Origin of the sequence: Aquimarina celericrescens, assembly GCF_042682765.1 — a bacterium.
Classification (GTDB): domain Bacteria; phylum Bacteroidota; class Bacteroidia; order Flavobacteriales; family Flavobacteriaceae; genus Aquimarina; species Aquimarina celericrescens.
Map to the genome: position 1 here is coordinate 57,672 of NZ_JBHUHY010000034.1, position 115,343 is coordinate 173,014.

A 115,343-nucleotide genomic window follows, 5' to 3' on the forward strand; every position below is an offset into this window, starting at 1 on the left:
AAATCTTAATTTCTAACAAAAATTTATATCTTTGAGACCAGCGATAATTAATTATATATTTAAAAACTAATAGTGAAGCCCCACAATATAAACTGTTTTTTATAGTTTACATTTAATTCACGAACTCTGTTTGTCCCCAATTAAAAGACAGTGCCTAAATGAACTTAAGAACGACTTATGTAATATTTTTAATGTTACTTTCTCAATTTGCCTCTTCGCAAGAAGGTATTCCAGTATATGCAGATTATCTTTCTGATAATCTTTACCTGGTACATCCTGCCATGGCTGGGGCGGCAAATGCTAATAAAATTAGATTAACTGCAAGAAAACAATGGTTTGATGTAGATAATGCTCCCAATTTACAATCAGCGAATATGAATTTTAGAATGGGTGATAAGACGGGCCTGGGAGGAATCGTGTTTAAAGATGAAAATGGCCGATTTTCTCAAACTGGAGTTTATGTGACTTTTGCATATCATTTGTTATTTTCTAGAGATAGAACAGATTTAAATATGCTTTCATTTGGGATTAGTGGTGGATTTATTCAATCTAATGTTGACTTAAGAGGTCTTGATGATCCTGTTGATCCGGATCCTGTGATTTTAGATAGAGTTCAGAAAGATGCATATTATAATATGGATGTGGGATTATCGTACAACTACCTGGAGTGGTATGCTCATTTTACTGTAAAAAATATATTACCAACAACTAGAGATATTTTTGATAATAATACGCCTGTTCAAGAATCAAATAATCAGCGCCGATATGTAGCCTCTTTGGGCCGTGTATTTGAGTTTAACGATAAATGGAGTCTTGAACCTTCTATATTATATCAGGCTACAGACCAAACGCAAGAGAGTAGCTTTGATGCTAATGCAAAAGTTTATAGAGAGCTTAATGAAAAGACCACCTTATGGGGAGGACTTTCATACAGACGTAGTCTTGATGGAGCAGAATTCTCTGAAGATGGTACCTCTATAGAGAATCAGCAGTTACAATATTTTACACCTTTTTTAGGAGTTAATTATAAAAAATGGATGGTGGGTTATACCTTTAGTTATCAATCCAATTCTGTAGTACTAAGTGATGGTGGATTTCATCAGCTTACTCTAGGATATGACTTCGGTAAAATTAAAGAACGCTGGAATTGTAAATGTCCTGCGGTGAATTCTCACTAGATATTTTTATTGATAATTTGTGTTTCTTCTTGTGTATTAATTTTTATTTGGCAGCTGCCCCTTCAAACTGTAATCGTTCATCTTGTACCCCTACCAAAGAAGACAATTCAAAAATATTCTTATACCCATAACCATAGAGATTTATAAAAGTAGGAATATTTAATGCTAAAGGAGCCATTTTGGTAGCAAAATGGTCCAGATCGCCATCAATATTATTGTTGCAGTAAATTAATATTCGGGTATCTTTTGAAGGAATGTACTTTGCCAGTTTATTTTTGGTAAAATCTGAAAAATTGATGTGTATCGCTCCCTTAAGATGTTTGTTTTTATAGGCAGTTTCAGAACGAGTATCTAACAAGATGGTATTTTCATCTTTCATATATTCCAGAAATTCATGTAACGGGATCAGTCTTTCCTCTCTGTATTGTAATATTTCTTCAGAGATATCTAGAAATGAATTATAATCTACTTTTGATTTAGGTAATTCTTTTTTTTCTTGTGCTTGTATAGCGAATGGTATCATTATCATTATTTTAATTAGAGTTTTCATAGATCCTGTTTATTTTATTTCTCCCAGGTGAATGCCTTTTTTTGACCTTGTTTTTTTATTGCATTCAATAAGGCTGCTTCCAGATTTGTGTCTTCTTTTTTGCTGTGGTTTTTGATGTATCCAACACGCTTTTCGTTTAAATCCCGAATCTTTTGTTGTATATTTTTACGTTTTTTACTTTTCTCAGCGATATATTGTTTTAGTTCGGCTTTAGATTTTTCTCTAAGTGCTGCTGGAAGCTCTTCTTTAGCGACTTCTTCAACTTCGAAAGATTCATCTTCTGAAGCATCAATAAGATCCCAACTTTTGTTGTTATAAAAGGTAGAGCTTTTGCTTATGGTTCGACTAACTGCATTGGCTGCACTATATCCTCTCGCATTACTATCCTGTTCTCTCTGTAGTTCTCTTTTTTGTGCTCCTCGATTTCCATAATAAATGTATGTGTCATTAAGTTGATTATTTAACTGTAAAATAATGTCATCATAAGGAGTAACAATATGTACGGTTTGTTGATTATGATCTATTGCACTGTACTCGCCATGAGTAATGTCGGCACCGTGTTTCCACATGGTATCGATTCCTTGTCTATAGTTACCACAAAAAATAGTATTGATTGTGATATCTTTTTCCAAAGCATCAGTAGCAGCATCTGTATAATTTACCGGTCCTTGAGTAAAAGGCTCGTTTCCTGCAATAAAAATTAGTTTTAGATGATCGTTATTTTTTTTCCAATCTAATTGGTTTATCGAGGTGTTAATTACCTTACCGCAGTATTCGTTTCCACCGTTGGTTGTTAAGGCAAAAAGTTCTTTCGATATTTCATCAAGATCCTCAGAAAAAGGTAAAACTTGTCTTACAAACCCTTCTCTCGATGGGAGGCCGTCGTTTCCATATTCATAAAGTGCAATCTGTAGTTTAATTCTATTATGTTCGCATTTGGCATACGATAGTTCGTTAACTATTTCCCATAATTGTGCCTTTGCTTGGTCTATTAGTCCATCCATACTGTTACTAGTATCTAGTAATAGAGCTACTTGTATATGACGAGTATTAGGATCGGTTTTTGTAGTGTGAATCTCGTGTGTTTTTTCTTTATGAGTTATAAGTTCACTATGTTTTTTATTCTTTGCTGTACAAGACGTGTAGGTAAGCAAACTTAAAATACTACAGATCATAAATCTTTTCATCTTTTTCTTTTTTTATAATTTGGAATAAAAGTAGGTTCAACTTTTTTAGATAAAAACCTGAAATGAGTAAAATGGCAAACCGAATGAGTGAACATGGTGAATAGTTTAGTAAAGTTTCTTTTTTTACTATAAAAAGCTCCATAAAGGAGATGGCCCGAAATGAAGCATTTCATAATTCCATTTAAATAAAGTAAGTTTATCATATTGTAAGAGTAAGGGATGAAGAAGATTAGTTTGATAATAGTGGTGTTTTGGCTTTTGCCTTTTGTGGCTTTTGCTCAGAAAACCCCTGCTTCACGAGAATTGGCACGAATGAGTATCAAAGGTTCGGTAAAAGACGAACGAACCAGAGAGCCAGTGCAAGGGGCAGAAGTTACCATACTGGGAGGAAGAACTGTTACCACAGATGTTTTTGGGGACTTCAGGATAGAAGCCAGGGTTGGTGACGAACTTGTTATTAGTCATGGTAGCTTTACAACAGTACGCTATACTATTAAGGATAACCAGAGAATTGATGTTTTGGTTGAAGATTATCCTGAAGAGTCTGTAAGGATGAGTAAAAAAGCAGAGTCGAGTCAATCTATATTTGAAGATAATCTAAAAGCGGCAAAGCAATTTTTAAAGGAAGATGCAACAACAAGTATAGAATACATCACTAAAGCCTTAGAAAATCTACGTGATAATGATCCAAATGCAGATGACAAAAAAGCTAAGTTGTATGAAACGCTTGCCGATATTTATGATTACTGGAAGCAACATGATTTGGCTGAAAGTAATTATCAGATAAGCCTGAATAATAGGTATGATACTGAAGTAAAAATCAAGTTAGGAAACGCACGATTAAAAAACAAGAACTATCAGGAGGCGTTAAAGACATTCAATGAACTGCAGAGATCCAGGCTAAATTCTAATCAAAGAGTCATGATTTATGAAGGTTTGGGAGATAGTTATGTTGGATTAGAAAAGACTACTGAAGCAATTACCAATTATAATAAAGCGCTGTCATTAAGCCAACGTAAAGGACTAGATGATAAAGTGATTTTATTAAATTCAAAATTGGCTGAACTCCTGCAACAGCAAGGGAATATGTCGGACGCCGAAGAGTATTTGGACAGTTCTGTAGAACTGGCAAATCAGAAAGATAAAAAAACAGCGGCAAGACAGCGTAGCGTAGCAGCCGATTTTTACAGTAAAAGTAAAAGTTTTGACAAAGAGATACGGCTTAGAAAAGAAGCGCTTGAAGATATCGAAGAAATAGAAGAAGAGGGACAAAATGATTCTAACGCTCTATCTACAGCAGAACAAGATAAATCATTGACTCCACAAGTACAGAATTATAAAATAGCCAATGCGTTTGCTGCTCAGGAAAAATATGATGAAGCAATTACGTATTTAGATGAAAGTATTAAAGAAGCCGAGTCAAAGAATGATTTGATAGTTCAAAAAGACGCTACCCGAAAGCTAGGAGAAGTATATAGAGAAAAAGGAGAATTAAAAAAGGCATCTGAAGCTTTTGAAGAATATGAAGTAATCATTGATAAGCTATATATTCAAAAAGATCAGGAGATATCTCAAGCTGCCCGATTTAGAAGAGAGTTGGCAACCAGTGCAAATCGCATTGCAACCTTAGAAAAAGATAGAGAGCTTAGTGAAACCCGGTATGAGTTGGCTTTGGCATCTCAACAATTAGCAAACCAACAAACTATACGACAACAAATTATAATTTACTTTTTAATAGGCCTTACGATTTTACTGCTTTTTGCAGCTTATCTGATGTACCGAAACATGAAGCAACAGCGATATGCTAATAATCTTCTGGCTTTAAAGTCATTAAGATCTCAAATGAATCCTCATTTTATTTTTAATGCTTTAAATTCTGTTAACACATTTATAGCTGCTAGTGATGAACGAACAGCCAATCGATATTTGACTGATTTTTCGGTATTGATGAGAGCTGTTCTGGAAAATAGTGAACAAGATTTTATCCCGCTAGAAAAAGAAATTGAATTATTACAGGTATATGTGCAGTTAGAGCATTTTAGATTTCAGGATAAGTTTGACTACACTATAGATGTTGATCCCGAAATTAATGTATCCGAATATATGATTCCGCCCATGTTACTGCAACCTTATGTAGAAAATGCCGTGTGGCATGGCTTACGGTACAAATCAGAAAAAGGGTTATTATCTATAAAGTTTAAAAAAATTGATAGTGATAAAATAGAAATTTTGATCGCTGATAATGGTATCGGGCGCAAGAAATCACAAGATCTCAAAACTAGTAATCAGAAAATGCAAAAGTCGAGGGGGATGGGTAATATCAAAAAACGAATAGCTATACTCAATAAAATGTATAAAGATAAGGTTGATGTCTTCATTTCTGACTTAGAAGATAGTACCGAAGGAACCGAAGTAAAATTAACTCTTAAAAAAGATACCTAAGAAGAGTATTAAATTTTTGCGTATGAATTTAACTGCAATTATTGTAGACGACGAGGCAAATGGTAGAACGATCCTCAGAAATTATTTAAAAAAGTATTGTCCTTCTGTTAGTGTTTTAGGGGAAGCCGCAAGCGTGCAAGAAACCTTAGTTTTATTAAAATCATATACACCAGATATCCTATTCTTAGATGTAGAAATGCCTTATGGAAATGCCTTTGATCTCTTGGAACAGATACCTGATCGTACGTTCGAGATTGTTTTTGTTACTGCTTATGATCACTACGCCGTAGATGCTCTAAATGCTCAGGCTACATATTATTTACTAAAACCTATTGCAATAGACAATCTAATCAAAGCAGTTGATCATGTGGCTCATATAAAACAGCGAGAGGCAGACCTTCAAGATGCTGTTTTAGTGCCTAAGATAACTGTAGTCGAGGACAAAATTACCATACCTCAACAAGACGGTTTTGAGGTACTCAATATTTCTGAGATTTTGTATTGCCAGGCAGATGATAATTATACCAAGATATTTCTGGAACAAGGACAAAGATTGGTTAGTAAAACACTTAAGTATTTTGAAGACTCACTAAATACTCAAGGTTTCGCAAGAATACATAAGAGCTATTTGGTGAATGTGAATAAAATAACCAGGTATAGAAAAGGCAAGGGTGGGAGTATAGTAATTTCTTCAGGAAAAGAATTGTCAGTTTCTTCTTCCAAAAAAGGAGCGCTTTTGGACTATTTCAAATAATCTTGCGTTAAAAATCAAGCGTATTAATAGTATATGTAATGTTAGTGTTTGATGTTAAAAGACTTTGCAGCGTATAGACATTTTCATTGGTAAAAAGTTGATGAGTGCCTTTTTGCGAAGTTGTATTTAAAATATTATTAGATGCTAATATTGCTTTGGTTTGACGTGCTACGGCTTCACCAGAATCGATAATGGTAACTTTATCAGAAAGAATTTTTTCTAAGGTAGGAATGAGGTAAGGGTAATGGCTGCATCCTAGAACAAGATAATCAATGTTTTGATCTAGCATAGGGTCGAGATAAGACTTTAATAATGAAAACATTTCAGGACTGTTTATTAGTCCTGCTTCTATAAGTTCTACTAATCCGGTACCAATTACTTCGATTACTTCTATATTTCTGGCATATAGATCTGAGGTTTTGGCAAACAATTCACTGGATAATGTGCCTTTAGTAGCAAGAACCCCCACTTTTTTGGTTTTAGTATGAATTGCAGCAGGTTTAATAGCGGGTTCTATACCTATAAACGGAACATCGTAGGTGGCTCTTAATTCTTTAATGGCATTTGTAGTGGCCGTATTACAGGCCACTATAATAATTTTGCAGTTTAACTCTAAAAGTTTTTCTGTGTTTTTAATACTTAAGGCAAGAATTTCTTCTTTACTTCTTTTTCCGTATGGGGCATACTTACTATCTGCCAGATAGATGGTGTCTTCATGGGGTAATACATGAGTAATCTCTTTCCAAATAGAGGTTCCTCCAACTCCAGAATCAAATATGCCGATAGGTCGTTGTTGTGTCATTATTGCTCCAAAAGTAAAAAACAGTAAGAATAGCTTCTTACTGTTTTTTAAATTATTTTATTCAAACTATTTATTATAGTTACAGTGAATTAAAAAACTATAACATTAAAATTATCTCCTATACAATTTAAATGAGGATACTTCATCGTTCCAATTATATTCTCTTGTAAAAGGCCAAAAACCATCATTCCAAGTGTTATTTTTGAGATTTCTCCATTCTGAGGCTCTTCCAAAACTATTTAGAAATAAGGATCTTCCAGAATAATTAATATCAATAAAAAGCTCTAAATTGGCAAAACCAGAAAGTTTTATTGAAGTAATATTATCCCCCCAAATTCTTCCGTCATTTGGCATCGTGTAAAGATGTAAATTCGATACAGAATTAGAAAAAGTTTGTGAAGGACCTGTGAAATCTAAATCTCTCCAGAAAGTAACTCCATTAGGAACATAATCTTTAGTAAGAGAATTCTCAGTTTTTTTCAACGCTTTTATTGATTCTCTATATAAATTAGTTTTTTTATACTCCTTTACATTTCTAAATAAATAAAAATTATTTGAATCACCATTATTTAAAACAAAGACAACATTAGGTAATTCAAAAATTTCTTTTAATCTTTTGTTGTCTGACTCTTCAAGAACTTTTGGTTGTTCTTTGTTTGAAAAATCAATTTTCAACTTATAAATATTTCCTTCATAATGATAAGTAAATTCTTCTATTTTTTGATCAGAGGAAACAAGTGATTCGCTGACTTCATCCTTAGAACAAGAAATAATTGTAATTGATAGAATAATTAAAACAAATTTTTTCATGAGATTTAATTTTAAGGTTTTAAGATTTATTTAAGTTCTAATTTAAAATATAAATCTCGACAAAAAAATAATAATAAGTTAAATTCCTAAATCTTTCTTTACATCTGCCATAAGGTCTTTACCATCTGCCATGATTACTCCAGTTCCCGTAGTAGAATCTAATACATACTGAAATCCTTGGGCTCTGGCAACTTTCTGAATAGAAGTACGAGCTTGCTCATAAATGGGCTTCATCAATTCGATTTCTTTTTTCTGAAGATCCTTAAGTGCATTTTGTCTGTAATCATTAATGCTTTTCTCTGTAGCTTGAATTTCCTGCTGTCTTTTTAGATTTTCCTCATCAGTTTTAGTTTCGGCTTCTTGAGAATATTTCTTAATTGTATTTTGCAATTCCAAAACCATATTTCTTATTTCGGCATCATACGTTTTATTAAGTTTTTCAATTTCACTTTTAGCAGCTTTAAATGCAGGCATGGATTCTACTAGCTCCTGTGATGCGATATGCGCTACCTTTGATTGAGCGTTCACAAAACTTGATGTTCCTATTGTAAGTGCAAAAGCTATTAGTAATGTTCTAAATTGTTTCATTTGTAATTAATATTAAAGGGTGTTATAAATTTATTATTCGCTTTTCAATTATTTGGCTTTTCGTTTTCATTAATTTTATTAGAATCAGACGAAGTTCCATCTTCTTTTAATTTTTCTTTTTGTTCTTTTAGAGTATTAATAGAATCTTTTTTTCTTTTTTGTAATTCTAGTAACCTCGCTCTTCTTTCTTCAAATTCTTTCTTCTTGGCGGCTCTTATAGAGTCTCTTTCTGCTTTCCGTTCCTCGAGCAATCTTTCTCTTTCTGTTAGGTTTTGTTGAACAGCTCTCTCTCTATCACTTACTTCCTTTTCTTGCTCTACATTTCTTTTCTCAGCTCTTTCAAGAGATTTTTTCTCTTTTTTTGTAGTTAACTGCTTTCTTTTAGAAGCTCTATTTAATCTTAATAAAACCTGATCACTTATATCATATCGATCTGCAGAATATAACATTACAATATCAGCAGATTTATCAAAAATAAAATCATACTTTTTATTTTTTGCGATCTCTTGTACCGCTATAAAAACTTGATCTTGTACAGGTTGAACTAATCTTCTTTTCTGAATAAACAAATCTCCATTAGGGCCAAATCTTTTTTGTTGATATTCTAATATTTCTTTTTCTTTAAAAAAGATATCTTCTTCTCTTTCCTCAATCAATTCTTTGGTAAGCAAAACCCTTTCATTATTAAGGTCTTTACGCATTTCTTCTATGTTTTTAAGTTCAGCTTCGATCTCTACCTTCCATTTTTGTACTTTCTTTTCAAGATCTGCAGAAGCTTCATTATATTCTGCTACATTTTCTAGAATATAATCCATATCAATATAACCAATTCTAATACCTTTCTGTGCTTGAACTGAGTTCGCGAAAAATAAAAAACTGATTATTACAACTAGTAAAAGACCCTTTGTTTTCATAATTCTTTGTGTATATTGAAATAATCGTGCCAAACCTAAAACTGTTGTCCTATAATAAAGTGAGTTTCCCAACCATTTGCACCCACTGTACCAGGAATAGGATCAAATCCATACCCAAAATCTATACCCAATAGTCCAAAAGCCGGCATAAAGATACGTATTCCAGCCCCAACAGAACGATTTAACTGAAATGGATTAAACTCTCTAAAACTATCGTATGATGCTCCACCTTCTAAAAACCCTAGCATATAAATCGATGCAGCAGGTTTTAATGTAATAGGATAACGAAGCTCTAACGAATATTTATTATAAATTGTTGCACCGTCTCCATCAAAATCTTGGTTATTTGGTCTGCTTAGCGGTATTAAAGATTGGTTAGGATATCCTCTTAACGCTATAACTTCTCTACCATCAAGGGCAGTAGCTCCCAATCCATCTCCACCAAGAAAAAAACGTTCAAAAGGGATGTTTCCTCTATCATTATTGTATGCTCCAAGAAAACCATATTCTGCCCTTGTTCTAAGTACTATGGGTTGTTTACCTAGATTAAAAAGTCTGGTATACCAGGTTCCATCAAATTTAATTTTATAATACTCTAGCCATTTAAATCGCTCTTGATCTATTTCTCCAATTCTTTCATAAGCTTCGGGATTATTGGCTCCTCGGTTATTAATTATTCCGGGGTTTTCATCTTCGATTGTTCTGCGTTCTTCTTCAAGGGCACTATAATCATTACCATCCCATAGAGAGTAGGGCAATGAAAGTTTGGCAACTAAGTTAAACTCTGACCCACCAATAGGAAAAATAGGATTTACAGTGGTATTATTACGATTTAAACCTACTGTGTAGGATAAATCATTTGAAGATCCATTTCCAAAAGTAAACAATCGCGTATTATAATTTTTTAGATTATAGTTTCTAATGCTTATAGCTTGCGATAGTGTAAAATAATTATCGGGCCAATTCAATCTTTTTGCAATACCGATCGAGCCACCAGTAATGAGAAATTTTTGATCTCTTTCAACATCACGGTTTCTATTATTAAATAAAAACTGAATGGTATGTGAGAATGAGGTAGACAATTGATAAGGTCTTTTACCTCCTAACCAGGGTTCTATAAACGAAAGGCTATAGGTTTGGAAAAACCTACTGGCTTGCGCTCTTAATCTTAAGGTTTGACCATCTCCCATGGGTAAAGGGCTATACGCTTCTCCTTTAAATATGTTCTTTATCGAGAAATTATTGAAGGCCAGACCTAAGGTTCCAACGAAACCACCTCCACCAAAACCTCCCTGAAGTTCAATTTGACTAGATCCTTTTTCTACTACTGGGTAATTAATATCTATGGTTCCTGCTTGTGGATTTGCATTTTTAAATTGAGGTTCTAATGCTTCAGGGTCAAAAAAGCCTAATTGCCCAATCTCACGAACCGTTCTTACTACTAAGTCTTTGCTGTATCTCTGACCCGGTTTAGTTCGAAGAATTCTATAAACAACATGATCATTTGTTTTATCATTTCCTGTTACAGTAATATGATCAAAATAAGTGAGTTTTCCTTCGCGAATTCTTATTTCAAAATCGATAGTATCGTTATATACTTTGGTTTCGACGGCATCAATACTAGAAAAAAGATATCCATTGTTCTGATATAAATTAGTGAGATCATCCGCATCGGGTTTGGTATTGTCTGAAATCTGTTTTTCAAGAAGAATACCATTATATACGTCCCCCTTTTTAATCACTAATTGTCGTGCTAATTGCCTATCGGTGTATACACTGTTTCCCAGAAAATTTATAGTTCCAAAATAATATCTGTTACCTTCTTCTATATTCAGATTTAGTGAAACACTATTGTTGTCCTCTACAATTAGAGTATCAGAAACTATTCGAGCATCTCGATATCCTTTTTCTTTGTATTTTTTAACAATATTATCTTTATCTTCTTGATAATCTGCTTTAATATATTTTGATCTTTTCCAGAATCTGAAGCGCTTCTTTTGCTTCGTATTTTTCATTGCTCCACGAACCCTAGAATCTGAAAATTCTTCATTTCCCGTGATATTTATTTTATCAACTTTTACTCTATCACCTTTATCTATCCTTACAAGCATATTTACTTTATTGCTTGCTACGGTATCTTTTACCGGAGTAGTATTAATAACTACCTTAGTATTAAGAAAACCTTCTTTTTTATATTTATTAGAAATAAAATTACGGGTAGTAGTAATCAGATTTTCTGTAACTTTCGTTCCTTTATTTAAGCTATTATCTTTAATTAATTCTTCTGCTTTACGTTTTTTTACTCCTTCAATTCGAGTTTCATTAAGCTCAGGAACTTCCTGAATATTGATTTCGATATCGGCAACTTCACCTTCAATATTTGTGACATAAAAATTGATATCACTAAATAGCTCTAGATCCCAAAGTTTTTTGATCACTTGACTGATTTTGTCTCCTGGAAGAAAAATGCGTTCTCCTTTTCTAAGGCCGGTAAAAGTAATCACAGTACTCTCATTGTAGCTTGTAGTTCCGGTTACTTTGATCTCTCCTATAATATATTGTTTCCCGTTAGCACCAGGTATATTTTGTGCTGTAAGTGATAATGAGTTGATTAATAATGCTAATAACGTAAAATACGTGAATGGTAATTTTTTTGTCATTTCTTTAACTGAGCTGCTCACTAGTTTTTCCAAATCTTCTTTCTCTTTTTTGATAATTTAATACGGCTTCGAATAAATCTGTTTTTTTAAAATCGGGCCATAAAATTTCTGTAAAATATAATTCTGCATACGCAATCTGCCACAATAAAAAATTACTGATACGTTGTTCTCCACTGGTACGTATCAATAAGTCCACATCTGGCAGGTTTTTGGTATACAAATGCTCATTAATGACTGATTCATTTATAAGATGTGGCGAAATTACACCATTTTTAACTTTAATACTTATTTCTTGTATAGTTTTTATAAGCTCTTCTCTACTTCCGTAACTTAGGGCTAATGTAAGTGTCATATGGTCATTGGACTGTGTCTTTTCTATAACCTCAAGAAGTTCAGTTCTGGCTTTCTTGGGCAGAGATTGCAGGTTACCAATTGCGTTAAGTTTAATGTTGTTATCCTGAAGCGTTTTAATTTCTTTTTTGAGAGAACTCACCAAAAGCTTCATAAGAGTGTCCACTTCCAGCTTTGGTCTATTCCAATTCTCTGTAGAAAACGCATATAATGTAAGATATTTCACTCCAATCTCTGCACTGCTTTCTACAGCTTCTCGTACAGCTGTGGTGCCTTTTTCATGACCAACGGCTCTAAAGAACCCTTTCTTTTTGGCCCATCTGCCATTACCATCCATAATTATGGCAACATGTTTTGGAATATTAGAATTTAATTGTTTTTTATCAACCATTTTTAGAATGCACAATAACACGGTATCCTACCCCAGGTGTAAGATAATGTTATGCCGGTAAATACGTACCAGTCATTGTTATTTAAATTACCAAATCCTTCACCAAACCGAGGGTCAGGATCACTACCATCAAGATTATCTGTAAATGTATATCTAGCACCTATTTCTGCACCAATTATAAATTTTCTACCTAACGTTTTCTTAATTCCAAGAACCATAGGAATTGCAAAATTCCATTTATCGGCATAAGCTTCAATTTGATTATTAGAATCGACAGCCTGTGCACCATAATTAAATCCTGTTATACCAGTATAAAGATAAGGGGTCCACTGTGGTTTGCCGTCATAAAGAAACCAATCCCAAAAATTATATTCCATCCCTACCGATAGTTCTTTTATAGAATTATCAAAACTTAATCCTCTTTGCTCTCTTCTGTCATCTCCTTTACTATCATCTGCATTGATTTGAGCATATAGGAAAGAAGCTCTAAATGCGTGTCGCTTACTTCTGTTCCATTTTCCAATAACACCAACTGCAAAATCATTAGGAGCAATATAGTATGTTGATCCTACATCGCCAATGTAGTTGGCTCCTCCTGCTATCAATCCCACTTCATAGGTTTGTGACATTATAGATTGTACAAAAAACAGAACAATTATAAATGATGTTAAGTATCTCATAGATTTTCAAAAGTTTGCAAATATAACAATTAACTTTAGTACACAAGAATTTGAGTAAAATAGTATGAATTAAAAAACACTTTTTAGCAGATTTTATTGTTTAATTACGTTTATCTTCTCCCCAAAGCATCTTTTTGCGTAAAGTTTTTAAGAAACTATCATTTTGCAAAACTACCATATTGATTTTAAAAGGAGCCTTTTTTATAAGTACTGTTGTTTCATTTGGTAAAGTATGAATTCTGGAATCCAATGAAACCAAATACGTATCTTCTCTTCCTGAAATTTGTAACTTTATTTCCTGGTTTTCCGGCATAACAAGAGGTCGCGCATTAAGATTATGGGGTGCTATAGGGGTTAATACCATACTTTCTGCATCAGGCATTATTACAGGACCGCCACAACTCAGAGAATATCCGGTAGAACCTGTAGGTGTAGAAATAATTAAACCATCTGCCCAATAAGAAGTGAGAAACTCATCATTAAGACTGGTATGTACTGTAATCATAGAGGTTGTATTTCTTCTACTTACAGCAATCTCGTTCATGGCAAAATTAAGTACACCAAATTCTTCTGTTGCTGGTATGGTGTCGATAGTGACCAGACTTCTGGGTGAAATATGAAATTTTTTGCTTAAAATTAAATCAATACTGTCTTTAATTTCTTCTTTCTGTATTGTTGCAAGAAAACCAAGTCTTCCTGTATTAATCCCAGCAATAGGAATTCCTAAATCTCTAACATAAGTGATCGTTTTTAAAATAGTTCCATCCCCACCTATACTGAAAAACAGATCGTATGTTGTATCTAATTCTTCAAAGGTGCTAAAATGAGAATAGGATTTATCAATTTCATCATGAAGATTTATGAGCTCTAAAAAATTCTTTTCGATAACTACTTCTACATCATTTTTGTCCAGAGTTTCCAACAACTGCTGAATGTATATCCCAGAGTTTTTATGATAAAACTGACCGTATATACCGATCTTCATAATTTATTGATTTGCGTTAACGAACTAAAAAAACATACTAAATATTAAGATATTTTTCCAGATATTGAGATCTTTCTTTAAGATTAGTTAAAAATGTATCTTCATGATGCTTAGACACAATATTGTAACTATATCTTCTAAATGTTTGTACTATGTTGTTGATGTCACTATCACTAATTTTTAAGGTAATTTGAGCGACATCATTTTCCATATTAGAAATAAACAATCCTAAAACTTTTGCATTATTAGATTCTATAATCTGTGCGATTTCGCTAAAAGAATAATCCAAGATGCCTTTTTCTACGATCAAAATATTTCCTGGTTCACTAAGAAAAGGAGTTTCATTAAAAAGGTTCATTATGTCCCCAAGTTCAAAAAACCCTAAATAGTCATTATTATCATCAAGAACAGGCATAATGTTAGAGTTATTTTGGGCAAATGCTTCCAAAATATCCAACCAGTTATGATCTTTTCTGACAAAAAATCCTTCTAGAGCATATTGATAGGCTTCCAGTGTTTTATCTGTTTCAAAACACCTAATGTCTGCTTCAGACACACATCCCAGATATATTTTTTCTTTAATTACCGGGAAATGAGTATAGGTAAGTTCATTAAACAGTAATTGTGCATCTGTAACTTTTGTACCTATATCAATAGGCGCTATTTCATTAACTATGTACAAACTTGTCTTCATAATCTATTAGGAGCTATATTGTGCAAAATAATCAAAAAATATACAATCAAGGCGTTCTCAAGTTTGTATTTTTGCTTTTTTAGATAAAGACATCAAAAACTATGACAAAGTTAAGTGTTAACATAAATAAAATTGCAACTTTACGAAATTCTAGAGGAGGAAATACTCCGGATTTACTCAAAGTGGCAAAAGATATTCAAGGTTTTGGGGCAGAAGGCATTACCATACACCCCAGACCCGATGAAAGACATATCAGATACCAAGATGCTTATGATTTAAAAGCAATTGTGTATACTGAATTTAACATAGAAGGAAATCCAATACCTAAATTTATTGACTTGGTTTTATCAGTCAAACCAACTCAAGTGACTTTGGTGCCAGATGCAGAGGATGCCATTACAAGTAATGCCGGTTGGGATACAAAAAAGTATAAGGATTTCTTGGTGGATGTCATAGCAGAATTTAAGCGTAATGATATTAGAACCTCGATTTTCGTGGATCCGGTAACAAAAATAATTGAGGGTGCTGCAAAAACAGGTGCAGACAGAATAGAGTTATATACTGAAGAATTTGCGTCAGAATATGCTAAAGGCAATAAGGACGTTGTGATTCCTTATGCCAAATGTGCTCAATTGGCAATAGATCTTAAACTTGGAGTAAATGCAGGTCATGACCTCTCTTTGGATAATATTAAATTCTTCAAAGAAAATGTTCCTGGTTTATTAGAAGTTTCTATTGGTCACGCTCTTATAAGTGAGTCAATATATCTTGGATTGGAAAATGTAATTAATATGTATTTACATCGCCTTAAATAATCATTCCGTTGAAATGATTCATCATCATTTAGTTAGAATAAATGGATACGGTTATGAGCGAATTATGTCTGACAAATAATAAAATAAATAGATGACTTTACACGCTAATGTTTTTGGAGAGGGACAGCCTTTTATAATCCTCCACGGTTTTTTGGGAATGGGTGATAATTGGAAAACTTTGGGGAAAAAGATCGCAGAACAAGATTTTCAGGTTCATTTGTTGGATCAGCGTAATCATGGAAGAAGTTTTCATAGCGATATTTTTAATTATGAAATGATGGTTCAGGACTTGATGACGTATTGTAATGAATTCAATCTAAATGAGATCAATCTTCTAGGGCATTCCATGGGTGGTAAAACGGCAATGCTTTTTGCAGCCAGATACCCAGAAATGGTCAAAAAATTAATGATTGCAGATATAGCTCCCAAATATTACCCCCCGCACCATCAGGATATTTTGGATGGATTGAGTACTCTGGATTTTGAAACTTTAAAATCTCGAGGAGAAGTTGACGCAGCATTAAGTCTATATGTACCTGATATGGGCGTTAGAATGTTTTTGTTGAAAAATCTCTACTGGAGGGAAAAAGGAGTACTCGGGTTACGAATCAATCTTAGGGCACTGGTTAAAAATGTTTCAGAAATTGGTATAGAATTACCTCAAGATTTGAGTTTTAGTGGAGATACATTGTTTCTGAAAGGAGAAAAATCAAACTATATCCTTGAGGATGATAAGGTTAGAATAATTAGTCAATTTCCAAAAGCCACAATCAAAGAAATTTCCAAAGCCGGACACTGGTTGCATGCCGAAAATCCAAATGATTTTTTGACCAATGTATTAGAATTTGTCAAAAAATAGATAAAAAATATTATGCATACATAATATTTTATTCATTTCGTTGGATAATTGGTATTTTCTATTAAATTTGGAACTTCAATTTTCAAAATCCTAAAAAACAAACAATTCTAATTAATTATGAGAAAACTTTTATTATTAGTTCTATTCGTCGCGGTGACTATGGTTACGTATGCAGGTGGATATAGAGTTAGTGTGCAGGGACAGAGGGCGATGGCCATGGGGCACACTGGGGTAGCCGTTGTGAATAGTGCCGAGCTTGTCTTCTTTAATCCGGCAGGTCTTGTTTATTTAGAAAGTAAACTAAATGTAAGTGTTGGAGCGAGCGGTATTTTTACGGATGTTATATTTCAAAACGAAGAATTAGGAATTTCTGCAGAAACTGATAACTCTGTGGGTACCCCTATAAGCTTATATGCTTCATATCAAGTAACCGAATGGATGTCTGTTGGTCTTGGTGTATATACGCCTTATGGTAGTGAAGTAACCTGGCCAACAGACTGGGCTGGATCACAATTAGTGAACAATATTGATTTGGCAGCGATCTATGTACAGCCGGTTGTGTCGTTCAAGCTTTCAGATCATTTTAGTATAGGTGGAGGACCTATATTTGTTACTGGTTCAGTAAACTTTAACCGTAATGCGACCAGAACAACAACCGATATCGACGGAAATAGATCGAATATTACAGTAGATGATTCTGGTGTAACGAATTGGGGATGGAGCATTGGCGCCATGGTAAATCTTACCGAGGATCTTCATGTTGGTTTTAGCTACCGTAGCGAAATTATTTTGGAGTCTGAAGATGGCGAAGCTACTTTTGCTAATTTTCCGAATTCTCCTGCTGCTCCTTCAAACGGGACTACCTCGTTTAGAGCAGAGTTACCACTGCCGGCAGAGTTAACGGTTGGATTGTCTTATGAATACGAAAAATGGTTGTTTGCCTTTGATTATAACAGACAATATTGGGATGTATATGAATCCTTAGATATAACATTTGGTAATGGTCAAACTTCTATAAATCCGCGTAATTACAAAAACTCTTCGGTGTACCGTTTTGGTTTACAATACCAGGCCACAGAAAAAATTGCGCTTAGAGCTGGATACTACCATGATGAAACTCCTGTTCAGCCTGGTTTCTTTGCTCCGGAAACACCCCGTAACGATTCAGATGGATTTTCTGGTGGTTTAAGCTTTGCCGTAACACCTAAGCTGGCGATTGATGCCTCTTTCTTCTATTTAAGATTTGAAGAAATCGATGCGTCTTACGACTTTGGTTCTGGCTCTACGGGAGCTCAAGAAACTTTTAGGGGGACTTATAAATCAAGCGCATTTGCGCCAGGACTTGGTTTAACTTATAAAATGTAATTAATGATGATAAAGAAAAATATAAAATATTTAGCAGTTCTGGCACTTGGATTAATAGCTTGCGAACCAGAATTTGATAATCCAATTGAAGATGCGGGAACCTATTCTAGTGGAGAAGCAGATTTTAGCAATTATGTTGCGTTGGGTAATTCACTAACTGCGGGATTTGCCGACGGAGCATTATACATAACAGGACAAGAAAATTCTTTTCCCAATATACTATCGACAAGATTTGCTTTTGCTGGAGGGGGTGAGTTTACACAACCATTAATGGCTGATAATGTTGGTGGATTTGCTGGTAATACAGATAACTTCCCACCAAGACTTGTTTTGTCATTTGATACAGAGGGTAATCCTGGACCTGCCAGATATACTGGTGATGCACCATCTACAGATATTACAGCAAACCTAGGAGGTTCTTTCAACAATATGGGGATTCCTGGAGCTAGAGTGTATCATTTGGTTTCTGCAGCGGCTGGGTATGGTAATCCTGCTGGGTTAGCAACCGACCCCCCTACCTCAAATCCATATTTTGCTCGGTTTGCATCCTCACCTAATGCAGCAGTTATTGATGATGCGGTAGCTCAAAACCCTACGTTTTTTAGTTTATGGATAGGAAACAATGATATTCTGGGATATGCCACTTCTGGTGGAGTAGGCGTGGATCATAATGAAACAGGTAATCTTGTACCTTCTACTTATTCTGGGAACGATATTACGAATAACCTGGTTTTTGCTGGAGCCTATACTGAGCTAGTTACTAAGCTCTCTGCCAATGGTACGGAGGGTGTTTTGTTAAATTTACCTGATGTGACTTCGCTGCCATTTTTTACTACAGTACCTTTTGCACCTTTAAGCCCATTAGACCCTAATTTTGGTCCTCAAATACCGGATTTAAATGAATTATACGCCGGGTTAAATCTTGCATTTGCCGCTTTGGGAGTTCCAGAAAGATCTGTTGAGTTTTCAATTACTGCGGCTAGTCCTGTTGTGGTTAAAGATGAATCACTTACCGATATCACTGGTAATCTAGCCACTGTCTTGGCAGGAACATTTGGCCCTCTTGCGCCTGTAATTGCGGCACAGTATGGACAAGCTAGGCCTGCTACTGCAGCTGATTTATTGGTGCTTACAAGCTCAGGTATAATAGGACAGGTTAATACAGATAGGTTAGCCGAGTTGGTAAGTTTAGGAGTGCCACAAGATCAAGCAGGCCAATTATCGGTAAATGGTGTTACATTTCCTTTAGAAGATCAATATATTTTAACACCAGCAGAGCAAGCTTCAGTAGAAAGTGCGCGATTATCGTATAATGCAACCATCGAAGCTCTTGCTACAGCAAATAATTTAGCTTTTTACGATGTTGCTGCTGATCTATCACAGGCTGCCAATGGAGGTATAGCATTTGACGGAGGGGTAATTACTTCTCAATTTGTTACTGGTGGTGGTTTTTCTCTAGATGGGGTGCATCCTACACCAAGGGGTCACGCCTTAGTAACCAATGGCATTTTAGATGCAATAGAGGCTACGTATGGAACGAGTTTACCAAGGGTTAATGTGGCTGATTATGGTACGATCACTCTAAGTAACGAAGTAAACTAAAAAGAAATTATTTATTCTATAATAAATTAGGAAACCTGCTATCATTGATTAGCAGGTTTTTTTTATCTTATGTGAAAATACAAACAAATATGAAATTTATTTTAAAGTTGATATTAAATGCTGTGGCAGTTCTTGTTTTAGCCGAGATACTGCCAGGTGCAGCTGTTAGTAATTATCTAAGTGCTTTAATTGTAGCTATAGTTTTAGCAATTTTAAATGCTATCGTAAAGCCAATTTTGGTAATATTGACCTTACCAGTAACGATAGTTACTCTAGGATTGTTTCTTTTAGTCATTAACGCTGCGATTATTTTATTAGCCGATTATTTTATAACAGGATTTAGCGTTCGAGGATGGTTTTGGGCATTGATATTTAGTGTGTTGCTATCGGTATTTCAATCCATACTACATTCTATTTTGGCTAAAGATAAAAGTTAACTGTTTTTCAAGGAGTTAAAAATTTGTTGGAACATAAAAAAGTATTACTTTTGCAACCCAATTTTTAGTAGTAAACGTAGTAGATCATGAATATTTCAAAAGAGCAATTAGACGATTTAAATGCTGTAGTAACTGTAGATATCGCGAAAGAAGATTATAGCGATAAAGTTGATAAAATTCTTAAAGATTATCGCAAAAATGCAAACATTCCTGGTTTCAGAAAAGGTCATGTTCCCATGGGGCTTGTTAAGAAACAATATGGAAAAGCAGTTCTTGTAGATGAAGTTAACAAACTCTTGCAGGATGCATTAAACAAATATCTTACAGAAGAAAAACTTGATGTTTTAGGAAATCCATTACCTAAAGAACAAGAAAACTTTAACTGGGATGCAGATAATTATTCTTTTGAATTCGAACTTGGGTTGGCGCCAAAATTTGAGGTGAAGCTTAATGGAAAAAAAGCGATAACACATTATAAGATTATTGCAAACGATGAGATGATTGATAATCAGATCAAAACCATTCAGAAACAATATGGTAAATTAGTACCAAAAGATACGGCTGAAAAAGAAGACCTGATAGCAGGTACCTTTGTTAATGAAGAAAAAGAAATCAATAATACTACTACTGTTGCTCTTGAAAAGATTAAAGGGAAGAAAAACCATGATAAGTTTATCGGTGCCAAAGTAGGGGATGTTATTACTTTAAAAACTAAGGGATTATTTAATGATGATCACGATCTAATTGGTGCTTTGAAAATAGACCATGATGCTGCTCATGATTTAGATACTGAAGTTACTTTCACTATTTCTGAAATTAATAAACAAGAACTTGCAGATTTGGATCAGGAATTGTTTGACAAACTTTATGGACCAGGTAATGTAAAGACGGTTACTGAGTTAAGAGATAGAATTAAGCAGGATGCAGAAAGTCAGTTTGTACAACAGTCTGATCAGCAACTGCTAAACGCTATTACTGAGACAATACTAGAGAACACCAAATTTGATTTACCTGTAGAGTTCTTACAAAAATGGATTCAAGCCACAGGTGAGCAACCTTTATCAGAGGATGAGGCCAAAGATGAATATGAAAAAAGTGAAAAAGGATTACGATATCAGCTCATAGAAGGAAAAATTATAAATGACAATAACCTTCAGGTAACTTTTGAAGAGCTTAAAGGTTTTGCAAAAGATTTAATTAAAGGGCAAATGGCTCAATTTGGACAAAATTCTCCTGAAGATAAAGAACTAGAGGAGATTGCTGCCAGAATACTTTCAAATCAGGACGAAGTTAAAAGAATGTCTGAACAATTGATGAGTCAAAAATTGTTAAATTATTATAAAGAGAACGCTAAACTGAAAACAAAAGAGGTTAGCTTTGACGAATTCATAAAAGAAGTTTACAAATAGTAAATGTTGTAATTTACTAAGGAATTTATACTTATATTTAAGGCGTTAAACCACGATTAGTTTAACGCCTTTTTTATAAATAAAATTTTCAGAAAAAGAAATATGGATTACGGTAAAGAATTCGAAAAATATGCGACAAAACATCATGGGATCAATAGTAATTATTATGATCAAATCATAAGCAGTATGCATCCTATGGGTATGACTCCTAATATTATCGAAGAACGTCAAATGAATATCGCCATTTTTGATGTATTCTCTAGATTAATGATGGATCGTATTATATTTTTGGGAACAGGCATCAATGATCAAGTGGCAAACATTGTTCAGGCACAATTATTATTCCTAGAGAGTGTGGATTCTTCTAAAGATATTCAAATTTATATTAATTCTCCTGGAGGTAGTGTGTATGCAGGACTTGGGATTTATGATACAATGCAATTTATAAAGCCGGATGTTGCGACAATCTGTACGGGTATGGCGGCATCTATGGGTGCAGTATTATTGTGTGCAGGACAAAAAGGAAAACGTTCGGGATTACCTCATAGTCGAGTTATGATCCACCAACCCTTAGGAGGCGCTCAAGGACAAGCAAGTGATATCGAAATTACTGCCCGAGAGATTTTAATTTTGAAAGAAGAATTATACAAGATTATTGCAAAACATTCCGGACAAACTTATGAGAAGGTTTATGAAGATAGTGATAGAGATTATTGGATGAAAGCTGATAAAGCTCTTGAATACGGAATGATAGATGAAATTTTAAAAAGAGAATAATATATTTTCTTGTTTTGTAAGGAGGAGTTTTTCTTTCTGACTTGTTATATACAAGAAATATTATTGATGTAAGCATAATTAAAAACCAAACATAATCGTTATATTAATTATGCGAATTCTAACTGAGTATTGAAAATAATTACGTTAGAATTATAATTGAAACTAAATAACCATGGCCAAAGAAGATTTAGAATGCTCTTTTTGTGGGAGAAAAAAGCCAGAGACTAATTTACTAATTGCGGGATTAGACGCGCATATTTGTGATCGATGTATCGTTCAAGCACACGGGATAGTAGTAGAAGAAGCCAAAGATGAGGAAACAGGAGAGCTTAGTAGCGAGTTGATGTTACGAAAACCAAAAGCGATTAAAAAGTTTTTGGATCAATACGTGATAGGGCAGGAATTTACTAAGAAAGTAATGTCAGTTGCTGTATATAATCACTACAAAAGACTACTACAACCACAAACAGATGATGATATAGAGATCCAGAAGAGTAATATTATTATGGTTGGGCAAACAGGAACTGGTAAAACCCTAATTGCCAAAACTATTGCGAAAATGCTTAATGTTCCTTTGGCAATTGTAGATGCCACAGTACTTACCGAAGCGGGATACGTAGGAGAAGATGTAGAAAGTATTCTTACTCGTTTGCTTCAGGCCGCAGATTATAATCTGGAAAAAGCGCAACGGGGAATCGTATTTATTGATGAAATCGATAAAATTGCTCGTAAGAGTGATAATCCTAGTATTACCAGAGATGTTTCTGGCGAAGGAGTACAACAGGCTTTATTAAAATTGCTTGAAGGTACAGTAGTAAATGTACCGCCAAAAGGAGGTCGTAAGCATCCGGATCAAAAATTTATCGAGGTAGATACAGAAAATATTCTTTTTATCGCCGGAGGTGCGTTTGATGGGATCGAGAAAATGATCCAAAAACGATTAAATATGCAGGCTGTAGGGTATAGTGCTTCTAAAACTGAAGATGCTATAGAGAAAGATAATTTGCTCCAGTATATTATTCCAAAAGATCTAAAAGATTTTGGTTTGATTCCTGAAATAATAGGGCGATTACCTGTACTTTCTTATATGAATCCGTTAGATGCTGAAACACTTAGATCTATTCTAACAGCACCTAAGAACGCAATTATTAAGCAGTATAAGAAGTTGTTTGAGATGGATAATATAGCGTTCTCTGTAACCGAAGGTGCGTTGGAGTATATTGTAGAAAAAGCAATGGAGTATAAATTAGGTGCTCGTGGACTTAGGTCACTTTGCGAAGCAATACTTACAGATGCAATGTACGAATTGCCTGAAGGTGAAGAAACAGAGTTTAGAGTTACCAAAGATTATGCAGAAAAGAAACTGAATAAGTCTACGATCAAAAAGCTAAAAGCTGTTTCTTAACCTAAGGTATAGAGTAATTATACAACAAAAAACACCTTAGTACACGTGTACTAAGGTGTTTTTTGTTGGCTAGAATAGTTGGAATCTGTCTTACTCAGAATATGAAACCCGGTCTTTGTTATTTTTAATGATATCTTCAGTATTTTTTAAAGCGATATTATCGCTTTCCTTTAAATTAATATCAAAGTTGTTTTGGCGAATTAAAGCTTCGTAAAACGTTACTTTTGAAATCTCGCTGTAGCAAACGGTGTCTTCTTCTAATAGAATCGAATTTAATGCATGTATAGCAGAGTCACTGTAAGACTTCACGACTTCATTTGTATTATTAATGTTTTCAGCGATGGTTTTGGTTTCTTGAGCATTAATTCCTGTCATAAGGAATAAAAAGGTAAAGAAAGAAATAGCGATTTTCATACTTTGGGACTTTGATAAATTTATAACTATCTGGTATCAAATTTAATATGAAAAAAATGAGCTGAAAAAGGATTTATTAATTTTTAGATTAAACGCTTTTTTTGAACGATGAAATACCTTATTTTTTGTTAAAAAATATAATTCTTACATACTTTTTTTACGGTAAAACCGTATTTCAAATAGTTTTTGTTCTAATTTTTTAGTCAAAAAAGTCAAATATTAAGAAGAAAGAGAGTTCACTTCATTTAAGGCGAGTAATTCCTCGATATAGATTCTAGTGTTCGACAATCTAGGAATCTTATGTTGCCCTCCTAATTTATCTTTCATTTTAAGCCAATCATAGAATAGGTCTTTTCTAGCTTCTCGCAACTCAAGCATGTTTAAGGTTGTACTATTATAGCGTTTGGCTTCATAGTCGCTGTTTACATTTTGTAAGTTTTGATCCAGTATGAGTTTAAACGCTTCGATATCTTGCGGCAGTTTTTTAAATTCGATCATCCATTCATGTGCACCTTTTTCCTTTCCTTTCATAAAGATTGGAGCAACAGTATAGTCCACTATTTCACTGTTGGTTGCTTTGGCTGTCTTTCGAAGTGCTTCTTCTGTATTTTCAATAATAAGTTCCTCCCCAAAAACATTGATGTGATGTTTGGTTCTGCCAGATACTTTGATTCTATAAGGATTAACAGATGTAAAACGAACAGTATCGCCTATCTTGTATCTCCATAACCCTGCATTAGTGGTAATGATCACAGCATAATTTTTTCCAACTTCTACTTCACTTAACGAAATTACTTTTTCATCATCGTTACCATACGTACTCATAGGAATAAATTCATAGAATATTCCATAATCAAGCATCAATAAGAGTTCAGAAGAATCGTTATGATCCTGTATTGCAAAGAAACCTTCAGAAGCATTATAAATTTCATAATACTTGAAAGAATCTTTGGGTAAAATTTTAGTATACTGGTCTATATATGGATCAAAATTTACTCCGCCATGAAAGTAAACTTCCAGATTACTCCAAATTTCAAAAAGATGATTTTTACCTGTAGTTTCCAGAACCTCATTAAGTAACACCAGCATCCACGAAGGAACACCTGCCAAACTAGTCACATTTTCCTGAATAGTTTCATTTACTATGGCTTTCATTTTAAACTCCCAATCACTCATTAGTGATATTTCACTGCTTGGTGTAGAGCTAAAATCGGCCCAAAAAGGCATGTTATCAATAATAATCGCAGATAAATCACCAAAAGAGGTGCCATTTTCTTTATAAAGTTCCTTGCTACCTCCTAGTCGTAGACTTTTACCTGTAAAAAGCTGGGAGTCTTCATTATTATTAAGGTACATGCATAAAAGATCTTTGCCTGCTGCAAAGTGGCAATCTTCTAACGATTCTTGACTAACCGGGATGAATTTACTTTTTGCACTTGTGGTTCCACTGGATTTTGCAAACCATTTAATCGAAGTAGGCCAAAATATATTATTTTCTCCCAGGCGACTTCTCTCGATCATCGGTTCATAATCTTCGTAAGATCGAATTGGAACACGCTCTTTAAATGTTTCATAATTGCGTATAGAGCCAAAATCGTAGTTTCTTCCAAATTCTGTATTTTTTGCTGTTTCTAATAGTACATGCAGTAGTTCATGCTGAACTTCATTAGGGTACTTCAAGAAAAGTTCCATTTGATGGAATCGCTTTTTTAAGAACCAGCTGGCAATAGAATTAACTAATGGGATTGGCATTTTTTGATGTATCTTTATGCTCAAATAGTGCTTAATGTACTACTTTTGGTTGTTGTCAACTAAAATAATAAAAAAAATTACATTCTTCTTATAAGGTTTATATATAACAAAATTTTATGCAGTATCAAGGAGTACTTACAAAAATGCAAACAGAAATTGGAGAGCCTATTCAGTATTACCTGATTTTTGAGTCCGATTTTATTCATATGAATCAACTATTGGATAAAAAGTTGCGTATAGAATTTGTTGGGTATCAATGTTTGGCTTGTAGAGAGAATAAGAAGATATATAGACAAGGATATTGTTATGATGATTTTTTTAATCGACCAGAAGTGGGAGATTGGGTAATGCGACCAGAATTGAGTACAGCACATTTGGATGTAGAGGATCGAAATTTAGAGTTTGAAAAGAAAGTTCAGCTTCAACCACATATCGTTTATCTCGCCAATTCCAGTAATGTAAAAGTAGGTGTTACCCGAAAATCTCAAGTGCCTACTCGATGGATTGATCAGGGCGCGCATGAAGCAATCGAGATTGTTGAAGTTCCTAATCGTTATTTGGCAGGTATTACAGAAGTCGCTCTTAAAGAACACATATCTGATAAAACCAATTGGCGCACTATGCTTAAAAACGAAATTAAGGATGAGGATTTAGTTGCATGTAAGAATAAACTTAAAGATTTCATTCCCGACGAGGTAAAACAATATTTTGTCGACAATGGGAAAGAAACTGAGTTACGTTTCCCGGTCTTGAAATATCCTGATAAATTAAAGAGTCTTAACCTCGAAAAAACACCTGAGTTTTCTGGTATTCTAAAAGGAGTTAAAGGACAATATTTAATCTTTGATGACAATACTGTTTTTAACGTGCGTAATAATGAAGGGTATGTAGTAAGATTAACAATAAATTAATTCTCCTAATTACTTAGCTCTAAAAGTTGTTCTTCGCCATACGCCTCACATTTCTCTAAGGTATTTTTGATGTCAACAAGAGTAGTTCTAGGATTGATAAGACACATCCTTAACACCACTTGGCCTTGTAAAATGGTGGTGACCAATAGCGCATCTCTAGAGGCAATCAATTTTTTTGAAATATTTTGATTGATTTGATCTAACATTTCTTCAGATAAGTTTTGATGAATAGGATTATATCTAAAATTGATAATGGCTAGAGTAGCAGGAGATGTGATTTCCCAGAATTTACTTTTTCTTAATATAGCTTCGGTTTGTTCAGCTAGCTCCATATTGTAGGTTATAGCTTTTTTAAAAGATTCAAGACCAAATGTTTTTAAAGACATGTAAAATTTCAAAGCACGAAAACGTCTTGTGAGTTGGATTCCATGGTCATAAAAATTGATTTCTGATTCGTTACCTTCTATATCTCTTAAGTATTCTGGTTTTTCGGTAAAAGTACTGCTCAACCAACTATGATCTTTCACCAGTAAACAACCCATCTCATACGGTTGAAAAAACCATTTGTGTGGATCTACGGTTAAAGAATCGGCTCTTTGTATTCCTTTTAAAAGTTTTTTCCCTTCATTAGAAAGTATAGCAGCTCCTCCGTAAGCACCGTCAATATGGAACCATAGATTTTCGGTTTCACAAATGGTCGCTATTTCTTCTAATGGATCGACCGTACCCGTATTGGTAGTTCCGGCTGAGGCAATGATACAAAACGGTTGTAATCCTTCTAAGCGGTCCCTTGCTATGATGTTTTTAAGCTTATTCAGAGATATTTTAAATTCTATATCTGTTGGAACAATTCGAATTTGTTCCTTTTTAAAACCAATGACCTTTATTGCTTTAATGTTAGATGAATGCGCCTGGTCTGAAAGGTAAATGGTGGCTTTCGAAAAATCACTTCCACATTTTATCCTCCTTGCTGTTACGAGAGCAGTAAGGTTGGCCATTGATCCACCACTGGTAAATATACCACCTCCTTTTTTGGTTGGAAAGCCAAAAATTTCTAGTAACCAATTCATGGTTACAATTTCTAATTCTGCTGCTGCAGGAGATGAGGCCCAGCCTCCAGAAAATATATTAAACCCTGTAGCTAGAGTATCTGCCATTACGCTAATGTAGTTACTCGGCCCCGGTACAAAAGAGAACGATTTTGGATGCGATACGATATTGCTATTGGGTATAATATGATTCATTACAAAATCCAAAACTTCATTTGGAGGCAAAGGGTGATTAGGAACCTCTTCAGCCAATAAAGAATCCATTTCCTTTCTCGAAGCTAAAGCCACTGGCCTCTTAGTGTGTTGAGTCTCGAAGTGGTCTACAATATGATCAATAATTTTGTAACCATATTGTTGCATTTCTTCTTTAGACAGTCTTAGTTTAGTGCTGAGGTCATCTTCTATCATAATTGTATTCCTTTACCATTTTGCTCACAAATGTAAAAGTATATCAATATTATTTACTTGTATAATTGGGTGAAAAAATAGTATCAAGTATTCGAATAACTACTTACTGTATGACAAATTTGATACTTTGAAAAACTGACAAAACGATGAGTGCTATTCCCATAATTTTGTGAAGCTTTGTTTTTGAATCCCCTTGTTTATTTGCCATTTTAAATCCCCATTTTCCATAAAAATATAATGTTCCGATTTTCCCTAGATAAACACCAAGAAAGAAAAGAAAAAGAGATAATATCGAATTTTGAATAGTAAGATTAAAAATATGCTCATTGATAAGTGAGATAGTCAGAATCCAATAAATCATTACAGGAGGATTAAGTAGTGCAAGAGAAAAACCGGTAAGAAATTTAGAGTTGAGTTGGTTAGTTTGATTTTAAAACTTTTCTTGGTCTTAACCTTTTTATTCGCTATTAAAATAAAATATAATCCTACTAAAAAGAAAATAGCAATAAAATTGATTTGAATCCATTTATTCTCTTTCAAAAAGTTTGATAATTGCAAGCTACAGTGTATCGCAAAAAAGGCGAGTATTACTTCACCTATTCCAGCAGCAAGTGCTATATAAGAGGCTGTTCTAATATTCTCTTTAATAGAAGTGTTGATTACCGCAAGATTAACAGCTCCAAGGGGTATTGCGCCTATGATGGCTATAAGAGTTCCAAATAAAAGATATAATATTGTCATGTTTCTTTAGTAGTTCTTCACTACATATGCTTACAAAGAGCTTGTATAAAAATATGAAAGCGGCAATCGCCGCTTTCTACCCTAGTAAATCTGATAATTTAACAACATTACAAATTACGATCTTTCTAAAAGCTTCCGTTGACGCCGATTCTCATTTTCTTGATGATCTCTTCAAAATAGAGAATCGTCCAAATAATTTTTTCAGTATCAGCATAGGGAACGAGCTCCTCTATGGCTTCATTTGTAGATTCTAAAGTTTTTTCTATCGTTTCTTTGTTATTTTTTAAGATTTTTAGATGACGCGAATCTTCTTTAATTCCTATATCACTTAATCTCACACCAGCTTCGTTAGTGAGTGATAAGAGCGGTATTACGGTCATAATTTCTTGAACTCGATCTTTATAAAGACTAATAAGTTCTCCTTTTTTTAAGGATTCCAGATCCTCTATTGTATGAAATCTATTTACTTGTTTCTCTTGTGTAAAAAACACTGCTTCATTAGCCTTTTGGGAAAAAGTGATATTTACTACTAAAAAGAAAATAAAACTGGTTGTTACTCTAAGCATGATAGTATAATCTAATTAAATCTTTACTGACTAGTTATTGTAAATTTAAATAAAGAAACCAATTATTTATTATTTCTAGAATGGTTTATTGCATGACCATATAGGTATTAAGTGACTTTTTTAACTGAAATTTTGGGTTTACACTACTTTGTGGATCACTAAAAAGATCGTTTACGTCTACAAAGCTTTTGGTGAATCTATTATATTTTAAAATGTTCAAAGATTCCTTTTCAACAGATTGATTGGCCACCTGAACCCCTTGTCCGTGAATATTAAAGAAGCTATTATCCATCATAAACGCCTTTTGTATTAATGGCAAAGACGTGTAAGATTTATCAAATTTAACTACGTCAGAAAAACCCGATATTTTTGAATTATGAATATAAGTTATTGCAGAATTAGCAGCAGATATGGCCGCAGTTGTATGCTGATAGTTACTTTTATCTGATAGGTTCACCAGATTAGCATTGCTAAAAGTGACATCGGTAACTGCATTGGGCCTTATGTACCCCAAATCTTTGTTATAGCCATCGACTTCGATGGCATAGGATCCTTTGGGACTTGTTACATAAGGATGACGTATAGCAATAACATTGTTTAGGTTACCCTTAAAACCTTCTGAAAGATTGTAGTCGTCTTCTTGTGCCTTCAAAGAGATAAGATTTTGCATATTATTTTTTCCACCGTGGAAGTTAAATGAATCCTGACCTGAGTAGCTTACCATAATATTGTCCAGTATAGAAGAAGAGCCGATACCATATAAGGAAAGTCCGTTAGATCCTTCTTTTCTTTTTATAGTATTACCGGCAAACTCGATTCTTACGTGACTTAATATGGTAGTTTCTTCATCATATTGATTTCCTCCATAAATAGAAAATTGAGGTTTAAAATTTCCTTCAATAAGTCCATTTCCCGAAACTGTATTGACCTTGCCTGATCCAGCAATAATAATACCACCCCAGTCTCCATTATTTCTTGATTTGGGAGCTTTGTTTGAGGTGAATACTATAGGATAAGCTTTAGAGCCTAAAGCTATCAACTTTGATCCTTTGGTCACAATAAGGTTTGCAGGATTTTGATGATCACATCGTATGATCGTACCTTCTTGTATAGTTAAAGTAGTACTGTTAATTACATAAACATCACCAGACAAAAGATATACAACATCGTTTCTTAAATAGGTATGATTTGCTATGATATTAGGTAGTTTTTCTTCAGCTTTTGGATAGTCCGTTTGGTTAGGGGAGAAATTGGTCCAGCCTTTGGCCCATCTATCGTCTTTTTCGCTAAAATTTTGTGCTATACTTGTAAAAGAAGAAAATAAGAAGATACAAGCTGTGGCAAGAAAATATCTTTTTTTCATGGTATTTTGTTTTGGGGTTAAAGTTCTTGGAGGAAATTTCTCTCTTCCAAATTTTTGGGACTACTAAGATATAGGAGTTTTGTTAAAACTAATTACGTGTTTACCGTAAACTTTGTACGTTTATCGATATTTTAACTAAAATTAGTAAAAAATTATGAGTAAAATTCTTACATATATAAATCTTACTTGATTGATAATCAAAAAATTAACTAACGTTCATGTGTTGAAAATAAAAGCTAAACAAATTCCATACATTAGGTGAAGTTTTGACGAAAAAGAGGGGTTTTCGATAAATTTTGACGTGTTTTTTGATGAATTTAGGAAGTGTTAAAGGATTTTTAAAGGTTGATAAAAGACAGTTTTTTTAACATAATTAATAAAAATTCATTAAAAAGTAGTTCTTTTTTAACGTTAAAATAGGAAAAATAGCAATGAAATTTATTTCATTATTAATGACTTTTTTCTTTTGTTTTAAAACTTATTGCATAACAGTATACGAATCTGAATCCTTAAGGGTAAATTTTGGATTTTTTGAATTTAGAGGATCCGTAAACAAATCCTCGGCATTTTGAAATCTATTGGTATACATATTGTATTTTAATAGGCGATCTGCACTTACCTCAGATTCATATTGTTTTAAAACGGTGGTACTATGAACATTAAAGATGCTATTTTCTAGTAAAAAATGATTTTTTAAATCTGAAAAAGATTTATAAGCTACATCAAACTTTACTACATTGGCAAAACCAGAAATTCTTGATTCGGTTATGTTTAGTTTAGCTAAATTTTTTGAAGAAATGGCTGCAGTGGTATGCTGGTAGTTATTCTGTGTCGATAGATTGATTAACGACGCATTTTTAATACTCACGTTTGACAAAGATTCTGCAGAAACGTAACCATCCTTTTTTTCATAACCGTCTATTTCTATAGCATAAGATCCACTTATATCACTTATATAAGGATGTCTGATCGCCATAATATTATGTAGTTCTCCTTCATATCCTAGTGTAAAATCGTAATCATCATCTTTGGCCTTGAAAGAGATAAGGTTTTGCATGTTAAATGAGCCCCCGAAGCACTCAAAAGAATCATCTGCAGAATGACTTATCATAATATTATTAACTATTGAATTTTTACCCAAAGCATATAAGGATAGGGCATTCAACCCCTTGGATTGATTAATTTTTTTACCTGCAAATTCAATTCTTATATAGGATATTTCTGTGGTCACTTCATCTTCTTCAATACCTCCATAAAGAGAATATTCAGGTAAAAAATTTCCTTCTATAACCTTAGAAACAGCAGGAGAATTGATTTTTCCCGATCCAGCAATAACGATACCTCCCCAGTCTCCAGAATTTCGCGATTTTATAGATTTACTGGATGTAAAAACTATTGGGAAATCTCTGTTACCTTTTGCAATTAGCCTGGCTCCTTTGGTAATCACCAGGCTAGTTGTATTTTTAGTGTCACATCTTATGATCGTACCTTCTTGTATAGTTAATTTAGCATTATTGACTACGTAAACATTTCCAGACATAAAATAAGTTATGTCGTTACTTAGATAGGTGTCGGTATCAATAATGTTAGGAAGCTTTTCTTCAGGTTCTGGGTATTCTTTTAGATTAGGGTTGAAATTTGTCCATCCCTTGGTCCATTTCATTCGATCGTCATTAGCATTTTGAGAGAATGAAAAAAAGGAAAACGAAAAGCAAAAAAGAAAGAATACAATATTCGATTTCATAACTTGGGGATCTATTATTTTGGGTTATAACATATTAACCAGAAGTTATGTTTCTGATAATTAATATTTTATTAAATAATAAACCTAATTTTAATCAATTTATTGTATCCTTTTTTAATGTTTTGTTCACAAGATCTAAAGGGTTTTAATTACACTTGGTTAAAAGAGATCAAGTATAAAAAATATAGCGAAAGCGTCATTTTAGTTTTTAGTTTTGGTAGAATCCTTTTTCTTTTTCTTTCCCAGAAAACCTCCTATAATATTTTTTGCAGTGCTTTTTAAAGTTTCTTCTGTATCACTTTTAGATGTTTTTATAGAATCACCTTTTTTATCATTAGACCCTAATAAACCAGAGAGAATTTCTTTGCCCTTATCCTTCACCTTATCTTTTGCTTTGTCTTTTTGTTTCGACACTATTTGTTGTGTAAGATCTTTTACGGCAGATCCCAGTTCTAGGTCTACTTTAGGATTGGTGAAATTACCTGTAATTCCTATGGGTAGAGCAACTTTCATGGTATTAGCTTCTTGTTCGCTAAGCTGAGAAATCAATCCTGAAGTTTCACTGCCCAGATACTTCGCAGGAATATCAAGTGATACATTATAATTCATACTCTGATCAAAACTATGACTTCCTCCGGCGGTAATTTTTATTCCTTTTACTTCAAAATCAAAAGGCTTTACATTAATTTTTCCGTCATCAAAACTTAGATTGGTCTTAATGTCTTTAAGATCCAATTTATCCAATTCTATAAAATTGAGTTGACTATCAAGTTTAGATAATAATGGTGTCTTAGTAGTTGATACCTGCGCATTGAGAATTTCGGCAAGAGCTTTTCCTTTTAATGAAGTAAGAACTGGTGTTAAATCTTCATTTAAGTTGCCATTTAGATTAATTTGGGTAGTGAGATTACCGGTTAAGGCTCTAGCTATGGGAGCTAATCCTTTTATTAATTCGAGATTGTTAAAAGATTGTACGATATCAATTTGACTAAGATCTAATGCCATATCAAAAGTAGGTACTTTAGATTTTGTAGATACACTGCCATTAAATGCCAAGCCACCATCAAAAATATTTGAGCTTACATTTTCTAAATATGCTGTTTCATCCTTTATTTTGACAGTACCCTTTGTATTTTGTAATTGTAGATTATCATAAACAACCTTTTTGGTGTCAAAGTTTAAAGTAGCATCCAGAAAAGATGGAATTCTCATAGTTTCATCCTTTGTGCTGGTTGTATTGCTCGTTTTTTCTTCTTTTTTTGATGCTTCTGATTCAGTTTCTGCAATCATAAAATCATTTACCGAAAAAATAGTAGAAGTTACATCAAAGTTTCCTTTTAGATCTTGTTTTGCAAATAGGAACCCCATTAAATTTGTAATTGTTCCGGTCGCTGCGATATCAGATTTTCCTGTGGTCGCCTGCATTTGATCTAATGAAATTGTTCCGGGTTTAAAGCTAACGTTAGCAGAAGAAACATTTATTTCATTCGGTAATTCTGTAGAAGCATAAGTGAAATCATTAATCCTGGCAGATCCAGTACTTTTAACATTTTGATATTGCTCCTTTTCTAAAGACTGCATATCAAAATTGGTTCGAAGATCAAGGGTAACAATTCCATTGAGTTTTTGCTCTAGTTCAAGCGGATATGCTTTGTCAAGATTGTCAAGATTTAATTTGCCTTTAAGCATCATATCTACCAATAAGTTTTTTGTAAGATTTTTCAAGGTACCTCTGGCAGCAAAATTATCTTCTCCAATTCTGAAATTGAGATTATCTATGTTAATATAAGTATCATCGGCAATTCCTGTTTTATTCTTAATCAGCACATCAATTAAAATATTTGACACCCCTTTAGGCAAATCTGGATATTTAAAAGAAGCATTATTTGATTTGATGGCAATATCTAGAGTAGGAATATGCGTTTCATCTGTTTTTCCTTTAATTACCCCAAGAATAGAGAAATCTCCACTGGTCTGCACACCATCAAGATTTTTGGCATAGGTTTCGGGAATAATCGCCAAAAAGTTTTTAAAATCGGAGGTAGGCGTTTTAAAACTAAGGTCGATATCTGTATATTCATCAAATAGTTGAACGAATCCTGTAAACTCTAGTGGTAATCTATTTATTAAAGCTTTGTTTTCTTTAAATACATATTTCTGATTTTTAAGATCCAGTTCTATTTCTGCATCAAGTCGAAGTTTGTTTTTATTCAGGTATTTGGTGTCGTCAAATCCAAAAGAAGCTTCGGCATCAGTATGGGTATCCAAAATCACTTTATCGCCCGATACCGATCCGTCTCCACTATGATTCAGGTGCGTCATCTCCAGAACCGTTTTGCTTATATCGTCCTGGTACAAGATTTTACTATCATTAATCTCATAATGTTCTAAAGAAAAAGTGAAATCTCCACTTTCTTCTTCTACCGGAGCTTCCTGCACAGTATCTTCTTGTTTATTGGCAATATCAAAGTTTGAATTACCAAGTGAATCTGTTTTGATCACTACATTAGCCTCGTTAATTATAATTTTTTGAACACTAATAGCCTCACTCGCATCTTTAAAAAGTTCGTTGACAGACATGTTTAATATTATCTTTTTAGAAGAGGCTAATGTGTCTCCTTCAAAGGGCTCGTAATTTATAATCGAAAGGTCTTCTATAATTACAGATGCTTGTGGAAAGCTTCTTAATAGACTAACATCAATATTGGCAAAATCAACTTTTGCATTTACATGCTCATTTACCAAATACCGTATTTTATCTTGTATGGTTCCTTTAAATAAAAAAGGTATAGAAATAATGGCTATAATAAGAATCAGTAAAACAATACCGAGGATTTTTAGGGCTTTTTTCATGTGTTTATTTTTATTGTTTTTCAATGGTCATACTTCGACTTCACTCAGCACGCAAATAGAACTTTTGATAATCCAAATAATTATTTAATCATTTTACTTATTACTATATACTTTCTTGCAAAATAACGATTAAATTACATAGAATCTTAATGCTTTCGAGTTAACTATTTGTTACAATCATATTTCCATGGCAAGTTCACCTCCTTGTTTTAGATTAAAACGCTTTCTAAAAAAGTATACAGCAATATATAGTAAAGGTGTATCAAGAGCTGCAACTAGAACTTTGAACAGAAAGCCATTAAGTAACAGCACGCCAAAACGATTCCATTCTATAATGCCGGCAGAACATAAAAGTAACAGTACTGTTAATGTATCAATCAATTGTGATGAAAAAGTAGAGAAGTTATTTCTTAGCCAAAGGTGTTTTCCTTTGGTAACCCTTTTCCAAAAGTGGAATATTTGAATATCGATATACTGTGCAAAAAGATACGCCATCATTGATGCAAAAACGGCAATGATTGTAGCACCAAAAACGGTATTGAACAAGTCGTCACCAATAGGTGACCATGATGTTGCCGGAACCCAAGACGAGGCTGTTACAATTAGTAGTGAAAAGAACGAGGCAAAAATTCCTGCTGTAACAATTTGATTAGCTTTTCTTTTCCCGAAGATTTCACTTATGATATCGGTAATCAAAAATGTTATCGGGTAAGGTAATATTCCAACAGAGATTTCAAAAGTATAGATACCTAAAAAATCCCAATAAAAGAATTTTTGAAAAATAAGGTTAGACACCACCAATGACGAGATAAAAAGAGCTCCTAATATTAAATATATTCGATAAGCCGCTCTTTGATCTTTAGGGTTCAATAAGTGTTTGCTCAAAATGTTGTACGTTGATAATACTTCATCAAAAAATAAGGTGAAGTGATTTTGTTTTGTTTAATTTGCCTCTAAAATAAGGAGTTCTGATCAGAATATAAATATCCAATCTTGAAAACACCTCGTCTACTACATATTTCGTTAGGAAGTAATATGGGAAATCGCCTTGATTTTATCCAAAAGGCTATTAATGAAATTTACAAAACAACAGGAGATGTACTATCGATATCAGGTATATATCAAACTCCTGCTTGGGGATTCGATAGCGAAGACTTTTTTAATGCTTGTATTACCGTAGAAACTTTTTATAGTACTTTAGAAGTATTAGACCATCTGATGCATATTGAACGATTGTTGGGAAGAAATAGAATAGATCTAGAAGGATATCAGGCTAGAACTATTGATTTGGATATTATTTTTTCTTCGGAAGGGAAGATTGAGACTGACAATCTAATAGTCCCTCATCCGGCCATGCAGGATCGCAGATTTGTTTTAGCACCATTGGCTGAAATTGCTGCAGCAGAAGAACATCCGATATTTAAGCAAACAGTATCCCAATTATTAGAGAACACATCAGATACTTCTGAAATTAAAATAACCGACCAGAAAATTGTGAATCCCAAAGCGCAGTATGCGTTAGCAAAATTTCAATACTTAACCATAGAAGGGAATATTGGGGCAGGTAAAACGAGTCTGGCAACATTAATTTCAAGAGAATTTAATGGAAAGCTTATTCTGGAGCGCTTTGCAGATAATCCTTTTTTACCAAAATTCTATGAGGATATGGAGCGGTATGCTTTTCCGCTTGAAATGTCTTTTCTGGCAGACCGCTACCAGAGACTTCAAGAAGATATTGCCCAATATGATCTTTTCAAAGATTTGGTGGTAAGTGACTATGATGTATTTAAATCTTTAATTTTTGCAAAAGTGACGCTGCAGGAAGAAGAGTTTGCCTTATACAAACGTGTTTTTGATGTAATGTACAAAAATCTGGCAAAGCCAGGGTTATATATTTATTTATATCAAAGTACAGCGCGTCTTCTCGAGAATATCAAAAAAAGAGGAAGGGATTATGAACAAAAAATACCGGCAGAATACCTTAATAAAATAAATAAGGGTTATCTACAATTTATCAAATCTCAATCAGAATTTAACATACGAATTATTGATGTTTCTGAAAGAGATTTTATCTCCAACCGTACCGATTATATTTCTATTTTGGAAGAGATTTGTGAATAGTAAGTTCATTAATTATGTTCTCTAGTTGGATTTTTTTGACGATCATTTGTTAACTATTTTATTTTAATTATGCAAATGGCTCCTGCCAGTGACAAGAGTTGGTTGTATGATATACAAATAGTTCCTATGAGCTTTAAGAGCTCTTCACGAATAGAAAATGATTTATTGCGAGTAGATATCCTATTATTATTCGATTTATGCAGTAGTTATAACTAGTTATGCGCAAAATTTATGATGTTTTTTGAATCTCTTCCGCAACTTCTTGTACTTTATCAAGAACCCGAAGTAAATTGCCACTCCATAATTTTTCTATTGCTGATTCAGAATAACCTCTTTTAACCAATTCTAAGGTCACATTAAAAGTTTCTGAAGCATCGCTCCAACCTTCAATTCCGCCACCACCATCAAAATCTGAGCTTATCCCAACGTGATCAATTCCTATTTTTTCAACCATATAATCAATGTGATTCACAAAATCAACCACATCAACAGCAGGAGGGAGATTATCCATTTTCTTTACTTTAGTTCTTCGAATTGCGGCCATTGTGCCTAGAAAATCATAGTATTTTTCTTTTTCTTCGGTACTAAGTTTCATGACCTCTTCTCGTTCTAACCAGGTTACTCCCATAGAATCGGCTATTTGCTTTGCGATTTCTACCTCTTTTTTGTTTCTTTTTTCAAATTTCTCGGTATTCAGATATGAAGAGAAAGCAACAGTTTGTACAACTCCGCCATTTTCTTTTAACCATTGTAATTGTTCATCATCAAGGTTTCGGCTATGATTACATAAAGCCCTTGCAGAAGAATGTGAAGCAATAATAGGAGCTTTGGTAAGCTCGATCATTTGCCGCATTGATTCTTTGGAAGGATGAGAAACATCGATCATCATACCGTACTTATTCATTGCTGCAATAACTTCTTTGCCTAGATCACTAACTCCATTATGCAACCAAACTCCGTCTGCTTCACCAGTATTAGAGTCACAAAGCTGGCTATGACCGTTGTGAGAAAGGGACATATATCTGGCACCCAAATCATAGAATTTCTTTACATTGTTAATATCAGTACCCATAGGATATCCATTTTCTATACCAATCATGGCAACTTTCTTTCCTTTTTTATGAATGCTACGCACATCATCAGAAGTTAATGCCAGCTCAATCTGATCTGGTGCTATGTCTTTTGTTAGTTTATGAATTGCTTCAAATTTTGACATGGCTATTTCATATGCTTTCTCAAATCCTGCTGGAGTTAAAGAATCCTGACCGGTATATACAATAAACCAGGCAACATCGAGGCCTCCTTTTCTCATTTTTGGTAACGTGATTTGAGAACTTAAATCATGAGTATAATTAATAGAATCGGTAAAATTTTTTACATTAATATCACAATGTGTATCTAGTGTAATTACTTTGTTATGAATTTCCTTGGCTTTTGCAATCAGCTGATTTTCAGATACCATTTCTTTTTGAGAGTTTTCTTGTTTACAAGAAGTAACAAAGAGCATGATTAATGTAAATACTAATAAGTTTTTCATTGTAATTATAATTATATGAAAAGTATTTTGCATTAAACTTACAAAACAAATTTCGGTTGATGTGTTAATACACCAAAAAGAGGTCTAAAAAGAACACCCTTCTTAGACCTCAAAACAAAAATTCAAAAACAAACTTTATTGTTTAATTAGTTTCCTAGTTTGTTTACTTTCTTCACCTTCGAAGATAATGAAATAGACACCTTTACTTAAACTGCTGGTATCATAGGTGGTTGTTCCCGTATTTAAAGCCAGAACATCTATTCTTTTCCCTAAAAAATCTGTTATGATGATATTTACAGGTGCATTGCTTTTTGCAATTTTAGGATGTTCAATGTTTAGCAACCCAGATGCTATTGGATTCGGAAAAATACTTATACTGTCTGATGTTATACCTTCGATATCATCATCAGCATTATCGCTACTGCCTGATGTTATATTAATATTATCGATAGCCATATCGCTCCTGAAGCTTGATCCCGTTGTTCCTTTAATTTGTAATTGTATAGCGGTACCACTATAAGTAGATAGACTTACAGTCTGCGAATTCCAGTTATTTCCCTGATCTCCAGTTTGACTCCAGATGGTCGCCCATGAACTCCCACCATCTGTCGAAGCCCTCATTTCTAGTGTTCCCATATTAGAACCATACATATGATAATCAAAAGTAAGTTGTGTATTAGTCTCATTTGTTAAATCAATACATGGGCTTGTAAGCAAGGCAGTTTTATTAGGAAAACCGGTTCCGTTACCTGATGCCTCGGTAAATGCATAATTGGTGCCGTGGGTGGGGGCTGATGGTCCTGTATTTGAAGACGGAGTAGTGTTGCTATCCAAAGACCAATCAATATCATCGTTGGTTTCCTGGGTCCATGAACCAAAATCGGGTTCAAAACTTTTTTGATAAGGAAAACTAGTGATACCAGTACATGTACTAGGCGGGTTAGTAGAACCTGAACTTATGTTTATATCATCAATAGCAATATCACTGCTCCAGCCTGATCCGGTTGTTCCTTTAAGTTGTAATCTAATTACACCAGAATATGCCGAAAGGTCTACAATAGCTTCATTCCATGAATCACCCTGATTACCGCTTTTATTCCATATTGAAGTATAGGAAATTCCATCATTGGTACTTACTAATAATTCTAAAGTTCCCATGGCGGTACCTAGCATATGATATCCAAATGTTAAAAACATATTTGAGGAAGAACCTAGATCTATACAAGGGCTATTCAGGATAGCGACTTTATTAGGGCTTCCAGGAGGAGTTACATTTGTTGAGGCTTCAGTATAAAGATATGATGAACCCTCTGTTGCATTTGAAGGGCCTGTGCCGGTCGAGGGTGTACCAGCAGAATCACGAGTCCATTGGATATCATCTCCACTGGCATTAGACCACTCTCCAAAACCAGATTCAAAGCTTTCGTTATATGGAAAATTACTAATAACGGTACACGCAGGTGGATTTGTAGCGTCAAGCAAATAGGCTCTGTCTGACTGTAAGGATACCACAATGGCATCTTGTTGTTGATTGGTGAAGCCTCCCGTACGACAACTTTTACGTGTATACGACATCACGTTTCTCGTATCTGGCTGATATTGATCTCCATTAGCATCTGTTGCAGAACCTGTGTAGTTACAACTGGTGTTGACTAAGCTACTGAGTCTTGGATCTGCAGGTGTATCGCAAAAGAAATCTCCTGCATTATTGCAATTGGTGCGTTGTACAAGTTCTCGACCATTCGATGTCGAGTGGGTGTGTAGTATGGAGAAATAATGACCCAGCTCGTGAGCAGAGGTAGATCCATTTTGAGAACACGATGCATCAAGGATCGCCCGATTACCGGTGCCCGGAAATTTTGCAAATCCGCATATGGTAGAGCTCCCAGAAAGTACTTCGGTAAAATAAAAAATATTGATGGCTTCAGCTACTTCATATTGCGCGAGTTGGCTGTCATTGTTTTTATTAAAAGAGGGGTTCCAGCTACTATTATCAATAAACCGGGTTGGGCCATAATTATAAAATGAAATATTCATAGGCGCATAGGTTGCATTAAGCTCATCCATCACATTTTGAATCTCTGCACTGGAAACTGCAGGATTGTTTCCACTTGAGTTTCGAGAAACATGATGTTGAATTGGCAATGATACCGGAGAAGATAATGCTTTGGCGTTAGCGATTGATACCAGTCTTTTAAGCATAAAAGTACCATAATCTTTTGGAGGTTCTGCACCACATTCTTCTTCCTGGGCAAAGCTTATTGTGATGATCATTACTAATGTAAGAAGGATAAATAATTTCTTGTTCGGTTTCATGAGTTTGTTCTTTTAGTTAGATGTTAAAAAATTTGTGGTCGTTATTAATGAAGACGTAAAAAAAAGAAAGCACCCTAGTGTAGGTGCTTCAGTTTTTGAAAATCAGATAATTCTTGCTTTGGTTTTGAAATTTCGAAATATGATCTTTTTTTAGTTAGATCCAGTTCAGCTAGTTTTGTAGTTTATTGAACAAATCCCAAATCACTATACCAACACTTACCGAAATATTAATGGAGTGTTTACTACCATATTGCGGGATTTCAATAACCGTATCACTTTCAGAAACAACTTCTTGCTGTACGCCTTTAACTTCGTTACCAAAAATGATAGCATATTTTTGATGAGCTTCAGGAGTAAAATTATTGAGCATTACGGCATTTTCAGCTTGCTCTATGGAAAGAATTTTAATATGTTGTTCTTTCAGATTTTTTACCAATCCTAAAGTATCTTTATGATATTCCCATGCTACTGTATCAGTGGCACCCAAAGCTGTTTTCTGAATATCTTTATGGGGTGGAACCGCGGTGATACCGCAGAGACATATTTTTTCAATTAAAAAAGCATCTGCAGTTCTAAATACCGATCCTATGTTATTGAGGCTTCTAATATTATCCAGTATTACAATTAAAGGAGTTTTTTTTGCTGCCTTAAATTCCTCAATGGTTTTACGATCAAGTTCACTGTTTTTAAGTTTTCTATTTCTTTCCATCGATGCAAAAATATCATTTATTGTCATTCCAGCATGGGCTGGAATCCAAAATTCATGGTATAAAGATAAAGACTCAGCACTTTTTCTTTTTTTTGATATTTTGACGTATAAACTAGGTGAAATAGACATTAGGAATACAATCCTAGTGGATCCCAGCCCATGCTGGGATGACAAAATTGGTTTTTATAAATTCTGACAACTACTGGTCACCAATAAAGTGTTATCAATTTCAAAATAGAATTGTGAATAAAATTGAATAACTCATCGATTTGATATTTCAAAAAAAATAAGAGATTGGCTACTTTAGCAAGGTTGATTAAATTATATGCTGAATGGCAGGAAAGAACGGTAAGAAGGTAACCCCATTGATGAAGCAATACAACGCTATTAAGGCAAAGTATCCTGATGCATTATTGTTGTTTAGAGTAGGGGATTTTTATGAGACCTTTGGTGAAGATGCAATTAAGGCATCGAGGATTCTTAATATCGTTTTGACCAAAAGAGGAAATGGAAGCGAAATGGAAACTGCTCTGGCTGGATTTCCGCACCATTCTTTAAACACTTATTTACCAAAATTGGTAAAAGCAGGAGAGCGCGTAGCAATCTGCGATCAGCTTGAAGATCCAAAGCAAACCAAAACTATTGTAAAGAGAGGAGTAACGGAGTTAGTGACTCCCGGAGTTGCACTAAATGATGAGGTGCTACAAAGTAAAACCAATAACTTTTTATGTGCAGTACACTATGGTAAAAAAGAAATAGGAATTGCTTTTTTAGATGTTTCTACTGGCGAATATCTAACTGCGCAAGGTGATGTCGCTCATATGGATAAGCTCATTCAGAATTTTAACCCAAGTGAAGTCCTGATTTCCAAACCTAAAAAAGAATCTTTTTATCAGGATTTTGGCAAGGATTATCACGTTTTCTTTCTTGAAGATTGGGTTTTTAAAACTGATTATGCACATGAAACCTTGAATAATCATTTCGGGACTACTTCTTTAAAGGGATTTGGTGTAGATCATTTGCAAGAAGGGATCATTGCTGCCGGAGTAATTTTACATTATCTCAACGAAACCCAACATCATAAGCTTAAGCATATTACAGCGATACAGCGTATTGCCGAAGATCAATATATCTGGATGGATCGTTTTACCATTCGTAATCTAGAATTGTATCATGCCAACGCAGCTAATGCCATCACGTTGCTGGACGTGATCGATAAAACGATTTCCCCTATGGGGGGGCGTACTCTGAAACGATGGCTGGCGCTTCCGTTAAAGAATATTTCTGCTATACAGAAACGTCACGAGGTGGTTCAATTTTTTCTTGATAATGTTGAGTTACATCAAAAAATTCAACATCAAATCAAGCAAATTGGTGACGTAGAACGATTGATTTCCAAAGTAGCTACCGGAAAAGTAAATCCCCGAGAGGTTATTCAGCTTAAAAACTCACTGGAAGCTATTGTACCGATCAAATCTCTAGCATCCAGTAGTGATAACGAAGCATTAAAAATAATTGGAGATACATTGAATGATTGCGAATTACTTCGTACTAAAATCAAAGAAACACTTAATGAAGAGGCTCCGGTAAATGTTTTAAAAGGAAATACAATTGCTAGTGGATATTTAGAAGAACTAGACGAATTGCGATCTATTGCATTTTCAGGAAAAGATTACCTGGATAAAATGCTCGAGCGTGAGACTGTGGCTACAGGAATCACTTCTTTAAAAATAGCATCAAATAATGTCTTTGGATATTATATCGAAGTGCGAAATACGCACAAAGATAAGGTGCCAGATACATGGATTAGAAAACAAACGTTGGTAAGTGCAGAACGATATATTACTGAAGAGCTAAAGGAATATGAAGCCAAAATTTTAGGAGCCGAAGAAAAAATCCTGGCACTGGAGCAGCAGTTATTTAATGATCTGGTCATTTGGATGAATGAATATATTAAGCCCGTACAGCTTAATGCCACTTTAATAGGTCAATTAGATTGTCTGTGCTCTTTTGCACAATTGGCGCAAGAATATCAATATGTTCGACCTTTAATCGACGAATCTTTCGATCTTGAGATCAAAAATGGGCGTCACCCGGTCATCGAAAAACAATTACCACCAGGAGAACATTATATAGCTAATGACGTATCGCTGGATAGAGATCACCAACAGATGATTATGATTACCGGTCCAAATATGAGTGGTAAATCTGCCATATTACGGCAGACAGCATTGATCGTTTTATTGGCACAAATGGGTTGTTTTGTTCCTGCAAAAGAAGCTAAAATAGGAGTAGTAGATAAAATATTTACCAGGGTAGGAGCCAGTGACAATATTTCTATGGGTGAATCTACTTTTATGGTAGAGATGAATGAAACTGCCAGTATCCTAAATAATATTTCGGATCGTAGTTTAGTCTTACTCGATGAAATAGGCCGTGGTACCAGTACTTATGATGGTATTTCAATTGCTTGGGCGATTAGTGAGTTTTTACATGAACATCCTGCAAAGCCAAAAACACTTTTTGCAACGCACTATCATGAGCTCAATGAGATGTGCGAGACTTTTGATCGTATCAAAAATTATAATGTATCGGTAAAAGAGCTAAAAGATAATGTACTTTTTCTTCGGAAACTTGTTCCCGGAGGTAGTGAGCATAGTTTTGGGATTCATGTAGCCAAAATGGCCGGGATGCCACAGCAGGTATTGCATAGAGCCAATAAAATGCTTAAAAAGCTTGAAAAATCACATAGTAGTGAGGAGCTTACTGACAAAATCAAAGGAATACAGGAAGAAGATGAATTACAGCTAAGCTTCTTTAATCTGGACGATCCTTTGCTCGAAGAGATTAAAGAAGAAATTCTGGATATCGATATCGACACGCTTACTCCGGTAGAAGCACTAATGAAGCTTAATGAGATTAAACGTATGCTAACCAGGAAGAAAGCTTCACAGGTATAAAATTTTCAATTCTTTTTTATAAAAACACTTTGGTATTACTAGAATTGTTTTAAATTTGCATCCGCAATCAGAGAATTGCGAAGTTCTTTACAAACTGCGAAAGTAGCTCAGGGGTAGAGCATCACCTTGCCAAGGTGAGGGTCGCGGGTTCAAATCCCGTCTTTCGCTCTGAGATAAAACATACCAGGCTGAAGTGGTGGAATTGGTAGACACGTTGGACTTAAAATCCAATGGCCTGTAAGGCCGTGCGGGTTCAAGTCCCGCCTTCAGTACAAAACCTTCATGATTTGATCATGAAGGTTTTTTGCTTTTTGGTACTGACTAAATTTGTTTCGTTGGTGTACATGGAAAAGAAAAAAAACTATGCATATGCCTTGGGAACATATTCCTTATTATTCATAGCCGAGCAATCGAAATTAAAAATCTGCATTCTAACACAATATTTTTAAGAGCATTATTTATAGTACCTTATATATTTGACCCTTCCTTAGAATTGATCTTTTAATTTCTAGCTGCTTGTAGATAAAAAAACTAGAGTTTCATTAAATTCTTACTGTACATTTTTCAAAAAAAAAGTTTTCCTACGGATTTCCGTAAAAAGAGCACCAATAAATTTCTGATTTTAGCACTTTGATTAAAAGTTAGCAATGAAGAAAGATGATGCACTACTTGATGAATATGAAAAACTTATATTGGATAAGTTAAAAAACGGCTTAACACAAGTAGAGGTTTCGAAATATTTAAAAGAAAAAAACATTGAGCCTTACAGCCTTAGATCTATAGAACATAGAATTAATGGACTTAAAAAACGTTTTAAGGCAAAAACTCTTATTTCTCTGGTTTATGTACTCACAAAAAAGGGGTATATCTAATATCATGAAATAAGATTTTTCCTTTTCAACTTGTAAAAGGGTAAGTGGCTTTCTTACTCGGGTAATAATTTTTTCTGTTCTCATAATTGTTTTGTAGTTAGAAACATCATTGTGCAAGGTTTGATTAAGCATCTCCATCATTATTTTTATTTGGATCTTGAAACAAATTTAGGATGGTATTGTGCTATAGTTTTTTACGAACACTCAATAATTTTTATATCTTCAGCGTTTTATATCCAAATCTTATAGTATAGTGAACGAGCAAGATTATATCGAACGATTAAAAAGGGAAAATAAACTACTTCAGGATAAATTAGATAAGATAAACGCTGATAAACAAAAGAAAAAGCGTTTTAGATGGTGGCTAGTAAAGAAGTCTAGCGTTCCAATTTTTGGTAAAAGACTCAAGAATAGCATCAGTAATGCCATTAATGAATATAAAGAATATAAGACAGTTTCTGTAGATACTGTTTCTGATGTCTCATCCAGTGTTATCTGGAGGGTTACCAGAATTGGACTTTTTGCTTTTATGATAGCTGTAATTCCGGCAGCGGTTTTACTTTTTCAAACTAAATTATTGATGAATCAAAATAGGTTTATCGAAAATCAAAATAGATTAGTAGAGGCAGACCGCCGATCTTCTCTTGTTTTTGTAATGAGTGATGTGTTATCAGATTTTAATGAAGAGCTAAAATACAAAGGATCGGGAGGACGCAATATTAGTAAAACACTAGAAGCAAGAATTATAAGTTTATGCATGTCCATGAAACCCTACAAGTTTTTGGAAAATAATAAGCTTATCGAACGGCCTATTAGTCCAGAACGTGGACAGCTCTTATTTAGCCTCTTACAAAGTGATTTGGGTCTGGAGTCTTCGAGAGATATCCTCAACTCTGCAGATTTCACCTATACTGATCTAAGAAAAGTGAACTTAGGGCGAGGGGTAAACCTGAAATATGCCAGATTAGACTTTTCTGATCTTACACAGGCGCAAATGCCAGCGGCTAATCTCGAAAGAGCAGAGCTTAAAGAGGCACAAATGAGCAAGATCAACCTGTCTGATGCAGTTCTAAAGAGAGCCAGACTTAATAATGCCAATTTGAAAAGGGCAGAACTACTAAGTGCCGATCTTACTAATGCTAATCTTTTTGGTGCAGATTTAAGCGGAGCCGATCTTTCTGAAGCTACACTTTGGGGGACCAAATTGGATAATGCTAACTTTACTGATACTATTTTGGACAATGCTATTGTAGACAGACAAGATTGGATTGATTATGTTGAATCTTTAGGTTTGGAAGGAGCCAATGAAATTGAGAATCGATATACTGTTAAAAAACAAGGAAAACAACAATTCATTTTGGTGCCCAGAAAGTGATATAGTTATTTCTTATAAAAAATTCTGCTATGAACTTTTGAAACAAGCCAGTTTCCAGCAGGAAAATACAAGGCAAAAAACAAAGCCATTCCTAAACTAAAGTTTTGTGGGTTGAAGATTTTATCCAAAATATTATTGGGATAGATATACGAAGTTTGAAGCCAATATCCTAAAAATTCAAGGATTCCCATAGCTACGAGTCCATAGGCGTACTGCTCAAAAAAGGAATATTTTTTAAGCAGTATAGATATAGGAACCATATAAAGAATGTAGCAGGTTATTACCTGCCACCAATGGCTAAATCTTGCAATTTCCATTTCGGTACCAAAACGATTCATTCCCATCCCCCATAAAAAATAGATGACCACATAGCAAAGTAGTAAAGTTTTAGGAGTTTTCTTTAGTGTGATTACATGTTTGTTTACTAATGTCTTCATAAGTTAAATATCTATTTTTGTGGCACTTCTGAAAAAAGGTTTTTTACTTACTGTGAATTCTTTACTCTTACTGTTTTCAATTACTTTTATGACAATGGGACGTTATCACTTTTTTTAACTGATAATGATTACCAAAAAAGTATTGATCAGTTTAAGGCTTTGCAAAAATACTCGTTAAAGATATGCCTTATAAAGCTAAGTCGTTAAGCCGTTCTGGGGTATGCGCCCGAACTTGCAGAGCTACCATAGTATTAAATAAATTATAACAATAGTTTTAGTCCTAAGAATAGTAATAACTTTACAAAAAAAAGAACATGATTCATACAAATATACATGACATCATTAAAAATAGAAGATCTGTTTTTCCAGCTCAATATAATGATGTACCTGTTTCAAAAGAGTTTATCAAATTGCTATTAGATCATGCAAATTGGGCTCCCACGCATAGGTTAACGCAGCCATGGCGTTTTAAAGTTGTGCAAGGAGAAGCAAAGGATAAACTGGGAGAGTTTTTGTCTAATACGTACACCGATATCACGCCTGATGCGGATTTCTCACCATTTAAACATAAAAAAATATTTAATAATTGTAAATCAGCTAGTGCTATGATCGCTATTTGTATGCAGCGGGATCCAAAAGAACGAATCCCGGAGTGGGAAGAGATAGCATCTACAGCAATGGCTGTACAGAACATGTGGTTACTTTGTTCTGCTCATGGGGTAGGTTGCTATTGGAGCAGTCCAAAGTTAATTAACTATATGCATGATTTTTTTGATTTTGAGGAAGGAGAGCGTTGTTTAGGTTTCTTTTATCTTGGTAATTATGATCTTGAGGAAAATTTGATATCAAAACGCAGTCCAATTGAAGATAAAACTGAATGGCTGGACTAATTCTGATAGAGGTTTTTTAAATAATAAAGCCACCCTGATATCTTCAGAGCGGCTTTGAAAAAATCTCTTAAAAACAAGACTATTAATTTTTCTTAATAGCGTCTTTAGTGTCCTTTCCGGCTTTTTCTATGGCTTCTCCAGCTTTTTCCAAAGCCTTATCGGCTTCCTCTACAGCTTTTTCTGCTGCTTCTTCAGCCTCTTCACCCGCATTTTCTAGTGCTTCTCCAGCTTCGTTAAGCGCCTCTCCAGCTTTTTCTATAGCGTTTTCTGTAGCTTCTGCTGTTTCTTCGGCTGCATTTTCAATTGCGTTTTCAGCGTTCTCTGCAGCTTCTTCTGTTTTATTAGCAGTTTCTCTACATGATGTAACTGAAAGAGCAAACGTTAGAGCTAAAGCTCCTAAAAATACTTTTTTCATAATAAATAGATATAGTTAATTGGTTACTTAACGTCAAACATAGTACTTTATTTCGTTTATTTAAAAATAATAATGGGGAAAAAATCCACACTTCTAGTATGTTATACTATATTATAGAGGTTAGTTTTTAGGGGAATACTAAAGCAATAAGAGGTTAGATAGTGTTTTTTTCGGTTAGATATTTCCAGTATCGCTTGGGAAGGTGTTGCAAGTGTAGTTTTTTATTTTTTCGGGATGTAATAGTAACGTTTTTGTAATAGGAATTCCACAATTTTTGAAAATTCACTTCTTGATCACTATAACCATCCTTTATAGTTTTGGAATTGATACCTTTTAAATCTTCAAATGTTATAATTTCTACAGTATTAAGGTCATAAAAGATTCCATATTTTCTTGTGGTATCAAATATCAACCATTTTTGATCTGCATAGCGATCTTTAAAGTGATCAATAATTAAGGGAAGCACATTAAAATCTGGAGATACCGTAGCTACATAGATGTTGTCTTTGGTTAATTGAAATCGCACAAAAGCTTCCATTCTGTGTTTTTCTCTACCTACCATTCGTGCAACTTGGCTTATTTTAAGAATGTCTTTATTGCTAAAATCTATATTCTTATTCGATTCTTTCATAAAAACTGTTCTCATGTAGTTTAGTAATGTGTTTTCAACACCTTTAATTTCGCTTAAAAAAGCTTTGAAAAAATCTCTTTGCTCACTAGAGGTAGTTTTTAACTTAAACCCATTCCAAACTCGTCGAGCTTGATTTTTTTGAGTGATGATATCTTCTGTTATTGTGAAAAGTTGATTATTAGTTTGATAATGTTTTCTTATTATCGGATCTGATAATTTTTGATCATATACCATAAAAACGCAAGACAAAAAACCATCAAAAGTACCGTCATAAAGCAATATTGTTTGTGGATTCATAAGCCTTGGATTTTTAAGAGAACAAGCTTAACTGCTGGTTAAAATGCTTTTTGTATTTGCTGTTAGAGTTTTTCAGCAATATATTTTTTAATGTCGCAGCAGAAAGATCTTTTGCATAAAAATCCTTAGAGTTACAGGTAATAAAATATTGAGCTCTATTAAGAGCGATACCTATAGCCTTGAGATGAGACCAATCCAGATTTCTGAATTTTCTAGCCTGTTCGATTTTATATACTGATTGCATGCCAATTCCAGGAACACGAGCTATCATTCTTTTGTCTGCTCGATTAATATCGATAGGGAAAAGGTGTAAATTACGAAGTGCCCAACTCAATTTAGGATCAATATCTAACTCTAGATTTTTGTGGGATTCATTTAGTATTTCGTTAACCGAGAAGCCATAAAACCGAAGCAGCCAGTCTGTTTGATACAATCTATTCTCTCTAAGCATTGGGACTTCGGTCCCCAGTGAAGGTAAACGATCATCTGCTAGTACCGGTACATAACCAGAATAGTATACCCGTCTCATATTAAATTTTTTGTAGTAGTAAGTGGCAGAATACATAATATCCCGATCGCTTTCTCCGGTTGCACCAATAATCATTTGTGTGCTTTGACCCGCAGGAGCGTACCGGGGCGTACTTTTAATGATTTTTCGCTCTGCTTTATACTGAATGATTTCATTTTTAACCTTTTTCATAGGTTTTATGAAATCCTCGTGTTTTTTATCGGGTGCCAGAAGTTTTAATCCTGATACAGTTGGGATTTCAATGTTTACGCTTAACCGATCGGCATATAATCCTGCTTCTCGCATCAATTCATCACTAGCACCGGGAATTGATTTAAGATGAATATATCCGTTAAAATTTTCTTCCAGTCGAAGCTTTTTGGCTACAGAAACCAAACGCTCCATAGTATAATCGGCATTTTTGAAGATTCCAGAGCTTAAGAACAACCCTTCTATATAGTTTCTTCGATAAAAATTGATGGTAAGATCTACTACTTCTTGTATTTTAAAAGCAGCTCGTTTAATATCATTGCTTTTACGAGTAACGCAATATGCACAGTCGTAAATACAATGATTGGTAAGTAGAATTTTTAATAGTGAAACGCAGCGACCATCTTCAGTGTAGCTATGACAAATACCCATACCTGTATTATTACCAAGCCCCTTGTTTTTATTGGCTCTTTTGCCACCGCTACTGGCACAAGAAACATCATATTTTGCCGCGTCTGCCAGAATCGAAAGTTTTTCTCTTGTTCGATCAAACGACATAAGAACTTGTTGTTGCTCGTTGTACTTGATTTTTGATGGCCCTGAAAATCTCATCAATATCTACCAATACCTGATAGTCTGTAAATCTTAGTACGGTAATTCCTAAGGAAGAAATATACAATTTTTTAGGGGCATCAAGATTATGTATATCCTTAAACTCGTGTGCATAACCATCAATTTCTATCGCAATTTTTAGGTTTGGGCAATAAAAATTGAAAAGATATCTATTAATATGTTGATTTCTTAAGAAATGATATCCTTTTTCTTTTAATTTAGTGGTGAGCACATCAATGCTTGTAATAGTATTATTAAGTGAATGTTTAATAACTTTTTCTGGGACTTTTTTATACAGCGGGATGATTTGCGATGACATAGAAGGTTGATTTAGTTGTAATTTTTCCAAATTTATGGAATTTTTCCATAAAAATTAAAATATAATTATGTTAAAATTGGAAATATTCCAAAATCTTTTATCTTTGTTACTAATTATCCCAAATCCTAAAAAGGTGTGTTTGTGAAATAAGCCATAATAATTAGGACGGTACAAATCGAAATGTTTAATGGCGAATTCCATCTGACAAATAAAAAAATTACAGATGAAATAATAATTAAAAATCCTGAGTGTATGGATAATTTAACTGACCAAACTATTAAGCGATTTAAACAAATTCGCGAAGAGAATCATTACACCCAATCTGATTTTGCTGAGGTTTTACAAATAAAAAATTCTACAGCAGATATTGAAAGAGGGAAGACTAAAATTTCGGGGAAAGTGGTAGCCAGACTATTACAAGAGTTTAATGTTAATCCATTATGGTTATTTGGAGAAAGTAACCAGAAAAAAATCCAACTGTATCAAGGAGATGTATCTCCTAAAGTAATTACCGTAGATTCTCAGAATAATGAGAATATAGTTTTGGTCAATGTCAAAGCTGCTGCGGGATACCCTCATAATGTTCAAGATGTGGATTGGTACCAACAATTGCCTGCATTTGATATCCCTTTACCAGAATATCGTAATGCTACCTACCGTGGATTTCAGGTAGAAGGGGACAGTATGATGCCCGTTTTAGAACCAAAAGAGTGGGTGATAGGTAAGGCCGTAAATAATCTTTCTGAAATTGGAAACCATGCAATTTGTGTTGTTGTTCTCGAAGACAGCGTAGTAGTAAAGAAAATCCGAAAAAGTGAAGATGCTTCTGTACTTACATTAATTTCGTTGAATTCAGAATATTTACCTTATAATATTCAGACTCATCAGATAGTAGAGTTGTGGGAGGTGAATAGTAAACTTAGTTTTAATATTGATGCTAATTCAGATACAGCCAGTATGAAACAATTACAAGAAGCAATGGTTGCTTTAACCTCTGAAGTTAGAAGTCTGAAGAGCTAGGTAATGAGTCCGGTCTTTTTAGCATGTTCGATGACTTGATCATAGCTATGAACGAGTAGAATGGGAGCGGCATCAAAAGATTGTATGATTTTTTTGATTCTTTTTTCTTTTCGGCGATGATTTACGTTTCTTAAATAAATTGCCAAAATTCGGCCTGGAAATTCTTCGGCTGTTTTGGTATAAATATCTGCGTCCTTTTCTCCACTATCCCCAATTAAAACAAATTTCATGTCAGGATACATTTTCAGAAGATTTAAAATTTCTGATTGTTTATGCGGCATTTTTGGTTTTGGCGTTTTATCAAATGGTGTTCTAAAATCTCTTAATAGAATGGGACCTTTAGGAAAAAGATGTTTTTCAAAAAAAGCAGTTAGATAGTCATAAAGATTCCAAGGACTGTTACTAACGTAAAAGAAAGGATTCACAGCAAGGTTATTCTTTCCAAGCCGTAATTTTTGATAAAAATGAACGGTACCTTGTATAGGTAATCTTTTATCAAAATTTTTAAATACTGTATTTGCGATTACTCTCCATTTAAATAAAGAAGCGACACCAGTATGCAATATAGTATCATCAATATCACTTATTATTCCAAATTCGGCTTGTTTAGAAGGAATTAGCATACTACCAGGAAAAATATTATTTTTGCTGATCTTACGCGAACTGTGATTTTCTTGATAGGATACAGCATACGGTAACCACCCTTCCTTATCTGTTAATTTTTCAAGTTTTTCAGTGGTAATATCAAAGTGATAGTATCCTTCTTTATCACTAATAGTTTCATAAATATTTCCGTTAGAAAGTTTTAATTCTATTTGAGCATTTCTTATCTCATCACTTTCTAATTGCTTGTATACATTTTTTAGAGTTTTAAATGTTTTTTGATTCAGATCGAAACTCACATTTTCATCCTCTAGTGCTCTGCCTTTGGCATGAAAGTTATTTTCAGTACCATATCCTAAGTAGGTATTTATTCGTAAAGCCTTTTTTCTGAACATATAGAAAAATAGATTTTGACATAAAAATAAACAACCTCGCTTAAAGGAGCGAGGTTGTTGTACTGTAATTTTTAACTTTTTTATTTAAGGGAAGCTTCAATTTGTTTGATTTCAGCTTTAATTTCAGCTTCAGAACCTTCTAACTCTTTAACTTCACGTTTTACCTTTCCATTTTCTGAAGTTTCGACAGTAACTGTGGCTGTTGCTAGCTCTCCATCCATTTTCATAGTGACTTCAATCTTCTTTTCAGCAGTTTCATTTGTCGAGTTTTGAATAATTTCAATCTCTTGATTAACCACGGCAGACTCTTCGGTATGTCCTCCTAAAATGGGAGCAATAACCAAACCTACCAAACAAGTTAGTTTGATCAGAATGTTCATTGACGGGCCAGAAGTATCTTTAAAAGGATCTCCGACCGTATCTCCGGTTACTGCAGCTTTATGTGCATCAGAACCTTTATAGGTCATTTCTCCATCAATTTCGACTCCTGCCTCGAATGATTTTTTGGCGTTATCCCATGCACCTCCGGCATTATTCTGAAAAATTGCCCACATTACACCTGAAACACAAACTCCTGCCATATATCCTCCAAGAGGTTCGGCACCAAACAATAGGCCTATGATAATAGGGGTAATAATGGTGATTAACCCAGGTAAGATCATTTCCTTTAAAGCGGCCTTTGTCGAGATGTCTACACACTTTGCATATTCTGGCGTTCCAGTGCCTTCCATAATTCCAGGAATTTCTCTAAACTGGCGGCGAACCTCCTGCACCATCTCCATAGCTGCTTTGCCTACAGATTTCATGGCTAGGGCAGAGAATACTACAGGAATCATTCCCCCAACAAATAGCATAGCTAATACATCGGCTTTAAAAATATTGATACCATCGATTCCAGTAAAGGTAACATACGCTGCAAATAGTGCTAACGCAGTTAGGGCTGCAGATGCTATTGCAAAGCCTTTACCCACTGCCGCAGTCGTATTTCCAACAGAGTCAAGAATGTCTGTACGTTCACGCACATGATCTTCTAGTTCACTCATCTCAGCAACGCCTCCTGCATTATCAGCGATAGGTCCAAAGGCATCGATAGCTAATTGCATTGCAGTAGTCGCCATCATTGCCGAAGCGGCTAATGCTACTCCGTAGAAACCTGCTAACTCATATGATCCATAAATAGCGGCTGCAAATAGAATTACAGAAAGAAAAGTAGATTTCATTCCGACAGCAAGACCAGCAATAATGTTGGTAGCTGCGCCTGTTGAACTGTTTTGAACGATGTCCATAACAGGTTTTTTTCCTAAACTTGTATAGTAAGCTGTTACTACAGAAATAAGTGCGCCTACTGCAAGACCAATAAGTGTAGAATAGAATACATTCATAGAAGAAACTTCTTTAGCACCTTCACCAAAGAAATTCATGGTTAGTGTTTCAGGTAACATATATTGAATCAAGAAGTAACTGGCTATCATAGTTAAAATGATCGCTACCCAATTCCCTAAATCTAGGGCTTTCTGTACTTGTGCTTCTTTAGCATCATTATTTTTTACACCTACTAAAAATGTTCCTATAATCGAAGCCAAAATACCTACTCCGGCAATCACAATAGGCAGTAATATAGGTCCCATATTTCCGAAAGCATCTGTAAATTGAGTAGTTTGGGACATGTCTCTTATCAAATAGTTACCCAATACCATAGCTGCTAGTACCGTTGCCACATAAGAACCAAATAAATCTGCACCCATTCCTGCAACATCACCTACATTATCACCTACGTTATCTGCAATAGTTGCTGGGTTACGAGGATCATCTTCTGGGATACCAGCTTCCACTTTACCTACAAGATCGGCACCTACATCGGCAGCTTTTGTATAGATACCTCCACCAACACGAGCAAAAAGTGCAATAGATTCTGCACCAAGCGAAAATCCGGCAAGTGCTTCTAATACAATGGTCATATTATCATAGAAAGAACCGTCGGCTCCCATAAATTGACTTGTAAAGAACATGAAAAACAAACTAAGACCAAGTACTGCAAGTCCTGCTACCCCAAGGCCCATTACTGTTCCTCCTCCAAAGGATACTTTTAATGCCTGCGGAAGGCTTGTTTTTGCAGCTTCAGCTGTTCTCGCATTAGCCTCAGTTGCCACACGCATACCGATATTACCAGCAAGAGCAGAAAATATAGCTCCAAAAACAAAAGCAGGAACAATCATCCAGCTAGTAGTAGGCACTAATAACGAAATACCAAAAAGGGCTGTAGAAGCGATAACAACAAAAATTACTAATAACCTGTATTCTGCAGCAAGGAATGCAAGGGCTCCTTCTTTAATGCTTTTAGAAATTTCCTGCATTTTTTCACTACCCGGAGCTTGTTTTTTTACCCAAGCCATTTTGATAAACATGAAAAGTAACCCCAAAATTGCCAATGCAATTGGCACAAAGATCATATTTGATTCCATTAAATATATTTTAAGTTAATTAGTCGCTAAAAGTAGTAAAAATACCCTAAACAGAAAAAGCACAATAGCTTATAATAAACATTGTGCTTTTTTATGTTTTTTTGGTGATAAAGATTTAGTAGATACTAAACAATCCTTTTGGTTTATCTTCAAGCTCTTCGAAACGCTTTACACAGTCTTTGATAATTTGTTTGGCTTCATCAATATTGCCCCAACCACCAACATCAACTTTTTTCTTCTCCAGATCTTTATAGACCTGGAAAAAATGTTCTATTTCTTTAATTAAATGAGGATTCATTTCTTTTAGATCGGCAAGTTTACTGGCTATAGGATCAGAAATAGGAACACAAATAATTTTTTCATCAGGACCTTTTTCATCAGCCATATGAAAAACACCTATCGGTTTTACTTCCATTACACAGCCAGGAAAAGTAGGTTCTGTAACTAGGACTAAAACATCCAAAGGATCTCCATCTAATGCCATAGTTTCTGGGATAAAACCATAGTCTGCAGGGTACATCATAGAAGAAAAAATCATACGATCATATCGTATTTTTTTTATTTCAAAGTCGTACTCATATTTATTACGACTTCCTTTTGGAATTTCAATCAATACGTCAAAGCTGTCCTTGGTAGCTGCGCTCATAATTTTTGTTTTCAGTTTAATGGGCGGCAAATATAGGTATTACAAGGGTTTAGATAAAATTTATGAGAAGAAAATATTGGTTTTTTTAATAATTATTGATGAAAAGATAAACTATAACGTTTTCAGGAGTATAGAAAAGTATTGATGAATTAAAAAATGAACTATTCTTTAATTTAAGGTTTAGAAGTAAAAGCCAAATGATCCGGTAACTCCAAATTTACGTGCATCTGGATTATCAAAATAATTACCTCTGAAGTGGAAATCAATTCTAAAGATTTTAAAGATATTTCCGACTCCCAAGCTATATTCCCAATATACCTCATCTTCTGGAGCGATCAGAATTTCGTTTGAAGGAGCACTTAATAAAAGATTTTCTTCAGATAATCGTCCCCAGGCACCTCTTAGTCCAACCAATTCTCGCAGATTTAGTTTTCGTAGTAATGGAATTCTAGAAAATATTCTTCCGTTAAAGTTATGTTCAAGGTGTAGTGTGACATAAGTGTCTGTTACAAACTCATAAAAATTAAGTAGCGGGAACGTATTGTAGATGGATAATAAAGTTTGGTTACCAGGAATAACACTTAATAAACCAAGAGGTACCTCTCCAAAAGTTTTACCTAATTCTAAAGTGCTGTTTAATCTTCCAAATCCACCAATATTCCAAGGTTGTTGGTATAAGAACTGGATTTTTTGGTATTCGAAGTCGCTTTCAATAATATCCTGAAGACCAACGCTATAATTGAGAAATAAAGTAGCAAAATCTCCATCGTTTACTGTGATTCTATCGACCCCGTATCCTGTAGTTTTTCGTCCAGGAAAATAGGCAAGTGTAGTGGCTATTTCGGTCTGTTTAATTTGCGATTTCAGCTCATTAGTTTCTGGATCTAAAAAATCCAGGCTGAACAAGGATCGATCTGCAGGTTTTAGAGTTCTAAAGGATCCAGTAACCCCAATAGTGAAATTTTTTCTTGGCTCCAACTGCATCGAAAATGCTGATAAATTAATCGAAGTTAATCGATCATTGTCTCCTGTTGCAATTATGGATGATGAGGCAAGACTTCTTCCTTCGACATCGTTGGTATTTGTTAAACTAGCTCCTAGTTGTTCAACATCTCTTCGATTTCCGGCAGACACAATAAGTCTGGACTTTCGATCTACCAAGTATTTTCCAGACAAGCCGTATTTGAATTTATTATCTTTAAAACCATATGCTCCATAACCTTCTACGCGCCATCTGTCATTTGCAGTAAAATAGGTTCTACCACCTGCGCGTAATCTCCATCCTTCGATTTCATTAAAGCCGACGGTAGAGAATAAAGGTCCAAAATCGAAACCATCAAATTCTATATATCCTGAGGCTAGTATAGTTCCTATATTATAAAGTCTTTTAAATGCTTTTACAGTTTTAAGAGTGTCCAGTAATTTGTAAACCTTTTGCTCATCTTTATTGAGTTCTTCCATTCTGGCATTTTTCCAAAAGGAATCTTCCCTATTGTAAATATCCTGATCATATGGATCTACCTGACTTTGATAAAACTTTTTACCTTTTTTTATATCAAATTTATAATTGTCGAATAAGGTGGTTCTTTTTCCATATACACCACGAGATTTTTCTTTTTTGCTAAAGGCAAAATCAGATTGGAAATAATCTTTGGTAATTAAGAATATAGAGTCATTAAGTACGTCAAACTCCTGTTCGATGTATAGGTCCTTAACCCAATTAATATTAGCGCTTTTAGTAACTTTTAAGTTAATTTCTTTGATCGCCCAGGTAGTGTCGTTTACCCAGAAATCTCCTTTAAAGGTAAGCTCGTTTTTTCTCCGGGGATAGTAAATAATATTATAGCACCATTTATTACCTATATAAGCACTATCGGTCAGGACATAGTTGTAAACATTGATTCCTGTCCGGGATAATGGACTGGTAAAACTTTTGTCAAAAAACTTCAGATAATTTTCATATACGTCATAGTCAGAATATAGGTCTTTAACAAAAGCAATTAGTGTTTGATTATCACTAAAACCTGCATTTTTATTTCCTTTAAGGACTTCCTTAAATTCATCAGTGGTATTGTCTCCATAAACTTTTGAGATGGCTTCATTAAGAAAAATTGGGAGGTACGTTTTCCCTGTGACCCGGGAGGTATCAACATCGTCAAAAATGAATTCCATACCATTGAATATTCGACTATTAATTAGGGCGCTATCAATAGTGTTCAAGTCAAATTCAAGCTTTTCATATTTATCATATTGATATTGTTTGAACTTTTTTACCCCATTTTCACGTCTATTGTCCCATATTTTCCGAAGAATATCTATGGCAGGATTATTTTTTTTTGATGTTTTTCCTTTAAAGATAAATACGGCATCTAAGGCTGCAGCTTCCTCTTCCAGAATTATCTCCATATTATAATTAACGCGCTTTTTAAGAGCAATGTTTTTTGTTTCAAAACCGATAAAAGAAATTTTAATGCTTGAGTGATTATCATCAGACTCCATATAAAATCTACCATTTTCATCGGTTATGGTACCTACAGTAGAGTTTACATAAACCACATTGGCAAAAGGAATGGGTTGATTGTTGTTATCAAATACCTGACCACCAACTTTAGTTTGCGAAAGAAGAAATGTACAACTAAATACAGTTAAAATTCCCCCTAAGATCAAATCTCTCATTCAAAGACATTAAAATTAATACTTGTAATAGTTAGTGGATCACATCAATTTTTAGGCCATTTTCAATATAACACAATACTTAAAATTGAGGAACGTAAAATGAAAAGGTTCATTTTATTTGTACATTACTTTTTTGACAGCTTTAATAACATCCTTGCTGTTTGGCAGCCATTCTTCGAACAATACCGGTGAATAGGGGGTAGGCGTATCGGCAGTGTTAATTTTTACTATAGGTGCATCTAAATAGTCGAAAATGTTGGATTGAACCTGATAAGTGATTTCTGAAGCTATATTGGCAAGAGGCCAGGCTTCTTCAAGAATAACTAATCGATTAGTCTTTTTTACTGAAGTAAAAATGGCTTCAAGATCCAGGGGACGTACAGTTCTTAGATCTATTACTTCGCATGAAATATTTTCTTTAGCTAGCTCATCGGCAGCTTTATATGCTTCTTTGATAATTTTTCCGAAAGAAACTATAGTAACATCACTACCTTCTCTTTTTATTTCGGCTACTCCTAGGGGAATGGTAAATTCTCCTTCTGGTACTTCACCTTTATCACCATACATTTGTTCACTCTCCATAAAAATTACAGGATCGTCGTCTCTGATAGCAGATTTTAATAAACCTTTGGCGTCTTTCGGATTTGAAGGGACAACCACCTTCAAGCCTGGAGTATTGGCAAACCAATTTTCAAAAGCCTGAGAGTGCGTAGCACCCAATTGACCAGCAGAAGCGGTAGGGCCCCTAAAAACAATAGGAATATTAAATTGTCCACCACTCATTTGGCGCATTTTGGCAGCATTATTAATAATCTGATCAATTCCAACTAATGAGAAATTAAAAGTCATAAATTCAATGATAGGTCGATTACCATTCATAGCGCTTCCAACACCGACCCCGGCAAAACCTAATTCAGAGATTGGAGTGTCGATAACCCTGTCTGGGCCAAACTCATCAAGCATGCCTTTACTTGCTTTATAGGCGCCATTGTATTCTGCAACTTCTTCACCCATTAAATAAATAGATTCATCACGGCGCATTTCTTCACTCATTGCTTCGCAAATTGCTTCTCTGAATTGTATCGTTTTCATTGATATAATAATTATTTTTGTGCTACACGAAAGGCAAAAGTAGCAATTTAAACCCTTTGAGCATGATCGAACATTAAAAAATTTATTATGCACGCATAGTAAATTCGACTTTTTATTTGTACATTCGCGTTTATTATTAAATTCTCAAAAAATACCTATATAAAATGAAGATATTAGTTTGTATTAGCCATGTGCCAGACACAACTTCTAAGATTAATTTTACGGATGGTGATACCAAATTTGACACCAACGGAGTGCAGTTTGTAATTAATCCGAATGATGAGTTTGGTTTAACACGGGCTATGTGGTTCAAGGAGAAGCAAGGTGCTTCTGTGGATGTGGTAAATGTTGGTGGTCCAGAGACAGAACCTACATTGCGTAAGGCTCTCGCTATTGGAGCAGATAATGCGATTAGAGTGAATGCTGAGGCTACAGATGGTTTTTTTGTAGCAAAACAGTTGGCAAAAATTGTTCAGGATGGAGGATATGACCTTGTGATTGGTGGTAGAGAATCTATCGATTACAATGGAGGTATGGTTCCTGGGATGGTTGCAGCACTTACAGGTGCTAATTTTGTGAATACTTGTATTGGTTTAGAAATAGATGGTGATACAGCAACCGCGGTTAGAGAGATTGATGGAGGTAAAGAAACATCTACGGCTAAATTGCCATTGGTTGTTGGTGGTCAAAAAGGACTGGTTGAAGAAAGTGATCTTCGTATTCCTAATATGAGAGGAATTATGATGGCTCGTAAAAAACCTCTTACCGTAGTAGAACCGATTGATGCCGATCATGAAACAAAGGCGGTGCAATTTGAAAAACCAGCTCCAAAAGGAGAAGTAAAATTGGTTTCTCCTGATAATGTTCAAGAACTTATAGATTTATTACATAACGAAGCAAAAGCTATTTAAAAGAAATAATAATATGTCAGTTTTAGTATATACAGAAAGTGAAGGAGGAAAGTTTAAAAAAGTAGCTTTCGAAGTGGCTTCTTACGCAAAAGAAGTGGCTAACATGTTGGGTACTACAGTAACTGCTGTGAGTATAAATGGAGGTGATGCCAATGAATTAGGAATATATGGTGTAGATAAGGTATTAGAAGTAAAAAACGACAAGTTGTCTACTTTTAATGCAAAAGCATATGCAGATACTCTCAAACAAGCTGCAGAAAAAGAAGGAGCCAAGGTAGTGGTTGTGAGTTCTTCTGCTGATAGTAAGTTTTTAGCACCTCTTTTAGCCGTAAATCTTAATGCAGGATATGCATCCAATGTAGTGGCATTGCCAGAGAGCGCCTCGCCTTTCAAAGTGAAACGTACAGCATTCACTAATAAAGCCTTTAATATTACCGAAATGTCAACCGATGTAAAAGTAATAGGGTTATCTAATAATGCATTCGGACTCAAGGAAAATTCTGGTGCAGCTACCGCAGAAGCTTTTGAGCCTTCATTATCTGATGAAGATTTCGCAGTAAGTATCACTTCTGTAGATAAGGCAACAGATAAAGTATCTATTGCAGATGCAGAAATTGTAGTGTCTGGTGGGCGCGGGTTAAAAGGTCCTGAGAATTGGGGAATGATTGAAGATCTCGCAGAAGTATTAGGAGCTGCAACTGCATGCTCTAAACCTGTAAGCGATATGGGCTGGAGGCCTCATGGAGAGCACGTTGGGCAAACAGGAAAACCAGTTGCTTCTAATCTATATATTGCCGTTGGAGTCTCTGGAGCTATTCAACACCTTGCAGGAATTAATGCTAGTAAAGTTAAGGTGGTAATTAATAACGATCCCGAAGCACCTTTCTTTAAAGCTGCAGACTATGGAATCGTAGGAGATGCTTTTGAGGTAGTGCCTAAACTTATCGAAAAATTAAAGGAATTTAAGTCGAATAACGCATAATTTTCATAAATTGTGCCCAATTAAGGGCTGTTTGAACTTAGGTAAAAGTCCGCATGTTCAAACAGCCTTTTTTTATTGAGAGCAATATGAGTTTAGTTCGACTGAACATAAAAGGAATATCATACAGTCAGACCCAGAATGGGGCATACGCACTAATTTTAAGTGAAGTTGATGGAGAAAGAAAACTGCCAATAGTTATAGGCGCTTTTGAAGCACAGTCTATAGCAATTGCTTTAGAAAAAGAGATTAAACCTCCCAGGCCATTAACACATGATCTTTTCAAGAATTTTGCAGATCGATTTGATATTATCGTAAAACAAGTGATAATTCATAAACTTGTCGATGGAGTATTTTACTCCAGTATTATCTGTGAACGAGATAAGATCGAAGAAATAATAGATGCAAGAACAAGTGATGCTATTGCTTTAGCATTACGTTTTCAGGCGCCTATATTTACCTATAAGAATATTTTAGACCAGGCCGGAATCTACCTTAAAGTTAATCCTAAAAAAGATGATGATGACGACCCAGAAAGTTTGTTAGTTGATGAGTTAGTATCAGAAGATGTAGAAATGGCAGGTAAGGAAACTAGTTATAAAGATCTATCTCTCGAAGAACTTAACAGAATGCTGGATCAGGCAGTTGCAAATGAAGATTATGAACTTGCAGCAAGAATTAGAGATGAAATTTCCAAAAGAGACTAGATACATCACATTTACACACACAATTTAGGGGATCTAATTATATTTTTTTAACGATTTCAATTTTTATGAAGAAAGGACTACTTACTTTTCTACTTTTATTATCTGTTTTTACAATTCTGTCGGCACAATCAATAGAAAATACACCTAAAGATAGTATTACTACACCTAAAGATAATGTCAAGACTACTAATGAATCTTTTACAAGATCTTCCTTTTGGCAAGTTTCTGAATATGTTATCTTTTTTAAATATCCTGACAGTATTTCTGGTGCTAAAGAGTTTATTAGGGGAAAGGATTTTATAGATTTAAATAATGATGGGACCTATAGTTCATTGATTGATAACATTTTTACTAGTGGGTATTGGATTCAAAACAATAATCTAATCGTTTTAAAACAAAAAGTACCTAAAGTTGTTGATGTGTATTATGAAGTCGTGATGGAAACTTCAAACTCAATGAAACTTAAAAAAGGGGTTGAAGTTATCGATTTGATTTCTAAGGCACATCCTAAGTATGTGAAGCTAGAAACCTCTCAGGATGAAATTATTCCAAGTCAAGGTTTTTCATTTAATAGTTTATGGAGAGGGATATTGGGTATGATTGCGCTTTTGGTTATTGCATTTCTATTTAGTAGCAATCGAAAAAATATTAATTGGAAGACAGTAGGAATAGGTCTAGGAGCTCAATTATTGTTAGCCTTTGGAGTGCTAAAAGTTGGTTTTGTTCAAAGTACTTTTGAGTTTGTTGGAAGTCTTTTTGTTGCAATATTAGATTATACTGTAGCCGGAAGTGAGTTTTTATTAGGAGGAATCATGGATGTAAATTCTTATGGTTTTATATTCATATTTCAGGTACTGCCTACGATTATATTCTTTTCGGCATTAACATCCTTATTGTTTTACCTGGGAGTAATTCAAAAGATAGTTCAGGCTTTAGCCTGGGTTCTTACTAAATTACTAAAAATTTCTGGAGCAGAAAGTCTAAGTGTTGCAGGTAATATTTTTTTAGGCCAAACAGAAGCACCATTGATGATCAAAGCATATCTGGAGCGCATGAATCGTTCTGAGATCTTATTGGTGATGATAGGAGGAATGGCAACAGTAGCCGGTGGTGTGCTAGCTGCCTACATTGGTTTTCTTGGAGGGGATGACGAAGCTTTAAAGCTGGTTTTTGCTAAACATTTATTAGCAGCTTCGGTTATGGCGGCACCAGGAGCTGTGGTAATTTCTAAAATTTTGTACCCTCAAACCGAGGAATTTGATTCCAATATTGAAATAACTCAGGACAAAATTGGAGCGAATGTTTTAGATTCAATTGCTAACGGAACCACAGAAGGTCTTAAATTAGCCGCTAACGTAGGAGCAATGTTACTTGTATTTGTCGCATTAATTGCTATGTTGAATGGTATCTTAGGCTGGTTTGGAAATATAACTACCTTAAACTCTTTTATTGCAGAAAATACACCTTATGACAAATTCTCTCTTGAAGCAATTCTAGGAACCATCTTTGCACCTTTAATGTGGTTAATAGGTGTTGCCAAAGAAGATATGATGCTTATGGGGCAATTATTAGGGATAAAACTAGCGGCAAGTGAGTTCGTAGGATATATTCAATTAGCAGATTTAAAAAATCCTGCAAATCCACTTCATCTCACCTATAATAAATCTGTAATTATGGCTACTTATATGCTTTGCGGATTCGCAAATTTTGCGTCCATAGGAATTCAAATTGGGGGTATTGGTTCTTTGGCTCCAGGTCAAAGAAAGACATTATCAGAGTTCGGAATGAAAGCTCTTCTTGGTGGAACTATAGCTTCATTGTTATCTGCAACCATTGCAGGAATGATTATAGGATAAATATTTCGACCATATTTTATCGAAATCATAAATTTTTCCATTGGTTTATAACTATTTTATAATCTTTAGGTTAAACAATATCTCGAAACCTATTTTTTGTATATTTGAAAAGTACTTAACAGACTTTGACAATTAATACAAATAGTAAGGAATAATATGAGGCAATATCATGATCTCGTGCGTCATGTAATAGAGAATGGAAATGCGAAGGAAGATCGAACCGGAACAGGTACAAAAAGCGTTTTTGGATATCAAATGCGTTTCGATCTTAGTGAAGGTTTTCCTATGGTTACCACCAAAAAATTACACCTTAAATCTATCATTTACGAACTTCTTTGGTTTCTTAAAGGAGATACAAATATTGAATATCTTCAAGAAAATGGGGTTCGTATATGGAATGAATGGGCAGATGAAAACGGTGAATTAGGTCCTGTATACGGGCATCAATGGCGTAACTGGAATGGTGATGAAATAGATCAAATAAAAGAAGTAGTAGAAGCACTTAAGAATGATCCAGATAGCAGGCGTATGTTAGTATCGGCTTGGAACCCTAGTGTGTTGCCTGATACTTCTAAATCTTTTTCTGAAAATGTCGCAAATGGTAAGGCCGCTTTACCTCCTTGTCATGCCTTTTTTCAATTTTATGTTGCCGACGGAAAATTATCATGTCAGCTTTACCAGCGCAGTGCAGATATATTTTTAGGAGTGCCATTTAATATAGCTTCTTATGCATTATTTACAATGATGATAGCACAGGTTTGCGGATACGAAGCGGGAGAGTTTATACATACTTTTGGAGATGCTCATATATATAATAACCATATGGCACAGTTAGAGTTGCAACTTTCGAGAGAACCTCGTAAATTACCTAAAATGATACTCAATCCAGAAGTGAAAGATATTTTTGGCTTCGTTTTTGATGATTTTAAATTAGTTGACTATAATCCGCACCCACACATTAAAGGCGCGGTGGCAGTTTAACCCCCAAATTTAAAATAAATAGAGATGAAAAAATTATTACTATTATTAGCGATATTACTTTCTGGATCTTCTTTTTCACAGGATGGTATCATACTGTCTCAGGAAAATGCAAACGAAAAAGGAATTACTCCTATTTGGCCAAAGTGCGATAAGTCCAGACAAGAACCTGCAAATTGTTTTGACAGTAAATTACGACGACATATTTTAGAAAACTTTGAATACCCAGAAGTTGCAATTAATGAGGCACTTTCTGGTACTGTTACCGTAGAGTTTATAATAAACAAAAAAGGAAAAGTAGAAGTTATTGAAGTTACTGGAGCTCATCGTTACCTTCAAAGAGAAGCAATTAGAATAATTAGATCAATCCCCAAAATGGAACCAGGTAAATGGGGTAATAAGCCTATCGCCATAGCATATACAGTGCCAATTACTTTTAGACCGCCGCAACAATAGATTAATCCATATATTTTAACATTGCATTAACCTTGTTAAAAGTATAATAAAAATAAAAATCATTAAATTTGAGTGTATTCGTAAATCGAATGCACTTTTTTTATGATTCTTACAGATAATTTACTTACCTCTTTTATAAAAACTCGCTCTGATACCGAAGAAATTTGTGCACCTCTCGAAATAGAGGATTACGTGATTCAACCGATTGTAGATGTATCACCTCCAAAATGGCATTTAGGGCACACCACTTGGTTTTTTGAAGAATTTATTTTGTCAAAATATGTTGCCAATTATAAAAGGTTTCATCCAGAGTATGCCTATGTTTTTAATAGTTACTATGAAAGTGTAGGGAAACGAGTTGTGCGCACAGATAGAGGTAATCTCTCCAGACCCACAGTTAGTGAAGTCTATGAATACAGAGATTATGTTACTTCTCATTTACAGGCATTTTTAGAAGAGAATAGTAATGAAAAAATACAAGATATTGTTGAAATTGGTATTCATCATGAGAAACAACATCAGGAACTATTAATAACTGATATAAAATATATTCTGGGTAATAATCCTCTACTCCCTAAGTACAATGAAACCTTTACAGAAAATCCTACTTCTGACCAGGTATCTCAATATATCAATATCGAGGAAGGAATCTATGAAATAGGGTATAAAGGACATGACTTTTGCTACGATAATGAGTTAGGTGTGCACAAAGTTTTTCTCCAAGAATATAATATCTGCAATACATTGATTTCTAATAAAGAATATCTTGAATTTGTTGAAGATAACGGTTATAAAAATAGCTTATTATGGCATGCTGAGGCATGGGACTGGATTAATAGTTATGGAATAAAAGTACCATTATATTGGCACAATATAGAGGGGAGGTATCATCAATATACACTTCGAGGCTTAAAGGATTTGGATCTTAATGCCCCTGTAACTCACATATCGTATTATGAAGCATTTGCATTTTCTCAATGGAAGGGAGAGCGTCTTCCGACCGAGTTTGAATGGGAAGTGGCTCAGCAATATTTTCAGTGGGGCCTTCGATGGGAGTGGACAGAAAGTGCATATTCACCCTATCCAGGTTATAAAAAGGCTATAGGTGCTTTAGGAGAGTACAATGGTAAATTTATGGTGAACCAAAAAGTACTCCGAGGAGGATCCGTTGCTACACCACAAAATCATACAAGACCCACATATCGCAATTTTTTTCACCCATATTTAAGATGGCAATTCACCGGGTTGCGATTGGTGAAAGATACCTAATCTATATTTTAATGAACTGTAAAGAAGATCAAAAAGTATTAATTTCTACTTTCGAAAAAGAAGTGTGCGAAGGATTATCAGCCTTTCCCAAATATTTATCATCAAAATATTTTTATGATGAGGTGGGCGACGTACTTTTTCAAAAGATTATGGAATTGCCAGAGTATTATCTCACCAGAACCGAGTATGAAATATTCAAAACTAATACATCAGATATTGTTAAGAGTTTTGATACGGACAAAGAAGGATTTGACCTCATAGAATTAGGAGCAGGCGATGGTAAAAAGACAAAAATTCTGTTGCAAGAATTGCAGGAAAATGATTATGATTTTACGTATATGCCCATCGATATTAGCCAAAATGCAATAGATGGATTAGTAAAGGGTTTAGATCGTGAAATGCCAGGAGTTTCTGTTCAAGGACAAATTGGGGAATATTTTGAGGTTTTGGACCGGTTAAAGCATATGAGTGATCGCAAAAAAGTCATCATGGTTTTAGGATCGAATATTGGCAATCTATTGCATCCAAGAGCTATTCAATTTTTAAGAAAACTTTGTAATGCCATGCATACAGACGATCTACTTTTTATGGGTTTTGATCAAAAAAAACACCCGCAGAAGGTTTTGGATGCCTATAACGATAAAACAGGTGTAACTGCAGCTTTCAATAAAAATGTTTTAGCTAGAATTAATAAGGAACTCAACGGAAACTTTGATCTTGATAAATTTATGCATTGGGAGACATACGATCCCGAAAGTGGAACAGCAAAAAGCTATTTGGTAAGTAAAGAAAAACAAACCGTAGATATCGACGATTTATCTTTACAAGTCCATTTTGAAGCCTGGGAAAGTATACATACAGAGATCTCTCAGAAATATGATGATGATATTGTAAAATGGCTTTCTGAAGAATCGGGTTTGAATATTCTAAGATCTTTTACCGATAAAAATGAAGATTATAAGAATTATTTAATTACAAAAACAAAATAAAAAATAGACAGATGAAGGCAATTTGGAATGGAAAGGTAATAGCAGAGAGTAATGATACCAAAGTTGTAGAAAATAACCATTATTTCCCTCCCGAAACCATAAAAAAAGAATTTTTTAAATCCAGTGATACGCATACTAATTGTCCGTGGAAAGGCGTTGCTTCATATTATACAATAGATGTAGAAGGAAAAGAAAATAAAGATGCAGCCTGGTATTATCCTGAAACCAGTGATCTTGCAAAACAAATAAAAGGTTATGTTGCCTTTTGGAAAGGAGTTGAGGTTGTAGATTAGTCGTAAACAATCTCAACTCCTCAAGAAATTTTATAATACCAGTAGACTATTGTCAGCCGCGGCATAATCATTCCATTGATAACCATCTGCATCGGTTTCATTAGTCCATCGACCATCTACAACATATTTGAATTCAAACTGATGATCCTTAGGAAGATCTACCGTTCCTTTAAAATTTCCATTTTTCAGCTTTTTAAGAACCGTTGCTTCGGTACTCCATTCATTAAATTCTCCAGCCACACTTACGCTATTTGCTTCTTGAGCAGGAACGATAAAAGTTACCTTACAAATGGGTTTAGTCTTTAAATACTGCTTGGTAATCGCCATAATTCTCGTTTTATATTAGTTATTGGTTAATACTTTAAAAATAAAGTATCACAAAGCTAATAGATTAAGAAAGAAGTAAATAGCAGATTTACCGGTATTTATTAACGATAACGATGTAGTGTATTAAGTAGTTTGTCTATATCTTCAATGGTGTTATAAAAATGTAAACTTATACGAATACCAGAACCTCTTAATGAAGTAATTATGTTTTGACTCATTAAGTAGTCAAATAGTTTTTGATCTCCTTTAATATTAAAAATAGAACTATGCTGTTTGCGCTGTTTTATATTTTGGTCCAGAAGTCTTAGGTTACTTAATTCCTCTTTGGTATAGGCACTTAATTTATTAATTTGTTTTTCGATTGTTGAAACCCCAATTTTGTTTAAAAAATCAAGTGAATATTGTAAACTTCCAAAATTGAATGTGTCTAAGTGGCCGCATTCAAATCTTGCAATCAGGCTAGTATAAGAGGGATCATAATGTCTGTTTTTTGCTGCATTTTTGTAGTTTTCTGGTGTGATATGCTCCAAAACACCAGTATTAAACAATACAAATCCATTGCCGTACCCGCCCAGCAACCATTTGTATCCACTGCATCCAAGGATATCAATCCCAGAAGTTTTAAAATCAAAAACCTGAGTTCCGCAAAATTGGGTAGCGTCTGCGATGATCAATAGATCAGGGTACTTGATTTTTAAAGAAATAAGGAAATCCAGATCAATAGCAATACCGTTAATATACTGTACTAAACTAAATGCGAATATATCTGGTTTGTGTTTTTCGATAGCCGTCTCAATATTTTGTTCCATATTCAGACCAACTTTTGCATAACTAACTTCAAATCCTTTACTAGTTACTGCAAAATTGATCGAAGGGTAATCTTCTTCCAATAAAAGCACTTTATTATTCTTGTCAAGATCATTTAGTATTGTATTAAACCCCAAAGAAAAATTAGGAGTCAATACAGTATCATCTTTAGAATTTCCAAAAAATTCTGCGATAGTTTTTCGTATACCATTTAAAAAATCTTGTTGTTGATTTCTAAAGGTACTCCCACCGATAAGAAAGTCCAGATCATGCTCTTGTCGGTTCTCCAAAAGTGAGTCATAAAGTAAGCCCGAAGAAGCAGTGTTGAGGTAAGTATTGTGCAATAAAGCAGGAAATTCTTTTCTTAAATTCTTCATAAGTAACTTTAGCGGTTTTTGGCAAAAACTATATCTTTACTTGCCGATACTAAGTTAGCATTAATATGTTTTCAAAAAAGAAAGAGACTATACAAATTGATCCACAGCAACGCGAACTTTATGAGCATGCACGTAGGCGAATTATTCAAAAGAAAAGACTTTTTCAGCATTTTATAGTTTTTGCAGTCGCATCATTATTCATGGTTGTTCTTAACCTTCTTTTTGGTTTTGGAAAAGAAATTATATTTTTTGGTGCGTACTGGTGTGTGATTGGGATCATTGGTTGGGCATTTTTGTTTGTATTACATTTTTGTAATGTATGGTTGTTTAGCACCTTTATGGGACAAGAGTGGACAGATCACCAAATGGAACGATTAATTACTAAACAGAAAGAAGAAATTGCACTTATTCAAAAAGATATAGATTTAATGTATCCTAAAGAGGAGCTTATCAAAAAAAAAGAAGCGTTTATCAAAGGGAAAGCCTCTAATATTGTTGAAGAAGTAAAAAAGACGAATCCTATGATAACAATGATTGCTGCAGCCGGAGAAAACAATGCTCTTGGAAAAGACAATGATCTGGTATGGCATTTGCCTGATGACTTTAAACGTTTTAAGAAGCTTACTACAGGGCACCATATTATTATGGGTCGTAAGACTTTTGAATCTTTCCCTAAATTACTTCCCAATCGTGTACATATTGTTATTACCCGAAAAGAAGATTATCAGGCAGAAGGAGCAATTATTGTGCATTCTATGGAAGATGCGCTAAAAATAGCTAAAAGTGATTTGCAACCATTTATTATTGGTGGTGGCGAGATTTATGCAATGGGTATGGATCACGCCACTTGTATTGAGCTTACCAGAGTACATGCCGACTTTGAAGCAGATGCATTTTTCCCTGAAATCGATACTACTATCTGGAAACTCGAAAAAGAAGAATTTCACGATAGTGATGAAAAACATAATTACCCATTTACATATTTGACATATATAAGGAAGTAATTTTAATGGTCTTTCGTCTAGAGCAGATTCAAGAGATTTTGTATGTATTTGCGCCTCGCTCTTAAACTCTATTTAGCAGGACAGCTGGATGTAATAATATTAGTGATGATATCTTCAGAAATCATAATATATATTAAAAGTCTGCTTTCAGAGAAAATTAAAGTAACTCGACCGTTATTAGGAGGAGATATTAATGAAGTTTATCTCTTGGCTACTACTACCCAAAAAATTGTTGTTAAACTCAATAAATCATCAAATTTCCCAAAGATGTTTGAAGCTGAGGCCAAAGGATTACAAGAACTTAAAAAATCCAATACATTTAAAATACCTGAAATTCTGCATTTTGGAGTCGTAGGGAATTGGTCTTTTTTGATGATGGAGTATGTGTCATCAGGTCAACCTATTGATAATTTTTGGGAAGTATTCGGAATAAAACTAGCGACATTACATCAACATTGCAAACCGTATTTTGGTTTAGACTATGACAATTACATAGGTAGTTTGCCCCAATATAATACAAAGTGTCAATCAGCGTCAGAATTTTATATAACACAACGACTAGAGCCTCAATTTAGATTAGCTGTACAAAAAGGATTTTCGTTTTCTAAATTAGACACTTTTTATAAAAATATTACCAAAGAAATCATAAACGAACCCTCAAGTTTAATTCATGGCGATTTGTGGAGTGGTAATTATTTGGTGGATCAAAATGGTTTGCCATGTTTGATAGATCCTGCAATAGGATATGCGCCAAGAGAGATGGATATAGCTATGATGCAACTTTTTGGTGGTTTCAAAACAAAACTATTCGAGGTTTATAACGAGATTTTCCCTTTGAAAGAAGGTTGCAGGGATAGGATTCCAATTTTTCAGCTGTATTACCTGTTGGTTCATCTTAATTTATTTGGCAGTTCTTATTACAATAAAGTCAATCAAATTGTTAGAGCCCATTATTAATTTCAAATGCTTTACTACTTTTAAGCTTGGCAACTTTATAACTTTTAATCCTTACTTTTGTCAAAAATTTAAATATACAGTACATGAACGCATATATATTTCCTGGTCAAGGGGCTCAATTTTCGGGAATGGGCTTAGATCTATATGAAAATTCAAAAATTGCTAAAGAACTTTTTGATAAAGCCAATGACATCTTAGGTTTCGAGATTACCAAAATTATGTTTGAAGGTACGGCTGATGAGCTGAAACAGACCAGAGTTACTCAACCGGCTATTTTTTTACATTCGGTAATTTTAAGTAAAGTATTGGGTGATAGTTTTAAGCCCGATATGGTGGCAGGACATTCTCTGGGGGAGTTTTCGGCTTTGGTAGCTAACGGAGCTCTTAATTTTGAAGATGCATTGCAATTGGTTTCAAAAAGAGCAATGGCCATGCAAAAAGCTTGCGAATTAACCCCTTCAACAATGGCTGCAGTATTGGGATTAGATGATAATGTGGTAGAAGAAGGGTGTGAAGCTACTGAAGGAATTGTAGTTGCGGCAAATTATAACTGCCCGGGGCAATTGGTTATTTCTGGAGAAGTTGAAGCCATTAATAAAGCTTGTGAGTGGATGAAAGAAAAAGGAGCTCGCCGAGCATTGGTTTTACCCGTTGGAGGTGCATTTCATTCGCCACTTATGGAACCGGCACGTGAGGAGCTTGCCGCCGCCATCGAAGCCACAACTTTTAATACGCCAAACTGCCCGGTGTATCAAAATGTGACAACAACTGCGGTCACAGATCCGTCAGAGATCAAGAAAAATTTGATTGCACAACTTACAGCACCTGTAAAATGGACACAAAGTGTGCAAAATATGATCAAAGACGGAGCAACATTATTTACCGAGGTTGGACCCGGGAAAGTACTATCTGGATTGGTAAAAAAGATAGATAGGTCTGCTGAAACTATGGTGGCCGAAGTAAAATAATATTTCAAATATTTAGTTTAAGTACCTAATTAGACAATAATTATGCAGTGCTGATGTATGATAAGAATTTGATTGGGTATTTCTTTTTTTTGATCTTCTTTTTTAGTTCATTTTCTTATTCTCAAAATGAGGCAAACAAAGAAAGGACTGTTATGTCCTCGAAAGATAGTTTGTTATTTACATCTCGAAAAAGAATAGACTCTTTATCCCTTTTATTAAAAACTGAAAAACCTAAAATTTTTTTAAAGTATTCCAAAGAGAGTCTTTTGCTATCAAGATTGTTGAAAGATACGGTTTCTTTTGCGAATAAATATCAAGACATAGCCCGTCACTATTCAATTAATAATCAGCTTATATTAGCATTAAAGAACATCGATTCTTCCGTCAAATACTACAGACAGCTAAAGGATACTTCAGCATTGATAGGTGCATTCGCCCATAAAGCAACATTTTATCGTAATGTTGGTAATTTAGATGCTTCTCTAAAAATTTACAATGACGCCCTTGAACTTGTTTCAGAAATTGATAGCACGAATGTAAGTCACGAGCATTTTTTTTTATTTAACAATCTTGGCATATTTTATAAAATCACTAAAAAGATAAGACAATCCAGACAATTTTATAATAAAGCACTTGAGGTGTGTGAATTACTAAATAACTTTAACGCTGGTTTAACTGTCAAACTAAATCTAGGCGCTCTTTCTTCTCAAGAAAGAAACTATAATTTGGCACTTGCCTATTACAAGGAAGTTTTAAGAGGTGCCGATTCCTTACAAATAAAGCTTCTTGCAGGAATAACCAAAGGAAATATTGGTTTTGCCTATTACAATTTAGGGGACTATGAATTAAGTTTAAAGTATACTAAAGAAGGTTTGAACCTTCTTGAAAAATCGAAATCAGAATTAGCATATAGACCTGTTTATAAAACTAATCTATTGCATACACTAGGAGTATCTAATATGGAGTTAGGAAATTTTGAAGATGCTCAGAAATACTTAAAAGAAGGTATTAGAATTGCAAATAAATTTGGGATCCAATCTTCTTCGATTGTATGTAACGAGGCAATGTATCAACTTAAACTTAAAGAAAAGGATTTTAAAACAGCCTTATTTTACTTTCAGCAACATATTAGGGCAAGGGATAGTTTGTTTAGTGTAGAGACTATAAACAAAATCAACAAGATTGAATCCGAAAAACAATTGTCAGAGAAGCAGCAAGAATTAACAGATCTATCCATCGAAAAGAAAAAAAGTGAAGAAAGGATTCGAAATAAATATATCCAGTACATTATTTTGTCTGCTGTTTTAATTGTTGTTCTAACGATTTCGTTGCTGTGGTACAATCAACGTAATAGGACTGTCATTGCTGTAAAAAATCAAAAACTTTTAGAGAACGAATTGCATGCATTACGTTCTCAAATGGATCCACATTTTATTTTTAATACCCTTAATAGTGTGCAAAACTTCATTTTAAAGTCTGAAAAATTTGAGGCATACAATTATTTGATAAAGTTTTCGGATGCCATTCGTCTCATACTTGAAAATTCAAAAGATTCATTTATCGAGTTAAAAAATGAGCTCGAACTTATTGACCTTTATGTCGATCTACAAAAGTTACGTTTCAGAGATAAAATTGAATATATAAAGGAGATTGATCCAAAACTTCTAGAAGAAACGATACAAATACCTGCCATGATCATTCAGCCGATTGTTGAAAATGCCATATTACATGGTATTGTAAATAAAAAAGAGAAAGGTACTGTAAAACTATCTTTACACTACATTTGTAATGGTATTAAATGCGTGGTAGAAGATAACGGAGTAGGCAGGAAAGAGGCGATAAGAAATAAACAAGGAAAAACCAATAGGCACCTATCAATTTCTTCTATAAATACATCAGAGCGAATAAGAATCTTAAAAAAGAATGGATATAAAAAAGTAACCTATCATATTGAAGATTTATTTTCAAAAAAAGGAGTATCTTTAGGTACACGTGTATCAATAATACTCCCAATCTTAAAACCTAATGATACAGAAACTTAAAACCCTAATCGTTGATGACGAAATAAGCGGAAGAGAAAATCTTGAATATTTACTAGAGCATTTTTGTCCCCGAGTTGTTGTTGACGATGTAGCCAATACTTTGGATGAGACTGAAAAGCTCATAAGTACCAAAAAATTTGATTTGGTGTTCCTGGATGTTCAATTGGGCACCTCTACCATTTTTGAGTTATTACAACGACTGAAGACTATTCCTTTTGAAATTATATTTGTTTCTGCTTATAACCATGCCTTGAAAGCTTTCGAATTTGCGGCAATTGATTATCTGTTAAAGCCCATTAAAATTGAAAGTTTAATTAAGGCTGTAGACCTGGCTTTTGATAGGGTTAATAATAATATTCTATCTGAGCAGGCAAAGAGTATTTTATCCAAATTGGAGCAACGAAATAACTCCAAAACTATTCCGATACCAGTTTCTGATGGTTACGAGATCATAGATGTAGATGCTATAATGTATTGTACTGCCGATGGAAGTTATACCAAAATTTTTGTTCGAGATCGAGGAAAGATCCTGGTATCTCAAAGTCTAAAGCATTATGAAGAGTTATTACTTAGGTTTAGTTTTTTGAGGATTCATAATTCTACAATTATTAATAGTAACTACGTAAAACAAGTTTCCCGAGCCGATGGTGGGTTTGTAACCATGCAGGATGGCAAGGTCTTCTCGATTTCGAAATCCAGAAAAGAAGCATCCTTCAAAAAGTTATTGTTGCAATAAAAAAAATTTGATTTTTACTTCAAGTAGGATTCTATCTATTAAATTATATAGCACATATATTTTCTTATAATAGCGAATCACAAAGACCTCATTGTTAGTTCTTTATTCTTTATGCAATTTAGAAAAAGATAAATCAATGGGTCATAAAGAGTTTATAAGTGCCGGATACCATGGATTCATTTTGATAGATCAATTGGTAACTAATGTAATTTTAGTTTTTTTTTGATATGAAAAATCTACGTTTTCTTTCAATGTTTGTACTTTTTGTTATTTTTTCCTGTGTAGTTCTGATACCGAAGTAGAAATAGATCCAAATGCAAGTCTTGAGGTCAATAATCATCAATTTTGGGAGCAACTTAGCGGTGGATGAGTTTTTTTAGATTTTGTTGAAATTAATAGGGAGTTAGAAAACTTGATTGTGCAGGCCATTTAAAAATCAACTAACTCCCGATAATTTAAGGACTTTATGCAGTATAAAATTAAAATTCCTAATGAAGCTAGCTTCATTAGGAATTAAATAATAAATTTAACCTAGCAATAATCTGTATCGATTATTTAGGACTAATCAGTTTTATATACCCGATTTTTCAAGTAGGTATAGCGCAATTATCATCCCAACAGTCCATTAATGCTTGCCCAGAATAATAGTCTATACACCATTGTACACAATCTTGATGAGCATTACCACCAGAAATAGAACGTTGTTTTAATTTACTGATGGTTTTTACCCTTTTTACATTTAAAATTTTCATAATAAATTGATTTTAAGAATACATAATGCTTGAACATTTATAGACACTCAAGAGTATGTCTGTTTTATAGTTATAAAGGCTATTTATGGGTTATTTTATGAATTTTTACCACAATAGCACAGCAGCTTCTACTCCGTTGCAGAGTAGTTATACAACATTACAAATTGAAAGTTTAGCTCTTAAAAACGTGAGTTCGATATAAGAAAATTACGTCAGTTCGAGTACTTCGACTGCGCTCAACAGAGCTATCGATAACAGTATTTTTATTATCAAAAACATCGTCATCCTGAGCCTGACAAAGGGTCGATGCTATTTTTTTCACTTTGTTCCAAAAAATCGCTCGAATTGACGGTTTTTGGTCTTTAGTTTAATTATATCGAACTCACGTAAAAGCGTTGCTACACTTTCTGTTTTCTAATCTAATGCAGTTTTTAGTGGATTTTTATAGATAGAAAACCCGTTGTGCATTTTGATCCTGCTATACTAAGATTCTCGATACTATTTTCTTTATTTCATTTAGAAAATCAATCGAATTGATTTGATCCTTTTTCATAACATTTCTTTCATAACGCGCAACGGGATATTTGATAAGCTTTTTTGAAGTGATTAAAATATTAAAGCTATCCTAACATGTATCTTTCATAACATCTATTATAACAAGCCATTTTTGATGATCCGCTTAGTACAGTACTTTCACTACATGCAGCCCTACACAAATTGTAGTGCATTAAATTAGTGATATTCGATCCGCCGCTAATTGATTTTTGTTCAAACTTGCTGATGGTCTTCATACCATCTACTTTAAAATTTTTCATAATAGATTAATTTTTAAAATAAATATTACTTGAACATTTATAGACACTCAAGTGTATGTCTTGTTTTTAGTATAATAATATTTTCGTGTCATTCGCAAAGCCTTGTTGACCGTTGCTAAATAACCCGTATGCTTGTAGTACTCGACCTTTTCCGATCAAGAATTCGAATGATTTTTGAGTAAAGCCTACAGCTACTTCTTTAGATGAATTATTATTTGACCCTCTAGCGGTTAATGCGGCAAAAGATTTTGAAGTTGCCCCATAAATACGTTTTGGAGTAAGAGAATTACGGTATGGCGAACTTCTATACACAAAATCACAATCCCCAGAACCATTAAGTTTAAATTCTCCCTTAAAAGATAGAGATTGTTGTATTCCGGTACCAGAACCACCGGTTACAGGGGTTCTTCCACTTCTAAACCATGAACTACAACCCCACCAAGACTTTTCATTTATTTCTTGGTCTGATTCTATGTTTTTATTTTGAATAATGGTTTCATAAGCCAGTAGAAATTGATCTGGACTTGCACTGGCATAAGATTCTTGATATTCATTGTCTAAATAATCGTTGATCTCATGCATTAGATCTTTTGCCAGGTCAGCATCACTTTCTCTGGTGCCTTTTGCCAATGACATTTTATATCGTTCTTCAATAAAAATGGCCATCTCTTCATGATTAAGTTGCAAATACATCTTTGCATTTTTTTCTGCCTCTTCTTTTGATAGTTGTTTATCAAAATTTTGGGCTAGATAAATCGGGCCTGATTTTTGATTTTCTAACTTAGAATTCTCATAGATAAGATTATCTGAATTCTCTGTTTCACAACAAAAAAGGAATGCTGTACACAATATTAGAACACTAAAATTTTTAATTTTCATGGTATATAAGAGTTAATTAATGAGTCATTATATGATAGGCTATCCTATTTCCATTATAAATAGCCTTTTAAATAGAGTGATTTCATTTTCTTAACGAACTTTGAAAATGGAACCACTTTATAGGTTTTAATTACAATCAGGGAAATACGGTTTTAACGAGTCTGGAATAGCATCACAGAAATCAATGTCCCCACCAGAACCTTCACAACTCGTACTGATATTGTTTGCACATTCTCCTCGAAGTCTTTTCAATACTCTACCGTTTTGATCTCTAATCACCGCAATGGTCTGGCCATTACTAGAAGATTGACTAACACTAACGCTGGTAGCATTAGGAAAGTTAAATGTACCGCAACTTGTTGTTACCGTACATGCAGCTTGTACACCATAACCCAGAAAGAGCATGGTTACCAGGGTTAAAAACTTAGTTTTCATTTTTATAAGGTTTTAAAATTAGATCCCGAAAATACGATCAGTATTCGCCAGCTGCAATGATGATTTTGTAGATGGACTGTTTAAGGGAATAACAGAATCATTGTAATTTGTAGATGAGAATCAATGCCAAAATGAGAAAATGATGCTGTGATTAATTGTTTTAGATAAGTGTACCAAATGTATACTTAAAGTGGTAGTGATTTATTAACAAATCGATTGTATATGTTGTAGTCGCACATTAAACAGAAGTCTAGTCCATTTTTTTAGTGAAATAAAAAAGTGTGTAGAGAATAGCTTTTCTAAGATAAATTCTATTCTCTACACACTTCTTCCTAGGTTTACGTCGATCCTAGAGAAATCTAGCGCATCTCGCTACACATCTGTATTCAGCTTCGGCATCACTTCCATACATAGCTCCACAAGTCCATATACAATCAAAATGATCTTGATTAAAGCTTCCACTAATAAATTTCTGTTGTGATTTACTAATGATTTTTACATCGTTGATTTTAAGATTTTTCATAACAATTTTGTTTTTGATAATAAGTATTGCTTGAACATTTATAGGCACTCAAGGGTATGCCTTGGTCTACAGAATTTTAATATTCTTGGTTTCGTTTACTGGAATATTCTGAGACGGTTTGATGGTACATCTTTTTTTCTAAATAAAGAATCAAAATATTTCATTTCAAGATATGCTAATTGTTTAATGACTAAAATATTGATTTTGTAAATGGACTGCTTAAGTAAATAATAGACTGTTTATAGTTTATAGTTAAAGATCATCAGACTTATTAGAAAGTTGACTTGATTATCCTTAATTTGAGGAAAAGTTGAGCTGCTAAAATGTAATCATTAACATGATTTGCTAGTCCAGAGCAACTAAAAAGATTAACCAATCTGCTGAAAATGATGTAGTATACGATGTATTTGTGCATACTGCAAAAGTAGTATTGTTTTGGCGTCCTTAATTTCGCCAGAAGCCATCATGGCCAGAGCCTCATCAAAAGCTAATTCAAGAACCTCGATATCTTCCTGTTCTTCTGCAAGTCCGCCACCTTCTCCTATTTTCATTTCGGGAGTATACTCGGCGATAAAAAAATGCAATATTTCTGTTACAGCCCCAGGAGACATATAGCATTCGAAAACTTTGTTAACTTTCGATATTTTGTAGCCGGTTTCTTCTTCAGTCTCTTTTATAATACAATCTTCAGGATTGTTTTCGTCTAACAAGCCAGCACAAGCTTCGATCATCATTCCGCTTTCATTACCATTAATATAAGTGGGAAGTCTAAACTGTCTGGTAAGTATGATTTTTTTTTGAAGTTGTGTTGTAAAGAAGAATGACCGCTCCATTACCTCTGTCATATGCCTCTCTCATGTGTGTTTTTACCTCTCCATTTCTAGTTCGGTATTCATAAGTCACTTTATGAAGTGTATACCAATATTCTGATAATACTTGTGTTTGGATGATTTTGATGGTGTTATTTTCCATGGAATAAATTTATCTAATATCCAATATCGCCAAGTATAAAAGCGTTTCAATGCTATGCATAGTCTTAGTTATTTTTGGTTTGCAGGAGGGGTAGGACACTCTTATTTCCGTAGTCATCAATTGCAGTAATCTTTAAAATTGCCGGTTCTTTGGTTCTCCAACTCCCAATGAGTAATAATTTTTTTTCGTCAAAGCGTATCCATTCTGGTAAGTCTAAACTATTATTAAGAGATAATTCATAAGAAATAATATTGTTGTCTACATCCTTAAACATATCCTCTGGCAATTGTATCTGAAAGGATTCATTATATTCTAAATGTTTTACAGGAATAGGGTGATAAGGAAAAGGTTTGAACACCGATGCAGTGCTTACCCAGTAAATATCAGATTCATAATGGTCACTACCGCTTTCTGGGGGAATACTTATCCGACTAAAAAATAAATACTGATTATCTGATGATATGAATGGCCGTTGCTCAATCTCTTTGCCATTTATTTCAGAATCCAATCGTTCGGGAACTGTCCATGATTCAGTTTTGGTTAGGTAACTTATGAAGAGGTCATGTTTTGAGTCAGATTCGTATTGCCAAGCTTGAATAATTATATAATCCCCCATCGGTGATAAAAAGAGGCTTTCTTCGTCTGCACTCGAACTTAATTCACTCACTTTTTGGATTTTTGTATAATTTCCTTTTTCAGGCTCTGAGCGGTATATGTCACCGCAGCATTGATGTTGATCATCTCGGTTAGAGGTAAAATAAAAAGAACCGTTTTTTGATTTACCATGACCTGCTTCTCTTGAGTTAGAATTAAATATCGAATTGAGAGGTTGAGGGTCTATTGCTTTATTGTTTACATATGTAGCACTCCACAAATCTGTTTCTGATCCCTCTTTTGATTTTACAAAATAAAGTGTATTTCCAAAAGGATCGAACATGGGATAGAATGTATTCACATTATCAGGTAGGAAGGTATTTGTTGGGGTAGTCCATTTTCCGCTCACGTAGTTCATAAGATAGATACATGTTTCTTCTGATTTCGATTCATGATATACTCCAAAAGCGATGCTTTTACAGTCTGGAGAAATTGTTAAACCCGTTTCGAATCTACCCTCGACAGATATAATTCCTGCTCCAAAAATTTCAGGAATGTTGCTTGGTATATTTTGCCCTAAGCAATAGATTTTTTGGTTTTCAGGTTTCTCCTGTGCCCTACAAGAGAAGAATAATAGTAATAGTATCGGGAGATAGTATTTCATTCGGAAAATTATTGATTTTGATCCGGCTGATTGCAACTAACAAGACGATATTCTTGATAATTTGAAATTATTTTCATGCTAATTATTGTTTATACACCTTTCCATCTTTCATCACAAAAACAACATTTTCCATAGTATTGATTTTTTGGGTTGGATCGTCATTTACCGCTACTATATCTGCTAGAAAACCAGCAGTGATTTGCCCTAGTTGATTTTCCATATTCAGGATTTTTGCATTGGTAATAGTTGCACTTTGTATAGCTGCCATGGCTGGCATTCCGGCCTCTACCATATAGCCGAATTCTTTTCCGTTTTGGCCATGTTGAAACACACCTGCATCTGTACCAAACGCGATACCTACACCGCGATCATATGCTTTTTTGAAGGTATTTTGAATCTTTGGACCAATTTCTAGAGCCTTGGGAACAATAATGGCAGGGTAATAACCATCTATAGCTGCTTTTTCGGTAACTTCTTTACCTGCGGTTATGGTGGGCACTAGATAGGCGTCATATTGTTTCATCAAATCCATGGTTTTTTCGCTCATCAATGTACCATGCTCTATCGTCTTTACACCTCCAAGTATCGCTCGCTGCATTCCTTCATCTCCGTGTGCATGAGCGGCCACATGAAAACCATAGTCTTTTGCTGTTTTGCAGATTGCTTTGATTTCTTCAATAGTAAATTGCGGATTAGACCCGCTCTTTGCTACACTTAATACGCCACCTGTAGCTGTAATTTTGATAAGGTCGGCTCCGTTTTTATAACGCTGTCGAACAGCTTTTTTAGCATCTTCAACACTATTTACTACTCCGTCTTTGGGACCGGGATCACCCATGATATCTTTTCTGGATCCATTGGTAGGATCGGCATGTCCCCCGGTGGTAGCCAAGGATTTACCTGCGGTAAAGACTCTGGGGCCGTCAATCTTTCCCTGAGCAATTGCTTTTTTTAATGCGATATTAACTCCACTTCCTCCTAGATCACGTACCGTTGTAAAACCCGCCATTAAGCTAGTTTTAGCAAAACCAACTGATTTAAACGCAACATCTGCTTCATTATTCGTATAACGTTCTAAATATGCTTTTGGATTAGATTCACTTTCGATATGTACATGCATATCAATTAAACCAGGAATAACCGTTTTATCTTTAAGGTCAATGGTTGTGTCATCTTTTTTACCGGCAACATAGCCATCTTCGATCTTTAAAATTTTATTTCCCGAAACTACTATAGTTTTTTCAGCAAGAACTTTGCCTGATTTGGTGTCAATTAATTTCCCGCATTGTAAATAGATGTCTTGAGCTTGAATAGTAGTGCAGACAAGCATTATTAGCGTAATGAATGTATATTTCATCTGTTTATTTGTATTATTTTTTAGTTGTCCGATGGAATTCGCCAATAATCATGTCGGTTAGTGTTTACCAAATCGTTATAGCTCATTTCATAAGAATTCGCGTGAATATTTAGTGTTTATCTATGTTAAATATAGAGTAATTGATCGGTTTAGCAAAACACCAATTGGTTCTATGCATTCCAAACATAAAAGGGTAAGGATCTTATCCTCTGATGAGAAGGGAAGAAATAAGGTTTACTGACTTACAAAATCTTTAATAGTTTTGGTGATAAATTCAATTTGTTCGTCATCCAATTCGGTATGCATAGGAAGTGAGATCACCTCTTTTACTAATTGATTAGTTATTGGGAAATCTGCTTCATTATATCTTGTATCCTGGTACGCTTTTTGGCTGTGAAGAGGAATTGGATAATAAACCCCACATGGAACCCCGTTATCATTAAGGTGCTGCACCAGCTGATCACGTTTATCGTTGGTTATCCTTAAGGTGTATTGATGAAATACATGGCAATTGCATGTGTCGCAAATAGTATTTTCATCTGTGCCACAACTATTTCCTTTGACTTTTGGGGTGATAATATTTTCAACTCCTTCAAAAGCTTTGTTGTATTTTCTGGCGGCTGCTCTTCTGGCATTATTGTAATGATCAAGATTAGGAAGTTTGGCTCTTAAAATGGTAGCTTGTATAGAATCAAGGCGAGAGTTTACACCTACGACATCATGATGATATCTTTTGTACATTCCGTGGTTTACAATACCACGAATAGTATGAGCAAGGTCATCATCGTTTGTAAAAATGGCTCCACCATCACCGTAGCACCCTAGGTTTTTGGATGGAAAAAATGAGGTAGAGGCTACTTGACCAATAGCTCCTGTTTTTGTTGTAGTACCGTTTGAAAATTTATAAGAAGATCCAATACCTTGAGCATTATCTTCAATTACATAAAGATCATGTTGGTTGGCAATTGCCATAATCTCATCCATATTGGCAGCTTGACCAAATAGATGAACAGGTACAATTGCCTTGGTTTTTGGTGTGATTGCCTTTTTGATGGCTTCGGGATCAATATTAAAAGAGTCAGGTTCAACATCAACTAATATTGGAGTTAATTGTAATAATGCAATAACTTCTACAGTCGCAGCAAAAGTAAAATCTGCCGTGATCACTTCATCACCTGGCTGTAGTCCCAGTCCCATCATTGCTATTTGTAAAGCATCTGTACCATTAGCACACGGGATCACATGTTTTACATCGAGGTATTCTTCTAATTCCTTTTGAAAACTATGAACCTCGGGACCGTTAATAAAAGCTGTTGAATTTATAACATCAAGTACAGATGAATTTACTTGTTCTTTAATTTGCTCATATTGACCTTTAAGATCAACCATTTGTATTTTCTTCATGTATGCATGTATTGTAACCTCACGAAAGTACAAAATATTGATACTATAGCCAATGCAATTTTAGATAAAAGAAATGTATTTTAGCAGTTCTTAAAGAATATTGCTTTTGAGTTTTTTATACAACATCTTTATTTCGATTTTTAATGGAATTCTTCCTCTTATGGGATGGTGGACCCCTAAACTGAAATTATTCGTAAATGGAAGAAAAGACAGCTTCAAAATATTAAAGGCAGAAATAATCGCCGAGGATCGTATCCTCTGGTTTCATTGTGCATCTTTGGGTGAGTATGAGCAAGGTGTGCCTGTTATGGAAGCTTTAAAAAAGAAATATCCCGATCATAAACTATTGGTTACTTTTTTTTCGCCTTCAGGATACGAAGCAAAAAAAAACAGTACACTTGCAGATTTAATTGTATATCTTCCTATGGATACTAAAGCAAATGCCAAACGATTTGTGGAACTTGTACATCCAGAACTTGCTGTTTTTGTAAAGTATGAGTTTTGGCCTAATTATTTAAAGGTTTTAGAAGCTACTCATATTCCGGCTGTTTTTATTTCTGCTTCATTTAGAGAAGATCAAGCCTTTTTTAAATGGTATGGGGGCTTTATGCGAAAAGCACTAAAAACTATTGACCACTTCTTTGTTCAGGATGCAATATCCAAGTCATTAATCGAGAAACAAGGTTTTGATAATGTTACTTTAAGTGGTGATACGCGTTTTGATCGGGTATCCCATCAAATTGAAATGGATAATCATGTAGATTTTATTTCAGAATTTATTGATGACAGGCTTTGTGTTGTTTTTGGGAGTTCCTGGCCAGAGGATGAAGAGATTTTTATAAATTTTATAAACCATGCTTCAGAAGAAGTGTGCTTTATTATTGCTCCACATGAATTTAAGAGTGGTAATATGAGTGCTTTACAACAAAAGATCAAAAAGAGAACCGTATTATATTCTGAAAAGGATGAAAAAGATCTAAAAGAGTATGAAGTGTTCATTATGAATACCATTGGATATTTATCACGTGTTTATAGTTATGGTGATATTGCTTATGTTGGAGGTGCCATGGGGACAGGAGGTCTGCATAATATTTTAGAGCCGGCAACTTTTGGGATTCCAATTATAATTGGTAAGAATTTTGAAAAATTTAGAGAAGCTAAGCAACTTCAGAAATTAGCCGGATTGTTTTCGGTATCAAGTTCTGAAGAATTTTCACAGGTTATAAGTAAGCTTGTAGGAGACAAAAAGTTTAGAGAAAAAACAGGTATGATCGCAGGACACTTTATAAATAGTAATACCGGGGCTACAGCAATAATTACCGAATATTTGGATAAGAAAATCGAAAAAGTCTCAAAATGATCTCCAAAGTACAAAATTAAACGGTAACCGCTTGTCGCAAATATCTTCTAAAAGGAAGCATTTCTTTGTAAACCTCAATGACTTTCTCTGTAAAATCGCCCTTAAGAACATCTTCTCTGGTTAATTCGTGAATTACAGCAAATGTTCTATGTTTTAATAAATCTATATGTTCGTGGTTTGCGGGATATCCTTTTGGAGAAGATTTTAGCATACCGTCATCAGGATATAAATTTCTGAAGGTGGTTTTAAAGCTTTTTTTATTTAAAATTTTAACCAGTTCCTCGCCATTATAATCAATGGCTTCTCTAATGCTATTCAGTATTTTGCTTTCGGGTCGCCAATATCCTCCGGCCAATAGACATTGAGAGATACCGATTTCAATATAAAAATCCCCTTGTTTGGTTTTTTGATCCAATCCCGCACCAAAATGATCCTTATATACAGGTTTATTTGGATGAAAAAGAAGGTTGTTGTTAATACGATTAATTCCCTTTTTACCTGGGGTAGGATAGTATTCTGGGTCTATGGTTGCCAGTTTTGTGTCCAGTGCATCGAGCCATTGTACAAATGAATTTCTAACCGCGTGATAGCGCTTTCGGTTTACATCCATCCATTCCTTATGATTGTTCTTTTGTAAATCTTCAAGAAACTGAAATAGTGAAGCAAAATCCATAACTATTCAAAATCCTTTAAAATAAGCCATGCAACTCGGCATCAATACGGCTTATGATATTACCAAGATCTTCAGGATTATCAACAAAATTAACATTGTCTACATCAACAATAAGAAGATTACCTTTGTCATAATCATGAGCCCAGGCCTCATAACGCTCATTAAGTCTGCTAAGGTAGTCGATACTTATGGTATTCTCATATTCCCGCCCTCGTTTATGGATTTGGGCCACTAGATTAGGAATACTACTTCTAAGATAAATTAAAAGATCCGGCCCCTCTACTACATCTTCCATAAGATCAAAAAGTGATCTATAGTTTTCAAAATCACGATTGGTCATTAGTCCCATGGCATGAAGGTTTGGTGCAAAAATATAAGCATCTTCATAAATGGTTCGATCCTGGATGATATCTTTTCCGCTTTGGCGAATATCCAGGATTTGTCTAAAGCGACTATTCAAGAAATAAATCTGAAGATTAAAAGACCAGCGTTCCATTTTATTGTAGAAATCTTCTAAATACGGATTCTCTAGTACATCTTCAAAATGAGCTTCCCATTTATAATGTTTAGCAAGCAATCGGGTCAATGTAGTTTTTCCTGCACCGATATTTCCAGCTATAGCTATATGCATAATTGATTATTTTTCTTGGGGTTGAGTATATGAGTTCGGCGGTAAATATAATGGATTTTATGAGTAACATAAAAGGGATTGATAAGAATTTATAGAGAAGAGAAATTTCATAAATTACAATCTGCCAAACATAATGAGTGTTCTATAAAATCTTGAATCTAAATAGGCAAAACTAAAAAAAGATGCTGTTAAGCATCTTTTTTATATAAAATTATGTACTACTGCGGTTTGAGTAATTCTTTGTAGCGATCTTTATAAATATACAACATAAGAACATTAAGCGCTAAAAATACCACACCAACATACCAGTGTTTTATATCTAATTTGATGTGATATAAAAAGGCATTAACCGATATGCTCATTAGAATTACCATCATTAAAGGGGCAAATCTGTTGGCTAATAATGCGATTCCAGCACAAATTTCAACAATTGCTACCAACATCATGGTTTTGGAAGATACTAAAACTCTTAAAAAGCTTCCTGCAATTTTTGTTGATGGTGCAGGTGGGTCCATAAAATAAAACAATTTGTTGCACCCAAAGAATAGAATGGCCAGGCCAAAAACTATTCTGATTCCCAAGATTACTTTTGGATTCATAGATTGAATTTTTTGGTTGTTAATACTAATAGGTAACGTGTTAATTTTTCTTAAATTGCCGGAGTCTAAATGATTATCCTCCAGTTTCCATAGAAGAAAACCGTAGAAAACAGTGATAATGGGTATTTTGGCAGTTATTTTTAACGTAAAATCCTACAAAATTAATTTGAATTCTTTTTAAATGATTTATAATCAGCTTAAAAACAAATAAAAAAGAGTAATATTGCACTTTTTTTAAGCAATATTGTATCTCATCAGACGTTTTGGGGGCAATAACTAACCAAAGACCGCGATCATGACCAAACCGGCCAATAGATTGTATTTTTTAGATGCTATACGTGCATTTGCTATTGTAATGATGCTACAGGGGCATTTTGTACATGCTCTGTTGGGTGATACTTATCGAGATAATAGCAATATTATTTACAGTATATGGGAATACTTCAGGGGAATGACGGCTCCCACTTTCTTTACGATTACCGGTTTTATTTTTACATACTTATTATTAAAACAGGGAACCTCTGGTTTAGATAATCCAAGGGTTTTAAAAGGTGTAAAAAGAGCAGTTAAGATTATTTTTTGGGGATATTTACTTCGTTTGAGCTTTTATGCCGTTTTTACAGGCACCTTAAACCCTTCATTTTTTTATGTAGATGTATTACAATGTATTGGTACGTCGTTATTATTGTTAATAGGGGTATATTTGATATCGTATCGCTCCAATCGGAAATTGTTTCAGAATACAATGCTAGGTTTAGGTGTGGCAATTTTTTTGTTACAGCCTATATACAGTAGATGTATACTTGAGTTTTTGCCACAGACGATTGCTAATTATTTTACCAATGTAAATGGATCTATTTTTACCTTGTTTCCTTGGTTTGGTTATGTGTGTTTTGGAAGTTTTATGGGGACTTTATTTTTGAAATATGCAAACTATCAGAAATTTTATTTTTACGCTGCTTTAATATTGTTATTCGTCGGATTGGCACTGATCTTCTATTCATCAAGTATATTAATGTCATTACACAGTATTACAGATATTGTGATTTTTAAATCAGTGGCATATAACAACTTCTTGTTTATTAGACTGGGAAATGTATGTATACTTTTTACCTTGTTTATTTTAGCTAAAAACTATATGTCACATCCTTTAATAACTAAGATAGGGAGGAGAACACTTTCAATTTATATTATTCATTTTTTTGTACTGTATGGGAGCTGGTTCGGACTCGGACTTAATCGTTTTTTCTATCATGATTTATCACCCCTCGAAGTTACAATTGGTGCTTTCTTATTTGTAATGGGCATTTGTGCTTTGGTATTATATTATTATAGGTATGAAGATAAAATGAAACTTCAGTTGCACTGTGGATTAGAATCTTTTTATAAAATTATTCAGATTAATATACCAGAGGTGTTTTTAAGTATTAAAAATCAAATCGTTAGAAAGTATAGAAACATTAGATAGGCAGAACGGTAACATTAGACTTTTAACACTCCTTTCTTTATAATCCTTATTTTTTATTGAATTAAAAATCAGTATCTTATAGTGGTCTAATCAATACTCGTTTGTCATGCCAACTATAAAATCATTGAATAAATGGGCGAATGCGCATACGTATTACCCGTTGGATTTGTTAAGAATCGCTTTAGGTGTATTTCTATTTATAAAAGGGATAAACTTTATCAGTAATAGTCAGATTCTTGTTGACCTTATTAAACCTGTTCAGAATTTGGCAGGTGCTATGATCATAATTCATTATGTAGCGCCTGCTCATTTAATAGGAGGAATATTAATAGCTTTTGGATTACTCACCAGATGGTCTGTTCTGGCACAACTTCCATTGTTGATAGGAGCTATATTAATTAATTTTATCGGTGAGATGAATACTGCAAACCTTGTTATAGCCGGTGTTATTTTTCTTTTATGTATTTTCTTTTTATTATACGGATCAGGTAAGCATTCCGTGGATTACTACTTGAAAATGCAACAATAAGCGATAAATATTTGTTTAATCAAAATAAAAAACCGCTTCGAAGCGGTTTTTTATTTTTTAATACGGTTCGATTAGACATTGCTATGCTACCATCCTGATAAGCTGGATTTTGTAGAGTTTGATGGAGCGTCAAGATAAATCGTATCTATGGCCTTGTAAGTGTGGATACCATCTTCTAATTTAGAAAGTCTTTTTTTATTTTTCAAAAGTTGTTTTTTGATCTTTCTCCATTCTTTTTTACTAAAAAACCGTTTGTCTTTTTTAGAGATATTTTCTAGAGAAGTTTTTAATAGTAACCTATCTGCAGTCGCTATATCATCAGAACTATATTTTTTCTCCTGTATTTTGTTGTCTATTGTTTTTACCGAAGTGAGGTCATTTTTAAAATCTTGACCAAACGAAATACTACAAATACATAGAAGTGAGATGGTGATTAAAATTTTTAATTTCATTTCCCTAAATTTTGATACGTGTACAATTTTTTTTTCATTCTTCTTTTTAAGAATAATATCACTGTTATTTCCCAATACAGCATACATCAAATTCTCAAAAAAATGGTATTCTTTCCCCAAAAAATGACACATTATGTGTCTGAATATTAATAGAGTAAAAGTAATAATAATACTTGATTTAGAGATACGGAAAAACCGCATTTTTTCAAGGTATTACGTGAAAATCGATATAAGGTTTATAAAATCAGATGAAACGATAATTAAAACACCTATATCCCAATTATGTTATAAATTAAAAGCTTTTTTAACTTTATCTACGTAATCGAGTTTTTCCCATGTAAAAAGCTCTACCTCTTTTTCTATTCTTCCGGAATATGGACTCTCAAAAACTTTGGTTATTGTTCTGGGTTCTTTTCCCATATGCCCATAGGCAGCTGTTTCAAGATAAATAGGATTGCGTAATTTGAGCCTCTCTTCTATAGCGGCAGGACGCATATCAAAAATCTCGCCTACTTTTTCAGCAATTTCACCATCAGTTAAACCTAAGGAACTACTGCCATAAGTATCTACAAAAATCGAAGTAGGTTCTACTACACCAATTGCGTAAGACACTTGCACTAACACTTCATTTGCTACACCGGCAGCCACAAGATTTTTAGCGATATGTCTAGAGGCATAAGCGGCAGATCTATCAACTTTACTAGGATCTTTTCCAGAAAACGCCCCACCACCATGTGCTCCTTTTCCTCCGTAAGTATCAACTATAATTTTTCTCCCTGTTAGGCCAGTGTCACCATGAGGCCCACCAATAACAAATTTTCCGGTTGGATTAATATGATACGTTATTTTATCGTTGAATAATTCCTGAACATACTCTGGTAGTTGAGCGACAACTCTTGGCATTAATACAGAGATGATATCATTTTTGATTTTTGCTAGCATTTCTTCATCATTACTATCAAAATCATCATGTTGTGTAGAAACTACAATGGCAACAATTCGTTGAGGGATGTTATCATCACTATATTCTATAGTAACCTGGCTTTTAGAATCAGGACGTAAGTAAGGAATTTCTATACCTTCACGTCTTAATTTTGCAAGTTCTATAAGTATTTTATGTGATATATCTAGTGCCAACGGCATATAGTTTGCAGTTTCCTTGGTTGCATAACCAAACATCATACCCTGGTCTCCTGCACCTTGTTCTTCTTTTGTTTCGCGATCTACACCTTGGTTGATATCTTGTGATTGTTCATGAATCAAAGAGATAACCCCACAAGAGTCACCACTAAACTGATAAGCGCCTTCAGTATAACCGATTTTATTAATGACTTCTCTTGCTATATATTGAACATCAAGATACGTTTGTGATTTTACCTCGCCGGCTAATACTACTTGACCGGTAGTCACTAATGTTTCACAAGCAACTTTCGAATTTGGATCAAAAGCTAGAAAATTGTCTAATAAAGCATCACTGATTTGGTCAGCCACTTTATCCGGGTGTCCTTCAGATACACTTTCTGAAGTAAATAAATATGCCATTCTTAATTGTTTTGTGAAAGGGTAGGAAACGACGATACAACATCAGGTTTTCGATAAAGTAACTTATATCGAACTGCTTTAGCATTTTTGTTGTTTTGGTAACATTACCAAATATAAACAGTACAGCAGGGTTGCAATCAGTCAAATCTATCCCTAAAAATATTTCGGCAAAGGTAAAAAAAATGATAATACTCAAAAGGATTTAACGTATGATTAATTTTCTTTAAATAAGAGGCAGTATATTACCTGATATTTTTTTGAAAAGATAATTTTATGTGCAAACATGTTGTGGTTTAAAAATAATTGCTAGCTTTGTCTTAAGTTTCTTATACATTTTTAGATAGTTATTAAGAAAGGTGGAGGGAATAGACCCTGTGAAACCTTAGCAACCCTTTATTACTAAAGAAGGTGCTAAATTCTATCCCGATTGATTGGGAAAAGATGACTTGACACAATTGCTTTTCTGTGATTGTAGTTTCCTTTCTTTTTAATTTTCTATGTACTGGCACTAATAAAGTAGTGTTTGATGTATTTGATTTTAAAAACATTTTATAAGACTACGTCTTAGAATTTCAAATCAATTGTTATTCCAGCGTGATACATTGAGCCTGTCGAAATGTAGGCTGGAATTTAAAAAAGAAAATTATGAGTACTCAAAAATTTGCAACAAAAGCTTTACATGCTGGACATGATGTGGCTTTGAACGGTGGAACAAGAGCAGTTCCTATTTATCAAACCACATCATATGTTTTTAAAGACGCAGATCATGCGGCTAACTTATTTAACTTATCAGAAACAGGCTTTATTTATACAAGGCTAAATAACCCTACAAATGATATACTAGAGCAACGTTTAGCTGCATTAGAAGGTGGTATCGCTGCTGTAGTTACTGCTTCAGGTACAGCTGCAATCAACACTACATTGTTAACGCTATTAAAGGCGGGGGATCATATTGTTGCTTCAAGTAGTCTGTATGGCGGAACGTATAATCTTTTGAATGTTACATTACCAAGATTCGGGATTACAACAACTTTTGTAGATCCGTCTGATGCCAAAAATTTTAAAGATGCAGTACAGGAAAATACGCGTGTTTTTTTTGTCGAATCTCTCGGAAATCCTAAACTCGATGTATTGGATCTTAAAGTTATTTCGACTGAAGCTAAAACTTACAAAATACCCTTAATTGTAGATAATACGGTGGCTACGCCGGCCTTGCTAAATCCTATAGAACATGGCGCCAATATTGTAATACATTCTCTTACCAAATATATTAGTGGTAATGGAACCTCTCTGGGGGGAGTAATTATCGATGCTGGAACTTTTGATTGGTCGAGCGGTAAGTTTCCTGAGTTTACCGAACCTTCTCCCGGATACCATGGATTAGTATATCATGATGCATTGGGACCCGCTGCATTTATTGCAAAAGTACGAATCGAAGGATTACGAGATCACGGGGCAGCTTTAAGCCCTTTTAATGCATTTCAGATTTTGCAGGGACTGGAAACGCTAGAAATACGAATTAAGAAGCATAGCGAAAATGCATTAGAGCTTGCAAAATGGTTAGAAAAACAAAACGAAGTGACCTGGGTAAAATATCCCGGACTTGAAAACGATTCATATTATAGTTTGGCCAAAGAATATCTTCCTAAAGGACAAAGCGGTATTGTAACTTTTGGAGTAAAAGGAGGATTTGATTCGGCAAAAACTGTAGCCAACGAAACTAATATATTTTCTTTGTTAGCCAATATTGGAGATTCAAAATCTTTGATTATTCATCCTGCCAGTACAACCCATCAACAGCTTACAGAGGAACAGCAAGAATCTACGGGTGTAACTCAGGATTTAATTAGATTATCTGTTGGTCTCGAAAATATTGAAGATCTTAAGAAAGATCTAGAAGTCGCTTTTTCAAAAATAAGAGAAACAGTAAAATAATTCTGATTAACCTCTTATGCTGCAAAAAATAGACATTTCAAATTTTACAACGGTAAAAGGGAAGTACATCGACAATATTCCTTTAACGTATGAAACCTTTGGCAGACCTTTATTTCAGGCACCTGTAGTTTTGGTTAATCATGCTCTAACAGGTAATTCAAGGGTTTGTGGAGAAAATGGATGGTGGAATGGCCTTATCGGAGAAGGAAAATGTATCGATACTAATCGATATACGGTACTTTCTTTTAATATTCCCGGAAACGGATATGATAGAGTAGAAGAAAACTTAATTGATGATTACCAAATCTTTAACGCAAGAGATATTGCCCGTATTTTTTTAAAAGGTTTAGAAACATTAAAGATAGAAAAGCTGTATGCCACTATAGGAGGATCTGTTGGAGGAGGAATTGCTTGGGAACTAGCAGCATTAAAACCAAATCTAATTAGGCATTTAATACCAGTGGCCTGCGATTGGAAGTCGACCGATTGGCTGAAAGCAAATTGTCTGGTTCAGGAACAAATTTTATTAAATTCTAATAACCCAATACATGACGCCAGGTTACATGCGATGCTAATGTATAGGTCTCCAGAATCATTTAAGCAAAAATTTAATCGAACTTATAATGAGGATAAGGATATGTTTAATATCGAAAGTTGGCTTTTGCACCATGGGGAAAAATTAAACAAGCGATTCAAGCTATCGGCATATAAAGAACTTAATTACATACTTGCAAATATTGACATAACCGCAGGAAGAGGAAAGTTTTTAGAGGTAGCAAATGATATATCATCGAGTATCCATATCATAAGTGTTAATTCTGATGTCTTCTTTACCGAAGCAGAAGATAGGATCACCTACCAGGAATTACAAAAAGTGAAACAAAATGTTACTCACAGAATTATTAATTCTGTCCATGGGCATGATGCTTTTTTAATTGAGTTCGGGCAATTAAGTGAGTTACTAAAAGATGTTTTTTAAAAGAAAATAAAATTTCAAAAAAATGAAAATTTTAAAATTCGGTGGAAAGTCATTAGCTAATGGAAAAGCCATAGGTACAGTAGTAGATATTATTGATGATAATATCAAACGTGGAGAAAAAATCGCTGTAGTACTTTCTGCTCGGGGAAACACAACCAATGAGCTCGAAGAGATTCTTGAAAAAGCAAGCAAGAATGAAGACTATAAAGAACAATTCGCAGCTTTTAAAAGATATCAATTAGAAGATTTTAAGGGGATTAACTTTGATAAAGAGTATGAAACCTTAGATAAACTTTTTGAAGGAGTGTCACTATTGGGTGATTATAGCAAAAGGATAAAAGATCAGGTATTGTCTCATGGAGAAGTGATTTCAGCTAAATTGTTAACACAGCTCCTACAAGAGAAGAATATCAAAGCTCATTTTACCGATAGCAGAACACTCATCAAAACTGATGGAGAATTTGGTAATGCTCAACCATTAGATAAACTGTCAAAAGAGAACGTAATTAAACATTTTGAGAGATATAATGGAGCCACAGTTAATGTGATAACTGGTTTTATTGCTTCAAATACCAAAGACGAAACAACTACTTTAGGTAGAAATGGCAGTAATTATACAGCTTCATTACTTGCTAATTATTTGGAGGCAGAAGAACTTCAAAATTTTACTCACGTCGATGGCATTTATACGGCTAATCCCGATTTAGTACCAGAGGCTAAAAAAATTGAAAAGCTATCGTTTAAAGAGGCCAACGAGTTGGCCTATTTTGGAACAAATATTTTGCATGCAAAAACGATCATTCCTCTTATCGAGAAGAACATTCCATTAAGAATTCTTAATACATTTAACCAGAATGATAACGGAACTTTAATTACTTCTGAAACAAGTGAAAAAGGTATAAAATCACTTTCGGTATTAGAAGATGTAGCATTAATAAATCTTGAAGGAAGAGGACTTTTAGGAAAAGTAGGAGTAGATGCCAGAATTTTTAGAGCACTGGCGCATAAGAATATTAGTGTAAGTATTATTTCACAAGGTTCATCAGAAAGAGGAATAGGATTTATAGTTCAAGCCGATAAAGCAAATGAGGCAAAATCTATATTAGAACTAGAATTTGAAGCCGATTTTTATCAACAAGACGTAAGCACAATAGCTATAGAAAATGAAGTTTCTGTAATTTCGATTATAGGGCAAGACTTGAGTACTTTTCACAAACCATATAATGCTTTAATCAAAAATCAGGTAATACCGTTATTATTCAACAACACGGTTTCTGGAAAAAGTGTGAGTTTGGTGGTAAGAAAAATACAATTACACAAAGCTTTAAATGTTATTCATGGTGAAATCTTTGAGATTTCCAAGAAAATAAACATCGCCATATTTGGACATGGATTGGTAGGAGGCACTTTGATTGATCAAATACTACAAACAGCAGAAGAAATAGAAAAAAGAAAGAAGATAAAACTGAACATTTTTGCTGTGGCAAACTCCAGAAAAGTTTTGTTACATAAAAACGGAATTGATTTAAATTGGAAAGCAGAACTCGAAAAAGAAGGTAATGTTTATATGGTTAATGACGTTATCAAATTCGCCAACAAGTGCCATCTTGAAAATCTTATTGCTATTGATAATACCGCCAGCAAAGAATTTACAAGGAACTATCTGGGTTTGGTAGAAAATGGTTTTGATTTGGTATCGTCCAATAAAATAGCCAATACCCTAAGTTTTGATTTCTATAAAGAGTTGCGCACAACGCTCGAAAATAATCAAAAGCATTATTTATATGAAACGAATGTTGGAGCCGGACTACCTTTGATCGATACGATCAAACTACTGCACTTATCAGGAGAAAATATTACAAGAATTAAAGGAGTTTTCTCAGGGTCATTAAGCTATTTATTTAATACATTTTCTTCTGAAGGAAGACTATTTAGTGAAGTACTACATGAGGCCATCAACAAAGGATTTACCGAACCTGATCCCCGAGAGGATCTTTGCGGTAATGATGTAGGGAGAAAATTATTAATTCTGGCCAGGGAGCTAGACTTAAGTAATGAATTTGAAGATATTAATATAGACAATCTTATCCCTGAAAACCTAAGAGAAGGAGAAGTTGTTTCATTTTTAGAAAGAATACGTGAATTGGATCTAGTATATCAAAAAGTTAAAGAAACCCAGGAACCGGATCATGTATTAAGATATATTGGTGATCTTTGGGGCGATTTATCGCAAGAAAAAGGAAATCTGGATGTAAAATTGGTTTCAGTTCCTCGAAGTAGTGCGTTAGGACAAGTAAAAGGATCCGACTCCATCTTCGAGATTTATACTGAGTCCTATGGAGATCAACCTATTGTCATACAAGGTGCGGGTGCTGGTGCAGCAGTTACAGCAAGAGGGGTTTTTGGAGATATATTGAGGTTAGCAGAAAAAGGAAATCATTAATTGCGTTAAGGATTGAAGCGGCATCCTTCTCTGTCAATTTGAGTACCGAGCGTAGTCGAAGCACACGAACTGATAGAAAAGATATAGTGGAAAGCCTGATCCTATGAAACTTTAGTAAAATAGGGAACGCCCAAATAAACAATAATGAAAATACAACTCAAAAGAATAAATAACGATTATCATTTCGAATTAAAAAATGAAAGAGGCCATATCACTTATATTGATAGTAAAGCTATGGTAGGAGGGCATGATCTTGCGCCAAGTCCTATGGAATATGTGTTGATGGGAGTAGCGGGTTGTAGTGCGATCGATGTAATTTCAATTCTTAAAAAACAGAAACAAAAAATAAAAGACTATAGAGCTGAGGTGGATGGTACTCGAGTTGAAATTGATGGGGCAAAACCTTTTAAAGAAATTGATGTTACGGTGTATCTGGAAGGAGATATTGCTCCTGAAAAAGCCAAAAGAGCCGCACAATTATCTTTTAAAAAGTATTGTTCGGTATCTAAAACGTTAGAACCTACCGCAGAAATAAAATATAAGGTTGTGGTCAATAATATAGAAATATGAGTTTAGAAAGTAAACATTTCGAAACACAAGCGGTAAGAACGCAAACAGAGAAAACGCAATTTTTGGAGCATTCTACACCGATGTATCTTACCTCTGGCTTTGTTTTTGAAGATTCTGAAGAAATGCGAGCGGCCTTTGCCGAAGAAAAAGAAAGAAATCTTTACAGCAGATTTAGTAATCCTAATACGACAGAATTTGTAGATAAGATTTGTAAACTTGAAGGTGCAGAGGATGGTTATGCTTTTGCAACGGGTATGGCAGCAGTTTTTTCTACGTTTGCTGCACTTCTGGATTCTGGCGATCATATAGTTTCTGCACGATCTGTATTTGGATCTACGCATACCTTATTTACCAAATATTTTCCAAAATGGAATATAGAAACAAGTTATTTTAGAATAGATGAGGTAGAGAAAATAGAAAGCTTAATTCAGCCCAATACCAAAATTATTTATGCCGAATCACCAACGAACCCTGGTGTCGATATTTTAGATTTAGAACTATTAGGCAAGATTGCCAAAAAGCATAATTTACTTTTGATTATTGATAACTGTTTTGCGACTCCGTATCTTCAGAATCCCATAAAATTTGGTGCAGATTTGGTAATCCATTCGGCTACAAAATTAATTGATGGTCAAGGAAGAGTACTAGGTGGTGTTACCGTAGGTAAAAAAGAATTGATAAGAGAGATTTATTTATTTTCTCGAAATACCGGTCCGGCTTTATCGCCTTTTAATGCATGGACGTTATCTAAAAGTCTTGAAACTTTGGCGGTAAGAGTTGATCGTCACTGTGAAAATGCACTAAAATTGGCGGAATTTCTTGAAGCACATCCCAAAGTGAATTGGGTAAAGTATCCTTTTCTGAAATCGCATCCTCAATACGATATAGCCCAAAAACAAATGAAATTAGGAGGGAATATTGTTGCTTTTGAAATAAAAGGAGGTATTACGGGCGGGAAGACTTTTTTTGATAGTATAAAAATGTGTTCATTATCTGCTAATCTTGGGGATACCAGAACTATTGTTACCCATCCTGCTTCTACAACACATAGTAAATTGGCAAAAGAGGATAAGCTGGTTGTGGGTATTACAGACGGGATGGTGCGATGCTCTGTAGGCTTGGAGCATGTAGATGATATTATTAAAGATATTCATCAGGCTTTAGAAAATATCGGATAAAACAGAAAATGGCAGCGAAACTTTCTCACTGCCATTAGTTTCAAAATTAAATATGTAATTTATTGCTTGGCAAGTTCTATGAACTGATCACCAGTTACAGATGCAGTAACTGTCTCGGCTCCAATTTCTACAGTAACCTCTTCATCTATAGCAATTTTTAAGGTCATAGATTGTTCGGTTAGAGAAGTAATTTCATACGAGGTAGTTTCTTGCTGAACAGTAACCGAAAGTGTATTCCCGTTTACTGTCCATTCACCCGTACCAAAAAGTTCAGGAACATTTTGCTCAACTTCAATAGGATCTTGTAAAGGAACTGTAATACTCGCAACTAGAATAAAACCACCAGAACCAGTTACCCTATTGGGTTCATTTTCTGAGGTAGATTCAGTAAATGTAGCAGTTGCTGTGTAGTCTCTACCAGTTACACTATAATCGCCATTTACAGGAAGTCCGCCAATAGTAGCAGAAACTCTTCCATTCTCTGATCGTATATCGGTTAAATTCCACTCGCCGGGGATTAAGGTCTCGTCTGCTACGAAGGGAGCATCATCATCGCTACTACAGGAAACAAATAAAGTTGTTGTAATTAAAAATAATAATAGGGCTAATTTTTTCATAATGTTTTTGATTTGACATTGATAGATAACTAACGTAAAACGCTATTGCTTATTGCTTCTCGAACAGTGATGATAAAAATACCAACAGAAAAAGCTATACGAAATTTACTGTCTTTTTTTATGAGTTCTAATAATCTACTAAATCAGTAGGCTTTTTACTGATAATATCATAATTCTTGATATTGCCGTAAGAATTTCTGGTACTTTGGACTGATAAATAAATTTAAATAATATATATTTGTTCAATAATCTACTAATCCGATAGGGTAATAGAATTTATAAAAAATGATTATAGATCAAATGATATTAGATAAAGTAGCTACACAAAAGACGACGTATCATAACGATAAATCCTCTGAAAAACCTTTGCGCAGTATTGCAAAGGCAGTGAGCTGGAGAGTGATAGGAACCTTAGATACGCTAATCGTTTCCTATTTCTTAACAGGCGAAATAGTGTTAGCTACATCAATTGCATCAGTCGATTTTGTGACTAAGATGATTCTATATTTCTTTCATGAAAGAATTTGGAATCGTGTTAAATGGGGAAAATGACATTTATATTTTACTAAGCTTGTCAAATTGCGGATTCAGGATACTATCACATTTTTTCAAGAGTAGAAATAATTACTAATAAAGTATGAGTTTTACAGAAAAAGAAATAGAAAGTTTAAACAAATCACTAAAGGATAAAACACCATTAGAAATTGCACAATGGGCGATTTTAAATGCTAAAAAACCTATAGTTACCACAAATTTCAGGCCTTATGAAGCAGCAATACTACATGCATGTTCAAAGGCGCTAGCCGATATACCGGTAATATGGTGTGACTCTGGATATAATACACCAAATACTTACAAACATGCAGAAGAGCTTATTGAACAATTAGGTTTAAATGTCAAATTATATGTACCCAAGCAAACCACAGCTCATAGAGATGTGATTATGGGTATTCCTGACATAAATGATCCCATGCATAAGGTATTTACAGATCAGGTAAAATTAGAACCATTCCAAAGGGCGATGACCGATTTTACTCCAGATGTTTGGTTTACGAATCTTAGAAAAGGACAGACAGCCTTAAGAGATTCTTTAGACATTTTGAGTATGGGTAAAGACGGTGTTTTAAAAGTAAGTCCGTTTTATTATTACTCAGATGCAGAACTGGATATATACTTAAAGGAAAATAAGTTGCCTAACGAGTTCAAATATTTTGACCCAACCAAAGTGTTAGAAAATAGAGAATGTGGATTGCACACTAACTAATAAACGACAAATTGTTACTATGGAAATATTAGAAAAGAAAGTTGAACAATTAAATGGATCTGCAGGTAATCTTGGGCGAACATCGGTTCTTACTGTAAATCCACTAGAAAGTGAAGCTATTTATATTTTTAGAGAGGTAGCAGCTCAGTTCGAAAAACCGGTACTTCTTTTTTCAGGAGGAAAAGATTCTATTACTTTGGTAAGATTAGCACAAAAAGCATTTTATCCGGGTAAAATTCCTTTCCCATTATTGCATATTGATACAGGACATAATTTTCCTGAAACCATAGAATTTAGAGATAGATTAGTTGAAGAATTAGGAGTAGAATTGATCGTACGTAATGTCCAAGATTCTATTGATCAAGGAAAAGTGGTGGAAGAGAAAGGAAAGTATGCAAGCCGTAATAGTTTGCAAACTACTACACTTTTGGATGCTCTGGAAGAATTTAAGTTTGACGCCGCGATTGGCGGTGCTCGAAGAGATGAAGAGAAAGCAAGAGCAAAAGAACGTATTTTTTCGGTTAGAGATGATTTTGGACAGTGGGATGAAAAGAACCAACGTCCAGAGTTGTTTAATCACCTTAACGGTAAGATCGATCTAGGACAAAATGTAAGAGTGTTCCCAATTAGTAACTGGACAGAACTAGATGTTTGGAGTTATATCGAAAAAGAAGGAATTGAAATCCCATCGATCTATTTTGCTCACAAGCGTAAAACATTTGTTAGAGATGGGATGATCTGGTCAGCAGAAGATGGTGTGGTATACCGAGAAGATGATGAGGTGGTACAAGAAAGAATGGTGCGTTTCCGAACTGTAGGAGATATGTCATGTACAGCCGCGGTACTTTCTGATGCTGTCACTATTGATAAAGTAGTTGAAGAAATCAGAGAATCAACAATTTCAGAAAGAGGAGCGCGTATCGATGATAAACGATCCGAGGCAGCCATGGAAAAACGTAAACAACAAGGATACTTTTAAAGTAAGAAGTTTGAAGTACAAGGTTAAAAGTTTGAAAGAATATATAAAAAGTATTAATTTTTAAAAGAAACCCGTAAAATGGCTACCCTCTCCTTTTGGGAGAGGGGCTGGGGTGAGGTTATGGACGTACTAAAAATAGCAACAGCAGGAAGTGTAGATGATGGAAAAAGCACCTTAATTGGTCGAATCCTATATGATACAAAGTCATTAACCGTAGATAAATTAGAAGCTATCGAGGCCAGAAGCAAAGCAAATGGCTTTGATTATCTTGATTTTTCATTGGCAACCGATGGTTTGGTAGCAGAACGTGAACAAGGAATCACTATAGATGTAGCACATATTTATTTTTCAACAAAATCCAAAAGTTATATCATAGCAGATACACCGGGTCACATCGAGTATACAAGAAATATGGTTACAGGAGCATCAACATCCCAGGCTTCTATCATTTTGGTAGATGCTCGTAAAGGAGTGATCGAACAAACCTATCGCCACTTTTTTATCAATAATCTTTTAAGAGTTAAAGATGTAATTGTTGCAATTAATAAAATGGATCTCGTAGATTTTTCTCAAGAGAAATTCGAGACTATCAAAGTAGATTTTGAAAAACTAATTGAAAAAAGCGATTACAAAGAACAAAATATAACCTTCATTCCGGTAAGTGCATTACAAGGAGATAACGTAGTTGGCAGATCAGAAAATACACCCTGGTACTCTGGTCAAACTTTATTAGAACATTTAGAAGAGTTGGATGCGCAAGATGTGTATGAAAAATCACATGTACGTTTCCCAATACAAACTGTAATTCGACCTAAAAAAGACGAGTTTCATGATTTCAGAGGATACGCAGGTAAGCTTTATGGTGGAGATCTTTCCGTTGGAGATGAAGTTACTATTTTACCTTCATTAACGACTTCAAAAGTAAAAGAGATCTATTTTTTTGATCAGAAATTTGATAAGGCCTGCAGGGGGAGTTCATGCACCATTACTCTAGAAGATGATGTCAATGTGAGTAGAGGGGATATGATTGTAAAATCTTCAGAAAAACCAAAAGTAGAAAAGCAACTTACGGCAACGGTTTGTTGGATGGATAGTAAGGATTTAAATCCGGGGACAAACTATTTTGTACAAAGTGGGAGTGCTAGAATTCTGGCTAAAGTTAAAAGTATAAACGGCACAATAGCTACTGATTTTTCTGGAGAAGATACTTCCAAAAATTCATTACAATTAAACGAAGTAGGAAAAGTACAAATTCAATTAAGTAAACCTTTAGCTTTCGATGCATATAGTAAGAATAAAGCTTCGGGATCTTTCATATTGATCGATTCACAAACCAATAATACTTCTGGAGTAGGTTTTATAGAGTAGATAAAACCTGTTCAAAAAGGAAGAAAAAAACAAGAATTTTTAAATCGAAAAGCCAGTATACAAAAGTCATAACTACGTCCTTTTTTAAGGGCTGAAATACGAAAAAAGATGCAAAGTTTTAGAACTGAAATAGAAAACCCGGTTGTTGAAAAAGACATTATAGAATTGGCCAATAAAATTGAGCAATTTCATAAAGGGAAGATTGACGAGGAGAAGTTTCGTAGTCTTCGTTTGGCACGTGGGGTATATGGCCAACGTCAGGAAGGTGTGCAAATGATTCGTATTAAACTTCCTTACGGTAAGGTATTAAGCAATCAGCTAAGACGTATTTGTGACGTGTCTGATGAATATTCTAGGGGGCGTCTTCACATAACCACACGTCAGGATATTCAAATTCATTATGTTGATTTAAATAGGACGCCAGAGCTTTGGGCAGAATTAGAGAAAGATGATGTAACACTCAGGGAGGCTTGTGGTAACACGGTGCGCAACGTCACCGCTTCAGAAACAGCAGGAATTGACCCAAAAGAACCTTTTGATGTTTCTCCGTATGCAGATGCATTGTTCCGTTTCTTTTTAAGAAATCCTATTTGCCAGGAAATGGGGCGGAAGTTTAAGGTGTCATTTTCTGGTTCTGATGATGATACAGGATTATCGTATATGCATGATCTTGGATTTATCGCAAAAATAGAAAATGGGGTTCGCGGATTTAAAGTAATGTTAGGCGGTGGATTAGGTTCGCAGCCCAGACATGCCGATGAGTTATATAGTTTTTTACCGACTGACAGGATTATTCCTTTAATGGAAGGAGTATTGAGGGTTTTTGATCGTCATGGAGAACGAAAAAGTAGGGCCAAAGCAAGAATGAAATTCTTAATCAAGGATATTGGTTTAGAGGCTTTTAAAGAACTTATAGAAGCAGAACAGACCGCCATTGTCCAAAAATCAGTTCCAATTGACGCAGCCGCTTATATAGTTTCGATTCCTGTTGCGATAGAGGCTCCAGAAGTTGAAATAAAAGATCAAAATGCATTCAATTTATGGAAGTCGACCAATGTGATTTCTCAAAAACAAAAAGGATACGTGGCCATAGGTATTAAAGTACTGCTTGGGGATTTTTATACCGATAAAGCTAGGTTACTAGCTGATTTGGTTGAAAAATATGCAGCCGGAGAAATTAGATTATCCCTACGTCAAAACATTTTGATCCCGTTTGTGAAAGAAGATGTATTACCATTTTTCTATCAGGAATTAGGGAAATTAGGCTTTACTGAAGCAGGGTATAACAAAGCCGTTGATATTACTGCTTGTCCAGGAACTGATACGTGCAATCTTGGTATAGCAAGTAGCACTGGTATTGCCGAAGAATTAGAACGAGTAATCAAAACCGAATATCCTCAATATCTGAATGAAGAAGATCTTGTGATCAAAATTAGTGGATGTATGAATGCCTGTGGACAACACAATATGGCCAATATTGGTTTTCAAGGGATGTCTGTGCGCACCAAAGATAAATTAGTGGCGCCTGCACTTCAGGTATTACTAGGAGGAGGAAACCTTGGTAACGGGAAAGGTCGTTTTGCTGATAAAGTGGTAAAAATACCCAGCAGAAGAGGCCCGGAAGCGTTACGTAGAATTCTAAATGATTATGAAACCAATGCCAGGGGTAAATTATTTGTTGATTACTATGAAGAAAAAGGAGAAAAATATTTCTATAATTTTCTTACCGATTTATCAAATGTGGATAATCTTACTCAAGAAGATTTTATCGATTGGGGCAATGACACAGCCTATGTAAAAGCAATTGGTGTTGGAGAGTGTGCCGGAGTAGTGATTGATTTGATCGCAACCTTATTCTTAGAAAGCGAAGAAAAAATCACTAATGCAAAGATTTCTTTTGATAACGAAGTGTATTCTGATGCAGTATATCATGCGTATAGTTCTTTAATAAATTCAGCCAAGGCTTTATTACTGGCTGAGAATAAAAAGACCAATACCCATGCTGGGATTATTCGTCAGTTTGATGAAGAATTCGTTGCAAGCGGAAAAATAAATCTGGAGGGAACATTTGCCGATTTGATATATCAGCTTCAAAAGAATGCACCTAGCAAAAATTTTGCTTTAGAGTATATTAAAAAAGCAGGTCAATTTTTACAAAAAGTGCAAGAGTTTAGGGCTGTTGAAGTAGAAAATGTTTAAATCAATAATTCGAAATAATAATGTTATTAAGACTGTCTGAAAAGTCATCATTCCGAGGGAAGCGAAGGAATCTGTAAGATTTGGGCTACGAATCAACAGATTACTTCAAAATTAAAATTTTTCGTAATGACTTCAATTCCTTTGGGTGAAGAGTACCAAAAGATAAAATGATGAATAGCAAAACACCAAAATTAACTGTAGTAGGAGCAGGACCAGGAGATCCTGATTTGATTACTCTAAAAGCAATAAAAGCGCTAGAGTCTGCCAGCGTGGTGTTATATGATGCACTTATTAACGAAGCGTTGTTGGAGTATTCACCTAATGCAGAAAAAATTTTTGTTGGTAAACGAAAAGGATGTTACGCCTATCAACAAGAACAGATCAACGAATTGATAGTAAATCGTGCCAGAAGCCATGGTCATGTAGTGAGATTAAAAGGAGGAGATCCCTTCATTTTTGGTCGCGGAGCAGAAGAGATTGACTATGTCCAGCAATTTGGAATAGAAACATATATGGTACCTGGGATATCGTCTTCCTTAGCAGTACCTGCATATCAAGGTATACCCTTAACAAAAAGAGGTGCTGCAGAAAGCTTTTGGGTGATCACAGGAACCACAAAATCCCATAAATTATCACAGGACGTATGCCTGGCAGCAAAATCAAATGCAACTGTGGTAATTTTGATGGGAATGAGTAAGTTAAATGAAATAGTTAGTATCTTTGCAGCCGAAAATAAAGGTGATGTTCCAGTAGCGATAATTCAAAATGGAACGACCAAAAATGAACAGTTTGGATTCGGAACAATAAGAACTATTGAAGCAGAAGTTTCAAAGAAGAAACTATCTTCTCCGGCGATTATTGTAATAGGCGAAGTGGTAAGACAAAGAGCTAAACTAGCTTCAATTTGTAGAGAAGTTCAAGAAGAAATTGTATCTTGATAATTCGGGATAGCTGTAAAAATGGAAGAAAGAAATAATTTATATCCAGTTTTTTTGAAGGTTAAGAACCTTGAAATACTAATTGTAGGAGGAGGAAATGTAGCCGAAGAAAAACTGACGTTCTTATTAAAATCTAGTCCAGATGCTAAAGTCACGATGGTATCACCAATGTTTAGAGAAGCCACCAGATCCTTAGCAAATAAGTTTGGAGTACAAATGATAACAAGGAAGTATCATAGACGTTTTTTGAAGAGAAAACATGTTGTGATTGCTACCACAGACGTTCCAGAGGTTAATATACAAGTGTATAAAGATTGTAGGAAAAGAAGTATATTGGTTAATGTCGCAGACAATCCACCATATTGTGATTTTTATATGGGAGGTATTGTGACCAAGGGTAATGTGAAAGTCGCTATTTCAACTAATGGAAAGTCACCGACAACAGCCAAACGATTACGTCAGTTTTTTGAGGAAGTAATTCCTGAAAATATTGATGACCTCGTAAAAAATTTAAACGAATATAGAAAAACAATTAAAGGTGATTTCGAAGAAAAAGTGGAAACACTAAATGAATTTACCAAAGGATTAATAGGAAAAAAAGAAGTTGCAAATGATCAAGACTGATATTTTAATCATCGGAGCGGGACCAACAGGGTTGTTTACTGTTTTTGAAGCAGGATTATTGAAGTTGAAAACACACCTTATCGATGCCTTACCACAACCAGGAGGGCAATGTTCAGAGATATATCCTAAAAAACCAATCTATGATATTCCAGGATTCCCAGAGATTCTTGCTGGGCAGTTAGTAGATAACCTAATGGAGCAAATAAAACCGTTCAATCCTGGTTTTACTTTAGGAGAAAGAGCAGAAACGATAGAAAAATTAGAAGATGACACCTTTTTGGTAACTACTAATAAAGGAACCCAACATAATGCACCAGTAGTTGCAATAGCAGGTGGCCTAGGTTCTTTTGAGCCAAGAAAACCACCAATTCCCAATATTACAGATTTTGAAGATAAAGGAGTGGCCTATATCATACGTGATCCAGAAGTATATAGAGATAAAAGAGTAGTAATTGCCGGAGGAGGAGATTCTGCTTTGGACTGGACAATTTTCTTGGCAGATGTTGCCAGTGAGGTTACTTTGGTACACAGAAGAAATGAATTTCGTGGTGCTTTAGATTCTGTAGAAAGAGTGGCAGAATTATCAAAACTTGGTAAAGTAAATCTCATTACAGAAGCAGAAGTAAAAGAACTAAAGGGCGATGATCACGTAAGTGCTGTTGGAATTAAACATAAAAGCAAGGGCGATATTCATTTAGATACAGATTATTTCATACCTTTATTCGGTCTATCTCCAAAATTAGGGCCTATTGCCAATTGGGGATTAGAGATTGAAAAGAATGCAATTAAGGTAGATAATTCATACGATTATCAAACTAATATACCTGGGATTTATGCCATTGGAGATGTAAACACGTATAAAGGAAAGCTCAAATTGATACTTTCTGGTTTCCATGAAGCGGCAGTTATGTGTCAAAGCGCATATCAAAGAATTTTCCCAGATAAAAAGTATGTAATGAAGTACACCACGGTTGGAGGTGTAGAAGGATTCGATGGAACTAAAAAAGAAGCAAAAAAAGAAGTAGTAAAAGCGATTATATAAATCCCCCTTCCCCCCAAAAGGGGGATGCTGAGAGGGAAATCAAAAAAAGAGAAGAATGATTCGCTTAGCGAATCATTCTTTTGTTATAAAATTTGAAGAATATTAACTATAAAATTACCCATGAAACGCTCTTCTCTCCTTGGAAAGCGAAGTTTGGGGTGAGATATGGACATTACTATAAAAATTAAAGATAGAGAAGGAGAAGTACACGAGGTACAAGCACCTACAGATATGGCAATGAATCTGATGGAAGTTTGTAAAGCTTACGAGTTACCTGTAGAAGGAACTTGTGGGGGTATGGCGATGTGCGCTTCTTGTCAGTGCTATATTTTATCGGATCATGAACTTCCTGAGATGAGCTATGACGAAGATATGATGCTTTCCGAGGCTTTTTATGTAGAGGATAATAGCAGATTAGGCTGCCAGATCCCAATCACTCCAGAGTTAGATGGTCTAGAGGTTCAATTAGCGCCCGAATCTTAGAAGAATCGATATAAAGTACCTTACTATATATTATATAGGATTAAGAATAGAAGGTAACCTCACCAAAAGTCAACATAAAAAATACATTCGATTTTTGTCAGTTACAGGAGTCTTAGGATGCTTTGCGGCTCTTATTTCTGATATCATTGGAATTATAATTGTCGAGAAACACAATCCTTTAAGAGATACTATAAGTCAACTTGCTCATGGTAAATATGCATATATTCAAGATATTGGATTAAGCCTATTTGGAGTTGGAGTTATTGCAACTTCAATCGCCCTTTTTATATTTGATTACACTAAAGTCAGACTAAAACTAGGTGCTTCGTTTCTAATTTTAATGGCTATTGGTGTCATTTCATTGGCAGAGCTGAATGATCTTATCGGTGAGCCGGGTACTACAATTCATTTAGTCGCTGTTGGATTCATTGCAATTTGCTGTTTTGTTTCAATGATTCTTTGGATGTCAAAATTTAGACAAGTATCTCAAAAGTGGTATCAATGGCATGTTACCATTGGAACCTCTATAGTCATTTTGCTTGCGATGTTTAAGTTTGTTCCTGAAGCTTATGAAGGAGCCTACGAACGTTTACTGGCAATAATCCTAGTGGGATGGTTTTTGCTTTGTAATTATTACTTATTTAAGTTGAATAAATTATAACTTGCCTATATTCAATTGAGCGAATACCTTAATTGTCGTTTGATTAAAGCATTTCGACAGGCTCAATGCGAAATTTATTTTTCAAAGATTTTAATCGTTTCCTTTCGAGGTTTTTTAATTCTAACAATGACCTTTTGGTATTCCCATTTTTCACCGTTTTGATGAGCATAAATATCAAGCTTGCCTTTCTTTTTGGTACCTAAGAGATTTACAGTAATATATACTGTATTTCCATTATTATCATATAGAACATCCCCTTCAATTAACCGCAAAAAGTTATATTCAGATAGCTGGCCTAATTTTTGACTCACTATTTCATTTTTATTAGCCATTTCATAAGCATTTTTTATGAGCCCGGGTTGCATGTGAGCCGAACCATATCTAAACGTAGCATCACCTGTAAGCGAAAAAAACGTTACGATTGGAATTAATATAATGATAAACAAGGAAATCCATTTCCGATTTCGGTTCCACCAGCTTTTTCTCTCTGTAATTTCATTCATTGTTTTAGACTATTGTATTCTTGAGATTTTATTAATGACATTTTTTAAATACGAAAGTTGCACTGTAAAATTAGATAATTAATATAGTAACCTTTGGAAACCTTTATTTTATTCATAAAATGCTTAAGAATTTTTATAAATCAGTAAAATCATTAAATAAACTTGCAAAACACAGGGCTATACTGTTTATTTGTAATCAAATTAACAGTATTAACTGTTGAGTTCATAAAATTATTTACACTGTTATCAAGAAAGGTGGAGGGAATAGACCCTATGAAACCTTAGCAACCCTTTAGCCTTTAAAGAAGGTGCTACATTCTATCCGCAACAAGCGGGGTAGATAACGAAGATTCATAGCGCTGCTATATTTTCCATTATTTTCTTGATACAATAAAATTTGATTTTTTCTTTTAAAGAAAAAAATTTGTGGTTTCAGTATGGGCTGGAATCCAAATTAACACCAAATATATAATGAAAGACATACAAGCAATATTAGATGAAAGAATTCTCGTGCTTGATGGAGCTATGGGTACCATGTTACAGCGACACAAATTCACAGAAGAGGATTTTAGAGGAGAACAGTTTAAAGATTGGCCGGTTCCTATTCAGGGTAATAATGATATATTGAGTATAACACAACCCGAAGCTATAAAACAAGTACATCGATTGTATTTTGAAGCTGGAGCAGATATTGTAGAAACAAATACATTTTCAGGTACAACAATTGCCATGGCCGATTACCAAATGGAAGATTTGGTGTATGAGTTAAATTACCAGTCAGCAAAGATCGCCAAAGAAATAGCAGATGAGTTTACCGCCAAAGAGCCACATAAACCAAGATTTGTGGCGGGGTCGATAGGGCCCACCAATAAAACAGCCAGTATGTCTCCAGATGTAAACGATCCAGGGTACAGAGCAGTAAGTTTTGATGAGCTTAAAATTGCTTACAAACAACAAGTCATGGCACTTTTGGATGGTGGAGCAGATATTTTGCTGGTTGAGACTGTTTTTGACACATTAAATGCCAAAGCAGCACTTTTTGCTATTGAAGAAATAAAAGAAGAAAGAGATATAGAAGTTCCTGTAATGGTAAGCGGTACAATAACTGATGCAAGTGGGAGAACATTATCAGGGCAAACAGCTGAGGCTTTTTTGATATCGATATCCCATATTCCTATGCTATCGGTAGGTTTTAATTGTGCTTTGGGAGCAAACCAATTAACTCCTCATTTAGAAGTGCTTTCTCAAAAAGCACCTTTTGCAGTATCGGCTCATCCCAATGCAGGATTACCAAATGCATTTGGAGAGTATGATGAAACTCCAGAGCAAATGGCTTCTCAAATCAAAGAATATCTTGATAAAAATTTAATCAATATTGTAGGAGGGTGTTGTGGTACTACTCCAGATCATATTAAAGCCATTGCAGAGTTGGCCAAAAATTATAAACCTAGAAACATAGCGGTTTTAACAGATTGAAAAAGAAATTTCAAATTGAGCCTGTCGAAATGCTATAATCTTACAATTTCAAATAGGCTTCGACAAGCTCAGCTTGACAACGGATTATGAATAAAGAAAAACGAAAATACTTACAACTCTCTGGACTTGAGCCATTAATAATTACGCCTGAATCCAATTTTGTAAATGTAGGAGAGCGAACTAACGTTGCTGGCTCACGAAAATTTTTACGTTTGGTCAAAGAAGAAAAGTTTGACGAGGCTTTAGACATTGCCAGGCATCAGGTAGAAGGAGGCGCACAGATTATAGACATTAATATGGATGATGGTTTGATCGATGGTAAAGAAGCTATGGTCAAATTTTTGAATCTTATTATGGCAGAACCCGATATTGCCAGAGTGCCTATCATGATTGATAGTTCAAAATGGGAAATTATAGAGGCCGGATTACAGGTAGTGCAAGGGAAATGTGTTGTGAATTCTATCAGTCTTAAAGAAGGAGAAGATGAGTTTATAAGGCATGCCAAAGCCATAAAGAGATACGGTGCTGCGGTGATCGTAATGGCGTTTGATGAAGTTGGACAAGCAGATAACTACGAACGACGCATAGAAATTTCTAAACGATCTTATGATATTTTAGTGAATCAGGTAAAATTTCCGCCAGAGGATATCATATTTGACCTTAATATTTTTCCAGTTGCTACAGGAATGGAGGAACATCGCAAAAATGCTATTGATTTTATCGGAGCAACAAGATGGGTAAGAGAAAACTTACCACACTGTAGTGTAAGTGGTGGGGTAAGTAACGTTTCCTTTTCTTTTAGAGGAAACAATCCGGTACGGGAAGCCATGCATTCTGTATTCCTATATCATGCCATCAAAGCCGGAATGAATATAGGAATTGTAAACCCTACCATGCTGGAAGTGTATGATGATATCCCCAAAGACCTCCTGGATCATGTAGAAGATGTGATTTTGGATAGAAGGGATGATGCTACAGAACGATTATTAGATTTTGCAGAAACAGTTGTAGGAATAAATAAAGAGAAAACCGTAGACCTTTCCTGGAGAGAAGAACCGCTACAAAATAGAATTACCAGAGCCCTTGTAAAAGGAATTGACCAATACATCGTAGAAGATGTAGAGGAAGCACGGCAAAAAGCAGACAAGCCTATCGAAGTTATAGAAGGTAACTTAATGACAGGCATGAATGTCGTGGGTGATCTATTTGGATCTGGTAAAATGTTTTTACCGCAAGTCGTAAAATCTGCAAGAGTAATGAAAAAAGCAGTAGCACATCTGCTTCCGTTTATTGAAGAAGAAAAAAAGAAAAACCCAAAAACTGTTCAGGGTAATGGCTCTGCAGGAAAAGTATTGATGGCAACTGTAAAAGGTGATGTTCACGATATCGGAAAAAATATAGTTTCAGTAGTGTTGGGTTGCAATAACTATGAGATAGTAGATTTGGGTGTGATGGTACCACCAGAAAAGATTATTCAAACTGCAATTGATCAACAAGTTGACATCATAGGATTAAGCGGATTGATAACTCCGTCACTAGATGAGATGGTATATCTGGCCAAGGAAATGGAACGTAAAAATTTCAAAGTTCCACTCTTGATAGGTGGAGCAACCACCTCAAAAGCGCATACAGCTGTCAAAATAGATCCACATTACAAAAATGCCGTTGTTCATGTTAATGATGCATCCAGAGCAGTAACTGTAGTGGGTGATTTATTAAATAAAAGGAACAATCAAAAATATGTAGGTGATTTAAAAGAGGACTATGAGAAATTTAGAGAGGGATTCCTGAAAAGAACAAAGAAAAAAGAATATTTGTCTATTGAAGAAGCTCGGAAGAACAAGTACAGTATAGATTGGGCCACTTCTGAAGTAGTACGACCTAATCACCTCGGGATACAGGTGATCGATGATTTTGATATTTCAAAATTGAAACCTTACATAGATTGGACTCCTTTTTTCAGGTCATGGGATTTACACGGGAAATATCCTGGTATTTTATCTGATGCGGTCGTAGGTAAGCAAGCAACATCTTTGTTTCATGATGCTCAAGAACTATTACAAAAAATATTTGATGAGAAATTATTGACAGGCAAGGCTATTTTTGGACTGTTCGAGGCCAACACAGTAAATGATGATGATATCGAGGTAGTAACAAAACATGGAGAATTCAAATTTCGTACACTACGTCAACAACTTAAAAAACACGCTGGTAAACCTAATTTTGCGTTATCAGATTTTATAGCTCCAAAAGAGAGTGGAGTAAAGGATTATATAGGCTGTTTTTGTGTGACCACAGGTTTTGGTACCGCAGCATTAGCCAAAGAATTTGAGGCAAATCATGATGATTATAATTCGATAATGATCAAAGCGCTTGCAGATCGTTTGGCTGAAGCTTTTGCAGAATATCTTCATGAAAAAGTTCGTAAAGAAGATTGGGGATACGCAAATGACGAAGCACTGTCTAATGAAGACTTAATAAAAGAGTCGTATAAAGGGATTCGGCCAGCACCGGGGTATCCTGCTTGTCCTGATCATCTTGAAAAATTAACAATCTGGGAATTATTGCAAGTAAAGGAAAAGATTGGAGTTGAATTAACTGAGAGCTTAGCGATGTGGCCCGCTGCATCGGTATCTGGATATTATTTTGGAAATCCTGAGGCCAGATATTTTGGATTAGGAAAAATAAAAGAAGATCAGGTCAAGGACTTTGCCGGGCGAAAAAATATAGATTTTGAATATGCCAAGAAATGGTTGAATCCAAATTTGCAAGAGTAAGGATTAAAAACTAAATGTAGCTGTCTAGAAAGTCGTCATTTCGAGAGAAGCGAAGGAAACTGTTAAATTTAAGTTACTGATAAACAGATTACTTCTCCGCCCAAAGGCAGATCGTAATGACGTTTTCTGATCCTTTTTAGACAGCCCACAAAACCGATCAGAAGAAGTAAAATTAATACATAATAATCTTATGACATGGGGCGAAGGCTCAGCGAGGATGATTATAAAAAATAATTGCGTTAGGGATTGAAGCGACATCCTTTTACATTTATTGTACCCTGAGGCTCTCGAAGGGTACAATAAATGTAAAAGATATAGCTGAAAGCCCGCTCGAACGCCATTAAAAAAAGATTAGAACCATAAACTTAAAAATGAAAGTTACAGATCATATAAAAAATGCAAAAGGCAAAACTTTGTTCTCATTTGAATTAATACCACCACAAAAAGGAAGAAGCATCCAGGAATTATATAATAATATCGATCCTTTGATGGAATTCGATCCTCCTTTTATAGATGTAACCACTTCTAGAGAGGAATTCATTTATATTGATAAAGATGGTCTTTTAGATAAAAAATTAACCCGTATGCGTCCTGGTACGGTGGGTATTTGTGCTTCGATAAAACATAAATACAATGTAGATACTATTCCGCATGTACTTTGTGGGGGGTTCACAAAAGAAGAAACAGAATATTTACTGGTAGACTGTCATTATTTGGGTATTGATAATATTATGGCTTTACGTGGAGACGCAATGAAAGAAGAAAAATACTTTACTCCAACAGAAGGGGGTCATTGTTACGCAAATGAGCTAGTCGAGCAAATTGTTAACATGAATGAAGGACAATTTTTACATGAAGTTATAGAAACCGATAATAAATCTGACTTTTGCGTGGGAGTTGCAGGTTATCCCGAAAAGCATATGGAAGCTCCATCGATGGACTCTGATATTCGAAGGTTAAAAAATAAGGTAGATGCAGGAGCAAATTATGTGGTTACCCAGATGTTTTTTGATAATAAGCGGTATTTTAATTTTGTTGAAAGAGCCAAAGATGCAGGGATCAATGTCCCAATAATCCCTGGAATCAAACCAGTAGCCGTAAAAAGACATCTTCAGTTATTGCCGCAAGTTTTTAAGTTAGATATGCCAGATGAATTGGTAAGAGCGATAGAGAAATGCAAGAATAATAAAGAAGTGAGAGAGGTTGGGGTCGAATTTGCAATTCAGCAATCTAAGGAGTTAATGGACTATGGGGTGCCGGTCTTGCACTACTATTCAATGGGGAAATCCGATAATATTAAAAAGATCGCTTCAGCAATTTTCTAAACATAAAATTCGTTATTTTTTTATGTTTTAAGATAAAGTTGATTATTTTACTATAATTGCTACTTTTGCCGGATGATAAAACGGATATACCTGTTATTATTTGTAGTGTATTTTCAAA

Annotated in this window: 103 protein-coding genes, 2 tRNA genes, 1 pseudogene and 2 riboswitches (1 of these 108 only partly in view); of the genes and pseudogenes, 56 read left to right on the forward strand and 50 right to left on the reverse strand. The window is 34.5% G+C overall.

Annotated features, from left to right (window positions below; translation table 11 throughout):
* The first annotated feature begins 158 nt into the window (after positions 1-158).
* The gene (locus tag ACFSJT_RS19825) at positions 159-1,178 is read left to right on the forward strand and encodes a PorP/SprF family type IX secretion system membrane protein (protein ID WP_378322093.1); all 1,020 of its coding nucleotides are present in this window, start codon (positions 159-161) and stop codon (positions 1,176-1,178) included.
* A 43-nt stretch (positions 1,179-1,221) separates the two neighbouring features.
* Here ACFSJT_RS19825 and ACFSJT_RS19830 read toward each other — a convergent pair whose 3' ends face one another.
* The gene (locus ACFSJT_RS19830; RefSeq protein WP_378322094.1) at positions 1,222-1,728 is read right to left on the reverse strand and encodes a rhodanese-like domain-containing protein; all 507 of its coding nucleotides are present in this window, start codon (positions 1,726-1,728) and stop codon (positions 1,222-1,224) included.
* Positions 1,729-1,742: 14 nt separating this feature from the next.
* Complete coding sequence (locus tag ACFSJT_RS19835; protein WP_378322095.1) at positions 1,743-2,915, reverse strand: VWA domain-containing protein; 1,173 nt, start codon at positions 2,913-2,915, stop codon at positions 1,743-1,745.
* Positions 2,916-3,134: 219 nt separating this feature from the next.
* Here ACFSJT_RS19835 and ACFSJT_RS19840 point away from each other — a divergent pair, with 219 nt between their 5' ends.
* Both ACFSJT_RS19840 and ACFSJT_RS19845 read left to right on the forward strand, forming a co-directional pair.
* Positions 3,135-5,357, forward strand: a complete 2,223-nt coding sequence (locus ACFSJT_RS19840) for a histidine kinase (RefSeq protein WP_378322096.1) — start codon at positions 3,135-3,137, stop codon at positions 5,355-5,357.
* Positions 5,358-5,379: 22 nt separating this feature from the next.
* Positions 5,380-6,111: a LytR/AlgR family response regulator transcription factor gene (locus ACFSJT_RS19845; protein WP_378322098.1), complete on the forward strand. Its 732-nt coding sequence runs from the start codon at positions 5,380-5,382 to the stop codon at positions 6,109-6,111.
* 7 nt (positions 6,112-6,118) lie between these two features.
* On the opposite strand, the gene murI is transcribed toward ACFSJT_RS19845, so the two are convergent.
* The 9 genes from murI to ACFSJT_RS19890 form a co-directional block, all read right to left on the reverse strand.
* Positions 6,119-6,913, reverse strand: coding sequence for a glutamate racemase (gene murI / locus ACFSJT_RS19850; protein WP_378322099.1), 795 nt, complete (start codon positions 6,911-6,913; stop codon positions 6,119-6,121).
* A gap of 111 nt (positions 6,914-7,024) precedes the next feature.
* A complete protein-coding gene (locus ACFSJT_RS19855; protein ID WP_378322100.1) occupies positions 7,025-7,723 on the reverse strand; it encodes a hypothetical protein in 699 nt (232 codons plus the stop codon).
* 78 nt (positions 7,724-7,801) lie between these two features.
* On the reverse strand, positions 7,802-8,311 hold the full coding sequence (locus tag ACFSJT_RS19860) for an OmpH/Skp family outer membrane protein (RefSeq protein WP_378322101.1): 510 nt from the start codon (positions 8,309-8,311) through the stop codon (positions 7,802-7,804).
* A gap of 44 nt (positions 8,312-8,355) precedes the next feature.
* Positions 8,356-9,225 (reverse strand): OmpH/Skp family outer membrane protein, encoded by an 870-nt coding sequence (locus ACFSJT_RS19865; protein ID WP_378322102.1) that lies wholly within the window; start codon positions 9,223-9,225, stop codon positions 8,356-8,358.
* Between the two features lie 35 nt (positions 9,226-9,260).
* A complete protein-coding gene (locus ACFSJT_RS19870; RefSeq protein ID WP_378322103.1) occupies positions 9,261-11,885 on the reverse strand; it encodes a BamA/OMP85 family outer membrane protein in 2,625 nt (874 codons plus the stop codon).
* Positions 11,886-11,889: 4 nt separating this feature from the next.
* A complete protein-coding gene (locus ACFSJT_RS19875) occupies positions 11,890-12,627 on the reverse strand; it encodes an isoprenyl transferase (RefSeq protein WP_378322104.1) in 738 nt (245 codons plus the stop codon).
* Between the two features lie 2 nt (positions 12,628-12,629).
* Positions 12,630-13,307, reverse strand: coding sequence for a type IX secretion system protein PorG (gene porG, locus ACFSJT_RS19880; protein ID WP_378322105.1), 678 nt, complete (start codon positions 13,305-13,307; stop codon positions 12,630-12,632).
* A gap of 100 nt (positions 13,308-13,407) precedes the next feature.
* Complete coding sequence (locus ACFSJT_RS19885) at positions 13,408-14,292, reverse strand: NAD kinase (RefSeq protein ID WP_378322107.1); 885 nt, start codon at positions 14,290-14,292, stop codon at positions 13,408-13,410.
* Positions 14,293-14,329: 37 nt separating this feature from the next.
* Positions 14,330-14,986 (reverse strand): CBS domain-containing protein, encoded by a 657-nt coding sequence (locus tag ACFSJT_RS19890; protein ID WP_378322108.1) that lies wholly within the window; start codon positions 14,984-14,986, stop codon positions 14,330-14,332.
* Between the two features lie 101 nt (positions 14,987-15,087).
* On the opposite strand from ACFSJT_RS19890, the gene ACFSJT_RS19895 reads away from it, so the two are divergent.
* The 8 genes from ACFSJT_RS19895 (at position 15,088) to clpX (ending at position 23,655) form a co-directional block, all read left to right on the forward strand.
* Positions 15,088-15,801 (forward strand): pyridoxine 5'-phosphate synthase, encoded by a 714-nt coding sequence (locus tag ACFSJT_RS19895; protein ID WP_378322109.1) that lies wholly within the window; start codon positions 15,088-15,090, stop codon positions 15,799-15,801.
* A gap of 91 nt (positions 15,802-15,892) precedes the next feature.
* A complete protein-coding gene (locus tag ACFSJT_RS19900) occupies positions 15,893-16,660 on the forward strand; it encodes an alpha/beta fold hydrolase (protein ID WP_378322110.1) in 768 nt (255 codons plus the stop codon).
* A gap of 117 nt (positions 16,661-16,777) precedes the next feature.
* The gene (locus ACFSJT_RS19905) at positions 16,778-18,025 is read left to right on the forward strand and encodes an OmpP1/FadL family transporter (RefSeq protein WP_378322111.1); all 1,248 of its coding nucleotides are present in this window, start codon (positions 16,778-16,780) and stop codon (positions 18,023-18,025) included.
* A gap of 3 nt (positions 18,026-18,028) precedes the next feature.
* Positions 18,029-19,627, forward strand: coding sequence for a G-D-S-L family lipolytic protein (locus tag ACFSJT_RS19910; protein ID WP_378322112.1), 1,599 nt, complete (start codon positions 18,029-18,031; stop codon positions 19,625-19,627).
* 89 nt (positions 19,628-19,716) lie between these two features.
* Positions 19,717-20,064 carry a phage holin family protein gene (locus tag ACFSJT_RS19915; protein ID WP_378322113.1) on the forward strand — a complete coding sequence of 116 codons (348 nt, stop codon included), beginning with the start codon at positions 19,717-19,719 and terminating at the stop codon, positions 20,062-20,064.
* An 86-nt stretch (positions 20,065-20,150) separates the two neighbouring features.
* Positions 20,151-21,473 (forward strand): trigger factor, encoded by a 1,323-nt coding sequence (gene tig / locus ACFSJT_RS19920; RefSeq protein WP_378322114.1) that lies wholly within the window; start codon positions 20,151-20,153, stop codon positions 21,471-21,473.
* 102 nt (positions 21,474-21,575) lie between these two features.
* Positions 21,576-22,250 (forward strand): ATP-dependent Clp endopeptidase proteolytic subunit ClpP, encoded by a 675-nt coding sequence (gene clpP, locus ACFSJT_RS19925; RefSeq protein ID WP_210197432.1) that lies wholly within the window; start codon positions 21,576-21,578, stop codon positions 22,248-22,250.
* A gap of 172 nt (positions 22,251-22,422) precedes the next feature.
* Positions 22,423-23,655, forward strand: a complete 1,233-nt coding sequence (gene clpX, locus ACFSJT_RS19930) for an ATP-dependent Clp protease ATP-binding subunit ClpX (RefSeq protein WP_378322115.1) — start codon at positions 22,423-22,425, stop codon at positions 23,653-23,655.
* Positions 23,656-23,745: 90 nt separating this feature from the next.
* Here the strand turns inward: clpX and ACFSJT_RS19935 are convergent, their stop codons facing one another.
* The gene (locus ACFSJT_RS19935; protein ID WP_378322116.1) at positions 23,746-24,069 is read right to left on the reverse strand and encodes a hypothetical protein; all 324 of its coding nucleotides are present in this window, start codon (positions 24,067-24,069) and stop codon (positions 23,746-23,748) included.
* A gap of 219 nt (positions 24,070-24,288) precedes the next feature.
* On the reverse strand, positions 24,289-25,821 hold the full coding sequence (locus ACFSJT_RS19940; protein ID WP_378322117.1) for a GH3 auxin-responsive promoter family protein: 1,533 nt from the start codon (positions 25,819-25,821) through the stop codon (positions 24,289-24,291).
* 116 nt (positions 25,822-25,937) lie between these two features.
* Between ACFSJT_RS19940 and ACFSJT_RS19945 the strand changes: the two genes are divergently transcribed.
* Complete coding sequence (locus ACFSJT_RS19945) at positions 25,938-26,732, forward strand: DUF2797 domain-containing protein (RefSeq protein WP_378322118.1); 795 nt, start codon at positions 25,938-25,940, stop codon at positions 26,730-26,732.
* A 5-nt stretch (positions 26,733-26,737) separates the two neighbouring features.
* Here the strand turns inward: ACFSJT_RS19945 and ACFSJT_RS19950 are convergent, their stop codons facing one another.
* The 7 genes from ACFSJT_RS19950 to ACFSJT_RS19980 form a co-directional block, all read right to left on the reverse strand.
* The gene (locus tag ACFSJT_RS19950; RefSeq protein WP_378322120.1) at positions 26,738-28,189 is read right to left on the reverse strand and encodes a pyridoxal phosphate-dependent decarboxylase family protein; all 1,452 of its coding nucleotides are present in this window, start codon (positions 28,187-28,189) and stop codon (positions 26,738-26,740) included.
* 360 nt (positions 28,190-28,549) lie between these two features.
* Complete coding sequence (locus ACFSJT_RS19955) at positions 28,550-28,930, reverse strand: hypothetical protein (protein ID WP_378322121.1); 381 nt, start codon at positions 28,928-28,930, stop codon at positions 28,550-28,552.
* 125 nt (positions 28,931-29,055) lie between these two features.
* Complete coding sequence (locus ACFSJT_RS19960; protein WP_378322123.1) at positions 29,056-29,496, reverse strand: hypothetical protein; 441 nt, start codon at positions 29,494-29,496, stop codon at positions 29,056-29,058.
* An 85-nt stretch (positions 29,497-29,581) separates the two neighbouring features.
* Positions 29,582-30,859: a hypothetical protein gene (locus ACFSJT_RS19965; protein ID WP_378322124.1), complete on the reverse strand. Its 1,278-nt coding sequence runs from the start codon at positions 30,857-30,859 to the stop codon at positions 29,582-29,584.
* A 478-nt stretch (positions 30,860-31,337) separates the two neighbouring features.
* Positions 31,338-32,522 carry a hypothetical protein gene (locus tag ACFSJT_RS19970; protein WP_378322126.1) on the reverse strand — a complete coding sequence of 395 codons (1,185 nt, stop codon included), beginning with the start codon at positions 32,520-32,522 and terminating at the stop codon, positions 31,338-31,340.
* A 282-nt stretch (positions 32,523-32,804) separates the two neighbouring features.
* Positions 32,805-35,456 carry an AsmA family protein gene (locus ACFSJT_RS19975; RefSeq protein WP_378322127.1) on the reverse strand — a complete coding sequence of 884 codons (2,652 nt, stop codon included), beginning with the start codon at positions 35,454-35,456 and terminating at the stop codon, positions 32,805-32,807.
* Between the two features lie 177 nt (positions 35,457-35,633).
* Positions 35,634-36,341 carry a queuosine precursor transporter gene (locus ACFSJT_RS19980; protein ID WP_378322129.1) on the reverse strand — a complete coding sequence of 236 codons (708 nt, stop codon included), beginning with the start codon at positions 36,339-36,341 and terminating at the stop codon, positions 35,634-35,636.
* A gap of 108 nt (positions 36,342-36,449) precedes the next feature.
* Between ACFSJT_RS19980 and folK the strand changes: the two genes are divergently transcribed.
* On the forward strand, positions 36,450-37,577 hold the full coding sequence (gene folK / locus ACFSJT_RS19985; RefSeq protein ID WP_378322130.1) for a 2-amino-4-hydroxy-6-hydroxymethyldihydropteridine diphosphokinase: 1,128 nt from the start codon (positions 36,450-36,452) through the stop codon (positions 37,575-37,577).
* 229 nt (positions 37,578-37,806) lie between these two features.
* Here folK and ACFSJT_RS19990 read toward each other — a convergent pair whose 3' ends face one another.
* The 3 genes from ACFSJT_RS19990 to ACFSJT_RS20000 all read right to left on the reverse strand — a co-directional run bounded on the left by ACFSJT_RS19990 (position 37,807) and on the right by ACFSJT_RS20000 (position 42,139).
* A complete protein-coding gene (locus ACFSJT_RS19990) occupies positions 37,807-39,114 on the reverse strand; it encodes a dipeptidase (protein ID WP_378322131.1) in 1,308 nt (435 codons plus the stop codon).
* 135 nt (positions 39,115-39,249) lie between these two features.
* Positions 39,250-41,430: a choice-of-anchor J domain-containing protein gene (locus tag ACFSJT_RS19995; protein WP_378322132.1), complete on the reverse strand. Its 2,181-nt coding sequence runs from the start codon at positions 41,428-41,430 to the stop codon at positions 39,250-39,252.
* A gap of 169 nt (positions 41,431-41,599) precedes the next feature.
* Positions 41,600-42,139: an RNA methyltransferase gene (locus ACFSJT_RS20000; RefSeq protein ID WP_378322232.1), complete on the reverse strand. Its 540-nt coding sequence runs from the start codon at positions 42,137-42,139 to the stop codon at positions 41,600-41,602.
* A gap of 332 nt (positions 42,140-42,471) precedes the next feature.
* On the opposite strand from ACFSJT_RS20000, the gene mutS reads away from it, so the two are divergent.
* From mutS to ACFSJT_RS20025, 5 genes are all read left to right on the forward strand, one after another.
* Positions 42,472-45,099, forward strand: coding sequence for a DNA mismatch repair protein MutS (gene mutS / locus ACFSJT_RS20005; protein WP_378322133.1), 2,628 nt, complete (start codon positions 42,472-42,474; stop codon positions 45,097-45,099).
* 96 nt (positions 45,100-45,195) lie between these two features.
* A tRNA-Gly gene (locus ACFSJT_RS20010) sits at positions 45,196-45,267 on the forward strand.
* Between the two features lie 19 nt (positions 45,268-45,286).
* Positions 45,287-45,371 (forward strand) — tRNA-Leu (locus ACFSJT_RS20015).
* 375 nt (positions 45,372-45,746) lie between these two features.
* Positions 45,747-45,971 (forward strand): hypothetical protein, encoded by a 225-nt coding sequence (locus ACFSJT_RS20020; RefSeq protein WP_378322134.1) that lies wholly within the window; start codon positions 45,747-45,749, stop codon positions 45,969-45,971.
* Between the two features lie 253 nt (positions 45,972-46,224).
* The gene (locus ACFSJT_RS20025) at positions 46,225-47,346 is read left to right on the forward strand and encodes a pentapeptide repeat-containing protein (protein ID WP_378322135.1); all 1,122 of its coding nucleotides are present in this window, start codon (positions 46,225-46,227) and stop codon (positions 47,344-47,346) included.
* Positions 47,347-47,351: 5 nt separating this feature from the next.
* On the opposite strand, the gene ACFSJT_RS20030 is transcribed toward ACFSJT_RS20025, so the two are convergent.
* Positions 47,352-47,783, reverse strand: a complete 432-nt coding sequence (locus ACFSJT_RS20030; RefSeq protein WP_378322136.1) for a hypothetical protein — start codon at positions 47,781-47,783, stop codon at positions 47,352-47,354.
* 314 nt (positions 47,784-48,097) lie between these two features.
* Between ACFSJT_RS20030 and ACFSJT_RS20035 the strand changes: the two genes are divergently transcribed.
* Positions 48,098-48,673, forward strand: a complete 576-nt coding sequence (locus ACFSJT_RS20035) for a nitroreductase family protein (protein ID WP_378322137.1) — start codon at positions 48,098-48,100, stop codon at positions 48,671-48,673.
* Positions 48,674-48,755: 82 nt separating this feature from the next.
* On the opposite strand, the gene ACFSJT_RS20040 is transcribed toward ACFSJT_RS20035, so the two are convergent.
* The 4 genes from ACFSJT_RS20040 to ACFSJT_RS20055 form a co-directional block, all read right to left on the reverse strand.
* Positions 48,756-49,088, reverse strand: coding sequence for a hypothetical protein (locus tag ACFSJT_RS20040; protein WP_378322138.1), 333 nt, complete (start codon positions 49,086-49,088; stop codon positions 48,756-48,758).
* A gap of 154 nt (positions 49,089-49,242) precedes the next feature.
* Positions 49,243-50,016 carry a TIGR03915 family putative DNA repair protein gene (locus ACFSJT_RS20045; protein ID WP_378322139.1) on the reverse strand — a complete coding sequence of 258 codons (774 nt, stop codon included), beginning with the start codon at positions 50,014-50,016 and terminating at the stop codon, positions 49,243-49,245.
* A 13-nt stretch (positions 50,017-50,029) separates the two neighbouring features.
* Entirely contained in the window at positions 50,030-51,292 is a 1,263-nt protein-coding gene (locus ACFSJT_RS20050; protein ID WP_378322140.1) for a putative DNA modification/repair radical SAM protein, read from the reverse strand.
* Positions 51,282-51,665: an endonuclease domain-containing protein gene (locus ACFSJT_RS20055; protein ID WP_378322141.1), complete on the reverse strand. Its 384-nt coding sequence runs from the start codon at positions 51,663-51,665 to the stop codon at positions 51,282-51,284. The genes ACFSJT_RS20050 and ACFSJT_RS20055 overlap by 11 nt, the downstream gene beginning before the upstream one ends.
* Positions 51,666-51,917: 252 nt before the next feature.
* Between ACFSJT_RS20055 and ACFSJT_RS20060 the strand changes: the two genes are divergently transcribed.
* On the forward strand, positions 51,918-52,685 hold the full coding sequence (locus ACFSJT_RS20060) for an XRE family transcriptional regulator (protein WP_378322142.1): 768 nt from the start codon (positions 51,918-51,920) through the stop codon (positions 52,683-52,685).
* On the opposite strand, the gene ACFSJT_RS20065 is transcribed toward ACFSJT_RS20060, so the two are convergent.
* From ACFSJT_RS20065 to ACFSJT_RS20085, 5 genes are all read right to left on the reverse strand, one after another.
* Positions 52,682-53,683: an App1 family protein gene (locus tag ACFSJT_RS20065; protein WP_378322143.1), complete on the reverse strand. Its 1,002-nt coding sequence runs from the start codon at positions 53,681-53,683 to the stop codon at positions 52,682-52,684. The two genes, ACFSJT_RS20060 and ACFSJT_RS20065, sit on opposite strands and share 4 nt — an antisense overlap.
* Before the next feature lie 80 nt (positions 53,684-53,763).
* A complete protein-coding gene (locus ACFSJT_RS20070) occupies positions 53,764-56,145 on the reverse strand; it encodes a sodium-translocating pyrophosphatase (RefSeq protein ID WP_378322144.1) in 2,382 nt (793 codons plus the stop codon).
* A 115-nt stretch (positions 56,146-56,260) separates the two neighbouring features.
* Entirely contained in the window at positions 56,261-56,791 is a 531-nt protein-coding gene (locus ACFSJT_RS20075) for an inorganic diphosphatase (RefSeq protein ID WP_378322145.1), read from the reverse strand.
* Positions 56,792-56,971: 180 nt separating this feature from the next.
* Positions 56,972-59,467, reverse strand: a complete 2,496-nt coding sequence (locus ACFSJT_RS20080) for a DUF5686 and carboxypeptidase-like regulatory domain-containing protein (protein ID WP_378322146.1) — start codon at positions 59,465-59,467, stop codon at positions 56,972-56,974.
* Positions 59,468-59,581: 114 nt separating this feature from the next.
* On the reverse strand, positions 59,582-60,559 hold the full coding sequence (locus ACFSJT_RS20085; protein WP_378322147.1) for a pyruvate dehydrogenase complex E1 component subunit beta: 978 nt from the start codon (positions 60,557-60,559) through the stop codon (positions 59,582-59,584).
* Between the two features lie 164 nt (positions 60,560-60,723).
* On the opposite strand from ACFSJT_RS20085, the gene ACFSJT_RS20090 reads away from it, so the two are divergent.
* The 9 genes from ACFSJT_RS20090 to ACFSJT_RS20130 all read left to right on the forward strand — a co-directional run bounded on the left by ACFSJT_RS20090 (position 60,724) and on the right by ACFSJT_RS20130 (position 68,997).
* Positions 60,724-61,470, forward strand: coding sequence for an electron transfer flavoprotein subunit beta/FixA family protein (locus ACFSJT_RS20090; protein WP_378322148.1), 747 nt, complete (start codon positions 60,724-60,726; stop codon positions 61,468-61,470).
* A gap of 13 nt (positions 61,471-61,483) precedes the next feature.
* Positions 61,484-62,452, forward strand: coding sequence for an electron transfer flavoprotein subunit alpha/FixB family protein (locus ACFSJT_RS20095; RefSeq protein ID WP_378322149.1), 969 nt, complete (start codon positions 61,484-61,486; stop codon positions 62,450-62,452).
* Positions 62,453-62,538: 86 nt separating this feature from the next.
* Entirely contained in the window at positions 62,539-63,156 is a 618-nt protein-coding gene (locus ACFSJT_RS20100; RefSeq protein WP_378322150.1) for a bifunctional nuclease domain-containing protein, read from the forward strand.
* 65 nt (positions 63,157-63,221) lie between these two features.
* Positions 63,222-65,012 (forward strand): NupC/NupG family nucleoside CNT transporter, encoded by a 1,791-nt coding sequence (locus tag ACFSJT_RS20105; RefSeq protein ID WP_378322151.1) that lies wholly within the window; start codon positions 63,222-63,224, stop codon positions 65,010-65,012.
* 156 nt (positions 65,013-65,168) lie between these two features.
* The gene (locus ACFSJT_RS20110) at positions 65,169-65,993 is read left to right on the forward strand and encodes a thymidylate synthase (RefSeq protein WP_378322152.1); all 825 of its coding nucleotides are present in this window, start codon (positions 65,169-65,171) and stop codon (positions 65,991-65,993) included.
* A gap of 24 nt (positions 65,994-66,017) precedes the next feature.
* A complete protein-coding gene (locus ACFSJT_RS20115; RefSeq protein WP_378322153.1) occupies positions 66,018-66,446 on the forward strand; it encodes an energy transducer TonB in 429 nt (142 codons plus the stop codon).
* 102 nt (positions 66,447-66,548) lie between these two features.
* Positions 66,549-67,715, forward strand: coding sequence for an ergothioneine biosynthesis protein EgtB (gene egtB, locus ACFSJT_RS20120; RefSeq protein ID WP_378322154.1), 1,167 nt, complete (start codon positions 66,549-66,551; stop codon positions 67,713-67,715).
* An 11-nt stretch (positions 67,716-67,726) separates the two neighbouring features.
* Positions 67,727-68,704 carry an L-histidine N(alpha)-methyltransferase gene (egtD, locus tag ACFSJT_RS20125; protein ID WP_378322155.1) on the forward strand — a complete coding sequence of 326 codons (978 nt, stop codon included), beginning with the start codon at positions 67,727-67,729 and terminating at the stop codon, positions 68,702-68,704.
* A gap of 11 nt (positions 68,705-68,715) precedes the next feature.
* Complete coding sequence (locus ACFSJT_RS20130; protein ID WP_378322156.1) at positions 68,716-68,997, forward strand: DUF427 domain-containing protein; 282 nt, start codon at positions 68,716-68,718, stop codon at positions 68,995-68,997.
* 30 nt (positions 68,998-69,027) lie between these two features.
* On the opposite strand, the gene ACFSJT_RS20135 is transcribed toward ACFSJT_RS20130, so the two are convergent.
* Positions 69,028-69,324 (reverse strand): isoamylase early set domain-containing protein, encoded by a 297-nt coding sequence (locus tag ACFSJT_RS20135; protein ID WP_378322157.1) that lies wholly within the window; start codon positions 69,322-69,324, stop codon positions 69,028-69,030.
* Between the two features lie 101 nt (positions 69,325-69,425).
* A complete protein-coding gene (locus ACFSJT_RS20140; protein WP_378322159.1) occupies positions 69,426-70,508 on the reverse strand; it encodes an aminotransferase class V-fold PLP-dependent enzyme in 1,083 nt (360 codons plus the stop codon).
* A 65-nt stretch (positions 70,509-70,573) separates the two neighbouring features.
* Here ACFSJT_RS20140 and ACFSJT_RS20145 point away from each other — a divergent pair, with 65 nt between their 5' ends.
* The 5 genes from ACFSJT_RS20145 to ACFSJT_RS20165 all read left to right on the forward strand — a co-directional run bounded on the left by ACFSJT_RS20145 (position 70,574) and on the right by ACFSJT_RS20165 (position 76,215).
* A complete protein-coding gene (locus tag ACFSJT_RS20145; protein ID WP_378322160.1) occupies positions 70,574-71,512 on the forward strand; it encodes a dihydrofolate reductase in 939 nt (312 codons plus the stop codon).
* A gap of 42 nt (positions 71,513-71,554) precedes the next feature.
* Positions 71,555-72,469 (forward strand): fructosamine kinase family protein, encoded by a 915-nt coding sequence (locus ACFSJT_RS20150; RefSeq protein ID WP_378322161.1) that lies wholly within the window; start codon positions 71,555-71,557, stop codon positions 72,467-72,469.
* Between the two features lie 83 nt (positions 72,470-72,552).
* Positions 72,553-73,437, forward strand: a complete 885-nt coding sequence (fabD, locus tag ACFSJT_RS20155) for an ACP S-malonyltransferase (RefSeq protein WP_378322162.1) — start codon at positions 72,553-72,555, stop codon at positions 73,435-73,437.
* A 152-nt stretch (positions 73,438-73,589) separates the two neighbouring features.
* Positions 73,590-75,479: a tetratricopeptide repeat-containing sensor histidine kinase gene (locus ACFSJT_RS20160; RefSeq protein ID WP_378322163.1), complete on the forward strand. Its 1,890-nt coding sequence runs from the start codon at positions 73,590-73,592 to the stop codon at positions 75,477-75,479.
* Complete coding sequence (locus ACFSJT_RS20165) at positions 75,463-76,215, forward strand: LytR/AlgR family response regulator transcription factor (RefSeq protein WP_378322164.1); 753 nt, start codon at positions 75,463-75,465, stop codon at positions 76,213-76,215. Before ACFSJT_RS20160 ends, ACFSJT_RS20165 begins: the two co-directional genes overlap by 17 nt.
* Before the next feature lie 587 nt (positions 76,216-76,802).
* Here ACFSJT_RS20165 and ACFSJT_RS20170 read toward each other — a convergent pair.
* From ACFSJT_RS20170 to ACFSJT_RS20205, 8 genes and pseudogenes are all read right to left on the reverse strand, one after another.
* Positions 76,803-76,967: a hypothetical protein gene (locus tag ACFSJT_RS20170; protein WP_378322165.1), complete on the reverse strand. Its 165-nt coding sequence runs from the start codon at positions 76,965-76,967 to the stop codon at positions 76,803-76,805.
* A gap of 881 nt (positions 76,968-77,848) precedes the next feature.
* A complete protein-coding gene (locus ACFSJT_RS20175) occupies positions 77,849-78,661 on the reverse strand; it encodes a hypothetical protein (protein ID WP_378322166.1) in 813 nt (270 codons plus the stop codon).
* 126 nt (positions 78,662-78,787) lie between these two features.
* Positions 78,788-79,096 (reverse strand): hypothetical protein, encoded by a 309-nt coding sequence (locus tag ACFSJT_RS20180; RefSeq protein ID WP_378322167.1) that lies wholly within the window; start codon positions 79,094-79,096, stop codon positions 78,788-78,790.
* 349 nt (positions 79,097-79,445) lie between these two features.
* A complete protein-coding gene (locus ACFSJT_RS20185) occupies positions 79,446-79,619 on the reverse strand; it encodes a hypothetical protein (RefSeq protein WP_378322168.1) in 174 nt (57 codons plus the stop codon).
* A 368-nt stretch (positions 79,620-79,987) separates the two neighbouring features.
* Positions 79,988-80,591 (reverse strand): annotated as a pseudogene (gene nudK / locus ACFSJT_RS20190) (GDP-mannose pyrophosphatase NudK).
* 64 nt (positions 80,592-80,655) lie between these two features.
* Positions 80,656-81,849 (reverse strand): hypothetical protein, encoded by a 1,194-nt coding sequence (locus ACFSJT_RS20195; RefSeq protein WP_378322169.1) that lies wholly within the window; start codon positions 81,847-81,849, stop codon positions 80,656-80,658.
* A gap of 82 nt (positions 81,850-81,931) precedes the next feature.
* The gene (locus tag ACFSJT_RS20200; protein WP_378322170.1) at positions 81,932-83,206 is read right to left on the reverse strand and encodes a metal-dependent hydrolase family protein; all 1,275 of its coding nucleotides are present in this window, start codon (positions 83,204-83,206) and stop codon (positions 81,932-81,934) included.
* 234 nt (positions 83,207-83,440) lie between these two features.
* Positions 83,441-84,610, reverse strand: a complete 1,170-nt coding sequence (locus ACFSJT_RS20205) for a DegT/DnrJ/EryC1/StrS family aminotransferase (RefSeq protein WP_378322171.1) — start codon at positions 84,608-84,610, stop codon at positions 83,441-83,443.
* A gap of 106 nt (positions 84,611-84,716) precedes the next feature.
* Between ACFSJT_RS20205 and ACFSJT_RS20210 the strand changes: the two genes are divergently transcribed.
* Entirely contained in the window at positions 84,717-85,970 is a 1,254-nt protein-coding gene (locus ACFSJT_RS20210) for a 3-deoxy-D-manno-octulosonic acid transferase (protein ID WP_378322172.1), read from the forward strand.
* Between the two features lie 16 nt (positions 85,971-85,986).
* On the opposite strand, the gene ACFSJT_RS20215 is transcribed toward ACFSJT_RS20210, so the two are convergent.
* From ACFSJT_RS20215 to ACFSJT_RS20225, 3 genes are all read right to left on the reverse strand, one after another.
* Entirely contained in the window at positions 85,987-86,643 is a 657-nt protein-coding gene (locus ACFSJT_RS20215) for a DUF2461 domain-containing protein (RefSeq protein ID WP_378322173.1), read from the reverse strand.
* Positions 86,644-86,659: 16 nt separating this feature from the next.
* Positions 86,660-87,274: a deoxynucleoside kinase gene (locus ACFSJT_RS20220; protein WP_378322174.1), complete on the reverse strand. Its 615-nt coding sequence runs from the start codon at positions 87,272-87,274 to the stop codon at positions 86,660-86,662.
* A gap of 218 nt (positions 87,275-87,492) precedes the next feature.
* On the reverse strand, positions 87,493-87,873 hold the full coding sequence (locus ACFSJT_RS20225; protein ID WP_378322175.1) for a DoxX family membrane protein: 381 nt from the start codon (positions 87,871-87,873) through the stop codon (positions 87,493-87,495).
* A 295-nt stretch (positions 87,874-88,168) separates the two neighbouring features.
* On the opposite strand from ACFSJT_RS20225, the gene ACFSJT_RS20230 reads away from it, so the two are divergent.
* The gene (locus tag ACFSJT_RS20230) at positions 88,169-89,341 is read left to right on the forward strand and encodes a heparan-alpha-glucosaminide N-acetyltransferase domain-containing protein (RefSeq protein ID WP_378322176.1); all 1,173 of its coding nucleotides are present in this window, start codon (positions 88,169-88,171) and stop codon (positions 89,339-89,341) included.
* Positions 89,342-89,447: 106 nt separating this feature from the next.
* Positions 89,448-89,870: a DoxX family protein gene (locus ACFSJT_RS20235; protein ID WP_378322178.1), complete on the forward strand. Its 423-nt coding sequence runs from the start codon at positions 89,448-89,450 to the stop codon at positions 89,868-89,870.
* An 86-nt stretch (positions 89,871-89,956) separates the two neighbouring features.
* Here the strand turns inward: ACFSJT_RS20235 and ACFSJT_RS20240 are convergent, their stop codons facing one another.
* Positions 89,957-90,322 (reverse strand): hypothetical protein, encoded by a 366-nt coding sequence (locus ACFSJT_RS20240; protein WP_378322179.1) that lies wholly within the window; start codon positions 90,320-90,322, stop codon positions 89,957-89,959.
* Positions 90,323-90,607: 285 nt separating this feature from the next.
* Positions 90,608-91,864: a methionine adenosyltransferase gene (metK, locus tag ACFSJT_RS20245; protein ID WP_378322180.1), complete on the reverse strand. Its 1,257-nt coding sequence runs from the start codon at positions 91,862-91,864 to the stop codon at positions 90,608-90,610.
* A 341-nt stretch (positions 91,865-92,205) separates the two neighbouring features.
* A riboswitch (SAM riboswitch) is annotated at positions 92,206-92,312 on the forward strand.
* Between the two features lie 197 nt (positions 92,313-92,509).
* Here metK and ACFSJT_RS20250 point away from each other — a divergent pair.
* The 5 genes from ACFSJT_RS20250 to ACFSJT_RS20270 all read left to right on the forward strand — a co-directional run bounded on the left by ACFSJT_RS20250 (position 92,510) and on the right by ACFSJT_RS20270 (position 98,969).
* The gene (locus ACFSJT_RS20250; RefSeq protein ID WP_378322182.1) at positions 92,510-93,799 is read left to right on the forward strand and encodes an O-acetylhomoserine aminocarboxypropyltransferase/cysteine synthase family protein; all 1,290 of its coding nucleotides are present in this window, start codon (positions 92,510-92,512) and stop codon (positions 93,797-93,799) included.
* Between the two features lie 16 nt (positions 93,800-93,815).
* Positions 93,816-94,778 (forward strand): alpha/beta fold hydrolase, encoded by a 963-nt coding sequence (locus ACFSJT_RS20255; protein ID WP_378322183.1) that lies wholly within the window; start codon positions 93,816-93,818, stop codon positions 94,776-94,778.
* A 22-nt stretch (positions 94,779-94,800) separates the two neighbouring features.
* The gene (gene thrA / locus ACFSJT_RS20260; protein WP_378322184.1) at positions 94,801-97,221 is read left to right on the forward strand and encodes a bifunctional aspartate kinase/homoserine dehydrogenase I; all 2,421 of its coding nucleotides are present in this window, start codon (positions 94,801-94,803) and stop codon (positions 97,219-97,221) included.
* 144 nt (positions 97,222-97,365) lie between these two features.
* Positions 97,366-97,791 carry an OsmC family protein gene (locus tag ACFSJT_RS20265; RefSeq protein WP_378322185.1) on the forward strand — a complete coding sequence of 142 codons (426 nt, stop codon included), beginning with the start codon at positions 97,366-97,368 and terminating at the stop codon, positions 97,789-97,791.
* Positions 97,788-98,969 carry a trans-sulfuration enzyme family protein gene (locus ACFSJT_RS20270; RefSeq protein ID WP_378322186.1) on the forward strand — a complete coding sequence of 394 codons (1,182 nt, stop codon included), beginning with the start codon at positions 97,788-97,790 and terminating at the stop codon, positions 98,967-98,969. Before ACFSJT_RS20265 ends, ACFSJT_RS20270 begins: the two co-directional genes overlap by 4 nt.
* A 59-nt stretch (positions 98,970-99,028) precedes the next feature.
* Here ACFSJT_RS20270 and ACFSJT_RS20275 read toward each other — a convergent pair whose 3' ends face one another.
* Positions 99,029-99,586, reverse strand: a complete 558-nt coding sequence (locus ACFSJT_RS20275) for a hypothetical protein (RefSeq protein ID WP_378322187.1) — start codon at positions 99,584-99,586, stop codon at positions 99,029-99,031.
* Positions 99,587-99,871: 285 nt separating this feature from the next.
* Here ACFSJT_RS20275 and ACFSJT_RS20280 point away from each other — a divergent pair, with 285 nt between their 5' ends.
* The 10 genes from ACFSJT_RS20280 to ACFSJT_RS20325 all read left to right on the forward strand — a co-directional run bounded on the left by ACFSJT_RS20280 (position 99,872) and on the right by ACFSJT_RS20325 (position 109,144).
* Positions 99,872-100,138, forward strand: coding sequence for a DUF2061 domain-containing protein (locus ACFSJT_RS20280; RefSeq protein WP_378322188.1), 267 nt, complete (start codon positions 99,872-99,874; stop codon positions 100,136-100,138).
* A gap of 85 nt (positions 100,139-100,223) precedes the next feature.
* Positions 100,224-100,850, forward strand: coding sequence for a phosphoadenosine phosphosulfate reductase domain-containing protein (locus ACFSJT_RS20285; RefSeq protein ID WP_378322189.1), 627 nt, complete (start codon positions 100,224-100,226; stop codon positions 100,848-100,850).
* Between the two features lie 19 nt (positions 100,851-100,869).
* Entirely contained in the window at positions 100,870-101,829 is a 960-nt protein-coding gene (cysD, locus tag ACFSJT_RS20290; protein WP_378322190.1) for a sulfate adenylyltransferase subunit CysD, read from the forward strand.
* Positions 101,830-101,949: 120 nt separating this feature from the next.
* Positions 101,950-103,197, forward strand: a complete 1,248-nt coding sequence (locus ACFSJT_RS20295) for a sulfate adenylyltransferase subunit 1 (protein ID WP_378322233.1) — start codon at positions 101,950-101,952, stop codon at positions 103,195-103,197.
* Between the two features lie 108 nt (positions 103,198-103,305).
* On the forward strand, positions 103,306-105,396 hold the full coding sequence (locus ACFSJT_RS20300; protein WP_378322191.1) for a HEPN domain-containing protein: 2,091 nt from the start codon (positions 103,306-103,308) through the stop codon (positions 105,394-105,396).
* 167 nt (positions 105,397-105,563) lie between these two features.
* Entirely contained in the window at positions 105,564-106,334 is a 771-nt protein-coding gene (gene cobA, locus ACFSJT_RS20305) for a uroporphyrinogen-III C-methyltransferase (protein ID WP_378322192.1), read from the forward strand.
* A 21-nt stretch (positions 106,335-106,355) separates the two neighbouring features.
* Positions 106,356-106,958: a precorrin-2 dehydrogenase/sirohydrochlorin ferrochelatase family protein gene (locus ACFSJT_RS20310; RefSeq protein WP_378322193.1), complete on the forward strand. Its 603-nt coding sequence runs from the start codon at positions 106,356-106,358 to the stop codon at positions 106,956-106,958.
* A complete protein-coding gene (locus ACFSJT_RS20315) occupies positions 106,945-108,000 on the forward strand; it encodes an NAD(P)/FAD-dependent oxidoreductase (RefSeq protein ID WP_378322194.1) in 1,056 nt (351 codons plus the stop codon). The genes ACFSJT_RS20310 and ACFSJT_RS20315 overlap by 14 nt, the downstream gene beginning before the upstream one ends.
* Before the next feature lie 165 nt (positions 108,001-108,165).
* A complete protein-coding gene (locus ACFSJT_RS20320) occupies positions 108,166-108,483 on the forward strand; it encodes a 2Fe-2S iron-sulfur cluster-binding protein (RefSeq protein ID WP_378322195.1) in 318 nt (105 codons plus the stop codon).
* A 94-nt stretch (positions 108,484-108,577) separates the two neighbouring features.
* Complete coding sequence (locus ACFSJT_RS20325; RefSeq protein ID WP_378322196.1) at positions 108,578-109,144, forward strand: DUF998 domain-containing protein; 567 nt, start codon at positions 108,578-108,580, stop codon at positions 109,142-109,144.
* Positions 109,145-109,218: 74 nt separating this feature from the next.
* Here ACFSJT_RS20325 and ACFSJT_RS20330 read toward each other — a convergent pair whose 3' ends face one another.
* Positions 109,219-109,647 carry a hypothetical protein gene (locus ACFSJT_RS20330; protein WP_378322197.1) on the reverse strand — a complete coding sequence of 143 codons (429 nt, stop codon included), beginning with the start codon at positions 109,645-109,647 and terminating at the stop codon, positions 109,219-109,221.
* A gap of 240 nt (positions 109,648-109,887) precedes the next feature.
* Positions 109,888-109,994: riboswitch (SAM riboswitch) on the forward strand.
* Positions 109,995-110,118: 124 nt separating this feature from the next.
* Here ACFSJT_RS20330 and ACFSJT_RS20335 point away from each other — a divergent pair.
* From ACFSJT_RS20335 to ACFSJT_RS20350, 4 genes are all read left to right on the forward strand, one after another.
* Positions 110,119-111,123: a homocysteine S-methyltransferase family protein gene (locus ACFSJT_RS20335; RefSeq protein ID WP_378322198.1), complete on the forward strand. Its 1,005-nt coding sequence runs from the start codon at positions 110,119-110,121 to the stop codon at positions 111,121-111,123.
* Positions 111,124-111,209: 86 nt separating this feature from the next.
* Positions 111,210-113,900 (forward strand): methionine synthase, encoded by a 2,691-nt coding sequence (gene metH, locus ACFSJT_RS20340; protein ID WP_378322199.1) that lies wholly within the window; start codon positions 111,210-111,212, stop codon positions 113,898-113,900.
* A 371-nt stretch (positions 113,901-114,271) separates the two neighbouring features.
* Positions 114,272-115,225 (forward strand): methylenetetrahydrofolate reductase [NAD(P)H], encoded by a 954-nt coding sequence (gene metF / locus ACFSJT_RS20345; protein ID WP_378322200.1) that lies wholly within the window; start codon positions 114,272-114,274, stop codon positions 115,223-115,225.
* Positions 115,226-115,297: 72 nt separating this feature from the next.
* Positions 115,298-115,343 carry the 5' end (the start) of an acyloxyacyl hydrolase gene (locus ACFSJT_RS20350; RefSeq protein ID WP_378322201.1) on the forward strand. 1,052 nt of this gene lie beyond the right edge of the window, so only the first 46 of its 1,098 coding nucleotides appear in the window; it begins with the start codon at positions 115,298-115,300; its stop codon lies off the right edge, out of view.

Coding starts and splice junctions, on each gene's coding strand:
- ACFSJT_RS20130 (WP_378322156.1), top strand. CDS start 68,716: ATGAAGGCAATTTGGAATGGAAAGGTAATAGCAGAGAGTAATGATACC.
- ACFSJT_RS20205 (WP_378322171.1), bottom strand. CDS start 84,610: ATGAAGAAAATACAAATGGTTGATCTTAAAGGTCAATATGAGCAAATT.
- ACFSJT_RS19955 (WP_378322121.1), bottom strand. CDS start 28,930: ATGACAATATTATATCTTTTATTTGGAACTCTTATAGCCATCATAGGC.
- fabD (WP_378322162.1), top strand. CDS start 72,553: ATGAACGCATATATATTTCCTGGTCAAGGGGCTCAATTTTCGGGAATG.
- ACFSJT_RS19950 (WP_378322120.1), bottom strand. CDS start 28,189: ATGATAGAAGATGACCTCAGCACTAAACTAAGACTGTCTAAAGAAGAA.
- ACFSJT_RS20185 (WP_378322168.1), bottom strand. CDS start 79,619: ATGAAAAATCTTAAAATCAACGATGTAAAAATCATTAGTAAATCACAA.
- ACFSJT_RS19825 (WP_378322093.1), top strand. CDS start 159: ATGAACTTAAGAACGACTTATGTAATATTTTTAATGTTACTTTCTCAA.
- ACFSJT_RS20295 (WP_378322233.1), top strand. CDS start 101,950: ATGGACGTACTAAAAATAGCAACAGCAGGAAGTGTAGATGATGGAAAA.
- ACFSJT_RS20280 (WP_378322188.1), top strand. CDS start 99,872: ATGATTATAGATCAAATGATATTAGATAAAGTAGCTACACAAAAGACG.
- ACFSJT_RS20200 (WP_378322170.1), bottom strand. CDS start 83,206: ATGAAATATACATTCATTACGCTAATAATGCTTGTCTGCACTACTATT.
- ACFSJT_RS19890 (WP_378322108.1), bottom strand. CDS start 14,986: ATGAAGACAAGTTTGTACATAGTTAATGAAATAGCGCCTATTGATATA.
- ACFSJT_RS20310 (WP_378322193.1), top strand. CDS start 106,356: ATGGAAGAAAGAAATAATTTATATCCAGTTTTTTTGAAGGTTAAGAAC.
- ACFSJT_RS20220 (WP_378322174.1), bottom strand. CDS start 87,274: ATGCATATAGCTATAGCTGGAAATATCGGTGCAGGAAAAACTACATTG.
- egtB (WP_378322154.1), top strand. CDS start 66,549: ATGATTCTTACAGATAATTTACTTACCTCTTTTATAAAAACTCGCTCT.
- ACFSJT_RS20115 (WP_378322153.1), top strand. CDS start 66,018: ATGAAAAAATTATTACTATTATTAGCGATATTACTTTCTGGATCTTCT.
- ACFSJT_RS20000 (WP_378322232.1), bottom strand. CDS start 42,139: ATGGAAAGAAATAGAAAACTTAAAAACAGTGAACTTGATCGTAAAACC.
- ACFSJT_RS20265 (WP_378322185.1), top strand. CDS start 97,366: ATGAAAATACAACTCAAAAGAATAAATAACGATTATCATTTCGAATTA.
- ACFSJT_RS19995 (WP_378322132.1), bottom strand. CDS start 41,430: ATGAAACCGAACAAGAAATTATTTATCCTTCTTACATTAGTAATGATC.
- murI (WP_378322099.1), bottom strand. CDS start 6,913: ATGACACAACAACGACCTATCGGCATATTTGATTCTGGAGTTGGAGGA.
- ACFSJT_RS20075 (WP_378322145.1), bottom strand. CDS start 56,791: ATGAGCGCAGCTACCAAGGACAGCTTTGACGTATTGATTGAAATTCCA.
- ACFSJT_RS20060 (WP_378322142.1), top strand. CDS start 51,918: ATGGATAATTTAACTGACCAAACTATTAAGCGATTTAAACAAATTCGC.
- ACFSJT_RS20330 (WP_378322197.1), bottom strand. CDS start 109,647: ATGAATGAAATTACAGAGAGAAAAAGCTGGTGGAACCGAAATCGGAAA.
- ACFSJT_RS20095 (WP_378322149.1), top strand. CDS start 61,484: ATGTCAGTTTTAGTATATACAGAAAGTGAAGGAGGAAAGTTTAAAAAA.
- ACFSJT_RS20050 (WP_378322140.1), bottom strand. CDS start 51,292: ATGTCGTTTGATCGAACAAGAGAAAAACTTTCGATTCTGGCAGACGCG.
- ACFSJT_RS20105 (WP_378322151.1), top strand. CDS start 63,222: ATGAAGAAAGGACTACTTACTTTTCTACTTTTATTATCTGTTTTTACA.
- ACFSJT_RS20140 (WP_378322159.1), bottom strand. CDS start 70,508: ATGAAGAATTTAAGAAAAGAATTTCCTGCTTTATTGCACAATACTTAC.
- ACFSJT_RS20070 (WP_378322144.1), bottom strand. CDS start 56,145: ATGGAATCAAATATGATCTTTGTGCCAATTGCATTGGCAATTTTGGGG.
- metF (WP_378322200.1), top strand. CDS start 114,272: ATGAAAGTTACAGATCATATAAAAAATGCAAAAGGCAAAACTTTGTTC.
- ACFSJT_RS20080 (WP_378322146.1), bottom strand. CDS start 59,467: ATGAGAGATTTGATCTTAGGGGGAATTTTAACTGTATTTAGTTGTACA.
- ACFSJT_RS20090 (WP_378322148.1), top strand. CDS start 60,724: ATGAAGATATTAGTTTGTATTAGCCATGTGCCAGACACAACTTCTAAG.
- ACFSJT_RS20065 (WP_378322143.1), bottom strand. CDS start 53,683: ATGTTCAGAAAAAAGGCTTTACGAATAAATACCTACTTAGGATATGGT.
- clpX (WP_378322115.1), top strand. CDS start 22,423: ATGGCCAAAGAAGATTTAGAATGCTCTTTTTGTGGGAGAAAAAAGCCA.
- ACFSJT_RS19975 (WP_378322127.1), bottom strand. CDS start 35,456: ATGAAAAAAGCCCTAAAAATCCTCGGTATTGTTTTACTGATTCTTATT.
- ACFSJT_RS19910 (WP_378322112.1), top strand. CDS start 18,029: ATGATGATAAAGAAAAATATAAAATATTTAGCAGTTCTGGCACTTGGA.
- ACFSJT_RS19865 (WP_378322102.1), bottom strand. CDS start 9,225: ATGAAAACAAAGGGTCTTTTACTAGTTGTAATAATCAGTTTTTTATTT.
- ACFSJT_RS20240 (WP_378322179.1), bottom strand. CDS start 90,322: ATGAAATTAAAAATTTTAATCACCATCTCACTTCTATGTATTTGTAGT.
- ACFSJT_RS20100 (WP_378322150.1), top strand. CDS start 62,539: ATGAGTTTAGTTCGACTGAACATAAAAGGAATATCATACAGTCAGACC.
- ACFSJT_RS20145 (WP_378322160.1), top strand. CDS start 70,574: ATGTTTTCAAAAAAGAAAGAGACTATACAAATTGATCCACAGCAACGC.
- ACFSJT_RS20175 (WP_378322166.1), bottom strand. CDS start 78,661: ATGAAAATTAAAAATTTTAGTGTTCTAATATTGTGTACAGCATTCCTT.
- ACFSJT_RS19860 (WP_378322101.1), bottom strand. CDS start 8,311: ATGAAACAATTTAGAACATTACTAATAGCTTTTGCACTTACAATAGGA.
- ACFSJT_RS20180 (WP_378322167.1), bottom strand. CDS start 79,096: ATGAAAACTAAGTTTTTAACCCTGGTAACCATGCTCTTTCTGGGTTAT.
- thrA (WP_378322184.1), top strand. CDS start 94,801: ATGAAAATTTTAAAATTCGGTGGAAAGTCATTAGCTAATGGAAAAGCC.
- ACFSJT_RS20215 (WP_378322173.1), bottom strand. CDS start 86,643: ATGGATTTTGCTTCACTATTTCAGTTTCTTGAAGATTTACAAAAGAAC.
- ACFSJT_RS20055 (WP_378322141.1), bottom strand. CDS start 51,665: ATGTCATCGCAAATCATCCCGCTGTATAAAAAAGTCCCAGAAAAAGTT.
- ACFSJT_RS19940 (WP_378322117.1), bottom strand. CDS start 25,821: ATGCCAATCCCATTAGTTAATTCTATTGCCAGCTGGTTCTTAAAAAAG.
- ACFSJT_RS20170 (WP_378322165.1), bottom strand. CDS start 76,967: ATGAAAATTTTAAATGTAAAAAGGGTAAAAACCATCAGTAAATTAAAA.
- ACFSJT_RS19875 (WP_378322104.1), bottom strand. CDS start 12,627: ATGGTTGATAAAAAACAATTAAATTCTAATATTCCAAAACATGTTGCC.
- ACFSJT_RS20285 (WP_378322189.1), top strand. CDS start 100,224: ATGAGTTTTACAGAAAAAGAAATAGAAAGTTTAAACAAATCACTAAAG.
- ACFSJT_RS19870 (WP_378322103.1), bottom strand. CDS start 11,885: ATGACAAAAAAATTACCATTCACGTATTTTACGTTATTAGCATTATTA.
- ACFSJT_RS20250 (WP_378322182.1), top strand. CDS start 92,510: ATGAGTACTCAAAAATTTGCAACAAAAGCTTTACATGCTGGACATGAT.
- mutS (WP_378322133.1), top strand. CDS start 42,472: ATGGCAGGAAAGAACGGTAAGAAGGTAACCCCATTGATGAAGCAATAC.
- ACFSJT_RS19970 (WP_378322126.1), bottom strand. CDS start 32,522: ATGAAATGGACCAAGGGATGGACAAATTTCAACCCTAATCTAAAAGAA.
- ACFSJT_RS20020 (WP_378322134.1), top strand. CDS start 45,747: ATGAAGAAAGATGATGCACTACTTGATGAATATGAAAAACTTATATTG.
- ACFSJT_RS20225 (WP_378322175.1), bottom strand. CDS start 87,873: ATGAATCCAAAAGTAATCTTGGGAATCAGAATAGTTTTTGGCCTGGCC.
- ACFSJT_RS20300 (WP_378322191.1), top strand. CDS start 103,306: ATGCAAAGTTTTAGAACTGAAATAGAAAACCCGGTTGTTGAAAAAGAC.
- ACFSJT_RS20195 (WP_378322169.1), bottom strand. CDS start 81,849: ATGAAATACTATCTCCCGATACTATTACTATTATTCTTCTCTTGTAGG.
- ACFSJT_RS19835 (WP_378322095.1), bottom strand. CDS start 2,915: ATGAAAAGATTTATGATCTGTAGTATTTTAAGTTTGCTTACCTACACG.
- ACFSJT_RS19935 (WP_378322116.1), bottom strand. CDS start 24,069: ATGAAAATCGCTATTTCTTTCTTTACCTTTTTATTCCTTATGACAGGA.
- ACFSJT_RS20150 (WP_378322161.1), top strand. CDS start 71,555: ATGTATTTGCGCCTCGCTCTTAAACTCTATTTAGCAGGACAGCTGGAT.
- ACFSJT_RS20110 (WP_378322152.1), top strand. CDS start 65,169: ATGAGGCAATATCATGATCTCGTGCGTCATGTAATAGAGAATGGAAAT.
- ACFSJT_RS19895 (WP_378322109.1), top strand. CDS start 15,088: ATGACAAAGTTAAGTGTTAACATAAATAAAATTGCAACTTTACGAAAT.
- ACFSJT_RS20040 (WP_378322138.1), bottom strand. CDS start 49,088: ATGAAAAAAGTATTTTTAGGAGCTTTAGCTCTAACGTTTGCTCTTTCA.
- ACFSJT_RS19845 (WP_378322098.1), top strand. CDS start 5,380: ATGAATTTAACTGCAATTATTGTAGACGACGAGGCAAATGGTAGAACG.
- ACFSJT_RS20230 (WP_378322176.1), top strand. CDS start 88,169: ATGACCAAACCGGCCAATAGATTGTATTTTTTAGATGCTATACGTGCA.
- metH (WP_378322199.1), top strand. CDS start 111,210: ATGAATAAAGAAAAACGAAAATACTTACAACTCTCTGGACTTGAGCCA.
- ACFSJT_RS19855 (WP_378322100.1), bottom strand. CDS start 7,723: ATGAAAAAATTTGTTTTAATTATTCTATCAATTACAATTATTTCTTGT.
- ACFSJT_RS19840 (WP_378322096.1), top strand. CDS start 3,135: ATGAAGAAGATTAGTTTGATAATAGTGGTGTTTTGGCTTTTGCCTTTT.
- ACFSJT_RS19960 (WP_378322123.1), bottom strand. CDS start 29,496: ATGCTTAGAGTAACAACCAGTTTTATTTTCTTTTTAGTAGTAAATATC.
- egtD (WP_378322155.1), top strand. CDS start 67,727: ATGAACTGTAAAGAAGATCAAAAAGTATTAATTTCTACTTTCGAAAAA.
- ACFSJT_RS20235 (WP_378322178.1), top strand. CDS start 89,448: ATGCCAACTATAAAATCATTGAATAAATGGGCGAATGCGCATACGTAT.
- ACFSJT_RS19915 (WP_378322113.1), top strand. CDS start 19,717: ATGAAATTTATTTTAAAGTTGATATTAAATGCTGTGGCAGTTCTTGTT.
- ACFSJT_RS20160 (WP_378322163.1), top strand. CDS start 73,590: ATGTCCTCGAAAGATAGTTTGTTATTTACATCTCGAAAAAGAATAGAC.
- ACFSJT_RS20320 (WP_378322195.1), top strand. CDS start 108,166: ATGGACATTACTATAAAAATTAAAGATAGAGAAGGAGAAGTACACGAG.
- clpP (WP_210197432.1), top strand. CDS start 21,576: ATGGATTACGGTAAAGAATTCGAAAAATATGCGACAAAACATCATGGG.
- ACFSJT_RS20275 (WP_378322187.1), bottom strand. CDS start 99,586: ATGAAAAAATTAGCCCTATTATTATTTTTAATTACAACAACTTTATTT.
- ACFSJT_RS20085 (WP_378322147.1), bottom strand. CDS start 60,559: ATGAAAACGATACAATTCAGAGAAGCAATTTGCGAAGCAATGAGTGAA.
- ACFSJT_RS20165 (WP_378322164.1), top strand. CDS start 75,463: ATGATACAGAAACTTAAAACCCTAATCGTTGATGACGAAATAAGCGGA.
- metK (WP_378322180.1), bottom strand. CDS start 91,864: ATGGCATATTTATTTACTTCAGAAAGTGTATCTGAAGGACACCCGGAT.
- tig (WP_378322114.1), top strand. CDS start 20,151: ATGAATATTTCAAAAGAGCAATTAGACGATTTAAATGCTGTAGTAACT.
- ACFSJT_RS20045 (WP_378322139.1), bottom strand. CDS start 50,016: ATGAATCCACAAACAATATTGCTTTATGACGGTACTTTTGATGGTTTT.
- ACFSJT_RS19885 (WP_378322107.1), bottom strand. CDS start 14,292: ATGAAGATCGGTATATACGGTCAGTTTTATCATAAAAACTCTGGGATA.
- ACFSJT_RS20030 (WP_378322136.1), bottom strand. CDS start 47,783: ATGAAGACATTAGTAAACAAACATGTAATCACACTAAAGAAAACTCCT.
- ACFSJT_RS20270 (WP_378322186.1), top strand. CDS start 97,788: ATGAGTTTAGAAAGTAAACATTTCGAAACACAAGCGGTAAGAACGCAA.
- ACFSJT_RS19830 (WP_378322094.1), bottom strand. CDS start 1,728: ATGAAAACTCTAATTAAAATAATGATAATGATACCATTCGCTATACAA.
- ACFSJT_RS20335 (WP_378322198.1), top strand. CDS start 110,119: ATGAAAGACATACAAGCAATATTAGATGAAAGAATTCTCGTGCTTGAT.
- ACFSJT_RS20315 (WP_378322194.1), top strand. CDS start 106,945: ATGATCAAGACTGATATTTTAATCATCGGAGCGGGACCAACAGGGTTG.
- porG (WP_378322105.1), bottom strand. CDS start 13,307: ATGAGATACTTAACATCATTTATAATTGTTCTGTTTTTTGTACAATCT.
- ACFSJT_RS20035 (WP_378322137.1), top strand. CDS start 48,098: ATGATTCATACAAATATACATGACATCATTAAAAATAGAAGATCTGTT.
- ACFSJT_RS19945 (WP_378322118.1), top strand. CDS start 25,938: ATGCAGTATCAAGGAGTACTTACAAAAATGCAAACAGAAATTGGAGAG.
- ACFSJT_RS20135 (WP_378322157.1), bottom strand. CDS start 69,324: ATGGCGATTACCAAGCAGTATTTAAAGACTAAACCCATTTGTAAGGTA.
- ACFSJT_RS20255 (WP_378322183.1), top strand. CDS start 93,816: ATGCTGCAAAAAATAGACATTTCAAATTTTACAACGGTAAAAGGGAAG.
- ACFSJT_RS19900 (WP_378322110.1), top strand. CDS start 15,893: ATGACTTTACACGCTAATGTTTTTGGAGAGGGACAGCCTTTTATAATC.
- ACFSJT_RS19905 (WP_378322111.1), top strand. CDS start 16,778: ATGAGAAAACTTTTATTATTAGTTCTATTCGTCGCGGTGACTATGGTT.
- cobA (WP_378322192.1), top strand. CDS start 105,564: ATGATGAATAGCAAAACACCAAAATTAACTGTAGTAGGAGCAGGACCA.
- cysD (WP_378322190.1), top strand. CDS start 100,870: ATGGAAATATTAGAAAAGAAAGTTGAACAATTAAATGGATCTGCAGGT.
- ACFSJT_RS19965 (WP_378322124.1), bottom strand. CDS start 30,859: ATGAAAAAAAGATATTTTCTTGCCACAGCTTGTATCTTCTTATTTTCT.
- ACFSJT_RS19990 (WP_378322131.1), bottom strand. CDS start 39,114: ATGAAAAACTTATTAGTATTTACATTAATCATGCTCTTTGTTACTTCT.